General features: G+C 59.6%; 116 protein-coding genes (1 of these 116 running past the window's edge). 51 read left to right on the top strand and 65 right to left on the bottom strand.

Annotated elements, in window-relative coordinates; genetic code table 11:
* Positions 1-140 precede the first annotated feature (140 nt).
* A complete protein-coding gene (locus ACR0K4_RS13550; protein ID WP_480519649.1) occupies positions 141-485 on the top strand; it encodes a YbaB/EbfC family nucleoid-associated protein in 345 nt (114 codons plus the stop codon).
* A 61-nt stretch (positions 486-546) separates the two neighbouring features.
* Positions 547-1,140, top strand: coding sequence for a recombination mediator RecR (gene recR / locus ACR0K4_RS13555; RefSeq protein WP_480519647.1), 594 nt, complete (start codon positions 547-549; stop codon positions 1,138-1,140).
* 24 nt (positions 1,141-1,164) lie between these two features.
* Here recR and ACR0K4_RS13560 read toward each other — a convergent pair whose 3' ends face one another.
* Positions 1,165-1,758, bottom strand: coding sequence for a hypothetical protein (locus ACR0K4_RS13560; protein ID WP_480519645.1), 594 nt, complete (start codon positions 1,756-1,758; stop codon positions 1,165-1,167).
* Between the two features lie 105 nt (positions 1,759-1,863).
* Between ACR0K4_RS13560 and ACR0K4_RS13565 the strand changes: the two genes are divergently transcribed.
* Positions 1,864-2,352 (top strand): hypothetical protein, encoded by a 489-nt coding sequence (locus tag ACR0K4_RS13565; protein ID WP_480854396.1) that lies wholly within the window; start codon positions 1,864-1,866, stop codon positions 2,350-2,352.
* On the opposite strand, the gene ACR0K4_RS13570 is transcribed toward ACR0K4_RS13565, so the two are convergent.
* Complete coding sequence (locus tag ACR0K4_RS13570; protein ID WP_480854397.1) at positions 2,349-2,978, bottom strand: ribonuclease T2 family protein; 630 nt, start codon at positions 2,976-2,978, stop codon at positions 2,349-2,351. The two genes, ACR0K4_RS13565 and ACR0K4_RS13570, sit on opposite strands and share 4 nt — an antisense overlap.
* A gap of 131 nt (positions 2,979-3,109) precedes the next feature.
* Here ACR0K4_RS13570 and ACR0K4_RS13575 point away from each other — a divergent pair, with 131 nt between their 5' ends.
* Both ACR0K4_RS13575 and ACR0K4_RS13580 read left to right on the top strand, forming a co-directional pair.
* Positions 3,110-3,871, top strand: a complete 762-nt coding sequence (locus ACR0K4_RS13575) for a DUF1013 domain-containing protein (RefSeq protein WP_480519639.1) — start codon at positions 3,110-3,112, stop codon at positions 3,869-3,871.
* A gap of 54 nt (positions 3,872-3,925) precedes the next feature.
* Positions 3,926-4,315: a hypothetical protein gene (locus ACR0K4_RS13580; RefSeq protein WP_480854398.1), complete on the top strand. Its 390-nt coding sequence runs from the start codon at positions 3,926-3,928 to the stop codon at positions 4,313-4,315.
* 41 nt (positions 4,316-4,356) lie between these two features.
* Here the strand turns inward: ACR0K4_RS13580 and ACR0K4_RS13585 are convergent, their stop codons facing one another.
* A complete protein-coding gene (locus ACR0K4_RS13585) occupies positions 4,357-5,388 on the bottom strand; it encodes a permease (protein ID WP_480854612.1) in 1,032 nt (343 codons plus the stop codon).
* Complete coding sequence (locus tag ACR0K4_RS13590; RefSeq protein WP_480519635.1) at positions 5,381-5,689, bottom strand: ArsR/SmtB family transcription factor; 309 nt, start codon at positions 5,687-5,689, stop codon at positions 5,381-5,383. Before ACR0K4_RS13590 ends, ACR0K4_RS13585 begins: the two co-directional genes overlap by 8 nt.
* Before the next feature lie 123 nt (positions 5,690-5,812).
* Here ACR0K4_RS13590 and pdxR point away from each other — a divergent pair, with 123 nt between their 5' ends.
* From pdxR to ACR0K4_RS13615, 5 genes are all read left to right on the top strand, one after another.
* A complete protein-coding gene (gene pdxR, locus ACR0K4_RS13595) occupies positions 5,813-7,273 on the top strand; it encodes a MocR-like pyridoxine biosynthesis transcription factor PdxR (protein WP_480854399.1) in 1,461 nt (486 codons plus the stop codon).
* Positions 7,274-7,397: 124 nt separating this feature from the next.
* Positions 7,398-9,164 (top strand): sulfoacetaldehyde acetyltransferase, encoded by a 1,767-nt coding sequence (gene xsc / locus ACR0K4_RS13600; RefSeq protein ID WP_480854400.1) that lies wholly within the window; start codon positions 7,398-7,400, stop codon positions 9,162-9,164.
* A 156-nt stretch (positions 9,165-9,320) separates the two neighbouring features.
* Positions 9,321-12,137 (top strand): molybdopterin oxidoreductase family protein, encoded by a 2,817-nt coding sequence (locus ACR0K4_RS13605; RefSeq protein ID WP_480854402.1) that lies wholly within the window; start codon positions 9,321-9,323, stop codon positions 12,135-12,137.
* 97 nt (positions 12,138-12,234) lie between these two features.
* The gene (locus tag ACR0K4_RS13610; RefSeq protein WP_480854403.1) at positions 12,235-12,984 is read left to right on the top strand and encodes a 4Fe-4S dicluster domain-containing protein; all 750 of its coding nucleotides are present in this window, start codon (positions 12,235-12,237) and stop codon (positions 12,982-12,984) included.
* Positions 12,984-13,871: a dimethyl sulfoxide reductase anchor subunit family protein gene (locus ACR0K4_RS13615; protein WP_480854404.1), complete on the top strand. Its 888-nt coding sequence runs from the start codon at positions 12,984-12,986 to the stop codon at positions 13,869-13,871. Before ACR0K4_RS13610 ends, ACR0K4_RS13615 begins: the two co-directional genes overlap by 1 nt.
* A 96-nt stretch (positions 13,872-13,967) precedes the next feature.
* On the opposite strand, the gene dapA is transcribed toward ACR0K4_RS13615, so the two are convergent.
* Positions 13,968-14,840 carry a 4-hydroxy-tetrahydrodipicolinate synthase gene (gene dapA, locus ACR0K4_RS13620; RefSeq protein ID WP_480519623.1) on the bottom strand — a complete coding sequence of 291 codons (873 nt, stop codon included), beginning with the start codon at positions 14,838-14,840 and terminating at the stop codon, positions 13,968-13,970.
* Positions 14,841-14,973: 133 nt separating this feature from the next.
* Between dapA and ACR0K4_RS13625 the strand changes: the two genes are divergently transcribed.
* Positions 14,974-16,938, top strand: coding sequence for a lytic transglycosylase domain-containing protein (locus ACR0K4_RS13625; RefSeq protein ID WP_480854405.1), 1,965 nt, complete (start codon positions 14,974-14,976; stop codon positions 16,936-16,938).
* Here ACR0K4_RS13625 and ACR0K4_RS13630 read toward each other — a convergent pair.
* Together ACR0K4_RS13630 and mnmC2 are read right to left on the bottom strand one after the other, a co-directional pair.
* Entirely contained in the window at positions 16,912-17,781 is an 870-nt protein-coding gene (locus tag ACR0K4_RS13630; protein WP_480519619.1) for a DMT family transporter, read from the bottom strand. The genes ACR0K4_RS13625 and ACR0K4_RS13630 overlap by 27 nt on opposite strands.
* Positions 17,778-18,443, bottom strand: coding sequence for a tRNA (5-methylaminomethyl-2-thiouridine)(34)-methyltransferase MnmC2 (gene mnmC2 / locus ACR0K4_RS13635; RefSeq protein ID WP_480854406.1), 666 nt, complete (start codon positions 18,441-18,443; stop codon positions 17,778-17,780). The genes ACR0K4_RS13630 and mnmC2 overlap by 4 nt, the downstream gene beginning before the upstream one ends.
* A gap of 55 nt (positions 18,444-18,498) precedes the next feature.
* On the opposite strand from mnmC2, the gene ACR0K4_RS13640 reads away from it, so the two are divergent.
* Complete coding sequence (locus tag ACR0K4_RS13640) at positions 18,499-19,533, top strand: NAD(P)/FAD-dependent oxidoreductase (protein WP_480519615.1); 1,035 nt, start codon at positions 18,499-18,501, stop codon at positions 19,531-19,533.
* On the opposite strand, the gene ACR0K4_RS13645 is transcribed toward ACR0K4_RS13640, so the two are convergent.
* The 4 genes from ACR0K4_RS13645 to ACR0K4_RS13660 form a co-directional block, all read right to left on the bottom strand.
* On the bottom strand, positions 19,525-20,322 hold the full coding sequence (locus ACR0K4_RS13645; RefSeq protein ID WP_480854407.1) for an HTD2 family dehydratase: 798 nt from the start codon (positions 20,320-20,322) through the stop codon (positions 19,525-19,527). The two genes, ACR0K4_RS13640 and ACR0K4_RS13645, sit on opposite strands and share 9 nt — an antisense overlap.
* A 47-nt stretch (positions 20,323-20,369) precedes the next feature.
* A complete protein-coding gene (locus ACR0K4_RS13650; protein ID WP_480854408.1) occupies positions 20,370-20,912 on the bottom strand; it encodes an NADPH-dependent FMN reductase in 543 nt (180 codons plus the stop codon).
* Positions 20,913-21,022: 110 nt separating this feature from the next.
* The gene (locus ACR0K4_RS13655) at positions 21,023-21,688 is read right to left on the bottom strand and encodes a YiaD family glycine zipper/OmpA-like lipoprotein (RefSeq protein WP_480519609.1); all 666 of its coding nucleotides are present in this window, start codon (positions 21,686-21,688) and stop codon (positions 21,023-21,025) included.
* A gap of 119 nt (positions 21,689-21,807) precedes the next feature.
* Positions 21,808-22,500 carry a helix-turn-helix transcriptional regulator gene (locus ACR0K4_RS13660; protein ID WP_480854409.1) on the bottom strand — a complete coding sequence of 231 codons (693 nt, stop codon included), beginning with the start codon at positions 22,498-22,500 and terminating at the stop codon, positions 21,808-21,810.
* Positions 22,501-22,601: 101 nt separating this feature from the next.
* On the opposite strand from ACR0K4_RS13660, the gene ACR0K4_RS13665 reads away from it, so the two are divergent.
* Positions 22,602-22,787 (top strand): hypothetical protein, encoded by a 186-nt coding sequence (locus ACR0K4_RS13665; RefSeq protein WP_480519605.1) that lies wholly within the window; start codon positions 22,602-22,604, stop codon positions 22,785-22,787.
* Here ACR0K4_RS13665 and ACR0K4_RS13670 read toward each other — a convergent pair.
* Positions 22,784-23,431, bottom strand: a complete 648-nt coding sequence (locus ACR0K4_RS13670; RefSeq protein ID WP_480519604.1) for an RluA family pseudouridine synthase — start codon at positions 23,429-23,431, stop codon at positions 22,784-22,786. The two genes, ACR0K4_RS13665 and ACR0K4_RS13670, sit on opposite strands and share 4 nt — an antisense overlap.
* A gap of 97 nt (positions 23,432-23,528) precedes the next feature.
* Between ACR0K4_RS13670 and ACR0K4_RS13675 the strand changes: the two genes are divergently transcribed.
* Positions 23,529-23,939: a nuclear transport factor 2 family protein gene (locus ACR0K4_RS13675; RefSeq protein WP_480519602.1), complete on the top strand. Its 411-nt coding sequence runs from the start codon at positions 23,529-23,531 to the stop codon at positions 23,937-23,939.
* On the top strand, positions 23,936-24,646 hold the full coding sequence (locus ACR0K4_RS13680; RefSeq protein WP_480854410.1) for an SGNH/GDSL hydrolase family protein: 711 nt from the start codon (positions 23,936-23,938) through the stop codon (positions 24,644-24,646). The genes ACR0K4_RS13675 and ACR0K4_RS13680 overlap by 4 nt, the downstream gene beginning before the upstream one ends.
* Here the strand turns inward: ACR0K4_RS13680 and rarD are convergent.
* From rarD to ACR0K4_RS13720, 8 genes are all read right to left on the bottom strand, one after another.
* Positions 24,637-25,542, bottom strand: coding sequence for an EamA family transporter RarD (rarD, locus tag ACR0K4_RS13685; protein WP_480854411.1), 906 nt, complete (start codon positions 25,540-25,542; stop codon positions 24,637-24,639). The two genes, ACR0K4_RS13680 and rarD, sit on opposite strands and share 10 nt — an antisense overlap.
* Positions 25,543-25,806: 264 nt before the next feature.
* The gene (locus ACR0K4_RS13690; protein WP_480854412.1) at positions 25,807-28,260 is read right to left on the bottom strand and encodes a GcvT family protein; all 2,454 of its coding nucleotides are present in this window, start codon (positions 28,258-28,260) and stop codon (positions 25,807-25,809) included.
* A gap of 34 nt (positions 28,261-28,294) precedes the next feature.
* A complete protein-coding gene (locus ACR0K4_RS13695; protein ID WP_480854414.1) occupies positions 28,295-29,188 on the bottom strand; it encodes a homocysteine S-methyltransferase family protein in 894 nt (297 codons plus the stop codon).
* Between the two features lie 11 nt (positions 29,189-29,199).
* The gene (locus ACR0K4_RS13700; RefSeq protein ID WP_480854415.1) at positions 29,200-30,252 is read right to left on the bottom strand and encodes an alcohol dehydrogenase catalytic domain-containing protein; all 1,053 of its coding nucleotides are present in this window, start codon (positions 30,250-30,252) and stop codon (positions 29,200-29,202) included.
* Between the two features lie 3 nt (positions 30,253-30,255).
* Positions 30,256-32,709, bottom strand: coding sequence for a GcvT family protein (locus ACR0K4_RS13705; RefSeq protein ID WP_480854416.1), 2,454 nt, complete (start codon positions 32,707-32,709; stop codon positions 30,256-30,258).
* Positions 32,710-32,724: 15 nt separating this feature from the next.
* Positions 32,725-33,105, bottom strand: a complete 381-nt coding sequence (locus tag ACR0K4_RS13710) for a GFA family protein (RefSeq protein ID WP_480854417.1) — start codon at positions 33,103-33,105, stop codon at positions 32,725-32,727.
* A 4-nt stretch (positions 33,106-33,109) separates the two neighbouring features.
* Complete coding sequence (locus ACR0K4_RS13715; RefSeq protein ID WP_480854419.1) at positions 33,110-33,733, bottom strand: LysE family translocator; 624 nt, start codon at positions 33,731-33,733, stop codon at positions 33,110-33,112.
* Positions 33,733-34,302 carry a helix-turn-helix domain-containing protein gene (locus ACR0K4_RS13720; protein WP_480854421.1) on the bottom strand — a complete coding sequence of 190 codons (570 nt, stop codon included), beginning with the start codon at positions 34,300-34,302 and terminating at the stop codon, positions 33,733-33,735. The genes ACR0K4_RS13715 and ACR0K4_RS13720 overlap by 1 nt, the downstream gene beginning before the upstream one ends.
* 116 nt (positions 34,303-34,418) lie before the next feature.
* On the opposite strand from ACR0K4_RS13720, the gene ACR0K4_RS13725 reads away from it, so the two are divergent.
* Entirely contained in the window at positions 34,419-34,697 is a 279-nt protein-coding gene (locus tag ACR0K4_RS13725; protein ID WP_480854422.1) for a DUF1294 domain-containing protein, read from the top strand.
* A gap of 115 nt (positions 34,698-34,812) precedes the next feature.
* Positions 34,813-35,202: an SHOCT domain-containing protein gene (locus ACR0K4_RS13730; RefSeq protein ID WP_480854423.1), complete on the top strand. Its 390-nt coding sequence runs from the start codon at positions 34,813-34,815 to the stop codon at positions 35,200-35,202.
* A 44-nt stretch (positions 35,203-35,246) separates the two neighbouring features.
* Here the strand turns inward: ACR0K4_RS13730 and ACR0K4_RS13735 are convergent, their stop codons facing one another.
* On the bottom strand, positions 35,247-35,699 hold the full coding sequence (locus ACR0K4_RS13735) for a GAF domain-containing protein (RefSeq protein ID WP_480854424.1): 453 nt from the start codon (positions 35,697-35,699) through the stop codon (positions 35,247-35,249).
* A gap of 93 nt (positions 35,700-35,792) precedes the next feature.
* Positions 35,793-36,965: a thiolase family protein gene (locus ACR0K4_RS13740; protein WP_480854425.1), complete on the bottom strand. Its 1,173-nt coding sequence runs from the start codon at positions 36,963-36,965 to the stop codon at positions 35,793-35,795.
* A 100-nt stretch (positions 36,966-37,065) separates the two neighbouring features.
* On the opposite strand from ACR0K4_RS13740, the gene ACR0K4_RS13745 reads away from it, so the two are divergent.
* The 3 genes from ACR0K4_RS13745 to ACR0K4_RS13755 all read left to right on the top strand — a co-directional run bounded on the left by ACR0K4_RS13745 (position 37,066) and on the right by ACR0K4_RS13755 (position 39,667).
* Positions 37,066-37,404, top strand: coding sequence for an STAS domain-containing protein (locus tag ACR0K4_RS13745; RefSeq protein ID WP_480519575.1), 339 nt, complete (start codon positions 37,066-37,068; stop codon positions 37,402-37,404).
* Between the two features lie 25 nt (positions 37,405-37,429).
* Positions 37,430-37,876: an ATP-binding protein gene (locus ACR0K4_RS13750; RefSeq protein WP_480854426.1), complete on the top strand. Its 447-nt coding sequence runs from the start codon at positions 37,430-37,432 to the stop codon at positions 37,874-37,876.
* Between the two features lie 213 nt (positions 37,877-38,089).
* Complete coding sequence (locus ACR0K4_RS13755) at positions 38,090-39,667, top strand: gamma-glutamyltransferase family protein (RefSeq protein ID WP_480854427.1); 1,578 nt, start codon at positions 38,090-38,092, stop codon at positions 39,665-39,667.
* A 34-nt stretch (positions 39,668-39,701) separates the two neighbouring features.
* On the opposite strand, the gene hspQ is transcribed toward ACR0K4_RS13755, so the two are convergent.
* The gene (gene hspQ, locus ACR0K4_RS13760; RefSeq protein WP_480519569.1) at positions 39,702-40,028 is read right to left on the bottom strand and encodes a heat shock protein HspQ; all 327 of its coding nucleotides are present in this window, start codon (positions 40,026-40,028) and stop codon (positions 39,702-39,704) included.
* A gap of 80 nt (positions 40,029-40,108) precedes the next feature.
* Here hspQ and ACR0K4_RS13765 point away from each other — a divergent pair, with 80 nt between their 5' ends.
* The gene (locus ACR0K4_RS13765; protein WP_480854428.1) at positions 40,109-40,990 is read left to right on the top strand and encodes an AEC family transporter; all 882 of its coding nucleotides are present in this window, start codon (positions 40,109-40,111) and stop codon (positions 40,988-40,990) included.
* A 60-nt stretch (positions 40,991-41,050) separates the two neighbouring features.
* Complete coding sequence (locus ACR0K4_RS13770) at positions 41,051-41,632, top strand: transglycosylase SLT domain-containing protein (RefSeq protein ID WP_480519565.1); 582 nt, start codon at positions 41,051-41,053, stop codon at positions 41,630-41,632.
* Between the two features lie 12 nt (positions 41,633-41,644).
* Here the strand turns inward: ACR0K4_RS13770 and ACR0K4_RS13775 are convergent, their stop codons facing one another.
* From ACR0K4_RS13775 to ACR0K4_RS13790, 4 genes are all read right to left on the bottom strand, one after another.
* The gene (locus ACR0K4_RS13775) at positions 41,645-42,241 is read right to left on the bottom strand and encodes a LolA family protein (RefSeq protein ID WP_480854430.1); all 597 of its coding nucleotides are present in this window, start codon (positions 42,239-42,241) and stop codon (positions 41,645-41,647) included.
* 39 nt (positions 42,242-42,280) lie between these two features.
* Complete coding sequence (locus ACR0K4_RS13780) at positions 42,281-45,172, bottom strand: DNA translocase FtsK (protein ID WP_480854431.1); 2,892 nt, start codon at positions 45,170-45,172, stop codon at positions 42,281-42,283.
* A gap of 14 nt (positions 45,173-45,186) precedes the next feature.
* Complete coding sequence (locus ACR0K4_RS13785) at positions 45,187-46,368, bottom strand: aminotransferase class I/II-fold pyridoxal phosphate-dependent enzyme (RefSeq protein WP_480854432.1); 1,182 nt, start codon at positions 46,366-46,368, stop codon at positions 45,187-45,189.
* Positions 46,369-46,475: 107 nt separating this feature from the next.
* Positions 46,476-47,804: an amidase gene (locus ACR0K4_RS13790; RefSeq protein ID WP_480854613.1), complete on the bottom strand. Its 1,329-nt coding sequence runs from the start codon at positions 47,802-47,804 to the stop codon at positions 46,476-46,478.
* A 93-nt stretch (positions 47,805-47,897) separates the two neighbouring features.
* On the opposite strand from ACR0K4_RS13790, the gene ACR0K4_RS13795 reads away from it, so the two are divergent.
* Positions 47,898-49,124, top strand: a complete 1,227-nt coding sequence (locus tag ACR0K4_RS13795) for an FAD-dependent monooxygenase (protein ID WP_480854433.1) — start codon at positions 47,898-47,900, stop codon at positions 49,122-49,124.
* Here ACR0K4_RS13795 and ACR0K4_RS13800 read toward each other — a convergent pair.
* The 6 genes from ACR0K4_RS13800 to ACR0K4_RS13825 form a co-directional block, all read right to left on the bottom strand.
* Positions 49,121-49,306 (bottom strand): Trm112 family protein, encoded by a 186-nt coding sequence (locus ACR0K4_RS13800; RefSeq protein WP_480519555.1) that lies wholly within the window; start codon positions 49,304-49,306, stop codon positions 49,121-49,123. The two genes, ACR0K4_RS13795 and ACR0K4_RS13800, sit on opposite strands and share 4 nt — an antisense overlap.
* Positions 49,303-49,944, bottom strand: coding sequence for an LON peptidase substrate-binding domain-containing protein (locus tag ACR0K4_RS13805; RefSeq protein ID WP_480519553.1), 642 nt, complete (start codon positions 49,942-49,944; stop codon positions 49,303-49,305). The genes ACR0K4_RS13800 and ACR0K4_RS13805 overlap by 4 nt, the downstream gene beginning before the upstream one ends.
* A gap of 27 nt (positions 49,945-49,971) precedes the next feature.
* A complete protein-coding gene (locus ACR0K4_RS13810) occupies positions 49,972-50,889 on the bottom strand; it encodes a tetratricopeptide repeat protein (RefSeq protein WP_480854435.1) in 918 nt (305 codons plus the stop codon).
* A gap of 76 nt (positions 50,890-50,965) precedes the next feature.
* Positions 50,966-51,754 (bottom strand): exodeoxyribonuclease III, encoded by a 789-nt coding sequence (locus ACR0K4_RS13815; RefSeq protein ID WP_480854436.1) that lies wholly within the window; start codon positions 51,752-51,754, stop codon positions 50,966-50,968.
* Between the two features lie 80 nt (positions 51,755-51,834).
* A complete protein-coding gene (locus tag ACR0K4_RS13820) occupies positions 51,835-52,806 on the bottom strand; it encodes an NAD(P)H-dependent flavin oxidoreductase (RefSeq protein WP_480854437.1) in 972 nt (323 codons plus the stop codon).
* A 267-nt stretch (positions 52,807-53,073) separates the two neighbouring features.
* On the bottom strand, positions 53,074-53,760 hold the full coding sequence (locus ACR0K4_RS13825; protein ID WP_480519545.1) for a response regulator transcription factor: 687 nt from the start codon (positions 53,758-53,760) through the stop codon (positions 53,074-53,076).
* Between the two features lie 161 nt (positions 53,761-53,921).
* Here ACR0K4_RS13825 and ribA point away from each other — a divergent pair, with 161 nt between their 5' ends.
* On the top strand, positions 53,922-55,016 hold the full coding sequence (ribA, locus tag ACR0K4_RS13830; RefSeq protein WP_480854438.1) for a GTP cyclohydrolase II: 1,095 nt from the start codon (positions 53,922-53,924) through the stop codon (positions 55,014-55,016).
* Positions 55,013-55,513: a L,D-transpeptidase family protein gene (locus ACR0K4_RS13835; RefSeq protein ID WP_480854439.1), complete on the top strand. Its 501-nt coding sequence runs from the start codon at positions 55,013-55,015 to the stop codon at positions 55,511-55,513. The genes ribA and ACR0K4_RS13835 overlap by 4 nt, the downstream gene beginning before the upstream one ends.
* Here ACR0K4_RS13835 and ACR0K4_RS13840 read toward each other — a convergent pair.
* Positions 55,497-56,156 (bottom strand): YggS family pyridoxal phosphate-dependent enzyme, encoded by a 660-nt coding sequence (locus ACR0K4_RS13840; protein ID WP_480854440.1) that lies wholly within the window; start codon positions 56,154-56,156, stop codon positions 55,497-55,499. The two genes, ACR0K4_RS13835 and ACR0K4_RS13840, sit on opposite strands and share 17 nt — an antisense overlap.
* Before the next feature lie 103 nt (positions 56,157-56,259).
* Positions 56,260-57,255 (bottom strand): porin, encoded by a 996-nt coding sequence (locus ACR0K4_RS13845; protein WP_480854441.1) that lies wholly within the window; start codon positions 57,253-57,255, stop codon positions 56,260-56,262.
* 246 nt (positions 57,256-57,501) lie between these two features.
* On the opposite strand from ACR0K4_RS13845, the gene ACR0K4_RS13850 reads away from it, so the two are divergent.
* From ACR0K4_RS13850 to holA, 4 genes are all read left to right on the top strand, one after another.
* Complete coding sequence (locus ACR0K4_RS13850; RefSeq protein WP_480519535.1) at positions 57,502-57,993, top strand: DUF3576 domain-containing protein; 492 nt, start codon at positions 57,502-57,504, stop codon at positions 57,991-57,993.
* Between the two features lie 72 nt (positions 57,994-58,065).
* Positions 58,066-60,600, top strand: coding sequence for a leucine--tRNA ligase (gene leuS / locus ACR0K4_RS13855; RefSeq protein WP_480854442.1), 2,535 nt, complete (start codon positions 58,066-58,068; stop codon positions 60,598-60,600).
* A complete protein-coding gene (gene lptE / locus ACR0K4_RS13860) occupies positions 60,587-61,078 on the top strand; it encodes an LPS assembly lipoprotein LptE (protein WP_480519531.1) in 492 nt (163 codons plus the stop codon). The genes leuS and lptE overlap by 14 nt, the downstream gene beginning before the upstream one ends.
* Positions 61,075-62,103, top strand: a complete 1,029-nt coding sequence (gene holA, locus ACR0K4_RS13865) for a DNA polymerase III subunit delta (protein ID WP_480854443.1) — start codon at positions 61,075-61,077, stop codon at positions 62,101-62,103. Before lptE ends, holA begins: the two co-directional genes overlap by 4 nt.
* Positions 62,104-62,112: 9 nt before the next feature.
* Here holA and ACR0K4_RS13870 read toward each other — a convergent pair whose 3' ends face one another.
* Positions 62,113-63,297, bottom strand: a complete 1,185-nt coding sequence (locus ACR0K4_RS13870; protein WP_480854444.1) for a TIGR03862 family flavoprotein — start codon at positions 63,295-63,297, stop codon at positions 62,113-62,115.
* A gap of 45 nt (positions 63,298-63,342) precedes the next feature.
* Between ACR0K4_RS13870 and ACR0K4_RS13875 the strand changes: the two genes are divergently transcribed.
* Positions 63,343-63,642: an HNH endonuclease gene (locus ACR0K4_RS13875; RefSeq protein ID WP_480854445.1), complete on the top strand. Its 300-nt coding sequence runs from the start codon at positions 63,343-63,345 to the stop codon at positions 63,640-63,642.
* On the opposite strand, the gene ACR0K4_RS13880 is transcribed toward ACR0K4_RS13875, so the two are convergent.
* From ACR0K4_RS13880 to ACR0K4_RS13890, 3 genes are read right to left on the bottom strand one after another with little or no spacing between them, the layout of a single operon-like run.
* On the bottom strand, positions 63,643-64,380 hold the full coding sequence (locus ACR0K4_RS13880; RefSeq protein WP_480854446.1) for a VOC family protein: 738 nt from the start codon (positions 64,378-64,380) through the stop codon (positions 63,643-63,645).
* Positions 64,377-64,985, bottom strand: a complete 609-nt coding sequence (locus ACR0K4_RS13885; RefSeq protein WP_480854447.1) for an enoyl-CoA hydratase/isomerase family protein — start codon at positions 64,983-64,985, stop codon at positions 64,377-64,379. Before ACR0K4_RS13885 ends, ACR0K4_RS13880 begins: the two co-directional genes overlap by 4 nt.
* Positions 64,982-65,731 (bottom strand): SDR family oxidoreductase, encoded by a 750-nt coding sequence (locus ACR0K4_RS13890; protein WP_480854448.1) that lies wholly within the window; start codon positions 65,729-65,731, stop codon positions 64,982-64,984. Before ACR0K4_RS13890 ends, ACR0K4_RS13885 begins: the two co-directional genes overlap by 4 nt.
* Before the next feature lie 133 nt (positions 65,732-65,864).
* On the opposite strand from ACR0K4_RS13890, the gene ACR0K4_RS13895 reads away from it, so the two are divergent.
* The 5 genes from ACR0K4_RS13895 (at position 65,865) to lpxK (ending at position 71,865) form a co-directional block, all read left to right on the top strand.
* Complete coding sequence (locus tag ACR0K4_RS13895) at positions 65,865-67,388, top strand: DUF2125 domain-containing protein (protein WP_480854449.1); 1,524 nt, start codon at positions 65,865-65,867, stop codon at positions 67,386-67,388.
* A 126-nt stretch (positions 67,389-67,514) separates the two neighbouring features.
* On the top strand, positions 67,515-68,861 hold the full coding sequence (locus ACR0K4_RS13900; protein ID WP_480854450.1) for a TldD/PmbA family protein: 1,347 nt from the start codon (positions 67,515-67,517) through the stop codon (positions 68,859-68,861).
* Positions 68,848-69,648 carry an inositol monophosphatase family protein gene (locus ACR0K4_RS13905; RefSeq protein ID WP_480854451.1) on the top strand — a complete coding sequence of 267 codons (801 nt, stop codon included), beginning with the start codon at positions 68,848-68,850 and terminating at the stop codon, positions 69,646-69,648. Before ACR0K4_RS13900 ends, ACR0K4_RS13905 begins: the two co-directional genes overlap by 14 nt.
* Positions 69,645-70,880, top strand: coding sequence for a 3-deoxy-D-manno-octulosonic acid transferase (locus ACR0K4_RS13910; RefSeq protein WP_480854452.1), 1,236 nt, complete (start codon positions 69,645-69,647; stop codon positions 70,878-70,880). Before ACR0K4_RS13905 ends, ACR0K4_RS13910 begins: the two co-directional genes overlap by 4 nt.
* A complete protein-coding gene (gene lpxK, locus ACR0K4_RS13915; protein WP_480854453.1) occupies positions 70,867-71,865 on the top strand; it encodes a tetraacyldisaccharide 4'-kinase in 999 nt (332 codons plus the stop codon). The genes ACR0K4_RS13910 and lpxK overlap by 14 nt, the downstream gene beginning before the upstream one ends.
* A gap of 41 nt (positions 71,866-71,906) precedes the next feature.
* On the opposite strand, the gene ACR0K4_RS13920 is transcribed toward lpxK, so the two are convergent.
* Complete coding sequence (locus ACR0K4_RS13920; RefSeq protein WP_480519511.1) at positions 71,907-72,569, bottom strand: DsbA family protein; 663 nt, start codon at positions 72,567-72,569, stop codon at positions 71,907-71,909.
* Between the two features lie 15 nt (positions 72,570-72,584).
* Positions 72,585-73,091, bottom strand: a complete 507-nt coding sequence (locus ACR0K4_RS13925; RefSeq protein ID WP_480519509.1) for a DUF721 domain-containing protein — start codon at positions 73,089-73,091, stop codon at positions 72,585-72,587.
* Positions 73,092-73,196: 105 nt separating this feature from the next.
* Between ACR0K4_RS13925 and mutY the strand changes: the two genes are divergently transcribed.
* Complete coding sequence (gene mutY, locus ACR0K4_RS13930) at positions 73,197-74,228, top strand: A/G-specific adenine glycosylase (RefSeq protein ID WP_480519507.1); 1,032 nt, start codon at positions 73,197-73,199, stop codon at positions 74,226-74,228.
* Positions 74,229-74,287: 59 nt separating this feature from the next.
* The gene (locus ACR0K4_RS13935; RefSeq protein WP_480854455.1) at positions 74,288-75,424 is read left to right on the top strand and encodes an alkane 1-monooxygenase; all 1,137 of its coding nucleotides are present in this window, start codon (positions 74,288-74,290) and stop codon (positions 75,422-75,424) included.
* A gap of 82 nt (positions 75,425-75,506) precedes the next feature.
* Here ACR0K4_RS13935 and ACR0K4_RS13940 read toward each other — a convergent pair whose 3' ends face one another.
* The 4 genes from ACR0K4_RS13940 to ACR0K4_RS13955 form a co-directional block, all read right to left on the bottom strand.
* Positions 75,507-76,892 carry an adenylate/guanylate cyclase domain-containing protein gene (locus ACR0K4_RS13940; RefSeq protein WP_480854456.1) on the bottom strand — a complete coding sequence of 462 codons (1,386 nt, stop codon included), beginning with the start codon at positions 76,890-76,892 and terminating at the stop codon, positions 75,507-75,509.
* 137 nt (positions 76,893-77,029) lie between these two features.
* A complete protein-coding gene (locus tag ACR0K4_RS13945; protein WP_480854457.1) occupies positions 77,030-78,133 on the bottom strand; it encodes a DNA methyltransferase in 1,104 nt (367 codons plus the stop codon).
* A gap of 105 nt (positions 78,134-78,238) precedes the next feature.
* Positions 78,239-78,856 (bottom strand): ribonuclease HII, encoded by a 618-nt coding sequence (locus ACR0K4_RS13950; RefSeq protein WP_480854458.1) that lies wholly within the window; start codon positions 78,854-78,856, stop codon positions 78,239-78,241.
* Between the two features lie 114 nt (positions 78,857-78,970).
* On the bottom strand, positions 78,971-79,456 hold the full coding sequence (locus tag ACR0K4_RS13955; protein ID WP_480854459.1) for a hypothetical protein: 486 nt from the start codon (positions 79,454-79,456) through the stop codon (positions 78,971-78,973).
* A gap of 176 nt (positions 79,457-79,632) precedes the next feature.
* Between ACR0K4_RS13955 and ACR0K4_RS13960 the strand changes: the two genes are divergently transcribed.
* The 3 genes from ACR0K4_RS13960 to ACR0K4_RS13970 all read left to right on the top strand — a co-directional run bounded on the left by ACR0K4_RS13960 (position 79,633) and on the right by ACR0K4_RS13970 (position 82,256).
* Positions 79,633-79,920, top strand: coding sequence for a hypothetical protein (locus ACR0K4_RS13960; protein ID WP_480854460.1), 288 nt, complete (start codon positions 79,633-79,635; stop codon positions 79,918-79,920).
* Positions 79,892-80,593: a winged helix-turn-helix domain-containing protein gene (locus ACR0K4_RS13965; protein WP_480519494.1), complete on the top strand. Its 702-nt coding sequence runs from the start codon at positions 79,892-79,894 to the stop codon at positions 80,591-80,593. Before ACR0K4_RS13960 ends, ACR0K4_RS13965 begins: the two co-directional genes overlap by 29 nt.
* A gap of 91 nt (positions 80,594-80,684) precedes the next feature.
* Positions 80,685-82,256, top strand: coding sequence for a DUF427 domain-containing protein (locus ACR0K4_RS13970; protein WP_480854461.1), 1,572 nt, complete (start codon positions 80,685-80,687; stop codon positions 82,254-82,256).
* A 10-nt stretch (positions 82,257-82,266) separates the two neighbouring features.
* Here the strand turns inward: ACR0K4_RS13970 and ACR0K4_RS13975 are convergent, their stop codons facing one another.
* The 6 genes from ACR0K4_RS13975 to ACR0K4_RS14000 all read right to left on the bottom strand — a co-directional run bounded on the left by ACR0K4_RS13975 (position 82,267) and on the right by ACR0K4_RS14000 (position 85,983).
* Positions 82,267-83,064 carry a DUF1217 domain-containing protein gene (locus ACR0K4_RS13975; protein ID WP_480854462.1) on the bottom strand — a complete coding sequence of 266 codons (798 nt, stop codon included), beginning with the start codon at positions 83,062-83,064 and terminating at the stop codon, positions 82,267-82,269.
* Positions 83,061-83,462: a flagellar biosynthesis repressor FlbT gene (gene flbT / locus ACR0K4_RS13980; protein ID WP_480519488.1), complete on the bottom strand. Its 402-nt coding sequence runs from the start codon at positions 83,460-83,462 to the stop codon at positions 83,061-83,063. The genes ACR0K4_RS13975 and flbT overlap by 4 nt, the downstream gene beginning before the upstream one ends.
* Positions 83,459-83,836: a flagellar biosynthesis regulator FlaF gene (gene flaF, locus ACR0K4_RS13985; protein ID WP_480854463.1), complete on the bottom strand. Its 378-nt coding sequence runs from the start codon at positions 83,834-83,836 to the stop codon at positions 83,459-83,461. Before flaF ends, flbT begins: the two co-directional genes overlap by 4 nt.
* A 78-nt stretch (positions 83,837-83,914) precedes the next feature.
* Positions 83,915-85,162 carry a flagellin N-terminal helical domain-containing protein gene (locus tag ACR0K4_RS13990; protein WP_480519484.1) on the bottom strand — a complete coding sequence of 416 codons (1,248 nt, stop codon included), beginning with the start codon at positions 85,160-85,162 and terminating at the stop codon, positions 83,915-83,917.
* 208 nt (positions 85,163-85,370) lie between these two features.
* Complete coding sequence (locus ACR0K4_RS13995; protein WP_480519482.1) at positions 85,371-85,718, bottom strand: flagellar biosynthesis protein FlgN; 348 nt, start codon at positions 85,716-85,718, stop codon at positions 85,371-85,373.
* Complete coding sequence (locus ACR0K4_RS14000; protein WP_480854464.1) at positions 85,708-85,983, bottom strand: rod-binding protein; 276 nt, start codon at positions 85,981-85,983, stop codon at positions 85,708-85,710. The genes ACR0K4_RS13995 and ACR0K4_RS14000 overlap by 11 nt, the downstream gene beginning before the upstream one ends.
* Positions 85,984-86,093: 110 nt before the next feature.
* Here ACR0K4_RS14000 and ACR0K4_RS14005 point away from each other — a divergent pair, with 110 nt between their 5' ends.
* From ACR0K4_RS14005 to ACR0K4_RS14015, 3 genes are read left to right on the top strand one after another with little or no spacing between them, the layout of a single operon-like run.
* Entirely contained in the window at positions 86,094-87,281 is a 1,188-nt protein-coding gene (locus tag ACR0K4_RS14005) for a flagellar hook-length control protein FliK (protein WP_480854466.1), read from the top strand.
* 3 nt (positions 87,282-87,284) lie between these two features.
* Positions 87,285-87,947, top strand: coding sequence for a flagellar hook capping FlgD N-terminal domain-containing protein (locus ACR0K4_RS14010; RefSeq protein ID WP_480854468.1), 663 nt, complete (start codon positions 87,285-87,287; stop codon positions 87,945-87,947).
* Positions 87,948-88,001: 54 nt separating this feature from the next.
* The gene (locus ACR0K4_RS14015; protein ID WP_480854469.1) at positions 88,002-88,871 is read left to right on the top strand and encodes a phosphotransferase; all 870 of its coding nucleotides are present in this window, start codon (positions 88,002-88,004) and stop codon (positions 88,869-88,871) included.
* Between the two features lie 5 nt (positions 88,872-88,876).
* Here the strand turns inward: ACR0K4_RS14015 and ACR0K4_RS14020 are convergent, their stop codons facing one another.
* From ACR0K4_RS14020 to ACR0K4_RS14040, 5 genes are all read right to left on the bottom strand, one after another.
* Complete coding sequence (locus tag ACR0K4_RS14020) at positions 88,877-90,178, bottom strand: NAD(P)/FAD-dependent oxidoreductase (RefSeq protein ID WP_480854470.1); 1,302 nt, start codon at positions 90,176-90,178, stop codon at positions 88,877-88,879.
* Entirely contained in the window at positions 90,175-90,993 is an 819-nt protein-coding gene (locus ACR0K4_RS14025) for an ABC transporter permease (RefSeq protein ID WP_480854471.1), read from the bottom strand. The genes ACR0K4_RS14020 and ACR0K4_RS14025 overlap by 4 nt, the downstream gene beginning before the upstream one ends.
* Positions 90,990-91,880, bottom strand: coding sequence for an ABC transporter permease subunit (locus ACR0K4_RS14030; RefSeq protein ID WP_480854472.1), 891 nt, complete (start codon positions 91,878-91,880; stop codon positions 90,990-90,992). The genes ACR0K4_RS14025 and ACR0K4_RS14030 overlap by 4 nt, the downstream gene beginning before the upstream one ends.
* Positions 91,880-93,007 carry an ABC transporter ATP-binding protein gene (locus tag ACR0K4_RS14035; RefSeq protein ID WP_480854473.1) on the bottom strand — a complete coding sequence of 376 codons (1,128 nt, stop codon included), beginning with the start codon at positions 93,005-93,007 and terminating at the stop codon, positions 91,880-91,882. The genes ACR0K4_RS14030 and ACR0K4_RS14035 overlap by 1 nt, the downstream gene beginning before the upstream one ends.
* A gap of 69 nt (positions 93,008-93,076) precedes the next feature.
* On the bottom strand, positions 93,077-94,162 hold the full coding sequence (locus tag ACR0K4_RS14040; protein ID WP_480854474.1) for a polyamine ABC transporter substrate-binding protein: 1,086 nt from the start codon (positions 94,160-94,162) through the stop codon (positions 93,077-93,079).
* A gap of 140 nt (positions 94,163-94,302) precedes the next feature.
* On the opposite strand from ACR0K4_RS14040, the gene ACR0K4_RS14045 reads away from it, so the two are divergent.
* Positions 94,303-94,986 carry a GntR family transcriptional regulator gene (locus ACR0K4_RS14045; protein WP_480854475.1) on the top strand — a complete coding sequence of 228 codons (684 nt, stop codon included), beginning with the start codon at positions 94,303-94,305 and terminating at the stop codon, positions 94,984-94,986.
* A 75-nt stretch (positions 94,987-95,061) separates the two neighbouring features.
* Positions 95,062-96,459: an aspartate aminotransferase family protein gene (locus ACR0K4_RS14050; RefSeq protein ID WP_480854476.1), complete on the top strand. Its 1,398-nt coding sequence runs from the start codon at positions 95,062-95,064 to the stop codon at positions 96,457-96,459.
* Positions 96,460-96,536: 77 nt separating this feature from the next.
* Here ACR0K4_RS14050 and ACR0K4_RS14055 read toward each other — a convergent pair whose 3' ends face one another.
* Positions 96,537-97,847: a lytic murein transglycosylase gene (locus tag ACR0K4_RS14055; RefSeq protein ID WP_480854477.1), complete on the bottom strand. Its 1,311-nt coding sequence runs from the start codon at positions 97,845-97,847 to the stop codon at positions 96,537-96,539.
* 64 nt (positions 97,848-97,911) lie between these two features.
* On the bottom strand, positions 97,912-98,625 hold the full coding sequence (locus ACR0K4_RS14060) for a helix-turn-helix transcriptional regulator (RefSeq protein WP_480519456.1): 714 nt from the start codon (positions 98,623-98,625) through the stop codon (positions 97,912-97,914).
* An 82-nt stretch (positions 98,626-98,707) separates the two neighbouring features.
* Between ACR0K4_RS14060 and ACR0K4_RS14065 the strand changes: the two genes are divergently transcribed.
* Together ACR0K4_RS14065 and ACR0K4_RS14070 are read left to right on the top strand one after the other, a co-directional pair.
* On the top strand, positions 98,708-99,403 hold the full coding sequence (locus ACR0K4_RS14065) for a glutathione S-transferase family protein (protein WP_480854478.1): 696 nt from the start codon (positions 98,708-98,710) through the stop codon (positions 99,401-99,403).
* Positions 99,400-99,786 (top strand): DUF1801 domain-containing protein, encoded by a 387-nt coding sequence (locus ACR0K4_RS14070; RefSeq protein WP_480854479.1) that lies wholly within the window; start codon positions 99,400-99,402, stop codon positions 99,784-99,786. Before ACR0K4_RS14065 ends, ACR0K4_RS14070 begins: the two co-directional genes overlap by 4 nt.
* Here ACR0K4_RS14070 and rnr read toward each other — a convergent pair.
* From rnr to dapE, 3 genes are read right to left on the bottom strand one after another with little or no spacing between them, the layout of a single operon-like run.
* On the bottom strand, positions 99,777-102,035 hold the full coding sequence (gene rnr / locus ACR0K4_RS14075; protein ID WP_480854480.1) for a ribonuclease R: 2,259 nt from the start codon (positions 102,033-102,035) through the stop codon (positions 99,777-99,779). The two genes, ACR0K4_RS14070 and rnr, sit on opposite strands and share 10 nt — an antisense overlap.
* Before the next feature lie 45 nt (positions 102,036-102,080).
* Positions 102,081-102,656, bottom strand: a complete 576-nt coding sequence (locus ACR0K4_RS14080) for a TIGR04282 family arsenosugar biosynthesis glycosyltransferase (protein WP_480519448.1) — start codon at positions 102,654-102,656, stop codon at positions 102,081-102,083.
* Between the two features lie 3 nt (positions 102,657-102,659).
* Positions 102,660-103,799, bottom strand: coding sequence for a succinyl-diaminopimelate desuccinylase (gene dapE / locus ACR0K4_RS14085; RefSeq protein ID WP_480854481.1), 1,140 nt, complete (start codon positions 103,797-103,799; stop codon positions 102,660-102,662).
* Positions 103,800-104,007: 208 nt separating this feature from the next.
* Between dapE and ACR0K4_RS14090 the strand changes: the two genes are divergently transcribed.
* Positions 104,008-105,066: a transporter substrate-binding domain-containing protein gene (locus ACR0K4_RS14090; protein WP_480519444.1), complete on the top strand. Its 1,059-nt coding sequence runs from the start codon at positions 104,008-104,010 to the stop codon at positions 105,064-105,066.
* Here the strand turns inward: ACR0K4_RS14090 and ACR0K4_RS14095 are convergent.
* Positions 105,063-105,407 carry a hypothetical protein gene (locus ACR0K4_RS14095; RefSeq protein WP_480519657.1) on the bottom strand — a complete coding sequence of 115 codons (345 nt, stop codon included), beginning with the start codon at positions 105,405-105,407 and terminating at the stop codon, positions 105,063-105,065. The two genes, ACR0K4_RS14090 and ACR0K4_RS14095, sit on opposite strands and share 4 nt — an antisense overlap.
* Before the next feature lie 53 nt (positions 105,408-105,460).
* The gene (locus ACR0K4_RS14100) at positions 105,461-108,586 is read right to left on the bottom strand and encodes an ATP-binding protein (RefSeq protein WP_480854482.1); all 3,126 of its coding nucleotides are present in this window, start codon (positions 108,584-108,586) and stop codon (positions 105,461-105,463) included.
* A gap of 492 nt (positions 108,587-109,078) precedes the next feature.
* On the opposite strand from ACR0K4_RS14100, the gene ACR0K4_RS14105 reads away from it, so the two are divergent.
* Positions 109,079-109,600: a hypothetical protein gene (locus ACR0K4_RS14105; protein ID WP_480854483.1), complete on the top strand. Its 522-nt coding sequence runs from the start codon at positions 109,079-109,081 to the stop codon at positions 109,598-109,600.
* A 136-nt stretch (positions 109,601-109,736) separates the two neighbouring features.
* Here ACR0K4_RS14105 and dapD read toward each other — a convergent pair whose 3' ends face one another.
* Complete coding sequence (gene dapD, locus ACR0K4_RS14110; protein WP_480854484.1) at positions 109,737-110,564, bottom strand: 2,3,4,5-tetrahydropyridine-2,6-dicarboxylate N-succinyltransferase; 828 nt, start codon at positions 110,562-110,564, stop codon at positions 109,737-109,739.
* Between the two features lie 107 nt (positions 110,565-110,671).
* Positions 110,672-111,583, bottom strand: a complete 912-nt coding sequence (locus tag ACR0K4_RS14115) for a threonine/serine dehydratase (protein ID WP_480519436.1) — start codon at positions 111,581-111,583, stop codon at positions 110,672-110,674.
* A gap of 79 nt (positions 111,584-111,662) precedes the next feature.
* Here ACR0K4_RS14115 and ACR0K4_RS14120 point away from each other — a divergent pair, with 79 nt between their 5' ends.
* Together ACR0K4_RS14120 and ACR0K4_RS14125 are read left to right on the top strand one after the other, a co-directional pair.
* The gene (locus tag ACR0K4_RS14120) at positions 111,663-112,505 is read left to right on the top strand and encodes an LOG family protein (protein ID WP_480519434.1); all 843 of its coding nucleotides are present in this window, start codon (positions 111,663-111,665) and stop codon (positions 112,503-112,505) included.
* A gap of 3 nt (positions 112,506-112,508) precedes the next feature.
* Positions 112,509-112,547: the start of a cystathionine gamma-lyase gene (locus ACR0K4_RS14125; RefSeq protein WP_480854485.1), read on the top strand. Its footprint extends 1,059 nt past the window's final position; only the first 39 of its 1,098 coding nucleotides appear in the window; it begins with the start codon at positions 112,509-112,511; its stop codon lies off the right edge, out of view.

The raw sequence follows: 112,547 nt of genomic DNA on the forward strand, positions 1-112,547 counted from the left end.
GGCTAAGCCCGCGCTGCCGGGCCCAACCGAAGGAAATGTCTTGCTAAAGACCTTGACGACGGGCGGGAGCCTCCTCGGCCCTTGTGTCGCGGAGATGCCGCCCGTATTTAGGCTTCAAACGGACTTACAGGAGAATTCCGATGCTCAAAGGTTTAGGCGGTCTGGGCGATATGGCCAAGATGATGAAATCCGCACAAGACCTGCAGACCAAGATGACCGAGATGCAGGACGAACTGAACAACCTGATGGTTGTCGGCGAATCCGGTGCGGGCCTTGTCAAAGCCACGGCCACAGCCAAAGGCGAGCTCAAAGGTCTCGATATCGATCCGTCGATCTTCAATGGGGACGACAAGGAAGTGGTCGAGGACCTGATCCTGGCCGCCATCAAGGACGCCCAGACCAAAGCCGCCGAACGCTCACAGGCCGAGATGGCGAAACTGACCGAAAGCATGGGCCTGCCGGCAGATATCAAACTGCCGTTCTGATCTTCATCTTTTCAAAAATACTCCCGCCGGAGGCTCCCTCGGGCACCACGCAGGACAGGCCGTGAGTTCGAACAGCGACATCGACAACCTGATCGACCTGATGGCCAAACTGCCCGGCCTCGGCCCCCGCTCGGCCCGCCGCGCGGTACTGCACCTGATCCGCAAACGCGCCCTGCTGCTGACGCCCCTGTCAGACGCCATGCAGCAGGTCGCCATCACCGCCCGCGAATGCCTGAACTGCGGCAATGTGGGAACCACCGATATCTGTGACATATGCGACGCCGAAGCCCGCGCGACCGGAGAGCTTTGCGTCGTCGAGGACGTCGCCGACCTTTGGGCCATGGAGCGCGCGGGTGTCTTCAAAGGTCGCTATCACGTTCTGGGCGGCACGCTGTCGGCGCTGGATGGCGTCGGACCGGATGAACTCCGCATCCCACGTTTGAAGGATCGAGTGGTGGCCGAAGGCATCACCGAGGTCATCCTCGCCCTGAACGCCACCGTCGACGGTCAGACCACCGCCCATTACATCGCCGATCAGCTAGAAGGTCAGGTGCGTCTGACCTCATTGGCGCAGGGTGTCCCGATTGGCGGAGAGTTGGATTATCTCGATGACGGGACGATTACGGCGGCGTTGAGGGCACGGAAGGAAATATGAGTTCTCAACGAGTTCAATTACTTGCTAGCAACCCTCTTTTGATGTCAAACAATGCAGAACTTCTTCGAATGTTTCCTCATTCACCGGATAAAAATCTTGGCACAGATGCGATGGAATACGTGTAAAACTGTCATGTCTAGCGTCTGGGAGTAGTTTTCCGACTACAGGTGTGTCGAACTCCGGAAGTTGTCCGAGAAATTCTCCTTCGACCGGCACGGAGATAATTGTCTCTGTAGTTTCAAAATGGACCATTTCACCTTCTAATAAGCGCGAACCGCGAAAACCGATTTGTCTGACGTAAGTATATTCGACACTTCCCTGTATCTCTTCAAACAATAGATCTTGTCCAATCCATCTCGCCAGACGATCCTCATGATCCCTGATATGCATGAAAGGTAAGTCTTGAACTTGGTAAAACTCCCCGAATACGACAAATTCGCTTACTTCCGGTGTTAATCGATCAACCAAAGCTCTAAGCCGTATCTGCGCAGCCTCATCGTTGCTTAGGTCAGCCAAAATAGGGGTTTCGGCTGGATGATCGCAACTCAAAGCAGAGGCGTTAGTTACATGCAAAGTGCAAGCTGCCGAAAAACTGATAATCGAGAGGAAGTATTTCATTCGAATTCCAGACCAAAATTTCTTCAACTTTAGCTCGCGTATAATCTAACTTGAAGAAAACTTGCCAACACTCGTCTACAAGAACCCTACAGGTGTAACCCAGACATGACCCGCCTTCTCGCCCTCACCCTCGCCGCCTTCACCGCCACAGCCACCCTCGCCCAGGACCTCATCGACAAGGGCTTTGTCGAAGGCTGGAACATCATGATGGACCCCGCGCTTGGCGACGGGTGCCTGATCCAGACGGTGTATCAGGACCTCTCGGTGGTGCGACTGGGATATGACGCGCTGGACAATCGCGGGTATTTCGCCGTCTACAACAGGGCGTGGGGCGATATCAGACAGGGGGAAAGTTATCCGATCCGGTTTGAGCTGGACGGCAAAAGCTACGATGCCACCGCAATCGGGTTCAATCAGCGCGACGTGCCGGGCGCGACCGTGTTTTTCACTGACCGGGATTTTGTCGCCGCCATAGCCCGCAACAAGACCCTGACTGTTTACAACCCGACAGGCGAGACCGTCATGGCGATTGATCTCAAAGGCACCGCCAAGGCACTGGAATACGCGCGCGAGTGCCAAAGCGGAGAGCTCTAGCGAATCGGATCGAACACCGCGTCTTTAGCCGTACAGTCCCGGATCACGTCGCGGCCACAAGGCACCGGCGCCAGATCGCGCGACAGGCACAGGCGGACCTCTTCAATGTAACCCTGCTTGCAGGTGATCGTGATCATGTCAGGCTCCAACACGGGATTGGCTTTCAGAAACGCCTCTTCCACGACCGATGCGGGCAGCTTGACCGTGGCGTCCAGCTTGCGAAACACCTCGGGGCGGGTGAAGCCTGAATAGGCCTGTCGGGACAGGACAAAGTAATCAGACGCGGACAGACCCGAACAGGTCCCGTGTTTTTTCCACTGATGCCAGGCCAAACCGGGTGAGCCCTGAATATCCTCCATTTCCCGCGTCATGCGCCGGGACGGAGGGGTCTGAGACGTGGGACAATAAGAGGGCCAGCCCTGATGGAATTGCGGCCACAGCCCGTGCAGAATCCAGCCATGATCATGGCGCGCATCGCATTGGTCCGATCCCCGCGCATCACCTTCGCGCGCGCACCAGTTGGGCGACCAGCTAAGTGACAGGACATAGTAATCGAAAACGCCCGCCTTTTCCCCTTCGGCCAGCGCCGCGACGGCGGTGAAAAGCCACAAAACAACCCAGCGCATTCGCCTCTTTCCTTCTTTACATGACGCGACTATATAGGCCCCAAGTTCCCCGACAACGGAAACCTGCCCCAAGACCACGGGGCCGCCGAATTCCGGCGACGGGACAGATGTATTCATAAGGAGGCAGGCTGATGGCAAAACCCCTGATGGCCAAAGCAACCGCCGTATGGCTGGTGGACAACACCACGATCAGCTTCAAGCAGATCGCGGATTTCGTAGGCATGCACGAGTTGGAAGTGCAGGGCATCGCAGACGGCGACGTGGCCGCCGGCGTCAAGGGGTTCGACCCCATCGCCAACAACCAGCTGACTCAGGATGAGATCGACACGGCGCAGAACAACCCGCTGCATAAGCTGAAACTCAAGTTCAACCCGGCGGCAACCGGCGAGGAAAAGCGCCGCGGCCCGCGCTATACGCCGCTGTCCAAACGTCAGGACCGCCCGAACTCGATCCTGTGGCTGGTCAAGTTCCACCCTGAGCTCAGCGATGGCCAGATCGCCAAGCTGGTCGGCACCACCAAACCAACCATCCAGTCGATCCGTGAACGCACGCACTGGAACATCGCCAACATGCAGCCGATTGACCCGGTTGCTCTGGGCCTGTGCAAACAGTCCGAATTGGACGCGATCGTACAGAAAGCCGCGGCCAAGAAGGCAGTCGAAGGCGGCGTGATGAGCGATGACGAGCGGCGCAAACTGGTCTCGACCGAGCAATCGCTGGAAATGGACTCGGCACCGAAGATCCCGACCGCGATTGAGGGGCTTGAGACCTTCTCGCTATCCGACGATCCCGAGGACAAGGAAGACGATGAGCCCATCGTCGATGCCGACAGCTTCTTTAACCTGCCCAAAAGCGGCAGCAGCGAAGATGACGAGGATGATCTGCGCCCCTGATGCGCGGATGGCTCCGACCGGACAGGGTTGGGGCCTTTTTCTTTGGGGAATGAAATGCTGAGCATACTGTCCGCAATCTTCGGACCACACCGCGCCGTTTCAATTTATGCCTTCATCAAAACCAAAGGTCTGCCTATCGCGGGCGGGGTCGGCGTGATCGCGGTTGCTGCTGCTTTGTTACTGCTGAATGACAGCGGCGAGCATGAGCACCATTCTTTCATGACAGTGCCAGTGCTGTCGGCCACGGCGATTAACGGGGACCTCAAGAACGGCGTGATCGCCTCGGTCCGGTTGCCCGATGGCTCTGCCACATCGATCTCCTCGACCGAAGCCCCGATCTCGCAGACCGTTGGGGCCAGCGCCTGCGTCGAAAAACGTGTTTACGTTGACAGCGGCGAGCCGCGATACCGGTTCAAACTGCCTCGTTATTGCGAGGCAAGCTAACACGCAAAACCGCCCGGTGGTCACACCGGGCGGTTTTTCCTTCAGATCATCTGAAACAGAATGCCCGAGACGATGGCTCCGCTGATGCCCAGCCCCAGATAAGTGGCAAAGACGCGTGGCTTAACCAGCGACCAGACCGCCGCCATTGCAGGGATCGAGCTGACTGCCCCGGCCACCATGAAGGCCATCGCGGCGCCTGCGGTCATGCCCTGCTCCATCAATCCGGCCAGAAGGGGCGGCGCCACATAGGAGTTCAGATAGGCGGGCATCCCGACCAGTGCGGCGATGACAATCGGCAGTATACCTTCCCCTCCGACAACGCGGGCGATCAGGTCGGCAGGGACGTAACTGACCAGCAGCGCCTCAAGCACGTAAGCCAGCGCCAGCCATTTGAGCAGAAACAAGCCGTTATGGACGAATTCCGACCGGAAGCGGACCCGGCGTTCGGCCTCCTGCCAGAATTTCCAGACCGGTTTGTCGTCTATTTTCGGGTCGCAGCCGCAGCAGCCAGCGGGTTTGTATTCACGCAAGGGCTGGGCGAACGCGCCGCCGCGCATCAGCGCGCGGACCGCGAAGCCTCCGAACAGGCCCAGCGCTACGGCGGCAACCGCCTTGCCGATGGCAAAGGGCCAGCCAAGCGCGCCTGCGGTGATCAGAAGGGTTGGCGGATCGATCAAAGGCGAGCTCAGCCAGAAGGCCATGACGGCCGACAAGGGTGCGCCCAGCGCCAGAAGCCCGGCGATAAACGGGATCACCTCGCAGGAACAAAACGGTGCCAGCCCACCAAACAGAGCGGCGAGAAAGATCATCCGCGTCTCGCGCCCTTCAAACGCGCGGGCCACCATCACCTCGGCCCCGGTGGCCTTGAGGTAGGACAGCAACAGTACCGCAAACAGGATGTATTGCCCTGTATGCGCCAGTGCCTTGGCGGCAAAACTGACCACCTCGGTCCAGTTGGCCGGGTCCAGCACGGCGACTGCAATCAGGATCGCGACAATCAGTGCCCAAGGGGTCTTAAGCCAGTCAATGACCCCCGCAGCGATCGGGCGCGGGTTTTGCGACAGTTCAGCCATCATTCGCAGCCTTTCCTACTTCGTCCGCGCAACACTCACTCAGGATGAATTGCGCGAGCTTTCTTAACTCATCGAAGCGCGCCCGGTTGATGGTGCTGCGACCGACCTTTTCCTGCTCGACAACACCACCCGCGGCCAGAAACCGCAGGTGGTGGGCCAGCGTTGATGGGGCAATTCCCGTGCGGGTTTGTATCTCGCCCACGGTCAAACCGGTCTGCCCAGCCCGGACCAGCGTTTTCAGGACCTGTAGCCGGGCCTCGGACCCCATGGCCGAGAATCCTGCGGCCGCTGTTTCCCACATTGCTTTACTCCATTAAACTAGATTTCTAGTTATATGGTCTAAAGCCGCGTCATGTCAATCAACATCTTCAATCCGCCTTAAGGCCAGATTGCACCCTCCTTAGGTCCAGCCTATACACAAGGCATGGGAATCGCGGTTGAGACCTTCTTTCTGGAACGCGACGGGCAAGGCACCTTGCAGGCCCGTATCCAGCAAATGATCGCAGAAGGAATTCTGTCCGGTCGGTTCCATGTAGGTGAAAAGCTGCCCTCGTCGCGGAAGCTGGCCGCACATCTGGCAGTCAGCCGGATTACGGTCACGCTGGCCTATACGGAATTGCTGGCGAATGATTATCTGACATCGCGTGGCAGGTCCGGTTATTACGTGTCCGAAAACGCGCCGGTTCCACCAAAATACACGCCAGTGCAGCGCAGTTCCGAGACGGTGGACTGGTCCAGAACGCTGGCCCGTCAGTTTTCCGGCGGTGACATCCTGCCGAAACCGCGCGACTGGCGCGATTATCAGTATCCCTTTATCTACGGGCAGGCGGACAGCAGCTTGTTTGACCACGCCAATTGGCGGCTCTGCGCGGTACGGGCATTGGGACACAAGGACTACGACTCGCTGACAGGCGACTATGTGGATCAGGATGACCCGCTGCTGGTCGAGTTCATCGCCCGCCACACTCTGCCAAGACGCGGTATTGCTGCCCGACCCGAAGAAATCCTGATTACGTTGGGTGCACAGAACGCGCTGTGGTTGGCATCCCGAGTTTTGTTGAACAAGGGTCGGAAAGCAGCCATCGAAGACCCTTGCTATTACGCATTGCGTGACCTGTTGATCCACTCGGAATGCCAGGTGACCCCCTTGCGCGTTGATTCCGACGGGCTGCCGCCGGATGCAATCCCCGATGATACCGATGTGATCTTTACCACGCCCAGCCATCAATGCCCGACAACCGCGACAATGCCGATAGACCGGCGACAGGCCCTGCTGCAGCGCGCGCGCGAGTTGGACGCCATGATTGTCGAGGATGATTACGAGTTTGAGATGTCGTTTCTGGGTGCGCCCTCGCCGGCCCTGCGGTCGCTGGATCGGGATGGGCGGGTGATCTATGTGGGCAGCTTTTCGAAATCCCTCTTTCCCGGTCTGCGTCTGGGCTACATGGTCGGATCCGAGCCTTTTATCCGCGAAGCCCGCGCGCTGAGGTCTTTGGTGTTGCGCCATCCTCCGGGTCACATTCAGCGCACGGCAGCTTATTTCCTGTCGCTGGGCCATTACGATGCGCAAGTTCGACGCATGTCCAAGGCGCTGCAAGAGCGGCGAGAGGCGCTGGATGCCGCCATCGCCGATTGTGGTCTGACGGTCGCGGGCCGTGGCAAACTGGGCGGGTCCTCGATCTGGATGCGTGCACCCCAGCAGGTCGATACGTCCGAACTGGCCCGTTCTCTACAGCAGCAAAGCGTGCATATCGAACCGGGTGAGCCCTTCTTTTCCGGTCCCGTCAAGCCACGACACTATTACCGGCTGGGCTATTCCTCGATCACTTCGGAACGTATCGCGCCGGGACTCCAATTGATCGTCGAGGCTTTGCGCCAGTTCTGACCCACTCTGGACCTATTCCGCCGCAAATTCTGGCCCTAACGTGACCCCGTGCATTGGGCCACAACCATGTTCAAAGGCCTGACACCTCGTCTGGCCCGTTCAATCATGCGCGGGGAGTATGCCGATGAAAATGACCACCGAAGAAGCCTTTGTAAAAACGCTGCAAATGCACGGGATCGAACATGCGTTCGGTATCATCGGGTCGGCCTTCATGCCGATCTCTGACATTTTCCCCAAGGCCGGGATCACCTTCTGGGACTGCGCGCATGAAGGCTCGGGTGGGATGATGGCGGATGGCTATACCCGCGCCACCGGCAAGATGTCGATGATGATCGCGCAGAACGGCCCCGGTATCTCGAACTTTGTGACCGCCGTAAAGACCGCCTATTGGAACCACACGCCGCTGCTGCTGGTGACGCCGCAGGCCGCCAACAAGACCGTGGGTCAGGGCGGGTTCCAGGAAATCGAGCAGATGAACATGTTCGCCGACTGCGTCTGCTATCAGGAAGAGGTCCGCGACCCCTCGCGCATGGCCGAAGTGCTCAGCCGCGTGATCCAGAACGCCAAGCGTTATAGCGCTCCGGCTCAGATCAACGTGCCGCGCGATTATTTCACGCAGGTTGTGGATATCGAAATGCCGCGCATCGTCGATTTCGAACTGCCCTCGGGCGGCGAAGCCGCGCTGGATGACGCTGCCGAATTGCTGTCGAACGCGCGTTTCCCGGTGATCCTGAACGGCGCCGGCGTGGTTCTGTCGGGTGCGATCCCGTCAACGGTTGCGCTGGCCGAGCGTCTGGATGCGCCGGTCTGCTGTGGATATCAGCACAATGACGCGTTCCCCGGCTCGCATCCGCTGCATGCAGGTCCTTTGGGTTATAACGGCTCAAAAGCCGGGATGCAGCTGATCGCGCAGGCGGATGTGGTGCTGGCATTGGGCACCCGGCTGAACCCGTTCTCGACCTTGCCCGGCTATGGCATCGACTATTGGCCCTCCAACGCCAAGATCATTCAGGTTGACGTCAAACCCGAACGGATCGGCCTGACCAAACCCGTCACCGTCGGCATCGTCGGCGACGCGAAGAAAGTCGCTGATACGCTGCTGGAGAAACTCTCGGGCACCGCCGGAGATGAAGGCCGCCAAGCCCGCAAAGATCTGATCGCGACCACCAAATCCGCCTGGGCGCAGGAACTGTCCTCGATGGATCACGAGCAGGACGATCCCGGCACCACTTGGAACGAGCGGGCGCGCGCTGACAAACCGGACTGGATGAGCCCCCGCATGGCGTGGCGCGCGATTCAGTCGGCGCTACCGAAAGAGGCGATCATCTCGTCCGATATCGGCAACAACTGCGCCATCGGCAACGCCTATCCGTCCTTCGATGAAGGCCGCAAGTATCTGGCCCCCGGCTTGTTCGGCCCCTGCGGCTATGGTCTGCCCTCTGTGATCGGTGCCAAGATCGGCTGTCCGGACGTGCCTGTTGTCGGCTTCTCGGGCGATGGTGCCTTTGGCATTGCCGTCACCGAACTGACCGCGATTGGCCGCGAAGAATGGCCTGCGATCACGCAGGTGGTGTTCCGCAACTACCAATGGGGCGCCGAGAAACGGAACTCGACCCTGTGGTACGATGACAACTTTGTCGGTACCGAACTGGACACGCAGGTCTCGTACGCCGGTATCGCAAAGGCCTGCGGCCTGAAAGGCGTGGTCGCGCGCACGATGGACGAACTGACGGCTGCTCTGGCACAGGCGGTTGAGGACCAGAAGAACGGCATCACCACCCTGATCGAAGCCATGATCAACCAGGAACTGGGCGAGCCCTTCCGCCGCGATGCGATGAAAAAGCCGGTCGAAGTGGCAGGCATCGACGCCGCTGACATGCGCGCGCAGTAATGCACGAAAAGGGCTGGGCCTTTGGGGGTCCGGCCTTTTGCGGATTCCGAAAAGCCGCCTGAAAAACAACGAAAAGCTTGAGCCCGGCACCAGAACTCTCAAGAATGGCCAGCACGTTCAGGTACCAAGGCGACCGGCCACAGGGAGAGATATGACGTGACGCAGCAGCCCAGGATCGACCTGTCGCCCAAGGTCTCGGACGAAGTCAGACGCACCACCTGTTACATGTGCGCCTGTCGCTGCGGCATCAATGTTCATATAAAAGACGGCAAGGTCGCCTATATCGAGGGTAACCGCGACCATCCGGTGAACAAGGGCGTTCTCTGCGCCAAGGGCAGTGCGGGGATTATGCAGGTCAACGCCCCCTCCCGCCTGCGCAAGCCGCTGCGCCGGGTTGGGCCGCGCGGATCGGGAGAGTTCCGCGAGATCGAATGGGATGAAGCTATCAGCACCGCCGTCGGCTGGCTTAATGAGCTGCACGAGACCGCTCCGCACAAGCTGGCCTTTTTCACCGGGCGCGACCAGAGCCAGAGCTTCACCTCGTTCTGGGCGCAGAATTTCGGCACCCCGAACTATGCCGCCCATGGCGGGTTCTGCTCGGTCAATATGGCGGCGGGCGGCATCTATACGATGGGTGGTGCGTTCTGGGAGTTCGGTCAGCCCGATTGGGAGCACACCAAGCTGTTCATGCTGTTCGGCGTGGCCGAAGACCACGACAGCAACCCGATCAAGATGGGGATCGGCAAGATCAAGGCGCGCGGCGCGCGGGTGATCGGGGTCAATCCCATCCGCTCGGGCTATAACGCGGTGGCTGATGATTGGGTCGGCATCACGCCGGGCACCGATGGGCTGTTCATCCTGTCGCTGATCCATGTGCTGATGAAAGCGGGCAAGATCGATCTCGACTATCTCAGCCGCTACACCAACGCGCCGGTTCTGGTGAATGCCACTGAAGGTCCCGAGAAAGGCCTGTTCCTGCGCGATGCAGACGGCAAACCGCTGGTGATCGACCGCGTGACCGGTGAACCCACCGCCTTCGACAAACCCGGTGTCCGCCCGGACCTGTCGGCCACCTACAACAAAGGCGGCGTCACCCACCGCCCGGTCTTTCACCTGATGGCCGAAAAATACCTGTCCGAGGACCATGCCCCCGAAACCGTCGCCGACCGCTGCGGCATCCCGGCCCAGAAAATCCGCGCCATCGCCGCCGAAATCGCCCGCGTCGCCTTTGATGAGGCCATCGAGCTGGACCACCAATGGACCGACTTCCGCGGCGAAAAACACAGCAAAATGACAGGCCGCCCGGTCAGCTTCCACGCCATGCGGGGCATCTCGGCCCACGCCAATGGTTTCCAGACCTGCCGCGCCCTGCACGTGCTGCAAATCCTGCTGGGCACGGTCGAGGTTCCCGGCGGCTTCCGCTTCAAACCCCCCTACCCCAAGCCGATCGAGGCCCACCCCACCCCGCACGGCGACCGCCGCCCGGGCCGCCCGTTGGAAGGCCCGCATCTTGGTTTCCCACGCGGCCCCGAGGACCTGCTGCTGAACGAAGACGGCACCGCCCAGCGCATCGACAAGGCGTTCACCTGGGAAAACCCGATGTCGGCCCATGGGCTGATGCATATGGTGATCTCAAACGCCGCCGCCGGTGATCCTTACAAGATCGACACGCTATTCATGTATATGGCGAACATGTCGTGGAACTCATCCATGAACACCAAGGGCGTGATGGAGATGCTGTCGGCCCGCAACGAAGACGGCAAATACGTCATCCCGAGGATCATCTATTCCGACGCCTATTCGTCCGAGATGGTGGCCTATGCCGACCTGATCCTGCCCGACACCACCTATCTGGAACGCCACGACTGCATCTCGCTGCTGGACCGCCCGATCTGCGAGGCGGATGCCGCCGCCGATGCCATCCGCTGGCCCGTGGTCGAACCCGACCGCGACGTGCGCGGTTTTCAGTCGGTTCTGATCCAGCTTGCCAACCGCATGAGCCTGCCCGGCTTCACCAACGAAGACGGCACGCCCAAGTGGAAGGACTATGCCGACTATATCGTCAACCATCAGCGCAAACCGGGCATCGGCCCTCTGGCCGGATTCCGGGGCGAAGATGGCGACAAGGAAGGCCGTGGCGAGGTCAACCCGGACCAACTGAACCGCTATATCGAAAACGGCGGCTTCTACGTTGCTCATATCCCCGAAGGCGCGGATTACTACAAACCGTGGAACGCTGCCTATCAGGATTGGGCCGTTGGCATGGGCCTCTATGACAGCCCTCAACCCTACCTGTTTCAACTCTATTCCGAGCCGATGCGCAAATTCCAGCTGGCCGCCGAAGGACATGGGGACCGCCAGCCCCCCGACCACCTGCGCGGGCGCCTCAAGCAAACGATGGACCCGCTGCCCATCTGGTACGAAACCGACCAGCAAGGCAACGAAGGCTTCACCGTCAATGCCCTGACCCAGCGCCCCATGGCGATGTATCACAGCTGGGGCACACAGAACGCATGGCTGAGGCAACTGCACGGGCGCAACCCGCTCTACGTCCCCACCAAACTGATGCGCGCGCACAACCTGCAAGACGGCGACTGGGCCAAGGTCACTTCCCCACAGGGCGAGATCACCGTCCCGGTCATGGAGATGGCCGCCCTTAACGAAAACACCGTCTGGACCTGGAACGCCATCGGCAAACGCAAAGGCGCGTGGGCCTTGCAGGAAGACGCACCCGAGGCCACCAAAGGCTTCCTGCTGAACCACCTGATCCACGAACTGCTGCCGCCTAAAGGCGACGGTATGCGTTGGGCGAACTCGGACCCGATAACGGGTCAGGCCGCGTGGTTCGACCTGAAGGTCAAAATCGAAAAAACCACCCCCCCGACAGACGCCCAAAGCCAGCCAGAATTCGCCCCGATCGAATCCCCCGTCGGGACCGGCCCGAAAGACCTGGCATGGAAGGTCGGCAAATGAGCCGGATCCACTCTTCATCTGGCCACAAATATCCCGGGGAGCGCGAGGGGCTGGCCCCTCGCTCCTGCCCTATCCAAGCACGCGAAGGCACATTGACATGACCCAGCTCCCCCAAACCACCGAGCGCAAAATGGGTCTGGTCATCGACCTCGACACCTGCGTCGGCTGCCATGCCTGCGTAATCTCGTGCAAAGGCTGGAACACGGAAAACTACGGCGCGCCGCTCTCGGATCAGGACGCGTACGGAGCCGACCCCTCCGGCACCTTCCTGAATCGCGTTCATTCCTATGAGGTACAGCCCACGGAAGGCCCTGCGCAACTCATCCACTTCCCCAAATCCTGCCTGCATTGCGAGGACGCGCCCTGCGTCACCGTCTGCCCCACCGGAGCCAGCTACAAACGGGTTGAAGACGGCATCGTGCTGGTCAACGAAAGCGACTGCATCGGCTGCGGGCTCTGCGCCTGGTCCTGCCCCTATGGTGCGCGTGAGATGGACATGGCCGAAGGGGTGATGAAGAAATGCACGCTTTGCGTCGACCGCATCTACAACGAAAACCTGCCCGAAGTGGACCGGGTCCCCTCCTGCGTCCGCACCTGCCCCGCCGGAGCCCGGCATTTCGGTGATCTGGGCGATCCGGACAGCGATGTCAGCAAACTGGTGGCCGAGCGCGACGGGATGGACCTGATGCCCGAGATGGGCACCAAACCCGTGAACAAATACCTGCCGCCCCGGCCCAAGGATCAGGTTGAAGACCAGATCGACATTCTGGCCCCGCTGCTGGCCCCTGTGACCGAAGACCCGAAGGGCTTTCTCGGCTGGCTCGACAAGGCACTGGAGAAACTCTGATGCATCCAGCCCCTTCCGTCATCATCTTCACCACATTATCCGGTCTGGGCTTCGGCCTGCTGTTCTTCCTGGGTCTCGGCCAACCCGCCGTGACGGGCTTTGTCGCCTTTGTTTTCTACCTGATCGCTTACGCGCTGGCGGTTGGCGGGCTGTTGGCCTCGACCTTCCATCTGGGGCATCCCGAACGCGCGTGGAAGGCCTTCAGCCAATGGAAATCCAGCTGGCTCAGCCGTGAAGGTGTCTGCGCCGTCGCCGCGCTTGTGATCATGGGGCTCTATGCGCTGGGGGCGGTGTTTTTGCACAGTCACTGGGCGCTGTTGGGCTGGATCGGCGGGGGGCTCAGCCTCGCCACCGTCTTCACCACGTCAATGATCTATACCCAGCTCAAGACCATCCCGCGATGGAACATGAACTTGACACCCGCGATGTTCCTGTCTTTCAGCCTCGCGGGCGGTGCGCTTTTGGCCGGGGCCGAGGCGCTGGCCCCTTGGCTGCTGGTCATCGCAGGGGCCGTGCAACTGGCCTATTGGGCCAAAGGAGACGGCGCGTTGGCGCGGTCGGGTACTACGCTGGGTACCGCCACGGGATTAGGTGCACGCGGCACGGTACGCGCGTTTGAGCCGCCTCATACCGGAACAAACTATCTGCTGCGGGAATTCGTCCATGTGGTGGGTCGCAGACACGCACAGAAACTACGGATAATCTCGTTCGGGCTGGCCTTTGTATTGCCGCTGTTGTTGATCCTAATCCCGGTCGGAGGGGTCGTGATCAAACATCTGTTCGCGCTTTTGGCCGTGCTGTCGCATTTGACCGGTGTTGTGATCTCGCGCTGGCTGTTTTTTGCGCAGGCCGAGCATGTCGTCGGGCTGTATTACGGGAAACGGTGAGGGAGGGGGCCAGCCCCCTCCTTGGCCTTGCAGGCCAATTCCTCCCCCGGGATATTTGTAGCCAGATGAAGTTTGGATCCCAGTTTCCAGGGGTCGTCAGATCAGACCAGCATGGGTCATTGCGGCATCGATGGTTGCCTTGGTGCTGCTTTCCAGTTCGGTCAGGGGCGAACGGACTTCGGTGCTGCACAGACCGAGTTTGCTAAGAGCGTACTTGGCACCGACAAGGCCGGGTTCGATGAAGATCGCCTCGTGCAAGGGCATCAGGCGGTCCTGATAGGTCAGCGCTTTGGCGTAATCTCCGGTCAATGTCGCCTGCTGGAATTCAGCGCAAAGTTTCGGGGCCACGTTGGCCGTGACCGAGATGCATCCAACGCCGCCATGGGCGTTGAAGCCCAGCGCGGTGGCGTCCTCGCCCGAGAGCTGGCAGAAGTCAGGTCCACATGTGGCGCGTTGCTGGCTGACGCGGGCCAGATCGCCGGTCGCGTCCTTGACGCCGATGATGCGCGGCAGTTTGGCGAGTTCACCCATGGTTTCGGGCGTCATGTCGATGATCGACCGACCCGGGATATTGTAGATGATGATCGGGATATCGGCGCAGTCATGCAGGGCGCGGAAATGAGCCAGCAAACCCTTTTGCGTCGGCTTGTTGTAATAGGGCGTCACCACCAGCGCCGCATCGGCACCGATATTGGCGGCGAATTGCACGAATCGGATCGCTTCGACCGTGTTGTTCGAACCCGCGCCCGCGATTACCGGAACACGGCCTGATGCGGCCTTGACCACCTCGGCCACAACGGTTTCGTGTTCCTCGTGGCTGAGCGTCGGGCTCTCGCCTGTCGTGCCCACGGGCACCAACCCGGTGGACCCTTCCGAGATTTGCCACTCGACCAGGTGTTTGAGCGTCTTCAGGTCCAACTCGCCGTTATTGAACGGGGTGACGAGGGCTGGCATCGAGCCTTTGAACATGACACGCTCCTTAAGGTGCAGTTAGCAGTTTTTGCGTCACGGGATATCACAATCATGGCGATCCGTGTTGATCCCGACGGCGCAAGGTTTATCCTGAATGGCTCTATCCTTGGTTGGTTGGGAAATGCAAGGCATGACACGCGTTCTGGCGCTTTTGGTGACTGTGATTCTGGGCTTGGCCGGACAGGGGCAAGCTGACGAGGTGGGCGATTTGCGCGCAGGGCTGCATGAGATGCGCAAAGGCGACTGGAACGCCGCACTGCGCATATCGGGCGCGCGGGGATCCGTTTCGCGCGACATCATCGTCTGGCATTGGTTACGGGAAGGATTCGGAAGCTCGGGCGACGTTTTGGTGTTTCTGGACCGCCGTCCAGACTGGCCCGGGCTGGCCTGGTTGCGGCGTCGGAGCGAGCCTGCCTTTTCAGGTGCAGACCTGGACCGGGTGATCAGGTTTTATGCCGACACCCCGCCGCAAACCGCCGAAGGGGCGCTGAATTACGCTGTGGCACTGATGGCCAAGGGGCGGCACGGAGAGGCCGAGGCCGATCTGGTGGCTGCCTGGCGCACGATGCCGATGGGGTCGGGGTTGCAAAAGACCTATCTTGAGAATTTCAGCACCCTGCTGAAACCGCATCACACGGCCCGGCTGGACCGGATGTTGTGGGACGGACATCTGGTCAGTGCCGGTCAGACGCTGCCATTGGTCAGCACCGATCAACGCAAACTGGCCGAGGCACGTATTGCGCTGCAAAAGAGACAACCCGGTGTGGACGGCAAGGTGGCGGCGGTTCCGGCCACACTGGCGGACGCACCCGGACTGGCGTTTGACCGGTTTGTCTGGCGGGATCGCAAAGAGCTGGACGACAGCGCGATTGACCTGATGCTGGCGCGCTCGACTGGACCGGACGCATTGGGCGAACCTGACAAATGGGCGGAAGGGCGCCGCAGGCTGGCAAGGCTTGAGATGCGCAATGGCAGCGCGACGCGGGCTTACGCGATTGCCGCAAACCATCACATGACCCCTGAGATGGGGTATGGCTATGCCGATCTTGAGTGGCTGGCCGGGTTTCTGGCGTTGCGCAAGCTGAACGACCCGGCCACGGCTGTGCGGCATTTCCAGAACTTCTCGGACGCGGTGCAATCGCCGATTTCCAAAGGGCGCGGCGGGTATTGGCTGGGCCGGGCCTATGCGGCGCAAGGCAATTCTGACAAGGCATATGAAGCCTATGCGATGGGTGCAGATTATCAGACCTCGTTCTATGGCCTTCTGGCTGCCGAACAGATCGGACGGCCCTTTGACAACGAACTGGCCAATCCGCGCCGGGCACCGCATTGGAAACAGGCCGGGTTTGCCGATTCCAGCGTGCTTGAGGCAGGGCTGCTGTTGTTGCGTGCGGGCGAGGACAACTTGTCCGAACGCTTTTTGACACATCTGGTCGAAGGTCTGGACACGACCGAGGCCAACCAGCTGGGCGATCTGGTGATCGAGCTGAAGGAGCCGCATCTGGCCGTGATGATTGCCAAGCGCGCTGCAAGAACCGGGGTTGTGTTGCCGACCGCCTATTATCCGGTGCATCCGGTGGCTGATCTGGGCCTGCCCATGGCCAAGGAAATGACCCTGGCCATCGCCCGGCGCGAAAGCGAGTTCGATCCGGTTGTGATCAGCGGCGCGGGCGCGCGCGGGCTGATGCAGGTGATGCCCGCCACCGCGCAGCTGGTTGCCAAGAACATGGGCATTCTCAGCGGCCACAATACCGGCAAGCTGACCTCGGACTGGCAATACAACGCGAGGCTGGGCGCGAATTACCTGTCCAGCCTGGCCGAAGATTTCAACGGCAATGTGGTCATGATGGCGGCCGGGTATAATGCGGGGCCGCGCAGGCCGATCTCGTGGATGGACCGCTATGGCGACCCTCGGGCGGGTGCGATCGATATTGTCGATTGGATCGAGATGATCCCCTTCAGCGAAACTCGAAACTATGTGATGCGTGTGGCGGAAAGCCTGCCGGTTTACCGCGCGCGTTTGGGGCAACCCGCATTGCCGGTTCCGTTCTCGCAGGAGCTGACAGGCTCAACCCTTGCGGCGTTCGCGCCATAGGGTGAATAGTCCGGCTGCGATGACCAGACCTGCACCCAGCACTACAGCGGGGCGCAGGGATTCGCCAAAGATCGAAATTCCAAGGATGGCGCTCCACATCAAGTGGAAATAGGCGAAGGGCTGCACGGCGCTGGCCTCGGCCATTTCATAGCACTTAATCAACAGCCAGTGCCCCAGAACGCCACTGAGGCACAACAGGCCCATCCATAGCCAGTCACCACCGGCCATCGGTTCCCAGAACCACAGACCGACACCGGTCGTGGCCACGGCCCCGGCGATTCCGGTCCAGAAAAAGCTGGTCGCCGTGCTGTCGCTGCGGGCGGCATAGCGGGTCAACAGGCCATAGATGGCAAACATCAGGGCCGAGATCAGCGGAATGACGGCCCATGGATTGAACACTCCCATACCCGGCTGCAGAATGACCAGAACTCCGATACATCCCACGCCAATGGCAGCCCAGCGCCGCCAGCCAACCTGTTCGCCCAAAACTGGGCCACTCAGCGCGGCGATCAACAAAGGGTAACAGATGAAGATTGCCTGACTTTCGATCAGGCCAAGGATGGTAAAGGCGTAAACGGCCACGCACACCTCGCCGGCCAGCAGCACACCGCGCAGGATCTGAAGCCCGAGTTGCCTGGTGCGCGCCGTGCCCGGGATGCCACCTGGTGCGCGCAGGGCAAGGACGATCACAAAGGCCGCAAAGAACCAATAGCGGATCATCACCACCATGTAGGTGTTGTACGTACCTGCCAGATGGCGCGAAATACCGTCCTGCAGCGCAAAGACGACGGTCGCCGCAATCATCAGCGCGATCCCGGCGCGGATGTTATTTTGCTGTGTCATGTCCTCAGCGCCCGGGTCATGTGGCGCTTGTGACCGTAACCCGGCGCACGGGTGACCGTAAAACCCGCCGCCTCAAGCCCACGTCGGACAAACCCGGCGGCAGTGTAGGTCGCAGCCGTGCCCCCGGACACCGTGTGCGCGCCCACATGCTGCATCAGGTCCGCCCCCCATAGCTCGGGGTTCTTGGCCGGAGAAAACCCGTCGAGAAACCATGCATCCGCGATGCCGGACCACATGGGCAGGGTATCGCGCGCATCTCCTTCGATCACCTCCAGCCGCAGCGTGCCCAGATCGCAAGACCCGCCATGCCATCGCGACAGAAAGCGGTCGACCCAGGGCTTCAGGTCGGGAAATGCCGCCAATGCGCGTGCCATGTCAGGACGCGCCATCGGAAACGCCTCGAAGCTGGTAAAGGTCAAAGGAGTCGTTTGCCCGGATCTTTCCCACTCGGACCAGACGGTCAGCATGTTCAGACCCGTGCCGAAGCCCAGCTCGGCAATGTGGAACCCGGGCGTGAATCGCGCGGGCAGATCGTTGCCTGCCAGAAACACGTGCCGAGTCTCCTCCAACCCGTTCTGGAGCGAGAAATAAGGGTCGTCAAACCGGTCTGAGACGGGAATCTGGCCCTCTCTCCATGTCAGCGTGGCATGCTGGTCTGCCATCGGGAAATCCTGTAGCTAAGCGGCGCGACACTGAACAAGGAAAAGGGGATTGGCAATGGTCGATGTGACAGTGCGCGGCGCGGGCATCTTTGGCCTGTCCATCGCCTGGACCTGTGCACGACGCGGCGCGAAAGTGCAGGTGGTCGATCCGTACGGTCCCGGCGCAGGGTCCAGCGGCGGGCTGGTTGGCGCACTTGCGCCGCATGTGCCCGAGAATTGGAACGCCAAGAAGGCGTTTCAATTCGACAGCCTGATCATGGCCAAGCCGTTCTGGCAGCAGGTCGAGGTCACTGGTGGCGTGTCGCCCGGCTATGCGCGTCTGGGTCGCCTGCAGCCGATCGCGGATACGCGCACGCTCGAACTGGCCCATGCAAGGGCCGAGACGGCGGCGACTCTCTGGCAGGGACAGGCAGATTGGCGCGTGGTCGATGCCGCGGATATCGGGACATGGTGCCCGCACAGCCCGACCGGATTTGTAATTCACGATACGCTGAGCGCCCGGATGCATCCACGCCGTGCCTGCGCCGCACTTGTCGCGGCCTTGGCGGTGATGGGTGTCAATGTTGTGGCGGACGCAGCAGACAAAGGGGAAGTCATCCACGCCACCGGGTTGGCAGGATTGCAGGAGCTGAGCGATGCCTTCGGCAAAACGGTTGGCAATGGCGTCAAAGGTCAGGCCGCGCTGTTGCGGTTTGACGCCGGAGAAGCGCCGCAGCTGTTTGCAGATGCGATCCATTTCGTACCTCACGCCGACGGGACACTGGCCATCGGGTCGACCTCGGAGCGGGATTACGATGACCCGAGCCGCACGGACGCCGCTTTGGACGACGTTTTGGACCGGGCCATGCGGGCTGTACCGTTATTGCATGGGGCCGAGGTGATCGAACGTTGGGCTGGGGTGCGTCCGCGCAGCAAAAGCCGTGCTCCGATGCTGGGCGCCCATCCTTTGTACAAAGGCCAGTTCATCGCCAATGGCGGGTTCAAGATCGGCTTTGGCATGGCCCCGAAAGTGGCCAAGGTCATGGTCGATCTGGTGCTGGAAGCGCAGGACTCAATCCCCGCAGATTTCCGACCCGAAGCCTCACTCTGACCGGGATTTGGCCTCGGCGGACATACACTGCCGCCCGTCCGGACCCCGCACCCAGAGCACGGTATCGTTGCGGCACAGTTCGGCGGTTTCAAAGCGCATCAACGGGGATGACGCCCGAAACGAAAATTGCGCCAGTGGCCCCACCAGCCGCTCGGCAAACAGCATCAAAAGCTGCGCCAGCAGCGGGCCATGCACGACCAGCCCGGCATAGCCTTCGACGTCACGGGCATAGTCCAAATCGTAGTGAATGCGATGACCGTTGAACGTCAGTGCCGAATAGCGAAACAACAAGGTGGAATCGAACGAGACCGCCTGCAAGTCGGTCTCATCCACCCGGGCCAACGGAGGGTCTGGCCTGACTTCTGTTGCCGACGGGTCCTCGCGATAGACCAGGTCCTGCCATTCGGTCAGACATAACGCCCCGTCCTGCCTGACCTCGTGACGCAAAGTGACAAACCCCAACGGTCCGCTGCGCCCGGATTTCGACTCAGACCTTTCGCAGATCGAACGGCGTTCGGCCGGGGCGCCCGCGATCAGCGGTGCATGAAACGACAGACGTCCGCCCGCCCACATTCGGCGCGGCAAACCCATGTGGGGGATCAGTCCGCCCAGTTTCGGATGCCCATCCCGGCCCAACCCTTCCGGCGGATGAGGTGACCAGAAATACAGCTGGTGAAAGAACGGTGGCAGCGGCGACCCGGACTTGACTGAAACCTCCAGCCCCAGTGCTGTTTGAAGGGCACAGGCTCGCGCCGGGTCGATCACATCGGTCTGTCTGTCCTCGGTCATTGGGGCACCCTAGTCAGCCCGCATGGTTCGGACAAGCCAGCGAAACCTCAGAACCCGGCCTCGGTCCGTAGTCTTTGCATCAGGGTGCTCAGGGCAGTTTCATAGCGTTCGCTCAGCAACCTGCCTTGTTCGTCAAATTCATTCGAGCTGTTGGCCAGATGTATTTCAGGCCCCTGAAGGATGCGGGGTTGAAACGGCACCATATAGCTGCGCAGCACCATTTGCGCGCGCTCTCCACCTGCACGACCGGCGGCGGCGGACATCACGGCAACGGGTTTGTCCGCCCAGGGTTTGGTCTTTGTCCGGCTGACCCAATCCAGCGCGTTTTTCAGCACGCCGGATGGCCCCTTGTTGTATTCTGGCGTCGAGATGATGACAGCATGGGCCTGCGCAATCTGTTCAGACAGGGTTTGCACGGTTTCCGGAATACCCTCGCCCTGTTCCAGATCGCCGTCGTACAGGGGCAGATTCAGGTCCGCTTCGATATAGGTACCGGGATCGAATAACCGCGCCGCTTCGCGCAGCAATCTTCGGTTGGTCGCACTTTCGCGCAATGAACCCGAAAGGCTCAGAAGAATTGGATCGGACATGGACACACTCCGTTTGTGGCGTTGTCCATTAAGTAGCCCGAGAATTCTGCGCGCCAAAGCCCGGTTGACGCGCAGTCAATGTGCAAAACGGTATGCCGAGCGGGTCCGCGTTAACCGCTCGGCACAATCACAATCTCAACCCGACGGTTCTGGGCCTTGCCCGCTGGGGTCAGATTGGACGCGATTGGCCGGTTCTCGCCCAGACCAATCGTTGTGATCCGAGATCCGTTCACGCCGTTGGCCTGCAGGATATCCGCGACCGAGCGTGCCCGCCGTTCGGACAGGCCCTGATTATAGGATGCCTCACCATCGCTGTCGGTGTGGCCGATGATCTGCACGTTTGAATTGGGGTATCTCGTCAGGTTCTGCCCCACTTTCACCAGATCGGACCGCAGCGCCGGGTTTACCGTCGCGCTGTCGGTGGCGAATGTGATGTCGTTGGGCACCGTGACGATCAGACGATCACCGGCGTTGACGATGGTAATCCCGTCATTGGCCAGTTGCTGACGCAGCTCGGCGGCCTGTTTGTCCAGCTGGTTGCCGATGATACCGCCACCCGCTGCGCCGATTGCGCCGCCCGCCAACGCACCCAGCAACGGATCGGAATCGTTGGCAATCGCACCAACACCGGCCCCGATCAAACCGCCCAGAATCGCACCTTGTTTGGCGTTCTGGTTGGGATCGGCCGGCAGGTTCAGTGTGCCCGGGTCAGTACATGCGCCCAGAACCAAAACCGAGCTTAACCCGGCGGCGGCGACAAACTTGGAAATCGTCATGAATTCAACCTTCTGCTCTGACACCAGTTTACCGATGCCACATTCGTTACCCTATTATATCGCCCCGGACGACCGCAGGCTCAAGCAACAATCGGGTGAGTTGCTCAGTTACTTGCCGTTCAACCGGCCGGTGCAGGCTCTTGCCAGTGGTTTTGCTCCTGCCATATGGCGCGCAGAGGCTCGCCCTGGCCGCAAAAATGGTCTTCTGTTATCTCGCATGCCCAGATGCGATCTGTGCGAAAGTGCCTGAATCCATTGCGCAATTCACACCAAGCCGCCAGCATCGTGCATTCGATGTGATAAATCAGGGCAACCGGGCGGACGACCCGTTCGCTCCGTTCGCCTTCTGAATTCACATAAGTGATGCAAATCTTGCGTTCGGCCCGGATTGCCTCACGATAATTCACGACCGGCACGCAGCCCTTTGCAGGATCATCCGCAGGCGCTCCCCACGGGGCGACCTGCAACCAGTCGGCAGGCGCGCGCAACGCGTCTATCTTGCGACACACCCGATCCGCCGCCTGTTGCAGCGTGCTGTCGCCGGTGCGCGCCAGCATCGACAGACCAACCCACAGGGCCTCAACCTCTTCCGCATCGAAGTTCAGCGGCGGCAAGTCATATCCGCGCCGCATCAGATAACCGACCCCGGCCTCGCCCTCGATCGGCGTGCGCTGCGCCTGAAGCGCCGCAATGTCGCGATAGACGGTCCGCACCGACACTTCGAGCTTTTCTGCCAATGCCTCGGCTGTCACGGGTGCATTTGCGGCACGCAATATCTGAATGATCTCAAACAGGCGGGTCGAACGGCGCATGAGGGTCTCCGGCTAAACTGCTGACACTCTAGCACAGCCCCCTGACAAGGTGGTGGCAGGAGTGATCGTCAAAGCTGGGCTCAAAGCAAAGGAGGTTTCTCATGCCAAGCCGAGACCATCACGTCCTTATGACCCTGAAGCTGGACCGCTGGACACAGGACCACGCCCTGCGCGGGTTCGAGATCGAACGCGAGATTATGACCGCCCGCCAACCTTGCGTTCACCGACGCCGCAACCGGCGACTTTCGCTGGGTAATCTGAAAATGCTGTGGTCCGGGTCGGCCTAGAAATCCGCCTTGGCGCGGAATTTCATCGCAACGCCACCTTCCGGGTTTTTCAGGCGCAACTCTTCGGAATGCAGCATCAATCGCGGGAAATCCCGCGCTGCACCCTCGGCATAGAACGGGTCCCCAAGGATCGGGTGGCCGAGGGCCTGCATATGAACGCGCAGCTGGTGCGAGCGTCCGGTCTTCGGAAATAGCCGTATCCGGGTCGCGTCGCCTTCATACTTTAGAACCCGCCAGTCCGTAACCGCCGGTTTACCCGTCTCATGGCACACCATCTGACGTGGACGGTTGGGCCAGTCCACGATCAGCGGCAAATCCACTGTTCCGGTTTTTTCTGCCATCCGGCCCCAGACCCGCGCGACATAGGTTTTGCGGGTCTGGCGATGTTCGAATTGCAGGCCCAGATGCCGCTGCGCATGTGGGGTCTGGGCGAACACCATCACGCCCGATGTGTCCCGATCCAGCCGATGCACCAACAATGCCTGAGGAAAAACCGCCTGCACCCGGCTTAGCAGGCAATCCGCCAGATGCGCCCCTCGCCCCGGCACGGATAACAGCCCCGAGGGCTTGTTCACCACGATCAGTTGCGCATCTTCATACAGCACATCCAGCGGCGTTTGGGGGGGCACGTAGGTCTCGTTCATGCAGGTGTGCCTATCGCAGGATGCGACCTCCCGCAACGTCGGCCTTGCCCGAACGGATCGGTTCAGCAATTCTGATCTCCAAAGCGCAGGAGTAGCCATGCACCCCACAATCAAGCGTCTGCAAGAGGTGGTCGCCAAAGGCGATGAGAGCCTGATCCACGAGGTGCTGGCGCAAGACGTCCGATTCTCGCCACCGACCTACTACAGCACGTGGACCGGCCGCACACCGGTAGCAGCGGTGCTGGGACATGTGAGTCAGGTGTTTGCCGATTTCCGCTATCGCCGGATCATGGGAGAGGGCAAAGATTGGGCGCTCGAATTTCAATGCAAGGTCGGCGATCTCGACGCGGTTGGGGTCGACCTGATCACCCTGAACGATGACGGGCTCATACAAGAGTTCGAAGTTGTCATGCGCCCCTACAAAACCATTGGTGCCCTGCGACAAGCGATGATGACCCGTGTCATGACCGATGCGCGCTTTCTTGAATTCAAAGACGCGCTGGGATGAACATGCCTGTCGCAGCCGATCAGGTCTTGCGCCTGCCGTTGTTGCCATTACTGGCAGTGCAAGGGCTGTCAGTTCGGCGAAACGCACGGCTTTTGCCGGAACCTTCAGGGGAAAGACAAGGGCGCGCGGGTCGCGGACCCCGGCTACGCCTGTTGATCACCGGCGACAGCTCGGCTGCGGGTGTCGGCGCCGGCACACAAGCGCAGGCCTTGTCCGGATATCTGGTGCGCGAACTCTCTCGTCACCACACGGTCGAATGGCAACTTGAGGCCACCACGGGGCACACCACGAAGGACACATTGGACCGGCTCAACCGGTTGGAGGGTCAGTTCGACGCAGTGGTTACTGCCCTCGGCGTAAATGACGTCACCCGCGGCATCACCCAGGCCCGGTTTATCACTCGGCAGACCCAGCTGATCACGCTCCTGACCGGTCCGCTGGCCGCGCGCCGCGTGGTCGTGACGGCTGTTCCTCAGATGCACCGTTTTCCGGCGCTGCCGCAACCTTTGGCCTGGGTACTGGGCCAACAGGCCGCGCGGCTGGACAGGGGGTTACAGCAGGTCGCTGAACGTTTTCCTCAGGTCAGTCACCTGACGCTGGATCTGCCCGATGACCCGGCGCTGGCAGCCCCGGACGGGTATCACCCCAGTCCCAGAACCTATGCCATCTGGGCACAGGAAGCCGCACGCCTGCTGCGTCAGGGCTGACGTCGCATCTGCCGGATTACCGGAATCGAATACACCACCAGAGCCAGCCAGATCAGCGGAAACGCAATCACCCTTCCACGGTCGATCTGCTCTCCGAATACCGCGATGGCCGTAATGAATATCATGGTCGGGGCGATGTATTGCAGAATGCCAATCGTGGACAGCCGTACCAGCTTGGCCCCATTGGCATAAACCAACAATGGAACGGCTGTCACCACACCGCATCCAAGCAACAGCATGGTATCCGTCCCCATCACCCCGAACTGCCCGGCGCCTCGTGCACCCAGCCAAGTGACATAGACCAGTGCCGGAACCAGAAGGATCAGCACCTCAAGCAGGAACCCCTGATTGGGGCCAATGGGAAGTGAGCGTTTAAAGAATGCATAAAACCCCCAACTCACCATCAAACCAAACGCAGCCCACGGCAGGCTTTGCGCCTGTATCACGAGGATCAGAACTCCGGTTGCGGCAATCCCGACAGCCACCAACTGCGTTTTGGTCAACGGCTCGCGCAGCAGAATTGCACCCAGCGCGATGCTGAATAGCGGGTTGATGTAATACCCCAGCGCTGCATCCAATGCGTTGCCGCTGGCAATCGCCCAGATGTAAATCGCCCAATTCACCGAAATCAGCGCCGCCGTCAGACACGCCATGCCCAACATTCTGGGGTTGCGCAAGGCAGCTTTGAGGTCCCCGGTCCGTCCCAATGCAATGAGCAGAATTCCCGCCAGGGGCACTGACCAGATGATGCGATGGGCCACAATCTCTACCGGACCAATATGCGACATCGCCTTCATGTAAAGCGGAAGAAATCCCCACAAAACATATGCGGTCACAGCCAAAGCAAGACCTTTCGGCGTATCCGCGTTTTGAAGTTGTGAGGTAGACGCTGCCATGAACAGTCTCCGGCTGATACCGTTTGTCTTTAGGCAAACTGCGCCAACTTGGAAACTCCGAAAACCGTGAACATAAGCATAACGATTTGTTATGCGACTTCATTCCAGTCGCCCGCTTTCGACATCCTCGTCATGCGAGGCTCTGCCTCGCGCTCCGGAGTATTTGGAAAAAGATGAAGGGCAGAAGATGGCTTCATCTTTTCGAAAATACTCCGGGGGAGTCGCGGCTTGCCGCGGCGGGGGTAGAGCCCCCATCCATAGTAGTCAGGTTTTGACACGCTCCGATTTCGGGTCATACATCGGCTTCAACGACGCCTCAGCCCTTACCTTGACGCCGCAAACGTCAATCTCATATCCCGATGCCAATATGTCTGTCGCTTTTTCTCCTTCGCACGGGACATAGCCCATACCAACCGCGCCGCCCAGCGTGTGGCCATAATTGCCCGAACTCAGGTAGCCGACATACTCTCCATTCCTGACGATGGGTTCATTGTGGAACAACAACGGCTCCGGGTCGGTCAGGCGGAATTGCACAAGGCGGCTCTTTGGCCCCGACGCCTTGCGCTCGATTACCGCATTGCGGCCAATGAAGTCGCAGCCTTTGTCGGTTTTGACGGCGAAACCAAGCCCCGCATCGACCACATGATCCTCGCAAGTGATATCATGTCCGAAGTGGCGGAATCCCTTTTCGATCCGACAACTGTCCATCATATGCATGCCGCAAAGCTTCAACCCCATGTCCTGCCCGGCCTCGTGCAACGTTTCAAAGACGTGACCTGCCATGTCGGATGAGACATAAATCTCCCATCCAAGCTCACCCACATAGGTCACGCGATGAGCGCGGGCGAGACCCATGCCAATTTCGATCTCTTGCGCGGTGCCGAACGGGTTGGTCGCGTTTGAGAAGTCGTTGGGCGAGACTTTTTGCAGCAACGCGCGAGCATTGGGCCCCATGATCGCCAGCACGCCTTCGCCCGCAGTGACATCGGTGATGACAACGTTAAAGTCGCCCGCATGACGCTGCATCCAGGTTTGGTCCGCCAGCCGCGTCGCAGCGGGGGTGACAACCAGATAGGTCGTCTCGGACAGGCGTGTGACGGTGACGTCTGCCTCAATCCCGCCGGCCTGATTGAGGAACTGCGTATAGACGATCTTGCCGTTGGGAACCGAGTAATCGCCCCCACCGATGTAGTTCATGAACCTTTCGGCATCCGGCCCTTCCACGCGGATTTTGCCAAAGGAGGACATGTCGTACATACCCACATTCTCGCGGACAGCTTTGTGCTCGGCGGCGGAGTTTTCAAACCAGTTCTGTCGCTTCCAGCTGTATTGGTAGTCGCGCTCCTGCCCCGGGTTGGCAAACCAATTGGCGCGTTCCCATCCGGCCAGTTCGCCGAAGACCGCGCCATGTTCTTTCAGATGGTGGTGGAACGGTGTCCGGCGCACCCCGCGCGCGGTGGCTTTTTGGCGATAAGGGAAGTGGTCGGCATAAAGTAGACCCAGCGTTTCCTTCGAGCGCTCAAACAGGTACTGCTTGTTGCCCTGAAACGGCTGCATTCGGCTGATGTCCACATCACCCAGATCAAAGGGCTTTTCGCCGCTATCCATCCACTCGGCCAGCGCCATGCCTGCGCCACCAGCAGACTGGATGCCGATCGAGTTGAACCCGGCAGCGACCCAAAAATTGTCCATCTCGGGGGCCAGCCCGAGGTGATAGGCATCATCGGGTGTAAAGCTTTCGGGACCGTTGAAGAAAGTGTGAATCCCCGCCTCGGCAAGCATCGGCATCCGGTTCACCGCCGCCTCAAGGATTGGCTCGAAGTGGTCGAAATCCTCGGGCAGTTGGTCAAATTCAAAGCTGTCAGGGATACCGTTCATCGCCCAGGGTTTCGCGTTCGGCTCGAACGCACCCAGCAGGATTTTGCCTGCATCTTCTTTGTAGTAGGCGCATTCATCCGGCACCCGCAGCACAGGCATTTGTGCCAGTCCTTCTATGCCCTCGGTGACGATGTAAAAATGCTCGCAGGCATGCAGCGGGACGTTCACGCCCGCCATGCGGCCAACTTCGCGACCCCACATGCCGGCGCAGTTGACGACCATCTCGCAGGTGATATGACCCTGCGCCTGTCCGTCATCGCTGATCCAGTCGACACCGCTGACGTTCCGACCGTGCCGCGAAATTCCCGAAACCTTCACGCGTTCGCGGATAACAGCACCACGCTGGCGGGCTCCTTTGGCAAGCGCCAGCGCAATATTGGCGGGATCAGCTTGCCCATCCGTTGGCAACCAAACGCCGCCGGTCACGCCTTGAAGATTGATATGCGCGTAGCGCTCTTTGACTTCTGCAGGCGACAATTCCTCGACCGGCACGCCAAAGGCACGCGCCATCGCGGCGTTTCGGTACAGCTCCTCCAGGCGCTCATTGGTCAGCGCGACCGAGACGGACCCGACCTGACGCAGCCCCGTGGCCACGCCGGTCTCTTCCTCCAACCCCAGATACAGTTCCGCTGAATACCGCGCCAGCTTTGTCATGTTCGAGGACGCGCGCAGTTGCCCGATCAGCCCGGCCGCATGCCACGTGGTGCCGCTGGTGAGTTGCTTACGCTCCAGCAGTACAACGCCTGTCCAGCCTTTCTTGGTCAGATGATAGGCGACCGAGCAGCCTATGACGCCGCCGCCGATGATGACCACGCGGGCCTTGGTGGGAAGATCAACCATCTGGGTGCCTTTTCCTGTCTTTCAGAGTTTGGTGTCAGACGATCCGGTGACCGGCGTCGCGAAGATGATGTGCCAGCACGGCGATATGCTCGGGGCCAACCTCACAGCAGCCGCCCACGATTGTGGCTCCCTGTTCGACCCAACCCATTGCGTGCGCGGCATAGGCCGCAGGGCCCAGATCACCGCGCTGTTCAAGCGCATCGACAGTGGGAGCATCTTGCAGAAAACCGTCGGTGATGCCGGTGAAGCCGTTGGCATAGGCTCCGAAAGGCAGGCCCATTGGGGCCAGAATGTCCAGCGCCGCCGGGATCACTTCGGGGCGTGAGCAGTTGATCAGCACGGCCTCGGGGCGGAACCGTTCGAGCACGGGGGCAATGTCGCGCAGCGGCTCGCCCGAGCGCAGCCGCGTGCCGTCGTCATCCTTGACCGAAAAGCCGATCCAGACGGGTTTGCCGTGACCCTCGGTACCCCGCAGCGCGCCTTCGGCTTCCTGTAGCGACGACACGGTTTCGATCAGGAACAGGTCCACGCGGGCCGCCATCATCGCGGCCAGTTCACCGAATTTCTCGGCAGCCTCGTCGGGGTCGGGGTTCAGGTCGGGGCGGTAAGTGGCCAGCAGTGGACCCAACGCCCCGGCAATCCGGCCACCATGGCCCGAGCGGGCGTGTTCTGCTTGCGACAGGGCTGCGTCGATCAGGGTGGGCAGTTGGTCCTCGATCCCTTCACGCATCAGGCGGGATCGGTGGATGGCGTATGTATTCGTGGTCGCGACCGTCGCTCCGGCGCGAAAATAGGCGTCATGGACTTCGGCCAGAATGGCGGGCTTGTCGATCATCACGCGGGTGGACCAAAGCGGCGTCGGCCGGTCGCCGCTGCGCTTGACCAGTTCCTGCCCGATTGAACCATCCAGAAGTGTGATGTCAGCCATGTTCGTCGTCCTTAAGGGATCAGCACCAGTTTTCCAGGCAGTGTTTTCGACTGAAAATCCTCTTGCGCCTGCGCAATGTCTTTCAGCGGATATATCTTTGAGATCAGAGGTTTGATCCGGCCCGCATTCATCAGATCGACCAGACGGCCAAAGACCTCGAACGCCTGATGGGTGCAGCCGTGGATGGTGATGTCGCGCAGGTAGATATCGCGCAGATCGGCTTCGACGATGGGTCCGGCGATGGCACCTGAGACGGAGTAGTGACCGCCGGATTTCAGCGACAGGATCAGGCCGGGCCACGCGGGGCCTCCGACCACATCGATCACCGCGTCGAACACGTCCTTGGGCAATGGCGCGTTGCGTTCGAAAGTGTCGGTGGCCCCTTGGCCTTTGACCACGTCCGCCTTGGTCGCGCTGGTGACGGCGTAGACATGCGCGCCCCGGATCGCGGCCAGTTGCACGGCGGCAAGGCCAACGCCACCTGATGCGCCGGTGATCAGAACCTTGTGGCCTGCGGTCACACCTGCGCGGGTCAGCAGGTTTTCTGCCGTACCAAAAGCGCAGGGAATGGCGGCGATTTCGACGTCAGACAGGGGCGAGGCCGAGACGTCGTAGAGATCAGCCGCCTCGACCAGACAATATTGCGCAAAGGCCCCGTCAATTTCGGAGCCCAGCGCGATGAACCCGCTCGGTTTTCCGGGCCGGGGGCGCGGCAGGTTGATCGGGCAGGTCACGCGCTGACCCGGTTGGAAGCCAGTCTCGGGGCCAGCCAGCTCGACAATGCCACACAGATCGCCGCCCTGAATGCGCGGGAACTGCAAGGCTCCGCCCCAGCCGCCTGCATCCACGTCCTGATCAACCGCATCGGTTGCGCCGGTCACGTCCGGGGAATACCAGCCGACCCGCGTGTTGATATCAGTGTTGTTCACCCCCGCCGCTGCAACCCGGACGAGGACCTGACCGTGTCCGGGGCTAGGCACGGGGATATCCTCGCGCCATTCCAGCGCATCCGGCCCGCCGTGGCGGGTCAGATAGACACCTTGCATGACGCTTGGAACGCCCATGGATCAGGCCCGCAACCGCTCGTTGGCGGGGTCCCATAGCGGTTGATCCTCTTGCACCACGGCGGGGTATTTCTGGCCGTAGATTTCAACCTCCAACGCGGTGCCGGGGTTCGCCAGCTCAGCCTTGATCATACCCAGCGCGATGGACTTGCCGACACGATATCCCCATGCGCCCGAGGTTGTCTCGCCCACGATCTGATCACCCTGCCAGATACAGGACATATAGGGCGCGTCGCAGTCACCGGCCTCGACCGTCAGAGTGACAAAGGATTTCTTAACACCCTGCTGCTTTTCGTTCAGGATCGCTGCCTTGCCGGGGAAGTCCTGCGGCTTGTCCAGCTTGACGAACCGCTCCAACCCGCCTTCCAGCAGCGAGTAGTCGGTGGACAGGTCACCCTTCCACGCGCGATAGCCCTTTTCGATGCGCAGCGAGTTCAGGGCATACATCCCGAACGGCTTGGCACCAGCTTCGAGGATCGCATCATAGATGGCGGGCATGTCCGCGTTCTCGGCGTGGACCTCCCACCCAAGCTCTCCGGCGAAGGACACGCGCAAAAGTGCCACCCATCCGCCCTTGATCTCGCTTTCCTGAAAGCTGAGCCATGGCAGGCTCAGGTCGGCATCGCAGACCTTGGCCAGAACCTCGCGCGATTTGGGGCCGGTCACGATCAGCGTGTCCATCCGCGTGGTCCAGTCTTCCAGCGTAAAGGCGGCATTGGCAGGCATGTGGCGTTCAAGCCCTTCCCGGTCATGCCATTGGGCGGTCGCCGCTGTTACCAGTACGAACAGGTCTTCGGCTTCGCGGGTTACGGACATCTCGGTCAGGATGCGGCCGCGATCATCCGAGAAATAAACCAATCCGACGCGCCCGATCTTGGGCAACGAGCCGGTCACCAGCCCTCGCAGCCACTCATCCGCGCCGGGCCCCTGAATTTTGAACCGAGAGAAACCCGGCAGGTCGAGCACGCCACAATGATCGCGAACCGCCTCGCATTCTTCCTTGATCCGCTGCTCCCACGGGCCCGAGCGGCCCCAGGTATGCGTGGCCTCAAGCGAGGTATCGTCGCCCGGCTTGGCGAACCAGTTGGCGCGTTCCCAGCCGTTATAAGCCCCCATGACACCGCCCAGTTCCTTGACCTTGGCGTGAACGGGCGAGACTTTCTTGTCGCGCGCCGCAGGCCATTCATGATGGGGGAAGTGCATGGCGTATTCGTTGCCATAAACTTCCATGCCCTTCTGGTTGCAGTAGTCCTGATCGGTGTAATCCGTGTAACGACGCGGATCGACGGCCCACATATCCCATTCGGTGTGGCCATCGACGATCCATTCGGCCAGCACTTTGCCTGCGCCGCCGCCTTGCGCGATGCCAAAGGTAAAGCTGTGCGCTTCGAACGCGTTTTTCACGCCGGGCATCGGGCCGATCAGCGGCAGACCATCCGGCGCATAAGGGATCGGACCGTTGATGACACGACCCACGCCCGAGGTTGCCATCAGCGGCACCCGCTCCATCGCGTCGGTGACGATATCCTCGATCCGGTCCAGATCGTCGTTCCACAGCTGGAAGCTGAAATCCTCGGGCATCGGATCGTCCTCGGTCATCCAGTGGCCCTTGCAGTTGCGCTCATAAGGTCCGAGGTTGAAGCCGTTCTTCTCCTGCCGCAGGTAATAAGACACGTCCACGTCGCGCAGCAAAGGCAGCTTGCCGCCGTTTTCCTTGGACCAAGCTTCGACTTCGGGCACTTCGTCGGTCAGCAGGTACTGATGGCTCATGACCATGGCCGGAACGGTTCGCCCGCCAAAGGGTTTGAACATCTCACCCACGCGCTGCGCGTAATATCCGGCAGCGTTGACCACATAATCACAGGCAATGTCGCCCTTCTCCGTGTGGACGGTCCATGTGCCATCCTCATGCTGGGTCACACCCGTCGCGGGACAAAAGCGGATGATCTTCTGACCCATGTCCCGCGCGCCCTTGGCCAGCGCCTGCGTCAGCTGCGCCGGGTCAATATCGCCATCGGTCGGGTCGTACAGCACGCCCTCAAGGTCATGGGTTTCCAGAAACGGATAGCGCTCTTTGGCCTCTTCCGGCGTCCACATCTCCATCGCGATGCCCTGATAGCGACCCATGGAACAGGCGCGCTCAAACTCCTGCATCCGCTCGGCGCTGTGGGCCAGACGGATCGAACCCGAGACATGGTAGTTCATCGGATAATCAACCTCATCCGCCAGCCGCGCATACAGCTCGGTCGAATAGCGCTGCATGTTCATGATCGCCCATGAGGTAGAGAAGGTCGGTACATTCCCTGCCGCGTGCCAGGTGGAGCCTGCCGTCAGCTCGTTCTTTTCCAGCAAAACGCAATCGGTCCAGCCTTTCTTGGCCAGATGATACAGGGATGAGCAGCCGACAACGCCGCCGCCGATGATGACCACACGGGCCTTGGATGGAAAGTCACTCATGCGCTTGGGTCCCTGTTAATGTGCCCGTTGGGGCAGATCGTCCTGAATGTCGTAATAGTCACCCTTGTCGACGACAAAGATGTGCTGGGCGAGCCTCAGCCCCGTCGGTTCGTCCAGTGACCCGACCGAGACAGCAATCGTATCCTCATCGTTGTGCTGCCAGAACAGGAACGAGCCGCAGGCGCTGCAGAACCCGCGTTTGGCGATGTCCGAGGCGCGATACCAGCCCAGCGTGTCACTGGCGGTAAAGCTGAGGTTGTCCTGATCCGTCACGCATGAGGCCCACAGATGCCCCGACTGCCTGCGGCACTGGCCGCAATGGCAGGCATTGGGCGGGGTCAGGTCTCCGTCAATGGTGAACGCAACTTTGCCGCACAGGCAGGACCCTTTGTGCATATCGTTACCCCTTTGCTGTGGGCGTGGTGCTGGTGCCCAGCAACACGCCGTAGATGATGAAACAGGTCGCCATGACGCGGCGGACCCAGATGTTGAACACAGCGCCCAGCGCCGCTTTGCCCATCAGCGCACCCAGCAGGGTGAAGCCTGTATAGCTGAGCGTGGTAATGACCAGCGCGGTGGGCATGATGATCCCCATCTGCTGCCAGACCGGAACCTCCGGCTGCACGAATTGCGAAAAGGCCGCGAGGTATCCGGCCACGCTTTTGGGGTTGATCGTCGCCACGGCCAGCGCATGCAGATAAATGTGCCGCGCGGGCCGTTCCGAGGCGGGCGCGGGCTTGCTGGCGTTCATCCAACCGCGCACCCCCATCCAGATCAGGAACCCAGCTCCGATCAATTTGGCGACGAAGAACCCGGTGGGTGAGGCCGCGATCAGCGCCGTGACGCCCAGCGCCGACAGGATCAGAAACGCACTGGCCTGCGTCAGGATTGCCAGCACGCCGAGCATGGCCTTGGGAAACGGCAGGCTCATGCCGTTTGAGATGCAATTGACCGCATTCGGCCCCGGGGTGGTGACGAACACCACCCAGAACAGTGCGAATATGGTCCAGGCCTCGAAACTCATCAGTACACCGGCGGCGCGATGACCCAGACGGCCACGGCGGGCTCATCATAGGGATTGGACCAAAGATGGCTTTCATTCCGAATGCGGAAACTGTCTCCGGGACCAACAGTGAACGAACGATCCCCGATGGTCAGGTCCAGCTTGCCGGACAGGATATAGCCCACCTCTTGCGTCGGACGCAGCGTGGGCGTTTTCAGACGGGATCCGGGTTGGAACGTTGAATGGACGACTTCAAAATCGTCGGTCAGATCGGGTGAGAGCAGTTCCTCGATCAGACCTTCCTCGCCGGATCCCATCTTTCGGCGGGACCCCGCACGAACGACAAGGCCCTGTTCGTCAACAGGAGCGGAGGATTGCCCAAACAGCATGGACATGGGCACGTTGAGACATTGCGCAATCTGCCTCAGGTCCGAGATCGAAGGTTCGGACTTGTCCCGCTCAACCTGGCTGAGCCAGCCGACCGAGCGATCCAGCCGCGCCGCGATCTCGGTCAGTGTCAGCCCCCGCACCTTGCGCAAGGCGCGCAGGTCGGCACCAAGAGAAGCGCTATGGGGGGCCTGGCTGTTCAAGATGCACTCCGATCTTCGTGAAATTTTCAGCTTGAATTTCACGATGCCGCGAATCGGTGAAATTTCAAAGCATTTTTTCACTTGGGTGCGTCGAATCCTTTGGCTATGCAGGCCGCATGTGGATTGCAGTGCTGTATCTGTGGGCGATCAACGCCCTGACTTTGCTTATTTTTGGCTGGGACAAGCTGCGTGCACGCCGGAAAAGGTGGCGCGTGCCCGAGCGGCGTCTGCTTTGGCTGGCGGCCCTTGGGGGCAGCCCCGGAGCGGTGCTGGGGCGATGGATCTTCGGGCACAAGACGCGCAAGACAGGCTTCTCGGCCAAACTATTCGCCATTCTGGCCGTCCATGGCGCGCTGATTTTTGTTCTGATGACCGAAATTCTTCCGGTTTCGTAGAAACACCCGGTGCACGGCGCGGGTTTGGAATGACCGGTGCACCACTTGTCTGTTACATTGACGTGATCTCTGGTTGCAGAGGTTTTGTCAGATATTCAAGAGGGTTGGATCGAAAATGGAAAACGGGCTCGGTTTCTTTGACATTGTCTGGTCGATTTTTTGGCTGTTCCTGATGGTCGCCTGGTTCTGGGTGATGATATCGGTGGTCGCGGATGTCTTTCGCTCAAAGGATCTGAGTGGGTTTGCCAAGGCGATCTGGATTGCCTTCGTCATCCTGATCCCCTGGCTGGGCGTGCTGGCCTATCTGATCGTGCGGGGCGATCAGATGCATCAGCACAATGTCGATGCGATGGAACAGATCGAAAAGGCACAGAAAGACTACATCCGGTCGGTCGCAAGTGTTTCGACCGCGGATGAGCTTGAACGGCTGGCCGCGCTCAAAGAAAAAGGCGTGCTGACGGATGAGGAATTCGCCAGCCAGAAAGCCAAGATACTGTCGGCCTGAGACCTGAATTGAGCTTCGGTTGAAGGGGCGGATTGACGCCGCCCTTATCCTTCGAAGACTCGCGTCAGGATCGCGCCTAGCTCGCGCGCATCCCGGTCGGAAAACGCGTCAGGCTGATCGCTGTCGATGTCGAATACGGCGATGACTTCGCCATCGCGGTTTCGAACCGGTAACACAAGTTCGGACCGCGTGGAGGACGCGCAGGCGATATGCCCGGGAAAGGCATCAACATCCGGGACTAGCTGAACCTCGCCTGTTCGCGCCGCAGCGCCGCAAACGCCGCGATCAAATGGGATGGTCAGGCAGCCATGCCCGCCCTGATACGGGCCGATCTTGAGCATTCCGGGCTCGGTCACCCGGTAAAATCCGGTCCAGTCAAAACGATCATCCGAATGGTGTACCTCGCATGTGACGGTCGCCATCAGGGCGACCTGGTCCGTTTCGCCTTCGGTCAACGCGGCAATGGTTTTTGCGAGGGTGGTGTAATCGACAGTCATGCGGCCTGCCCTTGTTGAGGGTGCAGGGGGCGCGGCCCCCTCTTGAGCCTGCGGCTCAATTCACCCCCGGAGTATTTGGAAAAAGATGAAGGGTCAAACCCGTTCGACAGCGATGGCGGTGCCTTCACCACCTCCGATGCAGATGGCGGCGACACCGCGTTTGAGGTTTCGTTTTTCCAACGCGTTGAGCAGTGTTACCATGATCCGCGCGCCTGATGCCCCGATCGGGTGACCCAAGGCGCAGGCACCGCCGTTGACATTGACGATGTCACGCGACAGGCCCATCTCGTGCATGAAAGCCATCGGCACAACAGCGAATGCCTCGTTAACCTCCCAAAGATCCACGTCTTCTTTTGACCAGCCGAGGCGGGCCAGCAGTTTTTGTGTGGCGGGAATCGGTGCCGTTGTGAATAGGCCGGGAGCCTGCGCATGGCTGGCGTGACCGGCAATGCGCGCACGTACAGTCAAAGAGTCGGCCTCGGCCGCGTCGGTCGATGCAAGCATCAATGCAGCCGCACCGTCAGAAATTGACGAGGAATTTGCAGCCGTTACTGTACCGTCCTTGCGGAAGGCCGGTTTCAAGGTCGGGATTTTCTCTGGTCGCGCCGATTTTGGCTGTTCGTCGCTTGCCAGCACGGATGTGCCCTTGCGTGTTTGTACAGTGACCTCGGTGATTTCACCGTCGAACGCGCCGCTGTCTTGGGCGGATAGGGCGTTGGACAGCGACTGCAGCGCGTATTCATCCTGAGCTTCGCGCGTGAACTGATAGGCTTCGGCACAATCCTCGGCGAAGGTGCCCATCAACCGACCCTTGTCGTAGGCGTCTTCCAAACCATCGAGGAACATGTGGTCAACGACCCGCCCATGGCCGATGCGGGCACCGCCGCGCATTTTCGGCAGAAGATAGGGTGCGTTGGTCATACTCTCCATACCTCCGGCAATCATGGTATCGGCATGGCCGAGTGCGATCTGGTCATAGGCCATCATCGCAGCTTTCATGCCCGAGCCACACATCTTGTTGAGTGTGGTGGCCGGAACATCCTGCCCCAACCCTGCAGCAAACCCCGCCTGACGGGCCGGAGCCTGCCCCTGACCGGCAGGTAATACGCAGCCCATCAGAACTTCGTCAACGGTTGCGGCACCAGCTTCCGCCAGCGCGGCGCGAATGGCAGCACCGCCAAGTTCGGTCGCCGGAACGCTTTCAAACATTCCTTGAAACCCGCCCATCGGCGTGCGTGTGGCCCCGGTTATCACGACTTCCTTCATGTGACCCCTCCGTCAAAAATTCAGCCTCTGGATACCGAATGGTAAGAAATGCAGTCTAGCGTATTTCTACCAGTAAATTTCAAATCTGAGGACGGGGATCATGACGCTCAGCAGTTCCATGGCCGGGGAAACCCAGGTCATCACCGTTCATTGCAGCCGGATTGACGCGGCGATGGCGATTCAGTTCAAAGAGGATATGCGTGCAGAGACCGTCGATGGCGCGTCGCGGGTGGTTTTGGACCTGTCTGGGGTCGAGTTCATCGATTCAAGCGGGCTTGGCGCCATTGTCGCTTCGATGAAACAACTCGGAAATGACCGAAAACTGGATCTGGCCGGTTTGCATCCCGTGGTGGAAAAGGTGTTTCGCCTGACCCGCATGGACACCGTCTTCCGGCTGTTTGCCGGCTTGGATGACGCAATAACTTCGGGCCGCGTCTGACGCCGCCCCGGATTGGATCATCGTGGTGTCTGACCGTGAAGAAAACTGTCTGGACCTCAGCTTTCCGGCGGTAGATGCGCATGCAAGCCAAGGCATCGAGACGCTGAGCAGGCGTTTACGGGCGCATGGGCTTCCGACAGACAAGGCGGATGATATCAGAATCGCCGTGACCGAGGCGATCAACAATGTGGTCGAGCATGCCTATGCAGGCGTCGTGCCCACGGAGATCATGGTCAGTTGTCGTCTTTGCAAGAAAATGTTGGACGTCTCAATCTCGGACAAGGGCAATCCGATGCCGGATGCCGGTGTGCCCGACGGAACTCCGGCGACGGTTGACACAGAGCTTGCGGATTTGCCGGAAGGTGGGTTTGGCTGGTTCCTGATCCGCAAACTGACAAGCGAAGTGCAATACCAAAGGGTCGAAGGAACAAACACATTGCGTCTTAGGTTTGTGTTTGCGGACATGAAGTAAGCAATGTCAAATGCCACAATAACGCCCTGATCGGACCATTGTCGTGCCTCAAACAACGGTCAAAAAGACAGGGTAGCTCAGATAGCTTCCCTCGGCGTCGAACGTCACAGCCCCCACCCAGTGAACGGCGCCGAGGACCTCCCCCTCTGATTTCATTGGACTATGCACGCAGCCGACATACTGTCTGTGCGAAACCACGCAGAGGACCCCAGCATGCGCGACTTGCACCAACCAGGCCGTTCCGAAGTTCTGGCAACCGAAGGAATGTGCGCAACGTCTCATCCGTTGGCCGCAAAGACTGCTTTGGACATTCTGCAAAGCGGCGGAAACGCGATGGACGCGGCGATTGCCGGGGCGGTCTTGCTAGGTTTTTGTGAGCCGCAGATGACCGGTCTGGGCGGAGATTGCTTTGTCCTGTTCAACCGGGCGGGCGAAAACGGAATCAGGGCCTTGAACGGATCGGGGCGGGCTCCGGTTGCAGCGGATGCACAGGCGCTGCGGGACAATGGTCTGGACACCATTCCGGTGACAAGCACAGATGCGGTAACAATACCGGGGGCGGTGGATGCGTTTTGTCATCTGGCGCAGACCGAAGGGCGGCTGGGGCTGGATGCGATCCTGCAACCTGCCATCCATTACGCAGACGCCGGCATCCCGGTCGCCTCGCGTGTTGCTTACGACTGGGTCAACGGCACGAATGCGTTGCAAGGCGCGGCACGGCGTCACTATTTGCGGGACGGCAGGGCCCTTGGGACAGGTGATATTTTTCGCGCCCCTGGTCAGGCAGAAGTCTTAAGGCGTCTTGCCCGAGACGGGCGCGCGGCGTTCTATTCCGGCGAAGTTGCCGATGACATGAGGTCTGCGCTGACCAATCTGGGCGGTTCGCACACAGCTCAGGATTTCGAAGCGACCCGATGCGAGGAGACAGAGCCTGTCAGCGGCGATTACAGCGGAATGGAACTGTTGGAACACCCGCCCAATGGTCAGGGTGCCACAGCGATTTTGCTGCTCAACATCCTGAGTCATTTTGATCTGCGCGCGATGGACCCCTGGGGCGCGGAACGCATTCATATCGAGGCCGAAGCCTCCAAACTGGCCTATGATGCAAGAAACCGCTTTATTGCTGACCCCGATCATACAGCGCGGATGGAACATTTTCTGGCCCCCGAAACAGCAAAACGGCTGGCAGGTTTGATTGATCCGAACCGTGCTATGGCGGCGGCGGCCCCGCTGACGGAATCCGTGCACAAGGATACCGTTTACATCACGGTCGTTGACCGCGACCGGATGGCGGTCTCGTTGATTTATTCGATATTCCACGGGTTTGGATCAGGCATCGCGTCTGAGAAATTCGGAATTTTGCTGCAAAACCGGGGGGCTGGCTTCAATCTGATTCCCGGGCATCCCAACGAACTGGGCCCGGGCAAACGGCCAATGCACACGATTATTCCAGGGATGCTGCGCCAGAAAGGGCGCGTTCTGATGCCCTTTGGCGTGATGGGCGGGGCCTACCAACCAACTGGCCATGCCCGGTTCCTGTCCAATCTGGTGGACTATGACACAGAGCTTCAGGAAAACCTGAATGCCCCTCGCGCCTTTGCCGATGGTGGCGTTTTAAAGGTCGAACGCGGCTATGACGTTAAAGTGCGTCAACAGTTATCCGAAATGGGTCACTCTGTTGAGGTTCCGGAAACCCCACTTGGCGGAGCACAGGCCATTCGAATCCTGGACAGTGGCGTTTTAGAGGGTGCAAGCGACCCGCGGAAGGATGGGTGTGCGCTTGGGTATTAAGCGCGCATCCGCGATCCGGCCTGATCACCGTCAGTCAGTTCAGTTGGAAGTGCAACGGATAAGACCCGTCCTGAAATGGACCGAACATATTGGGGATATCAGGATGATCGACCGGCTCTCCAGATTGGTCCTCGATCAGATTTTGTTCTGAAACATAAGCAACATAGAAGGATTGGTCGTTCTCGGCCAGCAGGTGATAAAATGGCTGATCCTTGATGGGACGACTGTCTTCCGGGATGGCCTGATACCACTCTTCAGAATTCGAGAATTCAGGATCCACGTCGAAAATCACCCCTCGGAAGGGATGTTTCTTGTGTCGGACCACTTGTCCCAGTCCGTATTTGGCATTCGTTTTAAGCATTGTTCCAGCCCCCGAACACGTTACTACATCGTTTCGGGCCCAAAAGCCAATAATTGAACTGAAATTCGGGGAAACAGTCTGTGAACATAATTCTGACAGTGTTTGAGATTGTGGCTCCGGTTTTCCTTTTGTCTGCAATAGGTTTCGCCTGGGTCAAGCTGGGATTCGAGTACCGGTTGCAATTTGTCACACGCCTGGGAGTGACGCTGGCCGTGCCCAGCCTGATTTTCGTGGCACTGATGCAGACGGACATTCCGGGTGGCGACCTTACCCTTTTCACCCTGGCGGCGATTGCGGGGCATGTGGTTCTGGCTGGCGCATTCTGGGTGTTTGTGCGTGTCGCACGGTTGGAACAGCGAACCTACCTGTCTCCGCTGATCTTCGGAAATACCGGCAACCTTGGGCTGCCGCTGTGTATCTTCGCCTTTGGTCAGACCGGGCTGGGATTTGCCGTGATCTTTCTGGCCGTGACTGCGCTGTTTTCCTTTACCTACGGGATTTATCTGGTGGCAGGGCGCGGAGCGTTTGGAAAAGTACTGCGCGAACCGATGGTCTGGGCAACGTTGCTGGGGGCGCTGTTTCTGTGGCGCGGCTGGGAAACGCCTGTGTTTTTGACAAACACGCTGGATCTGCTGGGTCAGATGGCAGTTCCGCTGATGCTGATCACCGTGGGTGTGGCGATTGCACGGCTGACAACGAAGAAACTCGGCCAGGCCATTTGGCTGTCAGGACTCAAGCTGGCGGTCTGTTTCGGTGTGGGATGGGCCTTGGCCGCAACTTTCGACCTTGGCCCGGTGGCATTCGGCGTGCTGGTGGTTCAGATGTGCGCACCCGTGGCCGTGACCTCATACCTGCTGGCCGAACGCTTTGAGGCCGATGCAGACGCGGTTGCGGGTATGGTCATGATGTCCACGCTGCTTTCTGTGGCAGCGATGCCTATAATTCTAGCTATTGTTCTGTAACGATTGTGATTTCCTCGATGCTCAATCTGCGCTAGAATAAAAGAAAAAGGCACGAGGCACATGAGCAGAATTCTTTTCGTACTCTTCGGGGTGCTGCTTTTGGCATCCTGTGGGGGTGGCTCCAAACAGCCGCCCAGCAGACTGAACGACGCGTGCAGCATTGCGCGCGAAAAACCCGATTACATCAAGGCCTTCAAAAGCACCGAACGGAAATGGGGCGTTCCCGTCCACGTTCAGATGGCGACGATCTATCAGGAGAGCCGCTATCGCCACGATGCGCGCACCCCGCATAAATACGTGCTGGGCGTTATTCCGATGGGCCGCCAGAGCAGCGCCTATGGCTATGGTCAGGCGCTTGATGGCACATGGGAAGAATATCAGCGCGAAACCGGCAAACGCCGCGCCAAGCGGGATCGCATCCGCGATGCATCGGATTTCATCGGCTGGTACATGAACAAAAGCTACGAACGCAACGGTATTCACCCTGCGGACACGCGCAACCAGTACCTAGCTTATCATGAGGGCCACACCGGTTTCGCGCGTGGCAGTTATAATCAAAAGTCATGGTTGTTAAACGTCGCAAGCGACGTAGATGCCCGTGCGCAATTGTATCAGGCGCAGTTGGCCAACTGCCGGTATTGAAACACGAGCGGGTCAGCGATTGCCTGACCCGCGGCGTTTTCTATCGGAAAACAGGCTCGAGTCGATGCGGTCGCCTTCGGTCAGCGGGCCAAGCAATACCGTTGTCTGTCCGCCCGCATTATCGTGAATTACCCATTTGCGCAGCTCAACCGGGTCACCTGTGAACATCAACTCGATCCGTCCGTTTTCTGGGTTTTTGGGATCTTGCGCTGTCACCACAGTCGCGGTTCCGTCAAAATCGTGTCCGACCACCATATTGGCCTGCGACAGGTTCACATTCCGCGCCAGCACCAGTGACAGCGGTGTGCGTCTGAGCGGGTATTGCTCGGGCGGTTGATTGGATTTCGGGTCATATATCTGAACCGTACCCGCGTTGGCCAACACGACAGCGTCATTGGGCGGATCATATTCAAACCGCATCTTGCCCGGACGCTGCAACCACAGCTTACCGGTGCTCAGCGACCCATCGTCATTGACCTGGGTAAAAGTGGTCTGAACCGTTTTCAATTGGTTCAGGTAATTCGAAATCTGTGACAACGGCAGCTTGTCCGCCGCCCAAGCGGCGGGCGCGGCCAGTGTCAAAGCAAGGGCAAAAGCAATCTGTTTCATGAGACCCAGATAAGCGTTTTGCCCCTGTTATTAAATATCCTACTGTTCAGGGACGAGGATTTCGCGTTTGCCGACATGATTTGCCCCGGAAACAACGCCTTCCTCTTCCATCTGCTCGACCAGTCGCGCGGCCTTGTTATAGCCGATGGCGAGTTTTCGCTGGATGTACGAGGTCGAGCATTTGCGATCCTTGATCACAATCGCCACCGCCTGATCATAGAGGGCGTCTTCTCCGTTGGTGTTGCCCCCGGTGTTCAGACCCAGAACAGCGTCGATATTGTCGGCTTTTTCCTCGGCCGGGCCGTCCACTACGCCGCTCATGTAATCGGGCGGGCCGAACTGTTTCAGGTGGTTGACGATTTCCTCGACCTCCTCGTCCGAGACGAACGGGCCGTGGCAACGGGTGATCTTGGCCCCGCCCGCCATGTACAGCATGTCGCCCTGTCCCAGCAGCTGCTCAGCCCCCATTTCACCCAGAATGGTGCGACTGTCGACTTTTGAGGTCACCTGGAACGAAATCCGGGTGGGGAAGTTCGCCTTGATCGTGCCGGTGATCACATCGACCGACGGACGCTGCGTCGCCATGATCAGGTGAATACCCGAAGCCCGCGCCATCTGTGCCAGACGCTGGATGCAGGCTTCGATCTCTTTGCCCGCGACCATCATCAGGTCGGCCATCTCATCGACGATGACGACGATATAGGGCATCGCTTCGGGGGCGAATTCCTCGGTCTCGAACATCGGTTCCCCGGTTTCGTCATCGAATCCGGTCTGTACCGTGCGGCTGAACAGCTCACCCTTGGCCAGCGCGTCCTTCACGCGTCCGTTGTAGCCCGCGATGTTGCGCACGCCCATTTTGGACATCTTGCGATATCGATCCTCCATCTCGCCCACCACCCATTTCAGGGCGACGACCGCCTTTTTCGGGTCGGTCACAACGGGTGAGAGCAGATGCGGGATGCCGTCATACACAGACAGTTCCAGCATCTTGGGGTCGATCATGATCAGGCGGCATTCATCCGGTGACAGCTTATACAGCAGCGACAGGATCATCGTGTTGATCGCCACTGACTTACCGGAACCGGTCGTTCCCGCGATCAGTAGGTGAGGCATCTTCGCAAGGTTCGCCACAACGGACTCGCCCCCGATATCCTTGCCCAAAGCCAATGGCAGCGCGTGGTTGCCGTCGCCAAAATCGCGGCTGGCCAGGATTTCGCGCAGCACCACCATCTCGCGATTTTCATTGGGCAGTTCGATCCCGATAACCGAACGGCCCGGCAGGGTCGACACCCGCGCAGACAACGCCGACATCGACCGCGCGATATCGTCGGCCAGACCGATCACCCGGCTGGCTTTCAGGCCCGGAGCAGGCTCCAATTCGTACATGGTGACGACAGGACCTGGGCGGACACTGACGATCTCGCCCTTCACGCCGTAGTCGTCCAGCACGTTTTCCAGCATCCGCGCGTTTTCTTCCAGCGCCTCATCGCTCAGGTGATGGCGTTGAATGCTGGCCGGGTTGGCCAGCAGACCCAGCGGCGGCAGCTCGAAATCCGAATGTTTTTCCTCGAAGGATAGTGCAGGCTGTGCTTCGGCTTGTGCGCGGCGCGAAGGTGGCGGTGCACGACGGACAGGCTGCGCGACAACCGGCTTTCGCGGCTCAGCCACCGGAATTTTGACCGCAGGGCGCGCTTGCGGCGCGGGCTCTGGCGCGTCTTCGAACACGTCGTCGAAATCTGCTTCGGCCGTAAACTCCTCATGCAACGGGTCTTGTCGCCATTCGGGTGCAGGGTCCGCAGTCAGGACCGGTTCCGGCGGCAAACCCGCCATGGTCACGGGGGGCTCGGGCGGCAATGCGTCGCCAGAGTTTGGGTTCAGGATCAGCGGGTCCGGGCCCCGGCCACGCCCTTTGGTCAGTGGCAGGCTAGGATCGGGTTCGGGCGTCATCTCTCCCGTTGCGACCTTCCGATTGCGCACGGCGGCGGAAATCTTGGATCGGATGCGGTCTTCGCCCGGCATTTCGTCGAATCCGGACACGGGTGCGCGATCGATCAGTTCGGGTTCGGGCATCGGGTCCGGGCGTCGGATCAGATCAGGGATACGCGCCAACAGGCCCGGTTTTGCTGGCTCCGGCACCTCCAGCGGAGGTTCTTCAAAGACAGTATCCGAATAGGCAAGCGTGTCTTCATCCTCGGCTTCGACAGCCAAAGCACGCGCAGCCTTGCGTTCGTCCCAATGCGCGCGGCGGTCCCGTGCAGCTTGCGCCGTCGCAGACGCCCCCCGCCCCAGCACATTCATCAGCCCGTCATAAGACATGACCAATCCCAACAAAAACGCGCGAAAGCCCTTTCGGACATCCTGCCGGGTAAAGCCCAGTACAAAGACACCCAGGACCAGCATTCCTGCAGCCATCACAAGCGACATCAGCTTGACCATGAAATGCGATGCCACCGGCAGCAGCGTCAGCAGAGCCCCCATGACCGTGTCACCAAACAATCCCCCCAGCCCAAAGCTGTGGGTTGCGCGCCACGCCTCACCCGGAACAAGCGTGGCTGCATAAACGGAAACAATCGCGATCCAGATCGGAGCGAAAATCAGGCGCGCAATCGCACGGTCTTCGCCAAAATGCCCGGCAAAGCGCAAACCCCAGCCGATCAGTACCAAAGCGATGCTCCAGCTGCCCCAACCGACGATCATGAACAAGGGCGCGGCAATCGAGGCACCAATCCGGCCCATCCAGTTTTGCACCGGTGCATCAGTGGACACCATCCAGTTTGGATCATCCGGCGTGTATGACCAGATCATCGCAGCAGCAGCACATCCCAGCAGGATCAGAGCAATTCCGATCAGTTCCTTGCTGCGCCGTTCAATCGCGGCCTGCGTGGTGCTATCCAGTAACGGATCGCGGTTTCGCGCGTTCAATGATGCCATTTTGCCCTCGTACCTCACGAATAGATGCAGTCGCGCAACGTAATCAGCCCGCGCTGCAACTCTGTTTTTGGGGCCACCAAGGCAGCCCTGATAAATTGTTCGCCCGGGTTTTGCCCCGGATCACCCTGAGAAAGATATGCGCCCGGCAGAACCCGAACCCCGGTATCCTTCCAGACTTTCAATGCTGTTTCTTCGCCGTTTTCGACCGGCAGCCACAGGAAAAACCCGGCCTCGGGCGACATGTATCCCTGCACACCGGAAAAGACCTCATCGGCGATGGCGTATTTTTCCTGATACAGCGCACGGTTCTCGGCCACGTGGACCTCATCCGCCCAGACCTTGGCGGCTGCCGCCTGAAGCGGTAAGGGCAAGGGCGCGCCAGCGTAGTTGCGCAACTGTTTCACACGTTTGATCGTCTCTGGGCCGCCCGCGATCAGGCCCGAGCGTAGCCCGGCAAGGTTGGACCGTTTCGACAACGAGTTGAACAGGATGACGCGTTCAGGATCGGCACCCACCTGGTGCGCGACGGTCAAGGCACCGGTCGGCGCGTCGTTGCGGTAGATCTCGGAATAGCATTCGTCGGCGAAGATACGGAAATCGTATCTCTCGGCCAATTGGATCAGTTCGGCCCAGTAATCGCGTGATGCCACCGCCCCCTGCGGGTTGGCGGGCGAGCAAATATAGGCGGCGACGGTGCGGTTCAGAATATCCTCGGGCAGGCCCGCATAGTCGGGCAGATGGCCCGTCGCTGCGGTGGCGGGCACAAAGACCGGCTCAGCCGCGACCGAAATCGAGGCGACCATATAGACCTGATAAAACGGGTTCGGGCACAGGATCACCGGCTTTTCACCGTTCTTCTGCTCGGGGCACAGCGCCATTGCGGCGTTATACAGACCTTCTCGGGTACCGTTCAGCGCCATGACGTTGGTGTCAGGGTCCATCTCGACGCTGTAGCGGCGCTTGATCCAGTCGGCAATTGCCCCGCGCAGCTCGGGTGAGCCTTCGTTGGGCGGATAGCCTTGAAAACCCGCTGCATTTTCGGTGATGACGTCCGTCACCCAGGCTGGGAAATCATGCATCGGCGCACCGATGGTCATGTGAATAACCTCTCCGCCCGGCTGGTGGTGATCCAGCAAGGTGCGCAGACGCGGGAATGCATATTCCGGTAGGTTCGAAAACCGCTCGGGGAAATTCATAACTACTGCCTCAATGTCGGGATCATAGCGCCCCGTTTGCCAGCAGGTTACAGCCCGTCTCGCGCTTCGTCCAGACAAAGCGGTGCCGAATCAGGGGATTGTGGCATTCAGGCCAAAGCCGTCTCGGCGGCGGAACCCAGCCGCAACAGCACCTCTTCGGACCGTGGGTGGCCAAACATCATCAGCCCGCAGCCGGGAGTTCCTGTGGGTAACGTCAACGCGGCCAGCCCCATCAGGTTGCCAATTCGGGTATTGCGAAGCGACAGCAGGTTTTCGGTGACGTAAAAGTCGTGATCCGTCATCAGACGCTCCAGATTGGGCGGCAGGATCGGCGCGGTCGGGGCCAGCACAGCATCAAACCCCGAGGTCGCCGCATCCCAGGCGTTTCGGCAGGCTTCAAGCTTGGCCCAGGCGGCGACATAATCCGGGCCAGATACGGTTTTGCCGCTCCTGAAGCGCTCCAGGATTTCGGGGTACATCGCGTCCGGGTTGGCCTCGATCACATCGCGCCACAACCCATAGGCTTCGGTGGTATAGAGCACACCCGACAGCGCCATGGCCTCGGCCAGCTCCGGCACTTCGATCGGTACGATTTCTGCCCCGGCATCGCGCAACCGGGCCAGTGCAGCCTCGTGGGCCTGACCGGGGACAGCGCGCAAATCATCCCGGGCCACGGTCTGCAGATCGGCAAAGCGGCGTCCTTTCAGTGTTGCGCCGCGCAAATCGACAGGCGCACCGCCCTCAAGCAGGGCGAGCATGTGGGCGGCATCTTCCACCGACCGGGCCAGAGGCCCGACCGTGTCGAATTTCAGGCACAGCGGCACCGTGCCTTCAAGGCTCACACGTCCAGCGGTGGTTTTCAGCCCTACAAGATTGTTCCAGGCCGATGGGATACGCACCGATCCACCGGTATCCGAGCCAATCCCGCAGGCGGCCAGCCCCCACGCGACCGAGGCCGCAGCCCCCGATGACGATCCGCCCGGAACCGCATCTTCATCGTCAATGCAGGGCGGTGTTTCGGTAATAGGGTTCAGGCCCAAACCGGAAAAGGCCAGCTCGCTCATGTGGGTTTTGCCCAGACACACAGTTCCCTTGGAGGTCGCGTTGCGCAGCACCACAGCGTCGGCGCGGGGCACGCGACCGTTTAGCAGGGCCGATCCGGCTTCGGTTGCAATTCCTGCCGTGTCGAACAGGTCTTTCCAACTGATCGGCACACCATCCAGCAGCGACCGGCGCAGACCCAGATTGGCCCGTTCTTGCGCGGCCTTCGCTTCGGCCCGGGCCCGGTCATGAGTGACACGCGCATAGATGCGATCCCGATGAGGATGTGCGTCGATGGCCGACAGATAGGTCTCGGTCAACGCGACGGGGTCGATCTGGCCCATCCCGATCCCCCGGCCCAGATCACATGCTGTCATGGTCAGCCAGTCCTGCATCCCCTGCCCCCGTTCGAAGTTCCAAGCTATGACCGGACGGTAGCGACAGGACCGCACATGGACAATCCCGAAAGGGCGCGCATAGTGCGGATCATGACACATAATTCCGATATCCTGATCGTAGGTGGCGGTCTGAATGGCCCGGCTCTGGCGCTGGCTTTGGCGCAGACGGGCCACACCGTTACAGTGATCGACGCATTGGCAGAAACGGTGCGCAAGAATGCCGCCTTCGACGGGCGCGCCTATGCGCTGGCTTTGGCGTCGAAACGCTTGCTGGACGCTGTCGGAATGTGGGAGCGTGTGGCTGATCACGCCCAGCCGATGTTGGAAATCAAGGTGACCGATGGTCATGCCGGAACAGGCCCATCCCCGTTTTTCATGCATTTCGACCATGCCGAGATCGAAGAAGGCCCGATGGGCTATATGGTCGAAGACCGCCACCTGCGCCGCGCCTTTCTGGATGCGATGGCTGCGGACAAGGCGATCACCCGGATCAGCGGCCGCACGGTGGTGGCACAAGAAAGCAACCCGACCGGCGTAACTTTGTCACTGGATGACGGGTCCTTGTTGGCCGGCGGCCTGCTGGTCGGGTGCGATGGCCGCCGCAGCGGCACCGCCGCGCGGGCGGGGATCAAACGCAGCGGGTGGGATTATGGTCAGACCGCGCTGGTCTGTGCCATTGAACACGACCTGCCGCATCACGGCGTCGCGCATCAGTTCTTCATGCCGCCCGGCCCATTGGCGATCCTGCCATTGACACGCAATCGCAGCTCGATCGTCTGGAGCGAACGCACCGAGACGGCAGCCCGCATCAACGCCTTGCCCGAGGCAGACTATCTGCAAGTTCTTCGCCCACGGTTTGGCGATTTTCTGGGTGATATCCGCCTGCAAGGGGACCGGTTTACCTACCCGCTGAACCTGACAATCGCCAATGCATTTATCGGCGCGCGGATGGCATTGGTGGGCGACGCCGCGCATGGAATGCACCCGATTGCAGGGCAAGGCCTGAATGCCGGTCTTCGCGATGTAGGCGCGCTGGCCGAGGTATTGACCCTGGCCGGACGCCGGGGCGAGGACATCGGATCGACCCTGGTACTGGAGCGTTATCAGGATTGGCGACGGTTCGATACCGCCGCTCTGGCCATGGCGACCGACGTGTTCAACAAGCTGTTCTCAAACGATAATCCGCTTCTTCGGATCGGGCGCGATATCGGAATGGGTGTTGTTGGCGCCCTGCCCGGCTTGCGGCGTGGTTTCGTGCGCGAGGCCGCCGGTCTGACCGGGGACCTGCCGAAACTGCTGCAGGGACGCCCGATTTAATCCAGCTCGCGCGCCTCATCGACCAACATAACCGGAATGCCATTGCGGATCGGAAATGCCAGACCCGCAGCTTTTGAAACCAGTTCCTGTCGCTCGGCATCGTAATGCAGTGTGGTGTGTGTCTGCGGGCAGATCAGCGCCTCAAGCATGTGCCGATCAAAGGCGGGTTCAGATGCGGTCATTGCAGTTTTTCCTCATTCGATCCGCCACGCATGGCAAATTCGATCAATGTGACCAGGGTTTCACGGCGAGTCCGCAGGCAAGGTGCCTCTAACAGGGCCTGTTTCTCTTCAGCGTCAAAATCCAGCAGCATCGACAACGAGTTCACCAGCAACTCATCATCGGCGTCTTTCATCGTGTCCCAGTCCGTTGCCAGCGACCGCGAGGAAAAGAAACGCTCGAGTAAATCCAGGAAACGACTACGGTCAAGCGCGTCATCAGTCTCAGCCTTGCCAAGGTCGCGGTCAAACCCGGCCCAGGACACGGCACAGCGCCGATACGGCGTGAAACTGTCCAGCTCGGTGGTGACGCGGAATCGGGAAACGCCTGTCAGCGTGACCAGATACCGGCCATCCTCGGTCTCTGAAAACTGGGTCACGCGCCCGGCGCACCCAATCTGGTGCAGCTTGGTTTCGTCGCCCTGACAAGTGTTCGGCTGAACCATCCCGATCAGACGCTCGGGTGTTTTCAGCGCATCGTCCAGCATCTGCAGATACCGGGGTTCGAAAATATGCAATGGCAGCCGGGAACGCGGCAACAGCAGCGCCCCGGGCAATGGAAATACGGATACGGTTTCCGGCAGATCGGCGGGATGCATCATATACCCGAGTCTAGCTCTGTTCAGAATTTAGGCAAATATCATTGAGCTGAGTTTGCGACGTCCGTTCAGAACAATCGGATCGTTGGGCTTGAGTGCATCAAAGATGGTAAACAACTGCGCTTTGGCCGCAGCGTCATTCCATTCACGGTCTCGACGGAACAAGTCCAGCAATTGCGCCACGGCCTCTTCCACGTCACCATTCGCGTGCAGCGCCTGCGCCAGATCGAACCGGGCCTGGTGGTTGTCGGGGTCTGCCTCGACCGCTGCGGTCAGCTCGGCCAGAGGGCCTGCATCAGCGGCCTGCTTTGCCAGTTCAAGTTGTGCATGGGCGGCTTCAACCTCGGTCGAGGTCGAAATCTCGGCAGGGGCACCGTTCAGAATCGCTTCGGCCTGCTCCAGATCACCCGAGGCGATATGCGCCCGCACCAGCCCCCCATACGCGGCAGGGTGGTTCGGATCTTCTCCAAGAATGGCGGCAAATGTCTGCGCCGCATCCACCGCGGCGCCTTCGGCCAACATATCTTCGGCCGCCTGAACGGCCTCATCCAGCTGACCACCCGGGCTTTCTCCACCTGCGGCTTCAATTACCCGGTCCACAAAAGCCTTGATTTCCGAGCCAGGCACTGCGCCCTGGAACCCGTCAACAGGTTGTCCTTTGAAAAAGGCGTAAACGGTGGGGATCGACTGCACGCGCAATTGCGACGCGATCATCTGCGCTTCGTCCACGTTGATCTTGACCATCTTCACCGCGCCCTTGGCAGCGATCACGGCCTCTTCCAGCATGGGCCCCAGCGTCTTGCACGGGCCACACCATGGGGCCCAGAAATCAACGATGATCGGTGTTTCCTGCGACGCTTCGACTACGTCAGCCATAAAGGTGGCCTCGGATCCGTCCTTGATCAGGTCGGTGGTGTCAGGATTGGCTGCGCCGCTCAGAAGGTCCATTGGGTATCGTCTCCGGTTCGAACTTGCGCCTTATATGCAACCTCAAGCCGCGGAAACCAAGGGCAGAGTTGCGCAATTACAGATCGAATGTGGCGAAAACAGGGGCGTGGTCGCTGGGCTTTTCCCATCCGCGCGCGTCCCGCAGAACGCGACTGGAATGCCCGGCGTTGGAAATATCCGGCGTGGCCCACACGTGATCCAGCCGTCGCCCCTTGTCCGCCGCATCCCAATCGCGGGCCCGGTATGACCACCAGCTGTAAAGCTGACCTTCCGGGATATCCTTGCGCGTGATATCGACCCAACCGCCTGCTTCCTGCGTTTCCGCGAGGGTATCGACCTCAATCGGCGTATGCGAGACAACTTTGAGCAACTGCTTGTGTGACCAAACATCATCTTCGCGCGGGGCGATGTTCAGGTCACCAACCAGAATGGACTTCTGCGGCGTCTCGGCATGGAACCAGTCGCGCATATCGGTCAGGTAATCGAGCTTCTGTCCGAATTTCTCGTTCACTTCACGATCCGGCACGTCGCCGCCTGCCGGGACGTAGAAATTGTGGACCGTTACGCCATTTTCCAAACGACCGGCGATGTGTCGGGCATGACCCAGACCTGCGAAGTCCTTGTCGCCGACCTCTTCCATAGGCAGGCGAGACAAGATGGCGACACCGTTATACCCCTTCTGACCCCGTGCGACCATGTGCGTGTAGCCAAGCGCCGCAAACCCTTCGGTCGGAATCTTCTCGACGGGCGACTTGCACTCTTGCAGGCAAAGGACGTCCGGAGCTTCTTCTTTTAATAATTTCAGAACGATAGGCTCGCGCAGACGGACCGAGTTGATATTCCAGGTGGCAAGGGTGAAAGGCATAGTCGGGATTCCTCTGTCGCGATTGGCGCCACGTTAGCGTGGTGAACGAAAGGGGGCCATCGGAAAAAGAGACCCGTTGTTCAAAGTCGCGAAACGCCAGATTTCAACAGAGCCTGCGCGTCATCGAATATCTCATCGACTATCTCGGCGGCCGGCATCACTTTTTGGACCAGCGAGACACCCTGCCCCGACCATAGTGACATTGCTTCGACATCGCCTTCCGTACCCGGCAACGGCGTGTAGCTTTGGTATCGCACCACCGCCTCTCCATCCGGTCGGTGGCCGATAACTTCCTGTTCGTTTGGGCGATATCCGGGCCCGGCAGAACCCGCGTCCCTCCAGTTCTGCGCGGTGGAATTTCGAAGCGCGCGATGCGGGGCTTGCGGCCATTTCACGTCATAGAGATCGTCATACCATTCGGTCTGTGTCTCGGTCGCCGTCAGGATACGATTGCGATAGACCTCGTGAATTGTCGCCTCGGTGCTGGCCAGAAAACGCGTCCCAATCCAGACAGCCGACGCGCCGAGCATCAAAGCCGCCGCCATGCCGCGCCCATCCGCGATGCCTCCCGCAGCAACGACGGGGATCGAGACCGCGTCGGCTACGGCCGGAATCAGCGCCATGGTCGAAACCTGCCCCCAGACGTGACCGCCAGCTTCCCACCCTTGAGCGACGATGATGTCCGCACCGGCATCCTGAGCGATCCGGGCTTCTTCTGCGTTCCCGATGCTGGCCATCACGACCAGACCGGCCTGCTTGGCCTTCGAAATCGCCGAAGGATCGTGCCCCCAGAACAGGGACACTGCATGAATCCGCTTATCGATGCACACCTGAAGCTGATCTTCGAATGGAAAGCCAAGGTTCAGGTTGACCGCAAAATTCCGGTCAGTCAGCGCGCGTATCCGGTCAATCCCATGCGCGACCTGTTCCTCAGGTTTCCCCCACAAGGGGATGACACCGTACCCGCCTGCGTTACAGACAGCCGCGACAAGTTCGGGACCTGCCGCTCCGCCCATCGGGGCGGACAGGATGGGCTTTGTTACATTCAGCAAACTACAGATGTCATGTGCCAATTATTCGCCCTTTCGATGTGTTGTGCTGAATTGGCACCGGTTCACCTGGACAAGTCAAGCCGTCGGGCAATTGGCATGATCCAAGGAATCCTGACGCAGAACTTCGTACCTCAAAAGAAAAAAGCCGGGCCATAAGGCCCGGCAGTCCAACAGGGAGGTACATGTCATGACCCGGACATGCACGGGTTAGGAACACCCTAAATATGTCTTCAATGTATCACTTTGATCCACATCAATCCACAACGATCAAGAGACCAAACGATATCCGCCGGATTCTGTGACCAAAAGGCGCGCATTGGATGGATCGGGTTCGATTTTCTGACGCAGGCGATAGATATGCGTCTCAAGAGTGTGCGTGGTCACGCCCGCATTGTAACCCCAGACCTCATGCAGCAGTACATCGCGGGCCACCACTCCATCGGTCGAACGGTAGAGAAACTTGAGAATGTTGGTCTCTTTCTCGGTCAGGCGAATCTTGCGCTCATCTTCGGTCATGAGCATTTTCATAGCCGGTTTGAAGGTGTACGGGCCCAGAACGAACACGGCATCTTCGGATTGCTCATGCTGGCGCAGCTGGGCGCGGATACGAGCCAAAAGAACCGGGAATTTGAACGGCTTAGGAACATAATCATTGGCACCAGCGTCCAGACCCAGGATCGTATCGGCGTCGCTGTCGTGGCCGGTCAACATCAGGATAGGGCTTTTGACACCCTGTTTGCGCATCAGTCGGCACAGCTCGCGACCGTCTGTATCTGGCAGGCCTACGTCCAGAATGACCAGATCGTAAATCGCCTCGCGGGCACGTTCCATGGCGGATGATCCGTCCGACGCTTCGAACACGTCAAAGTCCTCGGTCATCACAAGCTGCTCACTCAGCGCTTCGCGCAGATCCTCATCATCGTCTACCAGCAGGATTTTCTTAAGCTGTGCCATATCCGGTCCTCCTAAGCCTGTTCCACCACTTGCGTGCAAAAGACGCCATCAACAAGGTTTGCTGCAATGGTTTCACGCCCTCGTGTCTGAGACGGAGGAATTGTTTCACATTTCGCCCAGATCGCGGTAGGAGAAAGATCGAACGTTACAGGGTAACATGTATGAGCCTTTTTCCCGACATAACCGAATTGCTGGCCCGTGCCCGCGCGGACCTGCGCATGGGTGTTCCGGTTGTATTGACAGACGACAGTGGCACAAGTGTCCTGGCGTTGGCCTCAGAGACGCTCAGCCCGCAGCGGCTGGCTGATCTGCGCGGGCTTGGTGGCAACCCGGTCGTGGCCATCACGGTCAGGCGGGCAGAAACTCTGAAAGCACGCGCCTATGATGGTGATCTGGCGCGCATTGCGATTCCGGCAGAGGCAGATCATGCTTGGGTTAAGTCCGTGGCCGACCCATCCGATGACCTGAATGCCCCGATGAAGGGGCCACTCGTGTCCGAGCGTCAGGGCAGTGCAAACCTGCATCGCGTGGCGATTGCGCTGACAAAGTCGGCGCGCTTGCTTCCGGCCGCCATCGTTGCACCTGTCGAAAATGGTGCGGCATTTGCCGCGACCCATGGGCTGACCTGCATCGACCATTCCCGTGCGGCCCCACATCTGACGGACCGCAGCCCGCTGCACGCGATTGCTGCCGCGCGCCTACCGATGGATGTATCAGAGGCGGGGCGCTTGCATGTGTTTCGTCCCGAAGACGGGGGCGAAGAACACTATGCGGTAGAGGTTGGTCGCCCCGACCGCGACAAGCCCGTCCTTGCCCGCCTGCATTCGGCCTGCTTCACGGGTGATCTGATGGGCAGTCTGAAATGTGATTGTGGCCCGCAATTGCGTGGCGCATTGGCTCAGATGGGCGCCGAAGGGGCTGGTGTATTGCTGTATCTGAACCAGGAAGGGCGCGGGATCGGGCTTGCCAACAAGATGCGCGCCTATTTTCTTCAGGATCAGGGCTTTGACACGGTTGAAGCCAACCACCGGCTGGGTTTTGAAGACGATGAGCGCGATTTCCGGCTGGGGTCTGATATCCTCAAGTCACTCGGGTTCAATTCGGTTCGGTTGCTGACCAATAACCCGGCCAAGATCGCCATGATGGAGCGCACGGGAATCGCAGTGACCGAGCGCGTGCCCCTGAAAGTTGGCGAAACCGCTCATAATCGGGGGTATCTGGCGACCAAAGCTGCGAAGTCGGGCCATCTGTTGTGACGTCAGTCGATTTGGTCCTGACCCCACGTGGTGTAAGGTTTCTTGGACGTATCTTCCCATGTGTGATTGGAAAGGGCGGCGTGCGTGCCGAAAAGTCAGAAGGTGACGGCGCAACGCCGGCCGGAACCCATCGGATCGTTGGAACGCTGTATCGTGCCGATCGCATGGCTTGCCCGAACACCTGGGCCAGCCCCATTGGTCCCGGCGATTTTTGGTCGGATGATTCAGAAGACGCAGCTTATAACCACCGGGTGCAGGCTCCCTATCACGGCAGTCACGAACGCTTGCGCCGCGCCGATCCGCTGTATGATTTGGTTCTGGTCACGGACTGGAACTGGCCGAACGCGGTTGCAGGGCGCGGCTCTGCCATTTTTCTGCATCAATGGCGTCGACCGGGGTATCCCACCGAGGGCTGTGTGGCCTTCCGGCGCGACCATCTGCTCTGGATCGCGCAACGCATCGTGCCCGGTTCGCGCCTGATTATTCCTGAGGTTTGACCCGCGCGCCGAATATGGCGGATCCGACCCGAATATGCGTCGCGCCCAGCGCAATCGCAGTCTCGAAATCGCTGCTCATCCCCATGGACAGACCGTCCAGACCGTTGCGAGCCGCGATCTTTGCCAGCAACGCGAAATGCAACGCCGGTTCTTCCGCGACAGGGGGGATACACATTAGACCACGCACCGGCAGGTCCAATGCGCGGCATTCGGCAACAAACCCATCGGCGTCTGCAGGCATGATGCCCGCCTTTTGCTCCTCCTCGCCGGTATTGACCTGAATGAACAGATCCGGGCACGCGCCAATCTCTTGCGCGAGGCGGGCGAGGGTCTTAGCCAGTTTTGGACGGTCCACCGAGTGAATGGAATCACATAATTCCATGGCCTGCCGGGCCTTGTTGGTCTGGAGGGGCCCGATCAAATGCAGATCAATGCCGGAATACCGGTTTCGGAAATCGGGCCATTTGCCCACTGCCTCTTGCACGCGGTTTTCCCCGAAACAGCGGTGACCCTGCTGCAAAACGGCCTCGACCCGCTCATTCGGTTGCACTTTTGAGACGGCAATCAACTTGACCGAGCCCGCAGCCCGATCAGCAGCGGCTTCGGCTTGGGCTATGCGGTTTTTGATGTCTTGCAGGGGCATGGGACCTCTTGGTTCAGTGCTAAGCGCAGAAAAACACCATGTCGGCCCAAAAGAAAAGGGCAGGTCCGAAGACCTGCCCTAAAAGCTTGTAGTTCAGATCAACTTAGAAGTTGAAGACCACACCGAAGTCGGCCTGAACAGTATCGTCGGTACCATCGTCGGTGTTACCAACACCACCGGCCAGCGATACACCGCCACCCAGATCGTAGGTTGCGCCGATACCATACTGCTGGTTGTCGTCGTCGCCGCTACCGTCGCCGTATGCAGCGATCAGAGTGGTTGCTGCGCCCAGGTTGTAGGCTACAGACAGACCCCAAACGGTACCGTCGTTGTCCGAAGTGGTGGATTCAGTTTCGTCGTCACCAACCAGAGCGGTTACGTTCCAGTCGCCGAAGTCAGCGCCCAGAGTGAACAGCAGCAGGCTTGGGTCGTCGCCACCACCAGAGGAGTCGGTTTCACCGTAAGCGATAGCTGCCGTGATGTTGTTGAACGCGTAGCTAAAGCTGATGTCCCACTGGTCAGCACCGCTCAGAGCGGCATTGCCGTTTTCTGTGGTGTTCTGGTCATACGACGCACCAAAGGCAAAATCGCCAATTGCGTACTGGAAGAACACAGCGTTTGCGCCTGCACCGGTCGACGAGAAGGCCAGGAAGTCATAATCGATCGCAGAAGTCTGACCGATGAAGCTTTCCAGACCCGGCTCGTTACCACCGCGGTTCGGCAAGTTGTCGAAGGCACCCGAGACGTTGCCCGCGTCAACACGCAGACCGCCGTAGATAACCGAGAAACGTGCGCCGCTCAGCTCAGCCGCGTCGGCTTCGCCGGTGCCGCTGTCTTCGTTTGCTTCCAGGCGAACACGCGCCGAGAACTGAACACCGCCATCGGTTTCCGCGTCGCCGTCCAGGTTCAGACGGAAGCGCGAGATCAGGATGGTGTCGTCGATGTTGTTGTTGGTGTCGGAACGATCTTCCTCATAACCAATACCAAAGCGACCAAAGCCGCTGAATTTGATATCAGCCGATGCCATGCTTGCAGTCGCCAGCAGGGCAGTCGTTGCGAAGAGAACTTTTTTCATCTTGTTTCCCTCGGTTTCAAACATTTTTTACTCGAGACGTGTTAGCCACATGTCTCAGCACGGACATCGTTTCGCTCTTTTTGCCCCCTTGGCGCAAGGTCGGCATAAGAACCGTGCCGTCATTCGGGTTGGATTGGTGCAAGGATGCCACAGTAATATCGGGGCCGATCCTGCCGCGCAGTTCACTTCCATATGCAAAGAATTGACTTGTCGCACCACAGGTCCTTGTCTAGGAGTATTCGCGACCGTTCATGACAGGCGATACAGGACATGCTGAAAACCCGCCCACAGACGATTCTGGCATTGATTGCAGCAGCGGCTTTAGCATCAGCTTGCGGAAGCCCCCCTCCGGGTGATGCCAGCCGATTGACTTCGGATGGCAGCGGAACCCTGGAACGTGAGCTGAATGAGCCCGACCGGGCGACAATCTGGGATGTGTTCGGCCCAAACAACTCGGAACAGGTGACTCAAGTCAATCGGTATCTGTGGACCGCTTCGCTGGACGTTCTGAATTTCCTTCCGGTTGAAGAGGTTGATCCCTTTACTGGTGTGATTCTGACGGGTTACGGGCGACCGCCCGGTGGTGGGCGTCAATATCGTGCCACCGTCCATATCAGCGATCCGGCCCTTGCGGCGCGGTCACTGTCGGTTTCGTTGCAAACCAACGGAGGCGCACCGGTTAGCGCCGCAACCACCCGCGCGGTCGAGGATGCGATTCTGTCCCGTGCCCGCCAGTTGCGCATTGCGGACAACAGGCTCTAGCCACCCGTCGAAAATCACAATATTACCACGCCGGGCTCTGTCCCGGCGTTTTCATTCACGAAGGACCGCACGATGTCGCGCTACTCGGCCACCGAAATCGAAGCAAAATGGCAAGAGGCCTGGGACAAGGCCGGGATTTTCACCGCCAACCACAAGGCGGATAAGCCGAAATATTACGTGCTAGAGATGTTCCCCTACCCGTCGGGGCGCATTCATATGGGGCATGTGCGCAACTACACGATGGGTGACGTGATCGCGCGGCACAAGCTGGCGACGGGTCACAACGTGCTGCACCCGATGGGCTGGGATGCTTTTGGTATGCCAGCGGAAAACGCCGCGATGGCGATTGGTGGCCACCCCAAGGACTGGACTTATGGCAACATCGCCGACATGCGCGGGCAGATGAAACCGCTGGGCCTGTCGATCGACTGGTCGCGTGAGTTTGCCACCTGTGATCCCGAATATTACGGCCAGCAGCAGGCTTTATTTCTGGATATGCTTGAGGCCGGGCTGGTTTACCGTAAAAACGCCGTGGTGAACTGGGATCCGGTCGATATGACCGTTCTGGCCAACGAGCAGGTGGAAAACGGGCGCGGCTGGCGTTCGGGGGCCTTGGTGGAACGGCGCGAGCTGACGCAATGGTTCTTCAAAATCTCGGATTATTCCGAGGAACTTCTGGACGCGCTGGATACTCTGGACAACTGGCCCGCCAAAGTCCGGTTGATGCAGGAAAACTGGATCGGTAAGTCGCGCGGCCTGCAGTTCGGCTTTGAACGCGCCGATGGTGGAGAGCCGATCACGGTCTACACGACTCGCCCCGATACGCTGCTGGGGGCATCTTTTGTCGGCATCTCGCCGGATCACCCGATTGCCAAACAGCTTGAGGTCGAAAACCCGGAACTCGCTGATTTCGTTGCCCAATGCCGTAAGGGCGGCACCACAGAAGAGGCCATCGAAACGGCTGAAAAGCTGGGATATGACACCGGCATCCGGGTCAAACACCCGCTGGACCCGAATTGGGAACTGCCTGTCTGGATCGCAAACTTCATCCTGATGGATTACGGCACCGGCGCGATCTTCGCCTGTCCGGCGCATGATCAGCGTGACCTGGATTTCTGCCGCAAATACGGGTTGCCAGTGGTGGATACGTTCTTTGCACTCGATAATGACACCCCGGTCGACAAGATCGCATTCGTCCCGCCGAAAACCGAGAAAGTCCGCTGGGTCAACCATTTCGCGGGTCTGACCGAAGCGACCGGCGACGAGGCCATCAACGCCACCGTCGATTTCGCCGAGAAAGCCGGCTGGGGCGAAGGTGTCACCAAATACCGCCTGCGCGATTGGGGACTGAGCCGCCAGCGTTACTGGGGCTGCCCGATTCCCGTTGTGCATTGCGATGCCTGCGGCGTGGTGCCCGAGAAGAAAGAGAACCTGCCGGTTCGCCTGCCCGATGATGTCACCTTTGACAAACCCGGAAACCCGCTGGACCGTCACCCCACGTGGCGCGATTGCGCATGCCCGTCCTGCGGAGCCCCGGCCAAGCGCGAAACCGACACGATGGACACGTTCGTCGATTCGTCATGGTATTTCGCCCGCTTCACCGCGCCCCGCGCCGAAACTCCGACCGATCTGGCCGAGGCCGAATACTGGATGAATGTCGATCAATATATCGGCGGCATCGAGCACGCGATTCTGCACCTGCTCTATTCCCGGTTCTTCGCGCGGGCGATGAACATCACCGGCCACCTGCCGAAGAAAGCCATCGAGCCGTTCGATGCGCTGTTCACGCAGGGCATGGTCACGCACGAAATCTACCAGACCCGCGACGCCAATGGCCGCCCGGTCTATCACCTGCCCGAGGACGTGACCGACGGCAAACTGGCCGACGGCACCGAGGTCGAGATCATCCCCTCGGCCAAAATGTCGAAATCCAAGAAAAACGTGGTCGATCCGGTCAGCATTATCTCGGCCTTCGGCGCAGATACAGCGCGCTGGTTCGTTCTGTCAGATTCGCCGCCCGAGCGCGACGTGGAATGGACCGCCTCGGGGGCCGAGGCCGCGTTCAAGCACCTCAGCCGCGTCCATCGCATCGCGTCGGAGATCGCCGAATCGGACGCCCCGGCCAATGCCGAGGATGAAACCCTGCTGCGTGAGATGCACAAGGCGATCCATGATGTGTCGGGCGGGGTCGAATCCTTTGGCTTCAACGCCTCTATCGCCAAGCTTTATGCGTTTACCAACACGCTGGCAAAATCCAAGGCGGGGTCTGAAGCCAAACGTCAGGCGGCCAAAACGCTGGCGCAGTTGATGTCACCGATGACCCCGCACCTGTCCGAAGAACTCTGGCACCTGCTGGGCGGCGAAGGTCTGGTGGCGACCGCCCCCTGGCCGGTTGCGGATGAGGCGATGCTGGTCGACGATACCGTCACCCTGCCGATCCAAATCAACGGCAAGCGCCGGGCCGAAATCAACGTGCCAATGGAAATGGACAAGGCCGAGGTTGAAAAAATCGCGCTCAGCACCGAAGCTGTGCAAAGGGCGCTGGATGGAGCCGCGCCCAAGAAAGTGATCGTAGTTCCGGGCCGGATCGTGAATGTCGTCGTTTGATCGCAGAACCCTGTTGTTGATGCCGCTGGCGCTGGCCGCCTGCGGTTTTCAGCCGGTGTATGCCCCGGATGGGACAGGAACCGCGCTGGACGGGCGGGTGGCCGTTTCCCAGCTTAACACCGCCGAAGGATTTCTGCTGGTCCAGAACCTGGAGCGTCAGTTGGGGCGCAGCGCCTCGTCAGGCGAAGATTACCAGTTGGATGTGCGCGTCTCGACCACGACACGATCCGCCGCAATCACCACGTCAAACGAAACCAATCGATATACGATTGATGGCCGGGCCACATATGCGCTGAAGTCCAATGAAACCGGACAGGTCGTAACATCCGGTGCCGTGGCCGATTTCGTGGCCTTTTCAGCCGCCGGATCAACCGTATCCACGCTGGCGGATGAGCGGGACGCCATCGAACGGCTGATGGTGATTCTGTCGGACCAGATCGTAACGCGGCTATTCACCACTCCGGATTTGGCCGCATGAAGCTGAGCCCGCGTGAGGCGGATGGGTATTTTGCCAAACCGGACCCGAACAAGACGGGGCTGTTAATCTATGGTGCCGACGCCATGCGCGTCGCCCTGAAACGCCAACAGGTGCTTGCCGCGTTGCTTGGCCCCGGCGCCGACGAAGAAATGCGCCTGACCCGTATTCCGGGCAGCGAACTCCGTGGCGATCCCGCGATGTTGTTGGATGCGGTCAAGGCCGTCGGTTTTTTCCCCGGCCCCCGCGCGGTCTTTGTGGAAGACGCGACTGATACAGCGGCCCCCTCCATCATCAGCGCCTTGCAGGACTGGTCTGCTGGTGACGCGCAGATCATTGTCACTGCCGGTCAGTTGAAACCCAGCTCGAAAATACGCAAGGCGTTTGAATCGCATGCAGATGCGTTTGCGGTCGGCATCTATGACGATCCGCCCTCGCGCGCCGAGGTTGAGCGAATTCTGGCGCAGGCAGGTTTGCAGAACATCCCGCGCGATTCCATGGCATCGCTTTCAGAACTGGCGCTTGCGCTCAGCCCCGGTGATTTCACGCAAACCATCGAGAAACTGTCGCTGTATAAACGCGGTGACACCACAGAGCTGACCCTTGAAGATATTGATGCCTGCGCCCCCCGCTCGACCGAGGCGGCGCTGGATGACGTGCTGAATGTCGTGGCCGAGGGTCGCGCCGCCGAAATCGGCCCGCTGATGCGACGCCTTCAGGCGCAGGGTACCAATGCGGTGACATTATGCATCGGGGCGACCCGGCATTTTCGCACGCTCTATGCCTGCGCGTCCCATCCGGGAGGCGCCGCGCAGGGGATCGGATCGTTACGGCCTCCGGTCTACGGCAAACGCCGCGACCGGGTTTTGCGACAGGCTCAGGGCTGGGGGGCCGCCAAGCTGCAGACCGCATTGACGGTTCTCACAGATACGGATCTGTCTCTGCGCTCGGCTGGCCAGGCAGCCCCTGCCATGGCGTTGGTCGAACGCGCCATGATCCGTCTGGCGATGTTGGCCCGGTCCCGCTAGGCAACGGTGTCAGGTTTGCTGATCGAGCCAGTGTGCGGCCGAACGCCCGGCCCAACGCCCGGTGGCCAAACAGGCAGTCAGCAGATAACCACCGGTCGGAGCCTCCCAGTCCAGCATTTCCCCGGCGCAGAACACGCCGGGGGTGGATTTGAGCATCAACCGCTCATCCACGGCCGCACGCGCAACACCACCGGCGGTCGAGATCGCCTCATCCATCGGGCGCAGTTTCGCACCGAGAACTGGAAGCTGTTTCAGCGCCATAACCTTGTGCGACGTCGATTCTGGGAACTGCTGTGCCATCTCATGAAACAGCGCGATCTTCTGAGGCGGCAGTTTCAAGGACTTCTTCATCCACTGCGAGAGCGTGGTTTTCGGATTTTTGGACCTGAACCGCGATTTCAAAACCGCGACGTCCAGATCAGGCAGCAAATCGACGTAAAGTTCAGCGCCTGCACGCAGGGCCGGAGTCAGGGAATACAGCCCGCCGCCCTCCAGTCCGGTCGCAGAGATCGTCGCTTCACCTCGGCTTTCCACGTCGCCAGCCATCCAGCGCACCGATTTCAGCGCAGCACCGAAATGGGGGTGCATATGATCGTTCCATTCGACGGACACTGCGGAATTGGACGGGGCAAACGGTGTCAGGTCGATGCCTTTACCGGTCAGATGTGCCGCCCATTCGCCATCCGCGCCCAACCGTGCCCAACTGGCGCCACCCAACGCCAGAACAGTTGCGGCAGGACGAAGATCCTGCACGCCGTCCGGCGTTTCGAAACGTAGGGCCGCACCATGCCAACCTTGCCAGCGCCACCGTGTTCGAATCTGGACGCCGGACCGATCCAGACGCCCCAACCACGCACGCAACAAAGGCGAGGCTTTCATCACCTCGGGAAACACGCGCCCGGTCGAACCGACAAACAAATCCTGCCCCAGATCGCGCGCCCAGTGCTGAACGCCTTGTGCGTCCATCTCGGAAATGATCGGGCGCAACCAGTCCGCCGCATCGCCATAAGCGGTCATCAGCGTTTCAAACGCTTCATTTTTGGTCAGATTGAGGCCCGACTTACCCGCCATCAGGAACTTGCGCGCAACGGATGGCTTGGCTTCGGCCACCAGAACCTCGTGCCCGGCGCGGGACAGCTGTTCAGCCGCCATCAGCCCCGCCGGGCCTGCTCCGATCACCACCGCTTGCGCCACTTTATCCCCCTTGAATCGCCCATGTAACAGCGCGAGATTACTGCCATGTCGGCAAGCAATGATCCGATCTGTCCGCTTTGCGACCGCCCAATCCCGGATGGGGGCGGCAGCCTGCACCATCTGATCCCAAAACTCAAAGGAGGCAAGGGTGGCCCAACTGTTTTGCTACACCAGATCTGTCACAAAGAGGTCCACGCCACCCTGACCGAGGCGGAACTGGCGCGCAGTTTTCACACAGTCGAGGCCCTGCGTGCGCATCCCCGGCTGGAAAAATTCCTGGCCTGGGTGCGCAAACGCCCACCGGGGTTTCGCTCGAAAGTTCCCGGCAAGCGTCGCGGGCGCTGATCACGCAGGCAGAACCGGGTCGCCGGATGGGTCGGTTTGCGCGTATTCCAAGCCCTCGATCTCGATCCCCTGATAGTCGGGGACAGCGGCAAAGCTGGCATCAGCAATGTGCTGAAACTCCAGCGTCGTATAGGGGCGTTTCCACAGCCATTCCCGGTTGTCCACCGACCACAGATCCGGATTGGGCGGTGTATCATCAGTGAAAGCATAGAAATGCAGGTCAAACCCAAAATCCGCCACGTCCTGCATCGACAAAAGACGCATCCCAAGCGCACGGCAATGGGTGTCTTCAAGCGCGATATCGCCCGTGCGCAGCGTGATCTGGCCAATGCGGGCCTCGGCAAAGGGTGCATTCGGGTCGGCTGCGTTTTCGGGCCTGTTGTCTTCGAAGTCATGTTGCAGCAACTCGATGACAAACCCCTCGGGATCGCTGAGATGGCACATATAGCCGATGTCCCGGAACTGCCGCGGATCGCTGACCGCCATCCGCTGTTGCCGCAGACGTGTCACCGCCAGATCGACATCCGGCACCGTAACACCGATCTTCCAATACCGCTGCCCCTGGTCGTGATGGTAACCGCCGCCGCCGGGCATCAGCAGCAGGTCGGCGTCCCGTCCGGGGTAGCCGACATACCGGTTTTGGCCGTCCGCACGTATCTGCATACCAAGTGAGTCGCGATAAAACGCGGCCAATGTGTCAGGATCGGCCACGCGCAGGCGCACTGTCGCCAACCTCATGAACACAGCTCCGCGATGCCTTTGGCGATCTGCGGATCGGCCACCAGACTGTCGGCCACCAAATCGTGCGCCGTCTGCATCAGTTGACCGGGCTCGACCACGCGGTCCACCAGACCAAAGGCAAAGGCTTCGTCAGTCGTGATTTTCTGCCCTGCCATCAGAATCAGGCGCGTGCGCGCCCGGCCGATCAGCGCTGCCATTCGCTTGGGATCAGACGGTTGCGGCAGGAATCCCAGCTTCATCACCGGATAAAAGAATTTGGCCGTCGGCACCGCAATGCGCAGATCACATGCCAAGACCATGCCGTTGGCGCCACCCGCCAGCGTACCGTTCAATGCAGCAACGGTCAGGCAAGGCAGTGCCGCAATCGCACCGGACAGCTGCTCCCACAAGTCCGAGGTCGCCAGCCCCGCCCGGGCCTCATCAAGGTCAGCCCCGGCGCTGAATACCCGACCTGCGCCGGTCAGGATCAGAGCCCGCGCGTCGGTGGCATCCTCAGCAATGCGCACCAGCTCGGCCAACATGGCCTCGGTCAGCGCGTTGGCCTTGTCCGGGTTGTTGAGCGTAACGGTCCACAACCCGTCCTCTTGCGTCAGATCAATCACGTCAGGCCGACGCGCTTGCGGATATCGTCCAGCCGCAGCTTGATTTCGCCGCCCAGAAATTCATCCGAGTCCTGCGAACACATCCACAGCAAGGCGCGCGCGGGCCAGTCAGGCGGGATGTGGTCTTCCCAATCCAGCTGGCTGACCGGATTGATACCACTCGTCTTGATCACGCGCTGCATTTCCGTGGCGACGGTGCCGGGTGACAGGCCCATAGCCCGGATGCCGTTATGCGCCTCTTCAAGATGGAGACATTCGGTCAGCATCTTTGCGCCAGCCTTGGAGGCGCAATAGTGGCTCCAGGCTTCGATCGCGTTGGAAGCCGCACCGGAGGACACGGTCAACACGGTACCCCCGCCTGCCGCGCGCATGATCGGCAATGCCGCGCGCATGCCGTAGAACACGCCTTTTAGGTTGATGTCGATGGCCTTGCTCCAGGCCTCGGCATCGGCGTTGGACAGGTGAAAGATCGGATCGATCACGCCCGCATTGCCGATCAGAACATCCAGACCGCCGAACCGCGCCACGCAATCGGCGACAACCTGTTCGACTTGCGCAAAATCACTGACATCACAGGCGAGTGCAATGGCGTTATCCCCCAGCGCTGCGGCCAGCGCATCGATCTGATCCCGGCTGCGCGCCACCAGCGCAACATTGGCACCGGCTGCGGCAAAAACGCGCCCGGCCTCGGCCCCGATGCCACGGCTGGCCCCGGTGATCAGTACTGTTTTTCCTTGCATATTCATCGGCGATTTCTCCGGATTTGACGTTGCTTCAAGTGGTAACGTGCAAATGGGGAAATGGTCCACCCCTTGCCCCTTGACGATACCCGCCGCAACCACGACGATGCCGGCAAAATTGATCAAGAAGGGTTCTCTGATGTCCGTTTTTCTTCGCCGTACCTGCGGGGCGGTTCTGGCCTATACCTTTGCCGCGCAGGCCGCAGTCGCGGATGTGACCGCAAATGATGTCTGGGCCGACTGGCAAGCCTACCTGAGCGGGGTCGGCTATACCGTGACGGGCGATCAAAGCGTTTCGGGCGATGTCACGACCATCACCAACATGACCATGTCGATGGCCATTCCGGACACGGATGAACAGATCGACATGGTTGTGCCGGAAATGACGTTGACGGAAAACGGCGACGGGACCGTCACGATTGGCCTGCCCGACAGTTTCCCCATGACCATTTCGGGCGAAGCTGAAGGAGAGAGCTTTTCCGCCGAGCTGCTATACAACCAAGACGCCCTGAACATGGTTGTTTCGGGCTCACCGGACGAAATGAACTATGCCTATTCAGCGGCCAGCCTCGAAATTTCACTGGGAGAGCTGCAGTTTGGCGATGAAACCGTGTCATCGGATGTGCTGGGCGTCAGTGTCAATCTGAGCGATTTCGCTGGCACGTCGTTGATGAAAATCGGCGAGATCCGTGATATCGCCCAACAATTCACAGCGGCGGATCTGAGTTACGATCTGGCGTTTGACGATCCTGAAAGCGACGATACAGGCCGGATCAGTGGCAAGCTGAACCAGCTGGCATTCAACGGCGATACCCGTATCCCGAACGGAGCTGATTTCGCGGACGTCAAAAGTATCTATGATGCGGGGTTCGCAGCCTCGGGCACTTTCACATACGGGTCAGGCAACAGCGAGATTTCAGGGGCGTCCGAAGGTCAGCCTTTTACCATGGGCAGTTCGTCCCAGGGCGGTCGGTTTACCGGCAGCATCGACGCGCAGCGTATCGTTTATGATCTTGAGCAAAACAGCTCGAACCTGGCCGTCACGACCTCGGATCTGCCTTTCCCGATCGAGATCGCGATGGAAACGGCCGGGTTGAAGTTCGAATTCCCGGTTCAGGCATCCGAAGAGATTCAGCCTTTTGCCTTCGCCATGAACCTGACTGAGTTCACCATGTCCGACGTGCTGTGGAGCCTGTTCGACCCGGCGGGCGCACTGCCCCGCGATCCGGCGACCGTGTCGCTGGACACCGAGGGAACGGCAAAGATTCTGGTCGATTTCATGGACCCCGAATCCGTCGAACATCTTGAGATTTCGGACGAAATGCCGGGCGAGCTGCATTCACTGAAAATCAACGAGTTGCTGATCTCGATGGTTGGCACCCGCCTGTCGGGCGATGGTGATTTCACCTTCGATAATTCCAACCTTGATCCAATCAACCCGCTTCCGGTTCCGGTCGGCGTAGCCAATTTGCAGCTTGTGGGTGCGAATGCTCTGATCGACACGCTGATCTCGATGGGGTTCGTGTCAGATCAGGATGCGCTTGGCGCGCGGATGATGATGGGCCTGATGGCCGTTCCGGGCGAAGAGCCGGACACCCTGAACTCGACCATCGAGTTCACCGAGGATGGTCAGATTCTGGCCAATGGTCAGCGGATCAAGTAACCTGGTGCCGGGGTGAGGCCGGTCCTGCGGCCTTACCCCGCCTCAAATCGACGTCGCAATTGTTCCGCAGGCCTTGCGGGACGCCCGGTCCGGGGCTAGGTCCAATGCATTCAGACCGGAGGCCTCATGACCCAAACACCCCAGAATATCAGCCAGACCCTTCTGGATGCGGCGCGCAAGGCAGGCGCTGACGCAGCAGATGCCATCGTAATTGACGGGTCTTCGGTTTCGGTCGAGGTGCGCGGCGGAGCGCTGGAACATGCCGAGCGGGCCGAGGGGACAGATCTGGGTCTACGGGTCTTTCTGGGTAAACGGCAGGCCATCGTGTCCAGTTCCGACAGTCGGCCCGAAACCCTGACGGCCATGGCGGAACGCGCGGTCGCCATGGCGCGCGAAGCCCCGGAGGACCCGTTTACCGGGCTTGCGGACGCGGCTCAGTTGATCACCGATTGGGACATGGACGCGCTTGAGCTTTTCGATCCCGCACCGGAACCCAGCGCCGATGCCCTGCTGCAGGACGCCCTGTCCGCCGAAGCGGCTGCTCTGGAGGTTGACGGTGTGTCTCAGGTCTCGGACGCGTCGGCGGCTTATGGGACCCACCGCGTTCATCTGGCGGCGACCAACGGCTTTTCGGGCGGGTATGCGCGCAGCAACCGGTCAACGTCTTGCGTGGCCATTTCCGGCGAAGGCACCGGGATGGAGCGTGATTATGACGGGGACAGCCGCAGCTTTCAGTCCGATCTGCGCAGTCCGGCTGATATCGGTCGCACCGCCGGTGAACGCGCCGTGCAGCAGGTGGGCGCGTGCAAGCCCGAAACCGGCACCTTTCCCGTGCTGTTTGACGAACGGATTTCGTCATCGCTGATCGGTCATTTGCTGGCCGCCAGCAATGGCGCGGCCATCGCACGTGGCGCATCATGGCTGAAGGACAGCCTTGGCCAGCAGGTCCTGCCCGCGCAGATCTCGCTGATCGAGGACCCGCATCGCCCGCGTATTTCAGGCTCGCGCCCGTTTGACGCCGAAGGTCTGCCAACCCGGCAGCGCGCCATTGTCGAAAACGGCGTGCTGACCGGGTGGACTTTGGATTTGTCCAGCGCACGCAAGCTGGACATGGTGTCCACCGGCAATGCCGCGCGCGGGGTGTCCGGCCCCCCGTCGCCCAGCAACTGGAATCTGAGCCTGACCCAAAGCGACCGCAGCCGCGCGGACCTGATACGGGATATGGGCACCGGGCTGCTGGTCACCTCGATGATCGGATCGACCATCAACCCCAATACCGGAGATTATTCTCGCGGTGCATCAGGGTTCTGGGTGGAGAACGGGGAAATCTCGCATCCGGTGAACGAATGCACCATTGCGGGCAATCTGCGTGACATGTTGATGCGGATCATCCCCGCCAACGACGCGCGCACGTATCTGTCGCGCGTCGTGCCGTCGCTGCTGATCGAAGGGATGACACTTGCCGGCAACTGACCTGTCCCTGCTGATTGATGCCGCGCACGAGGCTGGCCAGATCGCGACGCGTTATTCCGGGCCCCTCGCGCAACGCTGGGACAAACCCGAAGGCGCAGGACCGGTGACCGAGGCAGATTTGGCCGTCAACGCCATGCTCGAACGTGACCTGCAGGCTGCGCGCCCCGATTATGGCTGGCTGAGCGAAGAGACTGAGGACTCCGACACGCGCCTGACCCGGGATCGGGTTTTCATCATTGACCCGATCGACGGAACCCGCAGCTTTGCCGAAGGGTCACGGACATGGGCGCATTCACTGGCCATCGCTGAGCAAGGACAGGTCACTGCGGCAGTGATCTATCTGCCTTTGCGCAACCTGTTATATGCAGCGGCTTTGGATCAGGGCGCGACCTTGAATGGTGCTCTGATCCGGGTCAGCCAAAATCCTGATCTGACCGGGGCCGAAGTGCTGGCGGCCCGACCCAATCTGGACCCCCACCATTGGGCGACCGGAGTCGCGCCAGACTTCAAGCGCGTTTATCGTCCCTCACTGGCCTATCGCATGGCGCTTGTGGCACAAGGCCGGTTCGACGGGATGCTGACGCTGCGCCCCAGCTGGGAATGGGACATTGCCGCCGGTGATCTGATTCTGCGCGAAGCCGGAGGCACCTGCACCACCCGGCAAGGCAAGCCTCTGGTGTTCAACAACCCGACGCCGCGTCTGAACGGTGTGGTCGCGGCCGAGACACGCCTGCACGCGCAACTGATGACGGCACTGGACACGGACGGGCCTGGTATTCCGGCATGAGCAAGCCAAGTTCACTCAGCCTGTCAATTTACCGGGTTCTGTCCTGGGGCGTTCCACAAGCCCCAAGGGCCACGCCACCACCCCGCCCCAAAGGCGAGCTTTTGTGGATACATGTCAACGCTCCCGAACGCATGCGGGCCGTAAACGATTTCTGCAACCGGGTCCTGTCGGCCCGACCGGGATTATCCTTGCTGCTGACTGCCCCTCCGGATGCTGATCTGTCAAACTGGCCCGAAGGACAAGAACCTCTGAAGACCCTGCCGACCGAGCAGACCGGTGCCGCACGCGCGTTTCTGGAGCATTGGCGCCCTGACCTGGGCATCTGGATTGGCGGAGGATTGATGCCAAACCTTATAACCCGCGCAGACGAAGACGGCATACCGATGATCCTGATCGAGGCCGAACCGGACGTCAACGTGGCGCGCGGCGGGCGATGGCTGCCGGACCTCGCCCGACAAACGATGGAGTGTTTCGGCACGATTCTGACGACTGCCGAAGACACCGCGCGCCAGATTCGCAAGCTGGGCGTAACCTCTGCGAAAGTCTCGGTCTCGCCACCGCTTTACATCAGCCCAAATCCGCAGTCCTGGCCCGAAGATGAATTGATCGAAACCAATCATGCGCTGGCCGGGCGTCCGGTATGGCTGGCGGCATGGGTGCAGGACAAAGAATTCATCTCGGTGCTGAGCGCACACCGACAGGCGATGCGCATGTTACCTCGGCTGGCGCTGGTCCTGCATGTGGCCGACGCCGCCGAAGCTGGCCCGCTGCAGCGCAGGCTCGAGGCGATGGACCTGCGCTGCGCGCAATGGGGCGACGGTCAGCCGATCGAGGACACGACGCAGGTGATTCTGTCCACTGACCCCGAAGAGCTTGGCTTGTGGCACCGCGTGGCACCGGTGACCTTCATGGCAAGCTCGCTGGAACGCGGCGCGGGCGGACGGGATCCCCTGACCGCAGTGGCCTTGGGTTCGGCGGTCATCCACGGGCCGCATGTGGGCAAACATCGCGGAATTTACGATAGTCTGAAGCAGGTAGAGGCTGCGCTGACCATCAGAACAGCCACGGAATTGGGGGATGGCGTGGTCGAATTGCTTGCACCGGATCGCACGGCCCATATGGCGCTGGCCGGTTGGCAGGTGGTGACCGAAGGTGCGCCACAGGCAGATCAATTGATCGACATGATACAGGACAGGCTGGATCACCGGGAGGCACAGGATGCGCGCGCCTGACTTCTGGAATACCGGACCGGATCAACTGGATATGCGGGCGCGCCTGCTGTCGCCGTTGGGGCGCATCTACGCAGCAGCAACAGCCCGCAGATTGGCATCGGAAACCGGCATCAAACTGGACATCCCGGTCATTTGCGTCGGCAACCTGAACGCGGGCGGCACAGGCAAAACGCCCACCGTGATCTGGTTATTGGACCATCTGCGAGGGCGCTTCCACATCCCGCATGTGGTGACCCGCGGGCACGGCGGTTCATTGGACGGCCCGGTCCGCGTTGATCCAAGGGTTCACTCCGCCGATCAGGTCGGGGATGAACCGCTTTTGCTGGCCGCCTTCGCAGACGTTTGGGTCGCCAAGGACCGTGCTGCCGGGGCAAAGGCGGCAGCGGCAGAAGGGGCAAGTGTAATCGTCCTGGATGACGGCTTTCAGAACCCCTCGGTCGCCAAGGATTTCTCGGTTGTTGTGGTGGATGCGGCCCGCGGGTTCGGCAACGGTCTGTGTTTGCCCGCTGGCCCGCTGCGCGAACCTGTTGCGGTCGGGCTCGCGCGCGCCGATCTTGTGTTGTCATTGGGCGAAGACGACGCGCAGACCGGATTTAAAACGCAATGGGGTGGCCAGTTGTCGGTGCCACATGCCACGGGCAAGGTCTGTCCGCTGCAAACCGGTATGGACTGGAGCGACGCCACGGTTCTGGCCTTTGCCGGAATTGGCCATCCTGAAAAATTCTTTCAAACCCTGCGTCAGCAAGGAGCCACCGTAGTGCGCGCCGAGGCTCTGGATGATCACCAGCCCCTGACGCTGGCATTGATGACCCGGTTGGAGAATGAGGCAAAGGCCCTGAATGCACAGATGGTGACAACGGAAAAAGACGCCGTTCGCCTACCTACTGCGTTCCGCAGCAAGGTTTTGGCGCTGCCCGTGCGCCTGCAGATCGAACAGGACCAGTTGGTAAGCGAGATGTTGGCGCGTGTCGCGCCTTCACCGTAAGCAAGTGGCCAGCCCTCGGCGCAGGCTGACCACAGGGCAGATCAGCTGCCCAATTCGTCTTCGATCAGCTTCTTGAAGCTGTCATAGGACTGGTTTTCAACTTTCTTGCCATTCACAAGGAAAGATGGCGTCGCCTGAACGCCGTCGCGTTCGGCGTTTTCCTGATACCAGGCCACCAGGGTCTGCGCCCGGGTGCCGTCCTGCAGGCAGGCTTCAAGCTGGTCCTTGTCGATACCCGCAAGGCGCCCGATCTTGCGCAGCTCGTCCACGATCTCGGCCGGACCACCGGCACGGGTCCATTCGGACTGACCCTCATAGATCAGATCAGAGATGCCAAAGAACTTTTCGGGGCCGCCACAGCGTGCCACCATCGAAGCCCACAGACCATAGCGGTCAAAATACACCTCGCGATAGATGAACTTGACCTTGCCTGTATCGATGAAGTCTTTCTTGAGCTGCTTATACGGCCCGGTGTGGAAATTCGCGCAATGCGGGCAGGTATACGACGCATATTCGATGATTTCGACCGGTGCGTCCTCGGCCCCCAGCGTCATTTCGACGATCGAGGATGTATCCAGATCGGCTTCTTGCGCCTCGGCGCTGCCGATCAGCGGATTGGTCGGGTTGGAATTTGACAGCGACAGCCAATAGCCGCCTGCGGCGATGGCAACAGCTGCACATATTCCGGTTGCAATACGGCTCATGTACTCAGCCCTTTCTCAGCATTTTTGCTTGGATAAAACGTTACGGCCCAGACGTTCAAGAGCCGCGCGCAAGTCACCGTCATGAACGTCGCGTGCGACTTTTCCGGCCTCGGCCACGATCTCGGGTGCAATCTCGGGTTTCGCTTGTTTCGGCTTGTGGTCGAAACTGGCCTGCCCCTCGGCAAATCCGGTCGGAGCGGTCTGCGTGATGCGGATGCGATTGATGGCGTTATACCCGTAAACGGCATTCACCTTGTCCCGCAGCTGTTCCTTTTGCATCTCCAACATCGGAGCCTGCGGTCCGGTTGTCAGGACGGTCAGCGTCGCGCCAAACCCGTTGCGTCCGTAACCCACATTTACGGGCCGTGCGACAGAAGCAATATCCTGCCCGACAATGTCGGCCCAATGGGTCAGCAAGCGCGAAATGGCAAAACCGCGGCTTTCACCCGCACGCCTGATCTGATCGTTCAGAACGGACGCGGTTCGTTTGAACCCACGGGTCGAGGAACGTCTGCGTTGCATCTGGTTTCCAACTCCTGCACCGCTATTGTAGTAGGCTGGGACCCCGGCGCCAGCGAAACCTGACAAGGAGTTGAATAAAACTTGCGAGACGACCATGACATTTCTGTGAGTGACGCGTTGTTGGGCTGGTACGACCGCCATGCGCGCGTGATGCCGTGGCGGGTTGGTCCGTCGGACCGCGCGGCAGGCGCACGCCCTGACCCTTATCGGGTCTGGTTATCTGAGATCATGTTGCAACAAACTACCGTTGCAGCGGTGCGGGACTATTTCCTACGCTTCACCACGCGCTGGCCCACAGTTCAGTCTCTGGCGGCGGCTCCGGACGCGGACGTCATGGGGGAATGGGCCGGTCTGGGCTATTACGCGCGTGCCCGAAACCTACTGAAATGCGCACGGGTGGTGGCGGAAAAGCATGGCGGGCACTTCCCCGATACCTATGACGCCCTGATTCAACTGCCCGGTATCGGGCCGTACACGGCCGCCGCGGTTGCCGCCATCGCCTTTGACCGCCCCGAGACCGTGCTGGACGGCAATGTCGAGCGGGTAATGGCCCGGTTTTATAACCTCCATGACCCTCTGCCCGGTGTGAAGCCGGTTCTGAAACTCAAAGCCGCCGGGCTGACGCCGATCAATCGCCCCGGCGACTATGCGCAGGCGGTGATGGATTTGGGAGCCACCATATGCACCCCCAAGTCTCCGGCCTGTGGGATTTGCCCCCTGCGGGACCCCTGTCAGGCGCGGCAAGCGGGTACGCAGGCCGATCTGCCCCGCAAATCGCCGAAAAAGCCCAAACCCACCCGGCACGGGCATGTCTACATCGCCAGACGCGCGGATGGTGCGATGCTGTTGCAACGACGCCCGGACAAAGGTCTGCTGGGCGGAATGCTGGGATGGCCGGGGTCCGACTGGTCCGAATCTCCGCCCGAAGCGCCGCCGTTTGAGGCGAACTGGCAGGTGTTGCCTGCTGAGATACGCCACACTTTCACGCATTTCCATCTGATCCTGCGGGTCTGGAGCGCCGAAGTGCCAGACGAGCTCGCGCCCGCAGGTCTTTCCATTATCGAAAAACACGCCTTCCGGCCCGGCGAATTGCCGACGGTCATGCGCAAAGCCTATGACCTGTGGCGCGGCCATTAGAGCGCTGTGCAAATCCAGCTCCCCGGTCTAATTTGCGCACAACCTGTCGGAGACCTCAGATGATTGCACCAGATATCCTGTCACGCTGGCAATCCGCGCTGCCCTTTTGGGTTTCGATGCTGCTGATCCCATTGATCTGGATCACCGCGTTTACCGGCGGTTGGTGGATCATATTGGTGCCCCTGTCGACCTGGTGGGCCTTTGCCATCCTTGACCGATTTACCGGTCTCAATCTGGAAAATGCGGACCCACAGACACCCGACACACAATTGCGCTGGTACATCGCCCTGACCAAGATTTGGGCCCCGGTTCAGTTCTTCACGCTATTTGGGCTGATCTGGTTTACGGCCCACAGCACGCATCTGAGTTCAGTCGAGAAAATCGGCCTGTTCTTCGGTATGGGCGTGATCTCGGGCACGATCGGGATCAATTACAGCCATGAGCTGATGCACCAGAAAGGCCGCGCAGAGCGGTGGCTGGGGGATATCCTGCTGGCAATGGTTCTGTATTCTCACTTTCGGTCGGAACACCTGCTGGTCCATCACCGCTATGTCGGCACACCGCGCGACCCGGTCACCGCCCGGTATAACGAAGGGTTTCACCGCTATTATCCCCGCGTCCTGCGCCAATGCCTGATCTCGGCTTTCCGGGCCGAGCGTGACAAGCTGGCCCGAAAAGACCGGCCCTGGACCGACCCGGCCAATCCGTTCTGGCGATACTGGGGCTTGCAGACTGCGATGCTGGCTCTGGCTTTCCTGTTGGGTGGCTGGGCCGGGCTCGGCCTGTTTCTGGTGCAGGCGGGCACCGCGATCTGGCAGCTGGAGCTTGTCAATTACGTGGAACATTATGGCCTGACACGCAAGTATCTGGGCGATGGAAAATATGAGCGGGTCCGGCCGCGCCACTCGTGGAATGCATCACAGAAGGCCAGCAATTGGTTGCTGATCAACCTGCAGCGCCATTCGGACCACCATTACAAGCCAAACCGCCGCTTTCCCCTGTTGCAGCACCATTCCGAGGATGCAGCTCCGCAACTGCCCCATGGGTACCCGATGATGACACTCGCGGCTATGATGCCGCCGCTCTGGCGGCGGGTGATGAACCCCAAAGTGCGGGCGTGGCGGCGACAGTATTACCCGGAAATTACCGATTGGCTGGCCTACAACAAGGCGCGAAATCCGATGCCCGGGGCATGACCGCAGCGCGCATTCGCGCGCTGCCGGGCCCAACTGGAAAAGTCGCATCTTTGATGCGATGCTGACAGGCGGGAGCACCGGATTATGTCAGCGCCCAGATGTCCATTGGTGCGGCGACCCCGCGCACTTGCTGCGCGGTTTTTTGTTCAAACCCGGACAACAGGCCCCGGTTCGCGGGGGCGTCCGGCACGGCCTGCGCACGGAGTGCATCGCTGATTATGACGCGCGCGCCAAAATCTCGGGTCAGTGCCTCCAGCTTGGCGGCGACATTCACCGCATCCCCGATCACGGCAAATTCCAGCCGGTTGGCCCCGATATCGCCCAGAACGACCTGGCCGAAATGCACGCCAATGCCCACTTCGATCTCGGGCTCACCTGATCGCCGGCGATCCAAATTCCACCGGTCCATCGCCCCGACCATCGCGCGGGCGCAGGACAGGGCGTTGCTTGCATCCTCGGGCGTGGGCACAGGCGTCCCAAAGGTCGCCATCAGCCCGTCGCCCAGATATTTGTCCAGCGTGCCGTGATGGCGAAACACCTCAGTCTCCATCCGCGCGTGAAACCCGCGCAGAACCTCGATCACCTCATAAGGATCGCGACCGGCGGCGAATCTGGTGAAACCCACGATGTCGATGAACAAAACCGCCACATCCTCTTTCCGCACCTGCTTCAGCGGCTCATCATTCTGGCTCAGCTCGTCGACCACGTTGGGCGAGAAATACCGAGACAGGTTCGCCCTCTCCCGCTCCAGGCCCGCATTCGTCATCAAGAGACGATTGAGACGGCGCATGGAGATGCCCAGCGTCACGGCGACCATCATGAAAACGATCACCTGCTGGATGCGAAGCGATGGATGATAGCTGTTGGGATCCATCAACTCAGCCACATCCGGATAGCCCGCCAACGCCCCGGCCACACGTTCGCTGAGGCCCGGAATAGGGGTCGCCACCCACCAGGCGACGAGCCATCCGGCCGTCCACATCATCGCCGTCCAGAGCCCGATTGCCACGACCGTGCGCCAGGAATATGCGAGGGTCCCGGCGGCAAGAATGATAAAGAAATACTGGAAATTGTCGAACTGATACTGCATCGCCAGCGGCCGTACATCGTCGCTGAACGGGTTCGGAACGATCATGCCCAAGGTCATGATCAGCAAATCGGCGAAGATCAACAGCAGCTCGGCCCGGGACTGCCCCACCCGTCCGGCCCGCTGGATCAGCCAGCCATTAGCGCAGATCAACAGCAGGATGAAGTGATACCACATCACCTCCCAATGAGGGTTCAGAAAAACCAGCAGAACACCGGTCAGACCCATCGCAACCCAGCGCGCACGAACGGCAAGTTCCAACCCTTCACGCTTGTGTCGCTCCAGCGCAGCTTCAGTATACTTGTTGTCCTGATCTTGGACGTCGGCGCGTGATAGCAAAAACCGGCTGAAAGGCGAGCGGCTGACTGTGGTGTCGGACATTGTTGAGGTTCCCTCGCTGCGCTGCGGCTTTCGGGAACTCATACAGAATCAGGAATGTGATTGAAACAAAAAGACCCCGCCGGGCACGGCGGGGCAAGGCTTAGTGCCATGTGTCAGGCCACAGGCACCGGCGGTATTCAGTTGTGCATTTCAGCCCTGATCTGCTGGCGCAGCACGTCGATCGGCACGGTCTTGCCATCGCGCTTGAAGCACCAATAGGTCCAGCCATTACAGGACGGCGCGTTTTCCAGATGCGCCCCCACCTGATGAATCGAGCCCTTGACGTTGTCACCCACCAAAGTTCCATCGGCGCGCACCTTGGCCTTGTGGCGCTGGTTCATGGAATAAAGCTCTTCGCCTGGTCGCAGCATGCCACGTTCGACCAGTTGACCAAACGGCACGCGCGGCTCGGCGCGTTTGCTGGCGCTGACCTCTAGCGCCTCACGGTCAAACTTGCGGACCTTGGCGATGCGCTTCTCGGCCACCTTGCGGTAACTTTCCTCGCGCTCGATCCCGATGAATTCGCGGCCCAGCATCTTAGCAACGGCCCCGGTTGTGCCGGTGCCAAAGAACGGGTCCAGCACTACGTCGCCGGGATTGGTCGAGCCGATCAGCACCCGGTGCAGCAGCGATTCCGGCTTCTGTGTCGGATGCGCCTTGTCGCCGTTCTCATCCTTCAGGCGTTCATGCCCGGTGCAGATTGGCAGCACCCAATCGCTGCGCATCTGCACACCTTCGTTCAGGGCCTTCAGCGCCTCATAGTTGAACGTGTACTTCGCGCCTTCGCGCTTGGACGCCCAGATCATCGTCTCATGCGCGTTGGTGAACCGCTTGCCGCGGAAATTCGGCATCGGGTTCGATTTGCGCCAGACAACGTCGTTCAAAATCCAGTATCCCGCATCCTGCAAAGCCGAGCCCACACGGAAGATATTGTGATATGAGCCAATCACCCAGATCGCACCATTGGGTTTCAGCAGCCGATGCGCCGCCGTCAGCCATTCGCGGGTGAACTGGTCATAGGCCCCAAAGCTTGAAAACTGATCCCAGTGATCATCGACCGCATCAACCTGAGAATTATCGGGCCGGTGCAACTGACCCTTCAGCTGCAGATTATATGGGGGGTCCGCGAAAATCAGGTCAACCGACGCCTCGGGCAGACTGTTCATCACCTCGATGCAGTCCCCGGATAGAATCGTGTTTAAAGGGAGCGCGGCTGCGCCCTTTGTCTTGATTGTGGTCATATCACTGCCTCAGTTCCACGGCGCTTTTGCGCTCATTTGGTTGAGACAAAGATGAGTCAAAGATGATTCGTCGTCAAATTCTTTTTTGAATCAGTGACTTACGATTTACTCTTGATACAAGATATTGTGGACCGGTTTGAACGAACGTCTATGGTGTGGGGTCACACCAAGATTTCGCAGCGCCTCGCGATGCATTTTTGTCGGATAGCCTGCGTTTGACTCCCATCCATAACCAGGATGCTGTTGCGCCAAATCCACCATGACCTGATCGCGCCAGTTTTTTGCAATGATTGACGCCGCCGCAATTGAAACTGATCGTGCATCCCCCTTGACCACCGCTTGCGATGGCAGGCCCAGATGGCGCGGAATCATATTCCCATCGATCAACAGATAATCCGGCGGCGGGTCCAGCGCGGCCACCGCGCGCTCCATCGCAAGGTGCGAGGCGCGCAGGATATTGTGTTCGTCAATTTCAGCGACCGAGGCTTCGGCGACAGCCATTTCAGCCCGCGTCCGCAAGGCATCCTCCAACACAGCGCGCCGCTTTGCCGTCAGCTTTTTTGAATCGTTCAGCCCATCCGGAATATCATCCGGGTTCAAAACAACTGCTGCCGCCACAACCGGACCTGCCAGCGGGCCGCGCCCCACCTCGTCCACGCCTGCGATCCGGAAATATCCGCGCGCCAGCAGTGCCTGTTCCAATTCGAAATTTGGTGTCGTCATATATCCGGAAAACCGCGTTTCGCGGCACGGTGCAAGAAAAAAGAAAGGGGTGACTTAAGCCACCCCTTCCCAGCGCGGCGCTTCTTTTTGGCGCCGCTCCTGCTCGAAACCCAATTACCGATAAACCACGCGGTATCCGTTGTGGCGCAGGCATGACGGTTCATACGCCCGCTTTACCGTCTTGCCATTCCAGAAACCGACCTTGCACTGCTGGGGCAGGCTATGGGCATGTTTGTAATGCTTTTTCAGACATTTCGGCGCCAGCAGAGGCTGATGATGTGAATAGTGTTCATATTTGCGCAAACAGCGCTGCGGCAGATTATACCGGGCCACGTGCTTTGGCAGCGGTCGCACATGGTGCTTTTTTGCCTTGTGCTGGTGGTGCTTCTTCTTTTTCACATAATGTTTCTTCACGTATTTTTGCGACACCGAGTCTTTGCGCTGTTCCTTGTGATAGTGATGCGCTGCTGCGCCAATGATGGCGATAGCCGCCAAACCACCCAGAAGATCGCGTGTATCCGCAGCCCGGGCTTGCGAGGCTGACACACCGGTAATGGCAACTGCGGTCGCAACGATCAGAGCAATGAATTTCTTATGCATGATGCAGGTCCTTTCGGGTTCTGAGGCGACCCCGTTACGGACCGCGTACTTGATGCCCCAAACCTGCGCCCACCCCCATCAGACAAGCAATATCGACAGGTTGTTATCGGATATCAGCACTGCGAACCCCCTACAGTTATTGAATATCCGACCAACACATGCGCAGGATGCAGCTTATGAAACAGATCCTCTCTTCTCTGCTCATAGTGGCGCTGGTATCGGTTGGCTCTGCGGCGTCAGCAGCGGATTGTTATGCCGATTACAAGGCCAAACAGGACAATCCCCTGCGGCTGCATTACGGCGTCATGAAGGTGTCGGGCTGCAGCAAGGGCAAGGCAAAAAATGAAGTCGCCAAGCGATTGAAACGGTCGGGGTGGACGCTGCTGAATGTCATGTCCGTCTTTGGACCGGAAGGGTTGGATCAAAGGAAGGCCAATGCCGGAAAATTCTATCTCCGTTACTGAGGCCCGCCGGTCCGGTGTCCGTCTGGTCGGCCTGGGTATTGCCGCCATCGTCGTGATCCTTGTGACCGCGGCGGTGTTTCTGTTTTGGACCCTGCCCGATGCCAACGCCTTCAACGCGAGAGTCGAGCGGCTGTTTGTCGAATCTGATCTGACCTCGCAGTCCGAAATTCGCCTGTTGGAAATTCTGGCGCAATCCGGCACTGCGTTTGCGGATACGCTGTCCAGCTACCGGATGGTGATCTTTGTCCTGCTGGTCTTTGCCAGTGCCATGCTGGTGACCGCATTGGTATTTCTGGTCATGCTGGTGCTTCTGAACCGCCGCATGGCGCAGATCGAACGGACAGGTATTCAGGTCACGTCCCTGCTGATCAGCCGGGAAGAGAACACGGTTTATCTTAACAACATGGATTTCAAACTGACCCCGGCGGCGATGGAGACCCTTTCGGTGCTGGCTGAATCCCGCCTGGACGATGAAGTTCTGTCGGGCGTCCAGATCGAGGCGATGATCTCGGGCAAAAATGCCGCCGATTGTGACGAGGCGGCCGGCGCCACCCGGATCAAACGCTTGCGCGATGCGTTGGGAAATCAGATGGTCAGCGAATTGCTGGTCAAGAATATCGCCAAGAAAGGCTATATGCTGTCGATCGAAAAAGACGTGATTCAGATGGTCTGACACCGTTTTTCGCGGTAGATTCGCGGCTTCCCCTTGGAATCCTATCGCCAAAGGCCCATCCTTGAGGGACCCAGGGCTCGGGAGGTTACAAATGAACGTCCACGCCACACCAAAACTCAAAGGCTATGGAATTTCGGTCGAACCGCTGCAGGGTCGCATCGCGATTTATCGTGGCGATATCATGCTGGCCGAAAGTCACAATGCCAAGGTCATGTACGAAACCCGGTTGCCGCCCGCCATCTACGTGCCGCGCGCGGATCTGTGTGTCGAATTGAGCCCCGAGACGGAATTGCAGACCTTCTGCCCCTTCAAAGGCACGGCGACCTATCATGATATCAGCCTGCCTGATGAACGTTTGACAAATTCCATCTGGGCCTACGAGGACGCCCTGCCGGAAAGTGCCGCGATTCAGGGGCATATCGGTTTTGCGCCGGATGCTGCCACGCGGGTTGATCTTGGGGAAAACACACTGCGCGATCCCGATGACGGTAATATCAGTGGCCCTCTGATCGATTGGCTGATGCGCGGCGCGTCGGAGATTCAGTCACCGGTCGCCTTCACCCAGGCACTGGCTGAAAAGATGCTGGAACACGGTATCGCCATTCAGCGCCTCAGCACGCTGGTCTGGTCTCTGCACCCGCTGATCGCTGGCAAGCACTATGTCTGGGAGAAAGATGCCGAGGAAATTTCGACCTTCACCCCAACTTATGAAATTCACGATCACCCGGCCTTCACCAACAGCCCCTTACGGCATGTGTCGAACGGGCTGGGCGGGGTGCGTCAGCGTTTGAACGACGACAATCCGCATAACAGTTTTCCCATCATCGAGGATTTGCGCGCCAAGGGCGCAACGGATTACGTCGCGATGCCTTTGCCCTTTTCCGATGGACGAACAAATGTGCTGACGCTGACCTGCGATCACCCCGACGGGTTCACAACCGAAAACCTTGGTCTGGTTTTTGAATGCTCCTCGGTCATCGCACGGTTTTACGAGGTGTTCACCCAACGCGAAAACGCGCAGGTCCTGCTGGAAACCTATGTCGGCAAACGGTCGGGCGCGCGGGTTCTGGGCGGAGAAATCCGGCGCGGAGACGGCGATGACATCGATGCGGCGATCATGTTCTGCGATCTGCGCAACTCGACCTCATTGGAAGAACAGCTTGGTCGCAGCGCCTATATCAACGTCCTGAACGCGTTTTTCGAAACCGTGTCCGGTATCGTGCACGACCATGATGGTGAAGTTCTGAAATTCATCGGCGACGCTGTGCTGGCTGTATTCCCGGCAGGGGACAACGCCGCGCAGGCCCGTTCGAACGCCCAAAGCTCGGCCGTCAAAATCGTCGAAAAACTGGCCGAGTTGCGCAGCTCGGACGCTGATCATCACTGCGACTGTTCCATCGGCGTCGCCTATGGGCAGGTGACATATGGCAATGTCGGTTCACAAGAACGGCTGGATTTCACTGTGATCGGCCAAGCTGCCAATGTAGCGGCACGATTGGGTGAATATGGAAAGTCTATAGGTCACAGAGTCGTTGTCTCGCAGGATATCGAGCCCGCATGCGAACATGCGATTTCGCTAGGACCAATTCAATTGCACAACGTGTCTAAACCTGTGTCTTCTTACGCGTTACGCGGCCCAGCAGATGAGGTTCTGGATGCCTGATCGACAAGATTCAGGAAATCGCTCCCAACAGGATCAGCGCGGTTTGGCCCGGCGAGGCTACAGACTGCAAACTGGCAATCTGCTCGCGAGCCAGATAAGTATCTGTAAGCTTCTGCAGGGCTTGCGGGTCGGTAAACTGTGAAAGGTCGGGGGATCCTGTTTGACGGGACAGTCTGTCGCGAAAGATCGTGGTTTGTTTGTCGAGTTCCAGTTGCGCAAATGAAGAAGGCAGTCCCAGTGCGGTTTCCATCATCTTTCGAAGCGGCGGCAGCCCCATCAGATCCAGCCATTTTCGCGTTTCGCTACCGCCTTGTCCGGCTAATTCCGACAATGCGTGCTGAGCAAAAAGCGCAACGCGCATCGAGTCATTCGTTTCGCCAACCAACACTTCGAACCGGGCGACCAGATTGTCCTGTGCAATCTTTTCCATATTGGTGATCAGCCCGGTTTTGGGCGTGTCACCTGGCCCCAGGCCAAAGGCATCGGAGAAATCACGGTATCGGCTGTCGGCCAATCTGTTGGCCAAAGCATCCTCGGCCCGGGTGCCATCCGATAAAATCTTCTGGATGAAGAACCGGTTGTTCAGATCATCCTGCAGACCAAAGGCTCCCAATGCGACCTGCAGCAAACGCCTGTCCGACACCAGGTCTTCTGCTTTGCGTACCTTTCCGATGTTTTCCAGAAAATACTCTGTATCGCGCCGATTAACGTTCGACTCGGAATAGCTTTGGAATTGGGTGTCATACGTGCGCTGCAGAAATCGCCAACCAACCAGTCCTCCGCTGGGTATGACCGGCTGAAAGGTCATTGCTGATACGCCATCAGACGTTCTTCGCGCGGCAGCAAGGATCGCAGCGACTTCAGACATTTATAGTATTGCCCGGCGACCAGAGCTTCGGTCGTTTCGGCCAGAACCCGTCGGCTGTCGGCGTCAGTGAAAACCTGGCTCAATTCCTCGACCCGGCGCAGCAATTGCTGACGGGACTGCTCAGGCTCTGCATCGCCTGACAATACCAGCTGGGCGGCGTAACAAACACGGCGCACGGGTGTGTTGACCTCTTCCGGGTGGATGGCATCACGCAGGCGCAGCACATTCGCCTGAGGCGTCATAATAGAGAACCGACTACGGCGATCACCGTTTTCAATTACCACGCCGTTGATCAAAACCCGTTCCTTGGGGGCCAGTTTCAGAACCAAACCGCTCATCCATTACCTCGCATCTGACGCAGCCCGCGCAAGACAGACATATTGATCTCAAGCAGCGGCTCAATCGGGGCTTTGTTTCCCAAAACCTGACTACTGTGATGTTCCGTGAATTCGGCAAGGTAGAAGATTCGGGCCCGCAACTCGTTGGGCAGACCGTTATCCGAATCCGACACTCCCGATGCCAGCACACTCCACAACCGGCGATTTTCGTGCAGCGCCTGCACAAAGCCCGCGAAATCTGTTGCCTTTCGAGCTGCCGCCGCTTTTAACCGATGCGTTATTTTTGAGATCGCTTCATATTCCGTATCCCGGGGCGTTCGCGTCGGAGGAGCCGATTGCGCGTATCCGCGCTGGGCGAAGGTTTGCGGTGTCACTTGAAATCCTTCCAATTGTTCTTCTAAGGACGATCAATTCCGGCGCGCGTGAAACGCGCGCCGGGTTGGTGCCTGTAATTAGCGGAACAACGACAGGATGGACTGCGGTGCCTGGTTCGCAATCGACAGCGATTGTGTCGCCAATTGCTGTTGTACCTGTAGCGCCTGCAGACGGGCCGAGGTTTCTTCCATATCCGCATCCACCAGCGATCCGATCCCCGATTTGAAGGAATCCGACAGGTTCGAAATGAATTCTTTCTGAGTTTCAATCCGACCCTGCGCCGAGCCAAACGCAGCCGAGGCGTCAATCGATGTGTCGATCAATGTTTCGATCGTCCCCAAAGCCGCTGATGCACCCGCGCTTGTGGTCACGTCAATCGATGCCAATGCCCCAAGGCCGCCCGAATTTGCGTTGGTAAACTGAGCCGACACGGTCACATCCCGATCTGCGTCAGCGCCAGCTGTGGCTGTGCCGGTCACGAAGGACAGCGTACCCGGAGAACCAGAATCATAATCGATGGCAACGCCGGTAATCCCCAATGCATCGATCTGGTTTTTCAAACCTACGGCAACGATCGCGTCTGTATAGGCCGAATCATACGTCCCCGATGGGTCCAGATCCCCGGCCTGAACGGTGTACGACGCAACCTTGTCGCCGATGGTGATGGAAACCTTGTCGCCAGCGGCAAAGTTATCGGTCGAACTGTCGATGACGATGTCGCCCGATCCGCCTGCTTTGTCCATGGTGAAACCAGCCGCGTCATTGTCGGTGGTCACGTTGTCCGAACCCGCCAGAACGCCCTTGCTCACATACCCGCCGGTCGACAGGTTTTGTGCCGCGACCGAAATCGACGAGGCTGATACGTTGCCGCCGGAATCACGATCAAGCGAAGCCAGAACCGAGGCCGAGCTGGCAGACCCGTCAACAAGGTTCAGCCCATTGAACTGTGCCGCACCAACAACCGAGGCAATCTGATCACGCAATGCGGCCACATCGGTATTGATCTTTGCCCTGTCAACGTTGTCTTCCTGCGCCGCGACAATCTTGCTTTTCATCTGGGTCAGCAGGTCTGTCACGGTCTCCGAGGCGTTGCGGGCAACAGCGACCGTCGATTCGCCAAGCGCCAGGCTGTCCTTGATCGCGTTGAACCCTTTGACGTCCGACTCCATCACTTTCGAAATCGCCCAGACAGCCGAGTTGTCCTTGGCCGTTGCCACGTCCTTGCCGGTGGAAATGGCGTTCTGGGTCATTGCAAGGTTTTTGTTGACCGACTTGAGCGTTTGCAGCGCAACCATTGCGCCATTATTCGTCAGAATGCTGGACATATTTGTCATCCTTCATGCGTTCGGGCGCGTTTGACGCCCCTGTTGAACCCGCCAATCGGCAGGTGGTCTGTCGTTCTGACGTTTGCGTGGTGCCGCCCGGCCCACGCGCCACTTGGTCTTTCAAGTGCCCGCTCACTGTGGACGACGATCCCCTAACGGAGTGCTAAAACGCACAACCGAAAACCGTCGGATTTTAGTCAAACCGCTCTTACGCCCGCTTTTCCAACTTAGCTTGGCCACGAATGGTATACCCGCTGCGCTGCCCGGCGGCGTCATATGTACTGAACTCCTGTCGGACCTGCCGCAACTCCGACATTCGGGTTGCAACCGCGCGAATCCCATCAGCAGCCGCATTCAACAGCGCCTGATTTCGCGCAACTTTTTTTTGCAGACGAATCAGATCCTCGCGGGCCAGAACCTGCAGATCATTGATCTTGTTGATCAGTCTCTCTTTTTCGGGCAGCACGTGATCCAGATGATCAAGCTGCCCGTCCACGAGGGCCGTCCGCTCGTGATCCAGCAGGTCTTCGAGGGTTTGGATCAGGTCAGTCGACATTGGTTTTCTCCGTCATTGCCGTGAACAGAACTTCCGACAGGCCAATTCCCCCGGACTGCGCGATGTGCCGGGCCTGATGTTGCACGAGAATCGAGGCGAACTGATCCTCGCCCGAACCGCCACCAAAGGACGATCTGGCCTGACCCAGCCCGGCGGATTTCAACATCTCGGCCAGAAAGGTGGCTTCCAATTCCACGACCGCGGCCTTCAATTTCTGTGTCGGCGGGGTAATTTGCGCAGTGACACTGGTGATCGGTAGTTTCATCGGATTCTCCGAATTTTCATTGGAATTTCCCCGATCAAAGAGCAAAGCGGTTAAAATAAACGTAACCTCCTGCGGGCACTATCCGGGCAGTCCTTAGGAGCCGGAAGAAAATGCCCAATCCCCTGACATCTCTCCTACCCGCGCCCGCCGAGGGCGCGAAATCAAGCGTTCTCAAGACCAGGCAGAAGGAATCGGATACTGCGTTTTCTTTTGAAGACATTTTTAGTGAAGAGACGACAGAAGAGGGTGCAACCGTTGAAGTGGACGTTGATCTGGTGGCAGAATCTGAACAGGATCTAGATAAGGAGGATGCCGAGCCAGTGGTATCGTCCGCCGATGATACGCCGCTGGATCCTGAGATGGCGGTGACGTTCGGGCCGCACGCCCAAAGCGATCAGTCGGATAAAGGGTCCAATAACCCAGCTGAGACTGCCCATCTGGTGGTGATGTCGCAGCCCGCGATGCAGCCGCATCATTTACCCCAAAAAGCGCAACCCGATCCGCTGCGCGTTGAAAATGCCGATATGGTCTCGTCACAGGTTCGAAACGGCAACAAAGCGCAGCTCGGGGTATTTCTGCCGACAACGCGGCAGGAGCCGTCGATAGAGGCGCAGCCGCAGAACCCCGGACCGGGTATTGTGTCGCCGGACCGGTTTTCGAAAGCTCGGGCCGAAGGCACCTTGAACGCGCAAGGGACGCAGGGTTTTACCGCCAAAACAAAGACCCCAGCGCCGGTGGTTGCCGCAAAAGCGGAACCGTCGCAACCACACCCCTTCGCTATCAAAGAAGACATAGCCGTCGAGATGAATGACTTGGATCCGCCGCCCCCGACACGCGAAACCACAGCAACGCAAAGCACACGGGACAAAGTCGAGGTGCCCGCCACTGCATCGGGCCGCGCCGAAACGGCCCGGGCCATTGCCGGACAATTGGCAGCTGCGGTGTCGCCACGCCCCGGATCGGGCGGGGTCGAGATCGCGCTTAATCCCGAAGAACTGGGCCGCGTCTCCATAACTTTGAATGGCCGCGAAGACGGTCTGATGGTTTCAATAGCAGTCGAGCGGCCCGAGACGCTGGATCTGATGCGCCGCCATATCTCGGTCCTTTCGGCCGAGTTTCAAAGGATGGGCTATGGCGCAATGTCTTTCGACCTAGGGTCATCCGACAAAGACTGGCAGGACACCGACGCGTCAGATACCCGCGTTTCGAGCGAGGTCGAGACACCTGACGATGTTCCAGACCGTGACGAGCATCCCCAACCAATGGCCTCGGTCCGCGGCCTTGATATGAGGCTTTGACCCATGATCCCAACTGTTCAATCCACCAGCCCAACGCCGTCCGCACAAAAATCGGACCCAGGGGCATCTTCCGGCCTTACATCGGACTTCGAAACCTTCCTGCGCATGTTGACCGCTCAGGCGAGGAATCAGGACCCGTTGGAGCCTCTGGATTCATCAGAGTATGCGTCGCAGCTGGCCCAGTTTTCGATGGTCGAGCAGCAAGTCAAAACCAACGATATGCTCACCGATCTGGCGCAATCGTTCGCGAGCGCCAATCTGGGGCAATTGACGCAATGGGTTGGCATGGAGGTTCAGTCCGCCGCCGCATTCCATTTCGGCAATACACCTGTGACCTTGTACGCAAAAGCGGACGCCAGCGCGGACAAGGCGGATCTGGTGGTTAAGAACGCGCAAGGCACTGTTGTCAGTCGCGTTTCGGTTCCGGTAGATCAGTCAAGTTTTCAATGGGCGGGCGTCGATCAAAACGGAACACCACTGCCCGCAGGGGCGTATTCAGCACAAATCGAGAGTTTCAGGGGTCGCGATCTGGTGTCGAGCCAACCCGTCTCGGCATTCAGTCGCGTCGTTCAGGCCCAAGGTGGGGCAGACGGCATTATCTTGACCTTGAACAGCGGCGCCCGGATTGCCAGCGATCAGGTCTCGCAAATCCGAACAGGTTCTTGATCTGAGACCATCGGCAGGTCAAAGGTAAGCGATAGCGACTCATCCCAATTTTTGGTGTCCGCCCTGACTGATCTGCCGCCCCCCTCTTCTCTGATCAAACATCTATGCAGCCGACATCTGGTCGAACCCGATGCCCGGTTCGAAACCCTGTATGGCGGGCGCACGAACCAGGTGTGGAAAGTGCTGGGTGGTGCCGGTGATACGGTGTTAAAGCTGTATCGCGCAGGGTTCCAAAACCCACTGTTCCGCAACGACGCCAATCTGGAGGCATCCTGCCTCAACGCCTTGAAAGACACCGGGTTCGTTCCAAACCTGCGGGCCAGTGGACAGTTTGAGGCAGTCAACTGGGTCATCTACGATCACGCCCCGGGAACCCCCTGGCGCTCCGGTGTCGCAGATGTTGCGCACCTGCTGAGGCGTGTGCATCAGAGCCAAGCTGCTCTGAATACCCCGAAAGGGGTCAATGGCAGCAGAGAATTGCACCGACATACGCTCGAGATTCTCTCTCACTGCAGCGCCTCACGCCGAAACGAGCTTATGCGGTTGCAGCCTGAAAACTCGGTCGAGCCATTGGCGCTAACCCATCTGATCCATGGGGACCCCGTTGCAGGCAATATTCTGCGTTCGGCGCAGGGGCTTACCCTGATTGACTGGCAATGCCCAGCCATGGGCGATCCATGCGAAGACCTGGCAATGTTCCTGTCGCCTGCGATGCAGGCGATTTATCGCGGCACTGCCTTGTCGGCTGAGGAACAGTCCGAATTTCTCAATGCGTACGGACTGGCTGACAGAGTTGACCGTTACGAAAAGCTGCGCCCCTGGTTTGCGTGGCGGATGGCTTCGTATTGCCTATGGCGGCTCGAAAACGGTGCGCCGGACTATGCGGTTGGGCTGGATTTGGAACTGACGGCTTTACAAACCTGATCCCACTACAAGTCTGCAAGACCCATCACGGCATATGCCGGCGGCATCACCACCCGTCGCCAGCGACCAAGCGGAAACCGGCGCGGCGGCGCCGCTATTGGTTCAGGCAGGTTTGCCGGTTGACCCAACGCAAGCTGCGCCAACGCCCGCCCGCAATAGGTTCCCATCGCCACGCCATTGCCGTGATAGGCAAATCCGGCAAACAGTCCGGCATGGCCGGGAACAGGTCCGGCAAAAGGCACAAGATTGCGCGACATGCACACCATGCCCGACCAGATATGCGTGACCTCGATCCCGACCCAATCCGGGAACATTCGGTGAAAGTCCCGCAACACTTTTCGACGAATACCCGCTTCGGCGCGGGGTGACGAGATCAGCCCGCCGCGCATCCCGAACAAGAATCGCCCGTCCGGCATCAGCCGAAAGTAATGCAACAGGTTGCGCGTATCATAGGCCATTTGATCCGAGGTCCATCCCTGCGCCTGCTGTTCCGCATCCGAGATCGGGCGTGTCACCAAAACCGTGGATTGTGCAGGCATATAGCGACCCGCGATCCATGACGGGATATCCTCGCTGGAATATCCGTTTGTGCAGACCAGAACCTGATCGGCCCGGATCTGCCCTTTTGGGGTGGACAGACAGAACCCGGCTGCGGTTTCGCTCAGCGACAAGACCGGGCTGTGCTGATAGAGCTCGACCCCCTTCTCAAAGGCAGTCGCCGCCAACCCGAACAGGTATTTGCGCGGGTTGAGCCCAAACCCGACGGGGTTGGTATAGCCGCCATGAAACCCTCGACCCAGACCAAGACCCGCCAGTTGCTCTTTTTCATGCAGCGTGCCGGACACGGCTGCGGTGCGCCGCAATTTTTCCATCGCCCGTGGTGAATGCGCAAGTTGCGTCTCGCCTGCCGAATGTGTGTCCGCCTCGATGCCATGGCGTTCCAGAACATCGGCAACCAAAGAAACCGCGTCGCTCTCGGCGCGCGCATAGTCTTTTGCGACAGCCTCGCCGTAGCTGCGCGCCAAAGACGTTTCGCTTCGTTTTGCACCGCCAAGGCAACAAAACCCGCCGTTGCGGCCAGACGCCCCCCAACCGGGGCTTTCCGCCTCAAGTACCGCAACCGAAGCGCCATTTTCCGCCAGCGTCAGCGCCGCGGACAGCCCGGTAAACCCACCGCCGATGACGGCCACATCCACAGTGCGGTCTTGGTCCAGCGCGGGCCAGTCCGGGGCCGCGACAGTTTCATCCCACCAACAATTGAAACGTGGTGCCGGGCCATAAGTATAGTCTGGAAAAATCCGCCTCATTCGGTGCGGGCCGCAGCCAACTCATCCTGTTTTTGTTTGACCATAGCGCGTTTGGTCACAAGCGATGCAGTGATCACCCCGACAGTCACAACAGCGATCATGAGCGTCGACAGCGCGTTGATCTCGGGGCTGACCCCAAGACGCACGGCCGAGAAAATCTTGATCGGCAAGGTTGTAGCCGAAGGGCCCGAGGTAAAGGAAGCGATCACCAGATCGTCCAGCGACAGAGTAAACGCCAGCAACCAGCCCGAGATCACCGCCGGCGCGATGATCGGCAGGGTCACCAGGCGGAAGGCCTGCGCGGGTGAGCATCCAAGGTCCAGCGCCGCCTCTTCCAGGGATTGGTCGAACGTGACCAGACGCGAGGAAACAACGACCGAGACGAAACACATTGAAAATGTAGTATGGGCCAGCACGATTGTCAGGATACCCCGATCCAGCCCGATGCCGATAAAGAGCAGCAGCAGAGACAAGCCGGTAATCACTTCGGGCATGACCAAGGGCGCATAGATCATGCCGGAAAACAGCGTGCGGCCAAAGAATCGCCCGCCACGCACCAGCACATAAGCGGCGGCGGTGCCCAGAATGGTGGCCAATGTCGATGAAAATACAGCCACCCGGATCGTGACCCATGCGGCGTCCAGAAACGCCTCGTTCTGCAGCAACTCGCCGTACCATTTGGTCGAGAACCCCGCCCAGACCGTCACCAGCTTGCTTTCGTTGAAGCTGAAGATGATAAGGATGATCATAGGTATATAGAGGAACGCAAAACCCAGCGTCAGTGAAACAGCGTTGAACCAGCTGAGCCTGTTCATTGTCCCGCCTCCGTCTGCTTTTGCTGGTTACGCTGGAACAACACGATCGGAACCACTAGGATCAGCAGAAGAACCACAGCCACGGCACTGGCCACCGGCCAATCACGGTTCGAGAAGAACTCCTCCCACAGAACCTTGCCGATCATCAGCGTGCCCGATCCACCCAAGAGCGAAGGGATCACGAACTCGCCAATCACGGGGATCATTACCAGAAAGCAACCCGCTATGATGCCCGGACGGGACAGAGGGATCGTGACCAGCCAGAACGCCTGACTGCGGGAACAGCCCAGATCTTCGGCAGCTTCGATCAGGGATTCGTCCATTCGTTCCAACGCCGAATAGATCGGCAGGACCATGAAGGGCAAATAGGTGTAAACGATGCCGATATAGACCGCCGTCTGTGTATTCAGAATGGTCAGCGGGGACGAGATGATGCCCGTCCACAGCAGAATCTGATTCAGGTAACCTTCGTTCGACAGGATGCCCATCCATGCGTAAACGCGGATCAGGAACGAAGTCCAGAAGGGCAGGATCACCAGCATCATCAGCGTGGGTCGCCATTCGATCGGCGCACGGGCCATGCCATAGGCCATGGGATAGCCAACCAGCAATGTCAGAAAGGTGGAAATCACTGCAATTTTGACGCTGGACAGGTAAGCTTTCCAATACAGGTCATCTTCGGTCAGCCAGATGAAATTCTCCAGGTCCAGCTGACTGAAGAACTCTTTGATCCCGGACCAACCCTGCGAGAGATCCAGTGTCGGCGTATAGGGCGGAATCGCCAATTCGATATCCGAGAGCGAAATCTTCAGGACAATGAAGAACGGCACCAGAAACAGCGCCAGCAGCCAGACATAGGGAATGGCGATCAGGAGCGCGCGACGCATCAGTTTGCCAGCAAGACTGCAGCCGTCGCTGTCCAGGACAGCCAGACCGGGTCTTCCCAGGTGAAGGATCGGCGCGAGATGCGGCGGGTGTTGGCTGTCTGCGCCTTTATGATCGTGCCGTTGGGCAATTCGACGTGATAGGTCGACAGGTTGCCCAGATAGGCGATGTCATGCACCTTGCCCTGCACCGCGTTGATGGCATCCGTCGGACGATCCGCCGAGATGGTCACCTTTTCGGGTCGGATGGCAAGATGGCACGCCTGACCTTGCGAGAACCCATTGCTCGAGGTTGCCGTCAGCGGAGCCTGCCCTTCCGCCCACTCGATCTGATAGGCGTCTTCGCCATTCGGCGTCGCCCGGCCTTCGATGATATTCACATCTCCGATGAAATCGGCCACGTAGACGGAACTTGGGTTTTCATAAATCCGGTCCGGTGTCGCCACCTGCATCAATTTACCCTGATCCATAACGGCCACGCGGCTGGCAACGGTCATCGCCTCTTCCTGATCATGAGTAACGATGACAAAGGTCGTGCCGGTTTTTTCCTGAATATCCATCAGTTCAAACTGCGTGTCCTGCCGCAGCTTCTTGTCCAGCGCGCCCAGCGGCTCATCCAGCAGCAACAGCTTCGGCGCCTTTGCCAATGATCGGGCCAGCGCCACCCGCTGACGCTGACCGCCCGAAATCTGGTGCGGTTTGCGGCGGGCGAATTGCTCGAGCCGGGTCAGGCGCAGCATCTCTTCGACCCGGTTCTCAAGGTCTTGCTTGGGCATATTATCGCGCCGCAGACCAAAGGCGATATTGTCCCAGATGCTGAGATGGGGGAACAGAGCGTAGGACTGGAACATCATGTTGACCGCCCGCTTGTTCGGCGGGATCGGGTCAATATCCTGCCCACCCAAAAGGATATGGCCATCGGTCGGTGTTTCAAACCCGGCCAGCATCCGCATCATGGTGGTCTTGCCGCAGCCTGACGGCCCGAGCAGCGCAAAAAATTCTTTTTCAAAGATGTCCAGAGACAGATTATCGATCGCCGTGAACCCACCAAATCGCTTGGTGACGTTCTGAAACTGGATCAAGGGTTTCGCCTGTGGGTCATCCCACGGCGCAAAGACGTCTGAGTTCACAACGGCCCCCGTTTGGCGATCTGAGAAATGAGGCAAGGCGGTCGCACCGCCTTGCCGGAAGAAACCGGGTCAGGTGCCCGATTTGATCTTGGTCCAAAGGCGCGTCACGACACGCTGCGTCTTCGCCGGGTAGGGCGTGGTGATATAGAGATTCTGCATCGTGGCATCATCCGGGTAGATCGCCGGATCACCAATCACGTCTTCTTCCAGGAACTCTTGCGAGGCGGCGTTGCCATTGGCGTAATAGACATAGTTCGATGCGGCGGCCATGTTGTTGGCGTCCAGTATGAAGTTCAGGAACTTATGCGCCCCTTCCGGGTTCGGCGCATCCGCCGGAATTGCCATCTGATCAAACCACATCAGCGAGCCTTCGGCAAACGGGTGGTATTCAATCTCGACCCCGTTATCTGCCTCGGCCGCACGGTCACGGGCCTGAAGAATATCACCTGACCAGCCCACGGCCACGCAGATGTCTCCGTTGGCCAGCGCGTTGATATACTCCGAGCTGTGGAATTTCTGGATATAGGGGCGCACGCTGGTCAGCACTTCTTCGACCTTGCCAATCACCTTGGCATCATGGCTGTCCGGGTCTTCGCCCAAATATTGCAGCGTCATCGGAATCATTTCCGCAGGCGCATCCAGGAAATGAACGCCACAACCGGCCAGCTTTTCCATGTTCTCCGGCTTCAGCACCAGGTCCATACTGTTGAGCGCAACATCATCGCCCAGCGCTTCGCGCACCTTACCGACATTCACGCCGATCCCGGTGGTGCCCCACATGTAGTTGATCGAATAGGCGTTGTCTGGATCATACCCGGCGGTGCGTTCCTGAATGACATCCCACAGATTGCCCGAATTCGGCAGCTTGGCTGCGTCAAGCTGCTGAAACGCGCCCGCCTGAATCTGACGCTGCAGGAACGTGCCCGTTGGCACGACCACGTCATACCCCGATCCACCGGCCAGCATCTTGGTCTCCAGAACCTCGTTGCTGTCGAACACGTCATAGATCAGCGTCAGGCCCGTCTCTTCCTCGAATTTCTCCAACAGTCCTTCGTCAATATAGTCGGACCAGTTATAGACGCGCACTTCTTCGGCAAAAGCTGCCGAAGTCCCCAATGCGACGACCGCTGTCAGTGTCAGCGTTTTGAGTTTCATTTTAGACTCCCTGCAAGTGTGCGGGTATTTTCCCGTTTTTTTTGATTTGATCAAGTTTTGCGTTTTCCCCCGAACGCGGATATGGTTTCACGAGGTCAGGCACCTGACAAGTAAACATCACCGGAAACGGGACAAACCAATTGGATTTGATCAAAAATAAGGCGCTCGGGACATCAACGGGTGCACAAAAGCAGCCCGCGCATGAACAGGTCTACCAAACTCTCAGATCTCAGATCCTGTACGGGGATCTGGTGCCCGGACAGCCCGTCACGATCCAGGGGCTGACCGATTCGCTTGGCGTTGGAATGACCCCCGTCCGCGAAGCGATTCGCCGACTGATTTCAGATGGAGCGTTGGTTTTTCAGGGCAATCGTCGCGTCAGCGTTCCCCTACTGTCCAGCAGCGATGTCGAGCAGATGATCTTCGCAAGAGTTGCAATAGAATCAGAGCTTTCCAGCCGTTCGACCGCCAATGTGACCGCGTCGGACATAGATCATCTGGAACAGATAGATCAGCGGCTGGACCGCACGATCACAGATGGCGATGTCAGCGGATATCTGCACATGAACCACAGGTTTCACGAAACACTGTATGCCCATGCAAACGCCCCGATCCTCAACGATCTGACAGCGCGTCTGTGGCTCAGATTCGGACCATCGCTGCGAGTAGTCTGCGGCCGGTTCGGCACCCGGAATCTGCCGGATCGACACAAAGAAATCATCGAGGCGCTGCGCGCAGGGGATGCCGGGAAGGTTGCCAAAGCGACTGCGCAGGACATCCAGCAAGGTATGGATTTGATGGCCGACGGTTTGAAGACAGGCTAGGCGGTGTCGATTCGATTGACAGCAAATAATTTGATCATATTGTGACCTCCAACCGCTTTCGCAGGAGAAGTGCCGATGTCGACCATCACCAACCATATGCCCACGGCCGAGCTGCAGGCCCTGGATGCCGCCCACCACATGCACCCTTTCTCTGCCAACGGATCGCTCGGCAAAGAGGGCGTGCGGGTCATCACCCGGGCCAAAGGGGTGTATCTGACCGATAGCGAAGGCGAGGAAATTCTGGATGCCATGGCGGGCCTGTGGTGTGTTAACATCGGTTATGGCCGCGAAGAACTGGCCGAGGCCGCATCCCGCCAGATGCGTGAACTGCCCTATTACAACACATTCTTCAAAACCACACACGTGCCGGCGATCGCCCTGTCCAGGAAGCTTGCCCAACTGGCCCCGGGCGATCTGAATCATGTCTTCTTCGCCGGTGGCGGGTCAGAAGCAAATGACACCAACATTCGTTTGGTGCGCACGTATTGGGCCGAAAAAGGCAAACCCGACAAGAACATCATTATCAGCCGCCGCAACGCGTATCATGGCTCCTCCGTGGGCTCGGCATCTCTGGGTGGCATGGCCGGAATGCATGCCCAGGGCGGCATTCCCATCCCCAACATTCACCATATCAACCAGCCGAACTGGTGGGCTGAAGGTGGGGATATGTCGCCCGAGGAATTCGGCCTGGCGCGCGCGCGCGAACTGGAGGAAGCCATACTAAAGCTGGGCGAGAACCGCGTCGCGGCCTTCATTGCCGAACCGGTGCAGGGCGCAGGCGGTGTAATCGTAGCCCCTGATACTTACTGGCCGGAAATCCAGCGCATCTGCGACACCTACGAAATCCTGCTGATCGCGGATGAGGTGATCTGCGGCTTCGGCCGCACAGGCAACTGGTTCGGCTCCGAAACCCTCGGTATTCGTCCTCAGATCATGACCATCGCCAAGGGCCTCAGTTCGGGCTATGCCCCAATTGGCGGATCCATCGTCAATGACGAGATCGCCGGGGTGATTGGTGAAACCGAGTTCAACCACGGCTACACCTATTCCGGCCACCCGGTCGCAGCGGCTGTCGCATTGGAAAACCTGCGCATTCTGGAAGAAGAAAAGATCGTTGATCACGTTCGCGACACCGCCGCACCCTATCTGAAAGAAAAATGGGAAGCCCTGACCGATCATCCGCTGGTGGGCGAGGCCAGTATCGTGGGTATGATGGCATCCATTGCCCTCACACCGGACAAGGCCAACCGGGCCAAATTTGCCTCCGAACCCGGCACAATCGGTTACATCTGCCGCGACCACTGCTTTACCAATAACCTGATCATGCGCCATGTGGACGACCGGATGATCATCGCGCCGCCACTCATCATGAGCCCGTCAGAGATCGACGAAATGTTTATCCGCATCCATAAATCACTGGACGAAGCACATGCGGACATTATCCAAAAGGGGCTGATGAAAGCAGCAAATTGAACCGCCCCGACTTCATCTGGCCAAAAATATCCCGGGGGAGTCGCGGCTTGCCGCGGCGGGGGCAGAGCCCCCCCGCTCTACCTTAGCCGCTCAAGCAGCCGCAGGGACGGATATCCATCCGGCAACAATCCTTGCGCCAGTTGATAAGCCCGCACCGCATCTGTCGTATTGGGCCCCGTGCGTCCATCGATACCCTGGGTGTCAAACCCGGCTTGAGTCAGTAAGGTTTGCAGTTCCTTCTTCTCGGTAAAGCTCAACACCCGGTCGCCACGAGGCCAACTGGCCTGAAAACGGTCACCGCCTGCAAGACGATCAGAAAGATGACCGATCCCGATGACATAGGCATCAGCCCCGTTATATGCCTCGATCACCCGGAAATTCTCAAAGATCATCAGCGCCACGCCCTGCCCGCCCGCAGGCAACAGAATGGCCGCCTGACCGTGATCCGGAACCGGTTGGCCATCGCGCGAAACAACCCCGAGGGCGGCCCAGTCTGACGGCATCCGGGTTTGATCCCGTCTGGCCATGGCGTAATCAAACCCATCTGGCAACCGCACTTCAACACCCCAGGGTTGACCTTTGACCCACCCATGCCGCGCCAGGTAAGACGCGGCCGAGGCCAGCGCGTCTGTCGGATCTTCCGACCAGATATCGCGACGCCCGTCGCGGTCGAAATCCACCGCATGTTCGAGATACGAGGTCGGCATGAACTGGGTATGCCCCATGGCTCCTGCCCAACTGCCCACCATCTGCGCAGATGTAACATCTCCAGCCTGAATGATCTCCAACGCCGCGATCAGCTGACGTTCAAAGAACTGCGCGCGCCGTGCGTCGAAAGCCAGCGTCGCCAGCGAGCGAATTGTCTGATCCCCTCCACGGAAAGACCCATAAGAAGTTTCAAGGCCCCAGATCGCCGTCACCACCTTTTTTTCAACGCCATAATGCGCCTCGATCCGGTTGAGCGTGGCCTGATACCGCTCCAGCCCCGCGCGCCCGTTGGCAATGCGCCGGTCAGAAACGGCGGCATCCAGATAATCCCAGATCGGCTTGGAGAATTCCGCCTGATTACGGTCGCGCTTGATGACATCTGAATCATAACGCAGCCCGGCCAGCGCCTGGTCCAGCGTCTCCGCATTAATGCCCTGCTGCGCGGCGCGATCCCGAAAAGCCCCAAGCCATGCCTGAAACCGTGCGTTTCCTTCTGTTGACACCCGGACCTCCCTAGATGCGGGCCGCAGGACAGGTCGGATTGAAACCGTCACATCTGCCGAGGCCATCTGATATTGGCCGCCCTGCGCAAAGGTTCCGTCTTTCGATTGAATTGGGCCCGCCTGCACTATGGATGCCCATAATGCAGCGGTCATGACGCCGCTTATGCATTTATGCATTCCGTTTTTTCCTGATTACTGCTCAGGCAGGATGATAGCGCAAAAGCGGAAATTCTCAAAACGCTCAGGTTGGCTTTGGGCGCGCTTCCGCTTCCCGTTCGGCCCGGATTTGCGCCAGCGCGTCGCGCAGCATCGCAACGCGGTTGGGCCGAAAGCTGTCTTCGGTCATGTTCATATCCTGCATGCGGTCCAGCCGGAACACCCGAAAATCCTGCCGCAGATGGCACCAGCTGATCAGAACGCTGGCACGATCCATGTAAACGATGCTCAGCGGATTGACCTTTCTGCGGGTGGCCGCGCCTTTGGCATCGGTATAGGCAAACTCGACCGCACGCTCATCCCACGCCGCCTGCCGCAGGTCGGCGACCTTGATTGTGGGCATTGCGGGCCGGTCGAACCGAGTCGCGGTCAGCACCGCATGGCTCAGCCGGTGCGACTGGCGCGGCGGCAACCGTCCCTGCAGCTTGCGCAGGGCCGCGCTGGCCGCGTCCGACAGCGCTGGATCGCCGATCAGCTGCACTTCACGCAGGCCCAGAACCAACGCTTCCAGTTCATCATTGGTGAAGCCAAGCGGCGGCAGTGTGGCGTCTTCGATCAGGGTAAAGCCAAACCCCGCCTCGCCGTCGATCACGGCACCGAGGCCGCGCAGCGCGTCGATATCCCGATGGATCGTGCGCGGCGATACACCCAGATCCTGCGCCAGTTGAACCGACGTTCGGGGCGACGGTCCAGAGCGCAGCGATTGCATCAGTTGGAACAGGCGGGCGGTGCGGGACATGATGGAAGCTACCCTAAACCTGATGACGGTTTCTGTCATCAGGCCACCCTATCCTCATGTCATCTCAATGACGGAGCCCCCAATGCTGACCCTACTCACCTTCCCCTCAGCCTTTGGCCAGTTCAGTGCCAGCCCCTTCTGCGTAAAGACCGCACTGATGCTGCAAAGCGCAGGGCAGCGCTGGCAGCGGTCAGACATGCTGGACCCCCGAAAAATGCCGCATCAGAAGCTGCCGGTCCTGCGCACGCCCGAACGTCTGGTCCCCGACAGCGACCTGATCCGCGAGTGGCTGGAGGCGCAGGGGGCCGATTTCGATACCGGTTTGAACGACGTACAGAAGGCCCATTCCCGCGCGCTGATCCGTCTGGCCGAGGAACATCTGTATTTTCACATCGTGCAGGACCGTTGGGCCAATGATGAGATCTGGCCGATCCTGCAGGATACGTTCTTCACCACGATCCCGGCACTGATCCGCAAACCTGTGGCCAATTCGATCCGCAAATCGGTGCTCAAAGGGCTGTCATTTCAGGGCGTGTCGCGGTTTTCGCCGGCCGAACGGCAGGACAGGCTGGAACGCGATCTCGAAGCGATTTCAGCCTATCTGTGGCAATCCCCCTATTTGGTGGGCGACGCCCCGACCTCGGCTGACATGAGCGTCGGTCCCATGCTGGCGGCAATGCGCGCGACGCCTGCGAATACTCCGCTGACCCGCCGGATCAAACAGGATAAGCTGCTGAACAGCTACGTGACCCGGATGGAGCAGGCGATCCCGCTATGACGCCCTTTGACGACCCCGAAGTGGCCGCCGCGTATGATGCGCTGTCGGAGAACACCCGCGCAGGGGCCTTGGCCTTGCGCGCGCTGATCTTCGACACTGCGGCGGCCCTGCCCCGCGCCCAGCCATTGCAAGAGGCGTTGCGCTGGGGCCAGCCTGCCTATCTTGCACCCAAAGGGTCCACGATCCGGCTAGGTGGTCATAAGGCAGCTGAATTTGCCCTGTTCGTGCATTGCCAGAGCCGTTTGATGGGCGAGTTCACCTCGGCCTTTCCCGGCGAGGATCGGATCGACGGCAACCGGGCGGTGTTGTTTGACGACCCCGCGCAGGTCAACGCCACGCGTCACGGCTGGTTGATTGCGCGGGCGCTGACCTATCACCTCTGACGGCGTTTGCGTTCGATCTTACGCTTGATCTTGTCCTTCTTGCGCTTGCTGCTGACCGCCTTGCGCCTTGCGCCGCGTTTGGCCGGTCCGCGACCGCGCGGCAGGGCCTGATCGTCGATCGACAGCAATTCCAGCTCCAGCCCCCCGGTAACCGGTGTCGCCGCAGTCAGCCGCACGGTGACGCGCTGGCCGATGGCGATGACCAGGCCGGTATCCGAGCCCATCAGCGTCCCGGCCTCGCGGTCGAAATGGAAGAACTCACGCCCGAGGGAGCGCACGGGCACCAGCCCATCTGCCCCGGTTTCATCCATTTTCACAAAGGCCCCAAAACGGGCAATGCCGCTGATCCGGCCCGAGAACTCATTGCCCACCCGCTCGCTCAGATAGGCGGCCAGATAGCGATCTGTCGTATCCCGTTCCGCCATCATAGATCGACGTTCGGTGTCCGAAATATGCGTGGCCGTTTCCTCCAGCCACCCGATTTCGTCCTCGATCAGCCCGTCCTTGCCCCAGCCATGCGCCGAAATCAGCGCCCGGTGCACGATCAGATCGGCATACCGGCGAATGGGCGAGGTAAAATGCGCATAGTTCCGCAGCGCCAGCCCGAAATGGCCGAAATTCTCGGGATTGTAATAGGCCTGCGCCATCGACCGAAGTGTCGTCAGGTTGATCAGCTCCGCATCCTCGGTCCCCGCAGCAGCGTTCAGAAGTGCGTTCAGATGGCGGGTTTGCAGCACCTGCCCCTTGGCCAGGTTCAACCCTGCGGCCTGAGCCGTTTCCCGCAGGCTCTCCAGCTTTTCGGGCGCGGGTTCTTCGTGGACGCGGAACAGCAGCGGGCGGCGCTTGGCGATCAGGGTTTCGGCAGCAGCGACATTAGCGAGGATCATGAATTCCTCGATCAGCTTATGTGCGTCCAGCCGGTCGCGAAACGCCACGCTGGTTACTTCACCCGTGTCGCTGAGCACGATCTGACGCTCGGGCAGGTCCAGTTCCAGCGGCTGCCGCTCGGCTCGCGCCTTTTTCAGCGCGGCATAAGCGGCATAGAGTGGCCTCAGCACCGTCTCCAACAGCGGCCCAGTGCGGTCATTTGGGGTGCCATCGATGGCCTCCTGCACCTCAGCATAGTGCAGTGATGCAGCCGAGCGCATCAACCCGCGCACAAAGCGATGACCGATCTTGTTGCCCTCGCCGTCGATCTGCATCCGAACGGCGATACAGGCGCGCGGGACGCCCTCGTGTAGTGAACACAGATCGCCCGACAGGCGATTCGGCAGCATCGGCACCACGCGGTCGGGGAAATAGCTGGAATTGCCGCGTTTGCGCGCCTCGCGGTCCAGCGCTGTGCCGGGCTGCACATAGGCGGCGACATCGGCAATGGCGACCCAGATTACATGGCCGCCCGGGTTCTTAGGGTCATCGTCCGCATGGGCATAGCAGGCGTCATCATGATCCCGCGCATCCGAAGGATCGATGGTCAGCAAAGGCATGTCCCGCAGGTCTTCACGCCCTTTCAGACCAACGGGTTTGGCCTTATCGGCCTCATCGATCACCTTGTCGGGAAAGTCGTCGGGAATACCATGATGATGGATCGCGATCAGTGACACCGCCTTGGGGGCGGTCGGATCGCCCAGCCGTTCGACAATGCGCGCGCGGGGCAGGCCCATGCGGTTTTTGGGCCCGGCCTGTTCGGCCTCGACCAGTTCGCCATCCTTGGCACCCAGCAGGGCCCCCTCGGGCACCAGCCATTCGTTTTGGCCGGCCTTGTCGATGGGCACGATGCGCCCACCCTCGGCCCCTTTGCGGAAGATGCCGACGATCTTGCGCGGGTTGGTCCCGATGCGGCGGATCAGGCGCGCCTCGTAATTGTGGTCTTCCTCATGCACCACGGTCAGACGCGCCAGAATTCGGTCACCCTCACCCAGCGCCGGGTCGCTGGCGCGGGTTATCAGCAGCACGATGGGCTCGACCCCCTCGCCATGCCATTCCAGCGGGCGGGCAAACAGGTCGCCATCCGCGTTCGGGGCCTTCACTTGCAACACACTGACCGGAGGCAACCTGTCCGGGTCGCCATAGCTGCGCTTGCGCTTTTCCAGGTGGCCGTCGGCCTCCAATTCACGCAGAATGCGCTTCAGGTCAATCCGCGCCGCACCCTTGATCCCAAAGGCTTTGGCGATATCGCGTTTCGAGGTCAGGGTGGGGTTCGCCGAGATCCAGTCGAGGACCTCCTGCTTGGTGGGGATGCGAGTCATGATTTCGGCGTATCACGGGCGCGCGACGGCGTCATGACCAAAATTTCAACGCCTCAGATCGGCCACCGTATCCACATCGCGCAGATGCCCCAGCAGCGCGACGCGAAGACCCGGAACCGAGGCCAGCGTGTCCGCCAGCGCATGTTCCGTCGACCAGCGGGCATTGCGGAACAGACCGCGCGGCAGGGCCGCATAACGCTGCGCCCCGACCAGCCAATAGCCCCCATCGGGTGCGGGCCCGAATACCATCTGCGCCTGGCCCAGCGCGGCGAAGGCCTGCGCGATATGGGCGCGTGAAATCCCGGGAATATCGGCCCCGATCAAGCAAACCGGCCCTTTCGGCATGCCCCGCAACATCCGCCCCATGCGATCACCCAGATCACCCGGTCCTTGCGCCGCGCGCGGCAGGTCCGCAGGCCAGATACGGCTGCGCAACCCTTCGCGATCCGGCGACACCGCCAGCACGATCTGCCAGCGCGGATCGCGCAGCTTGCGGATCAGTGACCAGGTCTGATGCCGGAACCACCAAGCCGCCCCAACCATGCCGATATCGCGCCCCAACCGCGTCTTGACCCGGCCCGGGCGAGGCTCTTTCACCATGATCACCAGAGTGCGCTGCATCGGTCAGGCAAAATATTCCGTCAGAATACGGGAATAGATCGCCTTGAGCTGTTCAATCTGCGCAACCTCGACGCATTCATCGACCTGATGCATGGTTTTGCCCACCAGACCGAATTCAACGACCGGGCAATGCGCCTTGATGAACCGCGCGTCGGACGTGCCCCCGGTCGTGGACAGTTCGGGCTGCACGCCGGTTTCGAATTCCACCGCCGTTGCCACCAGATCGGACAGCGGTCCGGGTGGGGTCAGAAAGCTTTCGCCCGAAATCTTGATGCGGATATCGACCGCGACACCGAACTCCTGCGCCACCTTCCCGGCCTCGTCTTTTAACCACGCGCTGAGGCTTGCCCCGGAATGCAGGTCATTGAACCGGATATTCACCGTGCCCGCACATTGCGCCGGGATCACGTTGGTCGCCGGGTTGCCGGTGTCGATGGTCACAACCGCCAATGTCGAGGCATCAAAATGGTCCGAGCCCTGATCCAGTTCATGGCTGGCCAGCCGATCCATCAGCCGCGCCATCGCGGGTAAAGGGTTCTTCGCCCGATGCGGATAAGCCGAATGCCCCTGCACACCTGTGACAGTAAACCAGGCCGACATCGACCCGCGCCGCCCGATCTTGATCATCTCACCCATGTGGTTCGGGCAGGTGGGCTCACCCACCAGACAGACCGACATACGTTCATTCGCCGCATCCATGTGATCCATCAAGGCGATGGTGCCGTCCAGCGCGTCGCCTTCCTCATCCCCCGTGATGGCCAGAATGATGGCCCCGTCCGGAGGTGTGCTGTTCACGAAATCGATGGCCGCAGTGGCAAAAGCAGCAACACCCGATTTCATGTCGGTTGTCCCGCGCCCATACATCACCCCGTCGTGAATTTCCGCGCCAAAGGGGGCCGTTGTCCACGCCGCTTCATCCCCGACCGGCACCACGTCCGTGTGGCCATTGAACCCAAAGCTGCGGGCATGACCTTTCTCACCCCATCGGGCAAAAAGGTTGCTGACACCGCCCCGATCAACCCTGGTACAGTCGAATCCGGCGTCAGACAGAATTCCGTCAAGCAGAACCAAGGCCCCGCCCTCGTCAGGTGTGACCGAAGGGCAACGGATCAGGTCCGCCGTCAACTTTACCGGGTCTGTCATATGTGGCCCTTTCCCGTATCCTACACGCAGGTTCGCGCACAGATTCAACGAATTGGCCAGTTTGCCAACCCCTGCGCGACGTTTTCTGAAAAGGATTTGGCAGATCGTATCGGATTGATACGCCAATAAAACATTTCAGATGACCCGGCGATTACCTTGTGACCCGTCTCAAAATCGCGCTACAGGGCCGCGAAACAGGTTTTAGACAATGACTCGCGCCCTTTTCACATGGATTTGCCTGACAGTCGCTGCGCTTGCTCAGCAAAGCGTGGCGCAAACACTGACGGTCACCACAGTCACCCGCCCCCCGTTTTCCTATGTCGAAGACGACGTACAAACCGGGTTTTCGATGGATTTACTGGCCGCGCTGGCCGAGTCGCTGAACTGGACATACGACACCAATCGGGTGGACGCCTTTGGCGACATGCTGCTGGCAGTTCAGGACGGGACGGCTGATCTGGCGATTGCCAACATCTCAATCACCGCAACCCGTGAAACCGTGATGGATTTCAGTCAGCCGATCTTTGAAGCGGGGCTGCAGATCATGGTTCCGTCCGACGCTGCCCGGCGCCCGTCGCTGTTACAGGCCCTTTTGTCGCGCGAGTTGTTCATCGCCATTGGTCTGGCCTTTGCCATCCTGCTGGGCGGCGGCATGCTGATGTGGAGCTTTGAGCGCCGCGCGCAGCCCTATTTTGACCGCAAGCTCAACGAAGCATGGTTCCCCTCGTTCTGGTGGGCCCTGAATCTTGTGGTCAACGGCGGTTTTGAAGAGCGCATGCCGCGAACCCCATTCGGGCGCTTGCTGGGCGTGGTCCTCGTGGTCTCATCCCTGTTCATCGTGTCAGTGTTTACCGCCCGCATCACCTCGGTCATGACGGTGGACGCGATCACCGGCAACGTGAATTCGGTGAACGATCTTTACGGTAAGCAGGTCGGCACCATTTCCGGGTCGACAGCGGCTAGTTTCCTAAACCGGCGGGAAATTGAGTTCCAGGGATATGGCGATCTCGACAGTATGATCGCCGCGTTTGAGGGCGACCAACTCGACGCGATCGTCTTTGACGCCCCGATCCTGTCCTATTACGCCTCGCACGAGGGACGCCGGATCGCTTCGGTAACCGGCGGCGTGTTTCTGAGAGAGAATTACGGCATCGCGTTTCCGACCGGTTCCCCGCTGGTCGAGGATGTCAATCAGGCCCTGCTGGCCTTGCGCGAAGACGGAACCTATGACGAGATTTACCGCAAGTGGTTCGGAGCGCGGAACTAAGCCTCGGCTTCGTCGCCGAAAAACGGCGTCATCTGCGCAACAATCACCGCGTTCTCGTCCAGCGCGCGTTGCATGAGCGCCCGCTCTTCTTCCGCAATGTCATGACCCTGTGCCTCGCGCTCGGCCAAAGTGCCATAGCCCGTTACGTCCAGTGGCGCAGTGTCAGCCTGTTTCAGAATGGCCACCGTTTCACGCACGGCCTCGGCCTCATCCACACCGCTGGCAAAACACATCAACGCCGCGCCGGTTGCCTTGTCGGGCAGACCGTCTCCCTCCTTTCGGCCAATCTGAACCAATAGAGTATAAACTTGCTGGCGTGAGGGTTTCTTTTGCTTTTCCATATGCGCGGCCATAGCGATGTGAATCAGGGCGGTCAAGCGTCGCCGCGACAGGGTCAGGCCAGATCCGAGAGCGCCTTGTCAATTCTGACCAGCATCGGTGAATCGCCTGCTGTCAGTACCACGCGACGCGCGCGCGACAGATATTGCTGTGCCTGTTGCTGTCTCTTTTTCGCTTTGCACAACAAACCCATAATCATGTCACAGCGGGCAATGTAATGACCGGACGGGTCAAATTGCGGATTCTGTCGCACCCGTTCGATCATCGAAATCAGCTGCTTCTCTCCCGAAACAAGAATGCGCAGGACTGAGCGCAAGTTTCTCAGCAAAACCCGGAAAGACCCGCCCCCTTCACCGGTCAGAATGGCCAGATACAGCTCGCACAGATACAACCGCCCCCAATCAGCAGCCACCTGCGATCCATCCAGATCGCGCTGGCGGATTACGGTCTCGATCTGCTTCACTCCTTCGGAAATCCGCCCGTCCATTGCCAGCGCCACACCCAGCATGGTTTCCGGGCCCACGGTAAACAACGCCCAGCCCTGCGCCTGACAGGCATTGATGTGACGTTGCACAGATTGCAAAGCGCCTGGCTTGGCCAATGGCACAAGTGCGCCCACATGTGCGGCGTCGGCAATGGCGCGCTCAAATTCCACATGCGAGGCGGCACGCGCCGCTTCGGCTTGGGCCAAGGCCAGCGCGTGATCATCCGTAACCATAGCAATCAGCGCTTTCATCGCCATCCCATAACCCAGAGAACGGGGGTCGCCCCGGCTGGTGCCGTCGGCGATCATCTGCTCGGCGGCCTCATTTGCGCCGGAAACCCGGCCCCGGGTCAGCTCGTTCCAACCAACGGTCGCAAGATAGAAGTTCTGGATGTATGCATCGTCCAGATGTATCAGCACCTGCTGGATGTCCCGCTTGGCGCGTTCAAACTCAGCATTCGGTATTGGATCAAAATAGATCGACACCGACAGCGCATTGACCATCGCATATGCTTTGGACACCGGATCGCCAAGCCGTTCAGCCATACTGCTCAGTTTTTGCTGGACGCTATGCGCTTCGCGGTATTTTCCGTTGCAAACCAGACATGAGACGTGGTGATGCAAAAACAGGGCGTGCTTGGTATGATCCCCGATCTTGTCCAGCGCAGTTTGCAGGCTTTCTGCCATGTCAATCAGCTGAACCACCCGCATCGAGATATTCGAGCACAGCCCGAAATTGGCAGCAAGCTCAACGAATTGTGCCGATGTCGCACAGCTGGGGTCGGCCTTATACAGAGTCAATGCCGCAAGAAGGTGACGGTTGGCTTCGTCCAGCGAAAACACCCCCAGCGATTTCGCTCCGGCCATGGCGCTATATGTGAAGGCCTTGGCTGCCTGATCGGTCTGGCCATAATGAAACGCAAGAGTTTCGGCTGCTTCATGCAAGCGGTTGGCATTGCGCCGTTCCAGTGTTTGCGCGATCTCCAGGTGCAATGCAACGCGCTGCCGGCTGACAAGGCTGTCATAGACACAGTCGCGCAGAAGGACATGTTTGAACATGTAGTCTGACGAATTCGCCTCGCGGTAGATGATGTCCTTTTCCTGCAATCGTTGCAGTGCTCGTCCGACATCTTCGAACTGGTCCAGGACATGGGCCAGCAAACCGGGATCGAACCGGCGACCGATGACCGAGGCGGCCTGCAACAACGCGCGATCGCCCTGTCCCAAAACCCGCACCCGAGAGGCCAGCAATCCTTGCATACTGGGCGGAACAAGGCTTGTGCTGGCGTCTGGGTCATAGCTGGCGGCACCGCCATCTACGCGCAAAGCCCCCTGATCCATCAGGTAGGTCAGGATTTCTTCGCCAAATAACGGATTGCCGCCCGCATGATTGACCAACATGGTGGTCAACTCATCGGGCACTGTGTCGATGCCCAGACGTGTCTGCGCCATATAGGCGACGTCATCCGCCGCCAACGGTTTCAGCGCAATGGTACGGACTGCCGAATTAGGTGCCCACCGCGGATCGTATTCCGGACGCCGGGTCTGGATCATCAGGAAATTTGAATACCCTTCGCCTTCGACCAGATCACGCAGCAAAACTTCCGAGGCGCTGTCTATCCAATGCGCATCCTCGATGATCAGAATCACTGGCCCGACTCCACACAACGCCTGCAGGAGTTTCGGCAGCAGGCTTCGGGTCCGCAGGCCGATCAAAACGCCATCCAGACCGTCCAGCGATCCTTGCGGCGGTGCAAGCCCCAGAACATTCATCATCAGCCCCAGATTTTCATCCGAAACCAGACCCGCGCCGGTCAGGCCCGATGTGAGCTTTCGTTGAATCTCGGGGGGATCTGCCTTGTCCCGAATCTGAAACGCCGCGCGAATGATCTCAAGGATCGGCAGATAGGGCGATTGCTGACCATCGGCAAAACAATGCCCGGTCAGAACTCTGGTCCCTTCGGGTTTGAGCCTGTTCAGGAACTCATGCACCAGACGTGTTTTGCCCAGTCCCGGCTCGGCCACGAGATCGACCACTGAAATCGAGTCGTTCGATTGCTGCAGGGCCTCGGACATGATCCTCAGATCCGGAATGCGTCCAACATAGGTACTTAGACCTTGCGCCAGTGAGGAATGAAATCGGGTAACACCGCTTTGAACCGCCTGCAATTCCCAAAGCTTGTGTGGTTTGGTCAACCCTTTGAGGTGGTGTTCCCCGTCGAATTTCACCTCGGACACCCATTCCACCAACCGCCGGGTCGTGTCGCAAATCAGGGTGCCGCCAGCGGGCGCGAGGCTTTCGACACGCGCGGCCAGATTGACCGTATTACCCACGGCGGTCGCCGGTGCGCCGTCGCCCTGAACCGCTGCTACCAGGACGTTGCCTGAACTGACTCCGATCCGCATCTTTGGCCGCAGGCCAAATCGGGCCTGAAGATCGTCGGACGCGGTATCCATCGCCGCATGAATTGAAATCGCGGCACGACAGGCCCTTAAAGCCGGGTCTTCCAATGCATCGGGAATGCCAAACAGCGCCATAATACTGTCGCCGGCAAAATCCCGCGCTGTGCCGCCATGTTCTTCGACCGATTTGGTCAAAAGCTCATAAACAATCCGCAAAAAGTCGAGCGTCTTTTCTTCACCCAGTTCGGACACAATCGCGGTGTAGTCTTCCATATCCGCAAACAGAACTGACACCTGACGTCGTTCACCGAAGTCAGTTGGGTAACTGTCCGATATGTTTAGTGCATCCCCCATTCTTAATACTAGGTTTACCCCACCTGTCCCGTTCCCGCCACCACCAGAAATATCCGCTTAACGAAGTCGTGTTCTAAATCCGATGGGCGCAATGGTCTTTTTGCTGGAAAATCAGGCTTAACTGAGGCGCAAACTATAAGAATGCACGGTATCACGGTACGGCATAGGCCTGCCTTCAGCTTCGCTTTTACGGTCGCCGAATCTGCGCGATCCGCGAAACTCTCAGAAAAACACTTGTTTGCTCGAATAGATTGTGCGGACCTCGAATCGATTCCCATAGGTTGAGATTGAGCCTGTTTCTGCCCATCCGACTTGCAGATACACGCAAGTATTGGCCCATCAGGCGACTCTACACCGGGTCATTATGAGGTCGACGACCCAATTCATAGAATTTCGGCACTGCAGTAAATTTTTTTTGAAAAGGGGAATTAAATGAGCGTGTTATCCAAGCTTTTGACCACCACAGCCAGCATTTTTACTCTGGCATTAACTCCAATTGCCATCACAACCTTCATGGCAGACCCTGCGTTTGCTCAAGAAGAAGGCGGCGGAAACGAAGGTGGCGGTGAGACCGGTGGAAACGAAGGCGGCGGCGAGACCGGCGGAAACGAAGGCGGCGGTGAGACCGGCGGAAACGAAGGCGGCGAGACCGGCGGAAACGAAGGCGGTGGTGAGACCGGCGGAAACGAAGGCGGTGAGACCGGCGGAAACGAAGGCGGCGGCGAGACCGGCGGAAACGAAGGCGGTGAGACCGGCGGAAACGAAGGCGGCGAGACCGGTGGAAACGAAGGCGGCGAGACCGGTGGAAACGAAGGCGGCGAAACCGGCGGAAACGAAGGCGGCGAGACCGGCGGAAACGAAGGCGGTGAGACCGGTGAGAACGAAAACCGCGAAACCTACAACAACGATGAAGAGCACGGCGAAACCCCGGCTTTCATCTATAAGACCAAATAACAAGAACACCTGCTTCAGGGACCAAATAGGGACCCAGTTTTGTTAACGCGTTAAAATTTGTAGCTATGAGAGTAACAAACGAGGAAAGGCCGGGGCGCTACTTCCCCGGCCTTTTCACGGAAAACACTCCGTGAGATCAGTCGCGCAGCAACTCGTTGATCCCGGTCTTGGACCGGGTTTTCTCGTCCACCCGCTTTACGATCACCGCGCAATAGAGGCTGATGTTGTTCTTAGACGGCATTGAGCCTGCGACAACCACCGAATAGGGCGGGACCTCGCCATAGGTGACCTCGCCGGTTTCGCGATCGACGATCTTGGTGGATTTGCCGATGAACACGCCCATGCCCAGAACCGAGCCTTCGCGGACGATGCAGCCCTCGACTACCTCGGACCGGGCCCCGATAAAGCAGTTGTCTTCGATGATGGTGGGGCCTGCCTGCATCGGCTCCAGCACGCCGCCGATGCCGACGCCGCCGGACAGGTGCACGTTCTTGCCGATTTGCGCGCAGGATCCGACGGTGGCCCAGGTGTCAACCATTGTGCCCTCGTCCACATAGGCCCCGAGGTTCACGAAGGAGGGCATCAACACCACGCCGGGCGCGATAAAGGCCGATTTGCGGACAACGCAGTTCGGGACAGCGCGGAAGCCGGCGGCTTTCCACTGATTTTCACCCCAACCGGCGAACTTGCTATCCACCTTGTCCCACCAGCCACCGGCCTGAGGCCCGCCATTCTGGATTTCCATGTCCTTGATCCGGAACCCCAGCAGAACCGCTTTCTTGGCCCACTGGTTCACATGCCAGTCGCCGCTGTCCAGCTTCTCGGCCACCCGCAGCACGCCGCTGTCCAAGGCGTTTAACGTATCCTCGATTGCCTCGCGGGTTTCGCCTGAGGTCGCGGGGGTGATGGTGTCGCGCGCTTCCCACGCGGCTTCGATGGCGGCTTCCAGTTGCGCGTTCGACATTTTGGGGCTCCCTGTAGAATCTGTTCACGTTGGTCTTGCGTATAAGCGTGCGCAGAACTGGCCGCAATGCGACGCAGAACGCACGGTTTGCGGCTGTTGAGCGTGTCTTACGGGCCCAGCGGGTCCGGAGAGATATTGCCGCCGCAGATCAGCACCGCCACACGCTCATCCGGTTCGGGCTGATATGCGCCCGACAACAGCGCGGCCAATGCTGCCGCACCGGCTGGTTCAACCAGAATACGATGCGCCTGCCACAGGCGTTTCTGCGCCTCGGCAATGGCGGCGTCTGGCACCAGAACCGATGTCATGCCCTGCGCCAGATCGAAACAGATCGACCCGATCCGCCGCGCGCCCAGCGCATTGGCGGCGATGCCGGAAACCGAAACATCCACCGGTTCCCCGGCCTGCAAAGCCGCGTTCAAAGCGCAGGAGGTTTCGGGCTCGACCGCCACAACGTTGCGCGCGCCCTGAAACCACGCCAGCGCCCCGGCGATCAACCCGCCGCCGCCCACGGCGACCAGAACAGTGTCGGCTTGCAGGCCCTGCGCCTCCCATTCGGCAAAGCAGGTGCCCTGCCCGGCCACCGTTGCGGGCGCGTCATAGGCGTGGATTTGCATCGCGCCGGTTACAGCCTCATGTTCTTGCGCCTGCGTCAGCGCATTGGCGTATTCGCCCGGCACCACGCTGAGGTCCGCGCCGATCCGTTCGATCAGGGCTATCTTGGACGGCCCCGCCAGTTCGGGAACGAATATCTTGGCCGGATAGCCCAGCGCATGCGCCGCATAAGCCGCCGCTGCGCCGTGGTTGCCCCCGGATGCGGCCACGACACCCGCGTCCGGCACATCCGAGCTCAGCAGCGTGTTGAACGCTCCGCGCGCCTTGAAGCTGCCGGTGTGCTGCATATGCTCCAGCTTCATCTCAACCGGATAACCCAGCATCCGGCTTTCCATCACCGGCGTGACCTGCGCAAAGCCCGCAATCCGGTCCCGCGCGGCTGAAATCTGATTTTTCCAATCCATTCTTGTCTTTCCGTGACTGGCACTCTGCCCGCGAACCCTATAGCTGTTTCAGAGACACGCAAGCAGGGATCGATCACCGATGAGAGAAGACCGCCACAGCCCGTTTCGCGACGCGCAGACCGACCGCTCGACCGCGAGCGAGGTCCCGGACACGCCGCAGACACGGTCCCCGGCTCACCGGCTTGCCTTTGCTGACGACGAATTCCTGTGCAGGGATGAGCTGCGCCCGGTGCGCCTGCAGCTTGAACTGCTCAAGCCCGAGATGATCATGTCCGAACGTCAGATCACCTCGACCATCGTCATGTTCGGCGGCGCGCGTATCCCGGAACCGGCGCAAAAGCACACCGCGCGGACGCAAACACTGGCTGATCTGTCAGAATATTACGACGAGGCGCGGGAATTTGCCCGGCTGATGACGCTGAAATCCAATGAGACCGGCGGGCGGGAAAACGTCATCATCACCGGCGGCGGCCCCGGCGTGATGGAGGCCGGAAACCGTGGCGCGCAAGAGGCGGGCGGGGCCTCGATCGGGCTGAGCATCGTGCTGCCGCATGAACAGGCACCGAACCTGTTCGTGACGCCTGAGCTCAGCTTCAATTTTCACTATTTTGCCATTCGCAAAATGCATTTCCTGATGCGTGCGCGTGCCATCACCATCTTCCCCGGCGGCTTTGGTACGATGGATGAGCTGTTCGAGTCCCTCACCCTGATTCAAACCGGTCGGATGGACCGCGTACCCTTCCTTCTGTTCGGGCGTGAGTTTTGGGAAAAGGTCATAAACTGGGACGCTCTGGCCGATGCGGGCACGATCTCGGACGAGGATCTGGACCTGTTTCGCTTTGTCGACACGGCGCAAGAGGCGGTCGATCTGATCGACAACTGGGAACCTGCCCCGCCCCGCGACGCGATTCCGGGGCGCTGAGCGATGGCCCCCAAGATCGGAGAAATGTTGCACCTGCGCGGG

Source organism: Ruegeria sp. K11, from assembly GCF_056531905.1.

Coding starts and splice junctions, on each gene's coding strand:
- ACR0K4_RS13550 (WP_480519649.1), top strand. CDS start 141: ATGCTCAAAGGTTTAGGCGGTCTGGGCGATATGGCCAAGATGATGAAA.
- ACR0K4_RS13560 (WP_480519645.1), bottom strand. CDS start 1,758: ATGAAATACTTCCTCTCGATTATCAGTTTTTCGGCAGCTTGCACTTTG.
- ACR0K4_RS13565 (WP_480854396.1), top strand. CDS start 1,864: ATGACCCGCCTTCTCGCCCTCACCCTCGCCGCCTTCACCGCCACAGCC.
- ACR0K4_RS13570 (WP_480854397.1), bottom strand. CDS start 2,978: ATGCGCTGGGTTGTTTTGTGGCTTTTCACCGCCGTCGCGGCGCTGGCC.
- ACR0K4_RS13575 (WP_480519639.1), top strand. CDS start 3,110: ATGGCAAAACCCCTGATGGCCAAAGCAACCGCCGTATGGCTGGTGGAC.
- ACR0K4_RS13580 (WP_480854398.1), top strand. CDS start 3,926: ATGCTGAGCATACTGTCCGCAATCTTCGGACCACACCGCGCCGTTTCA.
- ACR0K4_RS13585 (WP_480854612.1), bottom strand. CDS start 5,388: ATGGCTGAACTGTCGCAAAACCCGCGCCCGATCGCTGCGGGGGTCATT.
- ACR0K4_RS13590 (WP_480519635.1), bottom strand. CDS start 5,689: ATGTGGGAAACAGCGGCCGCAGGATTCTCGGCCATGGGGTCCGAGGCC.
- pdxR (WP_480854399.1), top strand. CDS start 5,813: ATGGGAATCGCGGTTGAGACCTTCTTTCTGGAACGCGACGGGCAAGGC.
- xsc (WP_480854400.1), top strand. CDS start 7,398: ATGAAAATGACCACCGAAGAAGCCTTTGTAAAAACGCTGCAAATGCAC.
- ACR0K4_RS13610 (WP_480854403.1), top strand. CDS start 12,235: ATGACCCAGCTCCCCCAAACCACCGAGCGCAAAATGGGTCTGGTCATC.
- ACR0K4_RS13615 (WP_480854404.1), top strand. CDS start 12,984: ATGCATCCAGCCCCTTCCGTCATCATCTTCACCACATTATCCGGTCTG.
- dapA (WP_480519623.1), bottom strand. CDS start 14,840: ATGTTCAAAGGCTCGATGCCAGCCCTCGTCACCCCGTTCAATAACGGC.
- ACR0K4_RS13625 (WP_480854405.1), top strand. CDS start 14,974: ATGACACGCGTTCTGGCGCTTTTGGTGACTGTGATTCTGGGCTTGGCC.
- ACR0K4_RS13630 (WP_480519619.1), bottom strand. CDS start 17,781: ATGACACAGCAAAATAACATCCGCGCCGGGATCGCGCTGATGATTGCG.
- mnmC2 (WP_480854406.1), bottom strand. CDS start 18,443: ATGGCAGACCAGCATGCCACGCTGACATGGAGAGAGGGCCAGATTCCC.
- ACR0K4_RS13640 (WP_480519615.1), top strand. CDS start 18,499: ATGGTCGATGTGACAGTGCGCGGCGCGGGCATCTTTGGCCTGTCCATC.
- ACR0K4_RS13645 (WP_480854407.1), bottom strand. CDS start 20,322: ATGACCGAGGACAGACAGACCGATGTGATCGACCCGGCGCGAGCCTGT.
- ACR0K4_RS13650 (WP_480854408.1), bottom strand. CDS start 20,912: ATGTCCGATCCAATTCTTCTGAGCCTTTCGGGTTCATTGCGCGAAAGT.
- ACR0K4_RS13655 (WP_480519609.1), bottom strand. CDS start 21,688: ATGACGATTTCCAAGTTTGTCGCCGCCGCCGGGTTAAGCTCGGTTTTG.
- ACR0K4_RS13660 (WP_480854409.1), bottom strand. CDS start 22,500: ATGCGCCGTTCGACCCGCCTGTTTGAGATCATTCAGATATTGCGTGCC.
- ACR0K4_RS13665 (WP_480519605.1), top strand. CDS start 22,602: ATGCCAAGCCGAGACCATCACGTCCTTATGACCCTGAAGCTGGACCGC.
- ACR0K4_RS13670 (WP_480519604.1), bottom strand. CDS start 23,431: ATGAACGAGACCTACGTGCCCCCCCAAACGCCGCTGGATGTGCTGTAT.
- ACR0K4_RS13675 (WP_480519602.1), top strand. CDS start 23,529: ATGCACCCCACAATCAAGCGTCTGCAAGAGGTGGTCGCCAAAGGCGAT.
- ACR0K4_RS13680 (WP_480854410.1), top strand. CDS start 23,936: ATGAACATGCCTGTCGCAGCCGATCAGGTCTTGCGCCTGCCGTTGTTG.
- rarD (WP_480854411.1), bottom strand. CDS start 25,542: ATGGCAGCGTCTACCTCACAACTTCAAAACGCGGATACGCCGAAAGGT.
- ACR0K4_RS13690 (WP_480854412.1), bottom strand. CDS start 28,260: ATGGTTGATCTTCCCACCAAGGCCCGCGTGGTCATCATCGGCGGCGGC.
- ACR0K4_RS13695 (WP_480854414.1), bottom strand. CDS start 29,188: ATGGCTGACATCACACTTCTGGATGGTTCAATCGGGCAGGAACTGGTC.
- ACR0K4_RS13700 (WP_480854415.1), bottom strand. CDS start 30,252: ATGGGCGTTCCAAGCGTCATGCAAGGTGTCTATCTGACCCGCCACGGC.
- ACR0K4_RS13705 (WP_480854416.1), bottom strand. CDS start 32,709: ATGAGTGACTTTCCATCCAAGGCCCGTGTGGTCATCATCGGCGGCGGC.
- ACR0K4_RS13710 (WP_480854417.1), bottom strand. CDS start 33,105: ATGCACAAAGGGTCCTGCCTGTGCGGCAAAGTTGCGTTCACCATTGAC.
- ACR0K4_RS13715 (WP_480854419.1), bottom strand. CDS start 33,733: ATGAGTTTCGAGGCCTGGACCATATTCGCACTGTTCTGGGTGGTGTTC.
- ACR0K4_RS13725 (WP_480854422.1), top strand. CDS start 34,419: ATGTGGATTGCAGTGCTGTATCTGTGGGCGATCAACGCCCTGACTTTG.
- ACR0K4_RS13730 (WP_480854423.1), top strand. CDS start 34,813: ATGGAAAACGGGCTCGGTTTCTTTGACATTGTCTGGTCGATTTTTTGG.
- ACR0K4_RS13735 (WP_480854424.1), bottom strand. CDS start 35,699: ATGACTGTCGATTACACCACCCTCGCAAAAACCATTGCCGCGTTGACC.
- ACR0K4_RS13740 (WP_480854425.1), bottom strand. CDS start 36,965: ATGAAGGAAGTCGTGATAACCGGGGCCACACGCACGCCGATGGGCGGG.
- ACR0K4_RS13745 (WP_480519575.1), top strand. CDS start 37,066: ATGACGCTCAGCAGTTCCATGGCCGGGGAAACCCAGGTCATCACCGTT.
- ACR0K4_RS13755 (WP_480854427.1), top strand. CDS start 38,090: ATGCGCGACTTGCACCAACCAGGCCGTTCCGAAGTTCTGGCAACCGAA.
- hspQ (WP_480519569.1), bottom strand. CDS start 40,028: ATGCTTAAAACGAATGCCAAATACGGACTGGGACAAGTGGTCCGACAC.
- ACR0K4_RS13770 (WP_480519565.1), top strand. CDS start 41,051: ATGAGCAGAATTCTTTTCGTACTCTTCGGGGTGCTGCTTTTGGCATCC.
- ACR0K4_RS13775 (WP_480854430.1), bottom strand. CDS start 42,241: ATGAAACAGATTGCTTTTGCCCTTGCTTTGACACTGGCCGCGCCCGCC.
- ACR0K4_RS13780 (WP_480854431.1), bottom strand. CDS start 45,172: ATGGCATCATTGAACGCGCGAAACCGCGATCCGTTACTGGATAGCACC.
- ACR0K4_RS13785 (WP_480854432.1), bottom strand. CDS start 46,368: ATGAATTTCCCCGAGCGGTTTTCGAACCTACCGGAATATGCATTCCCG.
- ACR0K4_RS13790 (WP_480854613.1), bottom strand. CDS start 47,804: ATGCAGGACTGGCTGACCATGACAGCATGTGATCTGGGCCGGGGGATC.
- ACR0K4_RS13795 (WP_480854433.1), top strand. CDS start 47,898: ATGACACATAATTCCGATATCCTGATCGTAGGTGGCGGTCTGAATGGC.
- ACR0K4_RS13800 (WP_480519555.1), bottom strand. CDS start 49,306: ATGACCGCATCTGAACCCGCCTTTGATCGGCACATGCTTGAGGCGCTG.
- ACR0K4_RS13805 (WP_480519553.1), bottom strand. CDS start 49,944: ATGATGCATCCCGCCGATCTGCCGGAAACCGTATCCGTATTTCCATTG.
- ACR0K4_RS13810 (WP_480854435.1), bottom strand. CDS start 50,889: ATGGACCTTCTGAGCGGCGCAGCCAATCCTGACACCACCGACCTGATC.
- ACR0K4_RS13815 (WP_480854436.1), bottom strand. CDS start 51,754: ATGCCTTTCACCCTTGCCACCTGGAATATCAACTCGGTCCGTCTGCGC.
- ACR0K4_RS13825 (WP_480519545.1), bottom strand. CDS start 53,760: ATGGCACAGCTTAAGAAAATCCTGCTGGTAGACGATGATGAGGATCTG.
- ribA (WP_480854438.1), top strand. CDS start 53,922: ATGAGCCTTTTTCCCGACATAACCGAATTGCTGGCCCGTGCCCGCGCG.
- ACR0K4_RS13840 (WP_480854440.1), bottom strand. CDS start 56,156: ATGCCCCTGCAAGACATCAAAAACCGCATAGCCCAAGCCGAAGCCGCT.
- ACR0K4_RS13845 (WP_480854441.1), bottom strand. CDS start 57,255: ATGTTTGAAACCGAGGGAAACAAGATGAAAAAAGTTCTCTTCGCAACG.
- ACR0K4_RS13850 (WP_480519535.1), top strand. CDS start 57,502: ATGCTGAAAACCCGCCCACAGACGATTCTGGCATTGATTGCAGCAGCG.
- leuS (WP_480854442.1), top strand. CDS start 58,066: ATGTCGCGCTACTCGGCCACCGAAATCGAAGCAAAATGGCAAGAGGCC.
- lptE (WP_480519531.1), top strand. CDS start 60,587: ATGTCGTCGTTTGATCGCAGAACCCTGTTGTTGATGCCGCTGGCGCTG.
- holA (WP_480854443.1), top strand. CDS start 61,075: ATGAAGCTGAGCCCGCGTGAGGCGGATGGGTATTTTGCCAAACCGGAC.
- ACR0K4_RS13875 (WP_480854445.1), top strand. CDS start 63,343: ATGTCGGCAAGCAATGATCCGATCTGTCCGCTTTGCGACCGCCCAATC.
- ACR0K4_RS13880 (WP_480854446.1), bottom strand. CDS start 64,380: ATGAGGTTGGCGACAGTGCGCCTGCGCGTGGCCGATCCTGACACATTG.
- ACR0K4_RS13890 (WP_480854448.1), bottom strand. CDS start 65,731: ATGAATATGCAAGGAAAAACAGTACTGATCACCGGGGCCAGCCGTGGC.
- ACR0K4_RS13895 (WP_480854449.1), top strand. CDS start 65,865: ATGTCCGTTTTTCTTCGCCGTACCTGCGGGGCGGTTCTGGCCTATACC.
- ACR0K4_RS13900 (WP_480854450.1), top strand. CDS start 67,515: ATGACCCAAACACCCCAGAATATCAGCCAGACCCTTCTGGATGCGGCG.
- ACR0K4_RS13910 (WP_480854452.1), top strand. CDS start 69,645: ATGAGCAAGCCAAGTTCACTCAGCCTGTCAATTTACCGGGTTCTGTCC.
- lpxK (WP_480854453.1), top strand. CDS start 70,867: ATGCGCGCGCCTGACTTCTGGAATACCGGACCGGATCAACTGGATATG.
- ACR0K4_RS13920 (WP_480519511.1), bottom strand. CDS start 72,569: ATGAGCCGTATTGCAACCGGAATATGTGCAGCTGTTGCCATCGCCGCA.
- ACR0K4_RS13925 (WP_480519509.1), bottom strand. CDS start 73,091: ATGCAACGCAGACGTTCCTCGACCCGTGGGTTCAAACGAACCGCGTCC.
- ACR0K4_RS13935 (WP_480854455.1), top strand. CDS start 74,288: ATGATTGCACCAGATATCCTGTCACGCTGGCAATCCGCGCTGCCCTTT.
- ACR0K4_RS13940 (WP_480854456.1), bottom strand. CDS start 76,892: ATGTCCGACACCACAGTCAGCCGCTCGCCTTTCAGCCGGTTTTTGCTA.
- ACR0K4_RS13945 (WP_480854457.1), bottom strand. CDS start 78,133: ATGACCACAATCAAGACAAAGGGCGCAGCCGCGCTCCCTTTAAACACG.
- ACR0K4_RS13950 (WP_480854458.1), bottom strand. CDS start 78,856: ATGACGACACCAAATTTCGAATTGGAACAGGCACTGCTGGCGCGCGGA.
- ACR0K4_RS13955 (WP_480854459.1), bottom strand. CDS start 79,456: ATGCATAAGAAATTCATTGCTCTGATCGTTGCGACCGCAGTTGCCATT.
- ACR0K4_RS13960 (WP_480854460.1), top strand. CDS start 79,633: ATGAAACAGATCCTCTCTTCTCTGCTCATAGTGGCGCTGGTATCGGTT.
- ACR0K4_RS13965 (WP_480519494.1), top strand. CDS start 79,892: ATGCCGGAAAATTCTATCTCCGTTACTGAGGCCCGCCGGTCCGGTGTC.
- ACR0K4_RS13970 (WP_480854461.1), top strand. CDS start 80,685: ATGAACGTCCACGCCACACCAAAACTCAAAGGCTATGGAATTTCGGTC.
- ACR0K4_RS13975 (WP_480854462.1), bottom strand. CDS start 83,064: ATGACCTTTCAGCCGGTCATACCCAGCGGAGGACTGGTTGGTTGGCGA.
- flbT (WP_480519488.1), bottom strand. CDS start 83,462: ATGAGCGGTTTGGTTCTGAAACTGGCCCCCAAGGAACGGGTTTTGATC.
- ACR0K4_RS13990 (WP_480519484.1), bottom strand. CDS start 85,162: ATGTCCAGCATTCTGACGAATAATGGCGCAATGGTTGCGCTGCAAACG.
- ACR0K4_RS13995 (WP_480519482.1), bottom strand. CDS start 85,718: ATGTCGACTGACCTGATCCAAACCCTCGAAGACCTGCTGGATCACGAG.
- ACR0K4_RS14000 (WP_480854464.1), bottom strand. CDS start 85,983: ATGAAACTACCGATCACCAGTGTCACTGCGCAAATTACCCCGCCGACA.
- ACR0K4_RS14005 (WP_480854466.1), top strand. CDS start 86,094: ATGCCCAATCCCCTGACATCTCTCCTACCCGCGCCCGCCGAGGGCGCG.
- ACR0K4_RS14010 (WP_480854468.1), top strand. CDS start 87,285: ATGATCCCAACTGTTCAATCCACCAGCCCAACGCCGTCCGCACAAAAA.
- ACR0K4_RS14020 (WP_480854470.1), bottom strand. CDS start 90,178: ATGAGGCGGATTTTTCCAGACTATACTTATGGCCCGGCACCACGTTTC.
- ACR0K4_RS14025 (WP_480854471.1), bottom strand. CDS start 90,993: ATGAACAGGCTCAGCTGGTTCAACGCTGTTTCACTGACGCTGGGTTTT.
- ACR0K4_RS14030 (WP_480854472.1), bottom strand. CDS start 91,880: ATGCGTCGCGCGCTCCTGATCGCCATTCCCTATGTCTGGCTGCTGGCG.
- ACR0K4_RS14040 (WP_480854474.1), bottom strand. CDS start 94,162: ATGAAACTCAAAACGCTGACACTGACAGCGGTCGTCGCATTGGGGACT.
- ACR0K4_RS14050 (WP_480854476.1), top strand. CDS start 95,062: ATGTCGACCATCACCAACCATATGCCCACGGCCGAGCTGCAGGCCCTG.
- ACR0K4_RS14055 (WP_480854477.1), bottom strand. CDS start 97,847: ATGCATAAATGCATAAGCGGCGTCATGACCGCTGCATTATGGGCATCC.
- ACR0K4_RS14060 (WP_480519456.1), bottom strand. CDS start 98,625: ATGTCCCGCACCGCCCGCCTGTTCCAACTGATGCAATCGCTGCGCTCT.
- ACR0K4_RS14065 (WP_480854478.1), top strand. CDS start 98,708: ATGCTGACCCTACTCACCTTCCCCTCAGCCTTTGGCCAGTTCAGTGCC.
- ACR0K4_RS14070 (WP_480854479.1), top strand. CDS start 99,400: ATGACGCCCTTTGACGACCCCGAAGTGGCCGCCGCGTATGATGCGCTG.
- rnr (WP_480854480.1), bottom strand. CDS start 102,035: ATGACTCGCATCCCCACCAAGCAGGAGGTCCTCGACTGGATCTCGGCG.
- ACR0K4_RS14080 (WP_480519448.1), bottom strand. CDS start 102,656: ATGCAGCGCACTCTGGTGATCATGGTGAAAGAGCCTCGCCCGGGCCGG.
- dapE (WP_480854481.1), bottom strand. CDS start 103,799: ATGACAGACCCGGTAAAGTTGACGGCGGACCTGATCCGTTGCCCTTCG.
- ACR0K4_RS14090 (WP_480519444.1), top strand. CDS start 104,008: ATGACTCGCGCCCTTTTCACATGGATTTGCCTGACAGTCGCTGCGCTT.
- ACR0K4_RS14095 (WP_480519657.1), bottom strand. CDS start 105,407: ATGGAAAAGCAAAAGAAACCCTCACGCCAGCAAGTTTATACTCTATTG.
- ACR0K4_RS14105 (WP_480854483.1), top strand. CDS start 109,079: ATGAGCGTGTTATCCAAGCTTTTGACCACCACAGCCAGCATTTTTACT.
- dapD (WP_480854484.1), bottom strand. CDS start 110,564: ATGTCGAACGCGCAACTGGAAGCCGCCATCGAAGCCGCGTGGGAAGCG.
- ACR0K4_RS14115 (WP_480519436.1), bottom strand. CDS start 111,583: ATGGATTGGAAAAATCAGATTTCAGCCGCGCGGGACCGGATTGCGGGC.
- ACR0K4_RS14120 (WP_480519434.1), top strand. CDS start 111,663: ATGAGAGAAGACCGCCACAGCCCGTTTCGCGACGCGCAGACCGACCGC.